General features: G+C 28.9%; 100 protein-coding genes and 1 riboswitch (2 of these 101 running past the window's edge). Of the genes, 8 read left to right on the forward strand and 92 right to left on the reverse strand.

The annotated features are described in order from the left end of the window. The 19 genes from AACH12_RS12990 to AACH12_RS13080 all read right to left on the reverse strand — a co-directional run. On the reverse strand, window positions 1–497 hold the 5' end (the start) of the coding sequence (locus AACH12_RS12990; protein ID WP_338535804.1) for a flagellin N-terminal helical domain-containing protein. The gene continues 664 nt to the left of window position 1, outside the view; the window shows 497 of its 1,161 coding nt (coding positions 1–497); the start codon lies at window positions 495–497; its stop codon lies beyond the left edge, outside the window. A gap of 149 nt (window positions 498–646) precedes the next feature. After that, on the reverse strand, window positions 647–874 hold the full coding sequence (gene csrA, locus AACH12_RS12995) for a carbon storage regulator CsrA (RefSeq protein WP_338535805.1): 228 nt from the start codon (window positions 872–874) through the stop codon (window positions 647–649). 9 nt (window positions 875–883) lie between these two features. Next, window positions 884–1,318, reverse strand: coding sequence for a flagellar assembly protein FliW (gene fliW / locus AACH12_RS13000; RefSeq protein WP_338535806.1), 435 nt, complete (start codon window positions 1,316–1,318; stop codon window positions 884–886). An 11-nt stretch (window positions 1,319–1,329) separates the two neighbouring features. Continuing rightward, window positions 1,330–1,896 carry a DUF6470 family protein gene (locus AACH12_RS13005; protein ID WP_338535807.1) on the reverse strand — a complete coding sequence of 189 codons (567 nt, stop codon included), beginning with the start codon at window positions 1,894–1,896 and terminating at the stop codon, window positions 1,330–1,332. 93 nt (window positions 1,897–1,989) lie between these two features. After that, the gene (gene flgL, locus AACH12_RS13010) at window positions 1,990–3,579 is read right to left on the reverse strand and encodes a flagellar hook-associated protein FlgL (RefSeq protein ID WP_338535808.1); all 1,590 of its coding nucleotides are present in this window, start codon (window positions 3,577–3,579) and stop codon (window positions 1,990–1,992) included. Between the two features lie 76 nt (window positions 3,580–3,655). Next, entirely contained in the window at window positions 3,656–5,302 is a 1,647-nt protein-coding gene (flgK, locus tag AACH12_RS13015; RefSeq protein ID WP_338535809.1) for a flagellar hook-associated protein FlgK, read from the reverse strand. 171 nt (window positions 5,303–5,473) lie between these two features. Next, the gene (locus tag AACH12_RS13020) at window positions 5,474–5,971 is read right to left on the reverse strand and encodes a flagellar protein FlgN (RefSeq protein WP_338535810.1); all 498 of its coding nucleotides are present in this window, start codon (window positions 5,969–5,971) and stop codon (window positions 5,474–5,476) included. A 102-nt stretch (window positions 5,972–6,073) separates the two neighbouring features. Then, a complete protein-coding gene (gene flgM, locus AACH12_RS13025) occupies window positions 6,074–6,355 on the reverse strand; it encodes a flagellar biosynthesis anti-sigma factor FlgM (RefSeq protein ID WP_338535811.1) in 282 nt (93 codons plus the stop codon). A 120-nt stretch (window positions 6,356–6,475) separates the two neighbouring features. Further along, window positions 6,476–6,733: a Txe/YoeB family addiction module toxin gene (locus AACH12_RS13030; protein ID WP_338535812.1), complete on the reverse strand. Its 258-nt coding sequence runs from the start codon at window positions 6,731–6,733 to the stop codon at window positions 6,476–6,478. Continuing rightward, window positions 6,726–6,998: a type II toxin-antitoxin system RelB/DinJ family antitoxin gene (locus AACH12_RS13035; protein WP_338535813.1), complete on the reverse strand. Its 273-nt coding sequence runs from the start codon at window positions 6,996–6,998 to the stop codon at window positions 6,726–6,728. Before AACH12_RS13035 ends, AACH12_RS13030 begins: the two co-directional genes overlap by 8 nt. Before the next feature lie 139 nt (window positions 6,999–7,137). Then, window positions 7,138–7,866 carry a ComF family protein gene (locus AACH12_RS13040; RefSeq protein ID WP_338535814.1) on the reverse strand — a complete coding sequence of 243 codons (729 nt, stop codon included), beginning with the start codon at window positions 7,864–7,866 and terminating at the stop codon, window positions 7,138–7,140. 91 nt (window positions 7,867–7,957) lie between these two features. Continuing rightward, window positions 7,958–10,213, reverse strand: coding sequence for an SF1B family DNA helicase RecD2 (recD2, locus tag AACH12_RS13045; RefSeq protein ID WP_338535815.1), 2,256 nt, complete (start codon window positions 10,211–10,213; stop codon window positions 7,958–7,960). Window positions 10,214–10,562: 349 nt separating this feature from the next. Then, window positions 10,563–11,216 carry a 3-oxoacid CoA-transferase subunit B gene (locus AACH12_RS13050; RefSeq protein WP_338535816.1) on the reverse strand — a complete coding sequence of 218 codons (654 nt, stop codon included), beginning with the start codon at window positions 11,214–11,216 and terminating at the stop codon, window positions 10,563–10,565. Continuing rightward, window positions 11,216–11,866, reverse strand: a complete 651-nt coding sequence (gene atoD, locus AACH12_RS13055; RefSeq protein ID WP_338535817.1) for an acetate CoA-transferase subunit alpha — start codon at window positions 11,864–11,866, stop codon at window positions 11,216–11,218. The genes AACH12_RS13050 and atoD overlap by 1 nt, the downstream gene beginning before the upstream one ends. A 138-nt stretch (window positions 11,867–12,004) precedes the next feature. Beyond that, the gene (locus tag AACH12_RS13060) at window positions 12,005–13,072 is read right to left on the reverse strand and encodes an HD-GYP domain-containing protein (protein ID WP_338535818.1); all 1,068 of its coding nucleotides are present in this window, start codon (window positions 13,070–13,072) and stop codon (window positions 12,005–12,007) included. Between the two features lie 88 nt (window positions 13,073–13,160). Further along, on the reverse strand, window positions 13,161–13,901 hold the full coding sequence (locus AACH12_RS13065) for an HI0074 family nucleotidyltransferase substrate-binding subunit (RefSeq protein ID WP_338535819.1): 741 nt from the start codon (window positions 13,899–13,901) through the stop codon (window positions 13,161–13,163). Between the two features lie 151 nt (window positions 13,902–14,052). Next, window positions 14,053–15,237, reverse strand: a complete 1,185-nt coding sequence (gene metK / locus AACH12_RS13070; RefSeq protein ID WP_338535820.1) for a methionine adenosyltransferase — start codon at window positions 15,235–15,237, stop codon at window positions 14,053–14,055. 154 nt (window positions 15,238–15,391) lie between these two features. Beyond that, a riboswitch (SAM riboswitch) is annotated at window positions 15,392–15,491 on the reverse strand. Window positions 15,492–15,747: 256 nt separating this feature from the next. Beyond that, window positions 15,748–16,494, reverse strand: coding sequence for a LytR/AlgR family response regulator transcription factor (locus tag AACH12_RS13075; protein WP_338535821.1), 747 nt, complete (start codon window positions 16,492–16,494; stop codon window positions 15,748–15,750). Between the two features lie 4 nt (window positions 16,495–16,498). After that, window positions 16,499–18,196 (reverse strand): LytS/YhcK type 5TM receptor domain-containing protein, encoded by a 1,698-nt coding sequence (locus AACH12_RS13080; protein WP_338535822.1) that lies wholly within the window; start codon window positions 18,194–18,196, stop codon window positions 16,499–16,501. A 180-nt stretch (window positions 18,197–18,376) separates the two neighbouring features. On the opposite strand from AACH12_RS13080, the gene AACH12_RS13085 reads away from it, so the two are divergent. After that, the gene (locus AACH12_RS13085; RefSeq protein ID WP_338535823.1) at window positions 18,377–20,866 is read left to right on the forward strand and encodes a phosphodiester glycosidase family protein; all 2,490 of its coding nucleotides are present in this window, start codon (window positions 18,377–18,379) and stop codon (window positions 20,864–20,866) included. A gap of 69 nt (window positions 20,867–20,935) precedes the next feature. Here the strand turns inward: AACH12_RS13085 and AACH12_RS13090 are convergent, their stop codons facing one another. The 35 genes from AACH12_RS13090 to rho all read right to left on the reverse strand — a co-directional run bounded on the left by AACH12_RS13090 (window position 20,936) and on the right by rho (window position 53,895). Then, window positions 20,936–21,859: an AEC family transporter gene (locus AACH12_RS13090; RefSeq protein ID WP_338535824.1), complete on the reverse strand. Its 924-nt coding sequence runs from the start codon at window positions 21,857–21,859 to the stop codon at window positions 20,936–20,938. 124 nt (window positions 21,860–21,983) lie between these two features. Then, window positions 21,984–23,669 (reverse strand): phospho-sugar mutase, encoded by a 1,686-nt coding sequence (locus tag AACH12_RS13095; RefSeq protein ID WP_338535825.1) that lies wholly within the window; start codon window positions 23,667–23,669, stop codon window positions 21,984–21,986. A 27-nt stretch (window positions 23,670–23,696) separates the two neighbouring features. Beyond that, the gene (locus AACH12_RS13100; RefSeq protein WP_338535826.1) at window positions 23,697–24,935 is read right to left on the reverse strand and encodes a patatin-like phospholipase family protein; all 1,239 of its coding nucleotides are present in this window, start codon (window positions 24,933–24,935) and stop codon (window positions 23,697–23,699) included. 256 nt (window positions 24,936–25,191) lie between these two features. Beyond that, entirely contained in the window at window positions 25,192–25,623 is a 432-nt protein-coding gene (gene fabZ / locus AACH12_RS13105) for a 3-hydroxyacyl-ACP dehydratase FabZ (RefSeq protein WP_338535827.1), read from the reverse strand. A gap of 100 nt (window positions 25,624–25,723) precedes the next feature. Then, entirely contained in the window at window positions 25,724–26,125 is a 402-nt protein-coding gene (locus AACH12_RS13110; RefSeq protein WP_338535828.1) for a rod-binding protein, read from the reverse strand. A 33-nt stretch (window positions 26,126–26,158) separates the two neighbouring features. Next, window positions 26,159–26,950, reverse strand: a complete 792-nt coding sequence (gene flgG / locus AACH12_RS13115; RefSeq protein WP_338535829.1) for a flagellar basal-body rod protein FlgG — start codon at window positions 26,948–26,950, stop codon at window positions 26,159–26,161. A 41-nt stretch (window positions 26,951–26,991) separates the two neighbouring features. Next, on the reverse strand, window positions 26,992–28,065 hold the full coding sequence (locus AACH12_RS13120) for a flagellar basal body rod C-terminal domain-containing protein (protein ID WP_338535830.1): 1,074 nt from the start codon (window positions 28,063–28,065) through the stop codon (window positions 26,992–26,994). Between the two features lie 409 nt (window positions 28,066–28,474). After that, on the reverse strand, window positions 28,475–29,500 hold the full coding sequence (gene mreB / locus AACH12_RS13125) for a rod shape-determining protein (protein WP_338535831.1): 1,026 nt from the start codon (window positions 29,498–29,500) through the stop codon (window positions 28,475–28,477). Window positions 29,501–29,519: 19 nt separating this feature from the next. Next, window positions 29,520–30,782, reverse strand: a complete 1,263-nt coding sequence (gene murA / locus AACH12_RS13130; RefSeq protein ID WP_338535832.1) for a UDP-N-acetylglucosamine 1-carboxyvinyltransferase — start codon at window positions 30,780–30,782, stop codon at window positions 29,520–29,522. A gap of 473 nt (window positions 30,783–31,255) precedes the next feature. Next, the gene (gene atpC / locus AACH12_RS13135; RefSeq protein WP_338535833.1) at window positions 31,256–31,666 is read right to left on the reverse strand and encodes an ATP synthase F1 subunit epsilon; all 411 of its coding nucleotides are present in this window, start codon (window positions 31,664–31,666) and stop codon (window positions 31,256–31,258) included. A 67-nt stretch (window positions 31,667–31,733) separates the two neighbouring features. Beyond that, a complete protein-coding gene (gene atpD, locus AACH12_RS13140) occupies window positions 31,734–33,125 on the reverse strand; it encodes a F0F1 ATP synthase subunit beta (protein WP_338535834.1) in 1,392 nt (463 codons plus the stop codon). Window positions 33,126–33,161: 36 nt separating this feature from the next. Further along, the gene (gene atpG, locus AACH12_RS13145; RefSeq protein WP_338535835.1) at window positions 33,162–34,040 is read right to left on the reverse strand and encodes an ATP synthase F1 subunit gamma; all 879 of its coding nucleotides are present in this window, start codon (window positions 34,038–34,040) and stop codon (window positions 33,162–33,164) included. Window positions 34,041–34,067: 27 nt separating this feature from the next. Continuing rightward, window positions 34,068–35,585, reverse strand: coding sequence for a F0F1 ATP synthase subunit alpha (gene atpA / locus AACH12_RS13150; RefSeq protein WP_338535836.1), 1,518 nt, complete (start codon window positions 35,583–35,585; stop codon window positions 34,068–34,070). A gap of 19 nt (window positions 35,586–35,604) precedes the next feature. Beyond that, window positions 35,605–36,147 (reverse strand): ATP synthase F1 subunit delta, encoded by a 543-nt coding sequence (gene atpH / locus AACH12_RS13155; protein WP_338535837.1) that lies wholly within the window; start codon window positions 36,145–36,147, stop codon window positions 35,605–35,607. After that, window positions 36,135–36,668: a F0F1 ATP synthase subunit B gene (gene atpF, locus AACH12_RS13160; RefSeq protein WP_338535838.1), complete on the reverse strand. Its 534-nt coding sequence runs from the start codon at window positions 36,666–36,668 to the stop codon at window positions 36,135–36,137. The genes atpH and atpF overlap by 13 nt, the downstream gene beginning before the upstream one ends. Before the next feature lie 35 nt (window positions 36,669–36,703). Continuing rightward, complete coding sequence (atpE, locus tag AACH12_RS13165) at window positions 36,704–36,973, reverse strand: ATP synthase F0 subunit C (RefSeq protein ID WP_338535839.1); 270 nt, start codon at window positions 36,971–36,973, stop codon at window positions 36,704–36,706. A gap of 56 nt (window positions 36,974–37,029) precedes the next feature. Then, complete coding sequence (gene atpE / locus AACH12_RS13170) at window positions 37,030–37,548, reverse strand: ATP synthase F0 subunit C (protein WP_338535840.1); 519 nt, start codon at window positions 37,546–37,548, stop codon at window positions 37,030–37,032. Between the two features lie 37 nt (window positions 37,549–37,585). Further along, entirely contained in the window at window positions 37,586–38,140 is a 555-nt protein-coding gene (atpE, locus tag AACH12_RS13175; protein WP_338535841.1) for an ATP synthase F0 subunit C, read from the reverse strand. Window positions 38,141–38,170: 30 nt separating this feature from the next. After that, window positions 38,171–38,875: a F0F1 ATP synthase subunit A gene (gene atpB / locus AACH12_RS13180; RefSeq protein WP_338535842.1), complete on the reverse strand. Its 705-nt coding sequence runs from the start codon at window positions 38,873–38,875 to the stop codon at window positions 38,171–38,173. 2 nt (window positions 38,876–38,877) lie between these two features. After that, a complete protein-coding gene (locus AACH12_RS13185) occupies window positions 38,878–39,297 on the reverse strand; it encodes an ATP synthase subunit I (protein WP_338535843.1) in 420 nt (139 codons plus the stop codon). Next, complete coding sequence (locus AACH12_RS13190; protein ID WP_338535844.1) at window positions 39,272–39,541, reverse strand: AtpZ/AtpI family protein; 270 nt, start codon at window positions 39,539–39,541, stop codon at window positions 39,272–39,274. Before AACH12_RS13190 ends, AACH12_RS13185 begins: the two co-directional genes overlap by 26 nt. 908 nt (window positions 39,542–40,449) lie before the next feature. Continuing rightward, complete coding sequence (gene wecB, locus AACH12_RS13195) at window positions 40,450–41,577, reverse strand: non-hydrolyzing UDP-N-acetylglucosamine 2-epimerase (protein WP_338535845.1); 1,128 nt, start codon at window positions 41,575–41,577, stop codon at window positions 40,450–40,452. Next, window positions 41,570–42,658 (reverse strand): MraY family glycosyltransferase, encoded by a 1,089-nt coding sequence (locus AACH12_RS13200; protein ID WP_338535846.1) that lies wholly within the window; start codon window positions 42,656–42,658, stop codon window positions 41,570–41,572. Before AACH12_RS13200 ends, wecB begins: the two co-directional genes overlap by 8 nt. Before the next feature lie 682 nt (window positions 42,659–43,340). Continuing rightward, complete coding sequence (locus AACH12_RS13205; RefSeq protein WP_338535847.1) at window positions 43,341–43,829, reverse strand: deoxycytidylate deaminase; 489 nt, start codon at window positions 43,827–43,829, stop codon at window positions 43,341–43,343. Window positions 43,830–44,010: 181 nt separating this feature from the next. Continuing rightward, the gene (upp, locus tag AACH12_RS13210; RefSeq protein WP_338535848.1) at window positions 44,011–44,640 is read right to left on the reverse strand and encodes a uracil phosphoribosyltransferase; all 630 of its coding nucleotides are present in this window, start codon (window positions 44,638–44,640) and stop codon (window positions 44,011–44,013) included. 36 nt (window positions 44,641–44,676) lie between these two features. Then, window positions 44,677–45,126, reverse strand: coding sequence for a ribose 5-phosphate isomerase B (gene rpiB, locus AACH12_RS13215; protein WP_338535849.1), 450 nt, complete (start codon window positions 45,124–45,126; stop codon window positions 44,677–44,679). 166 nt (window positions 45,127–45,292) lie between these two features. After that, complete coding sequence (locus AACH12_RS13220; RefSeq protein WP_338535850.1) at window positions 45,293–46,054, reverse strand: EFR1 family ferrodoxin; 762 nt, start codon at window positions 46,052–46,054, stop codon at window positions 45,293–45,295. Window positions 46,055–46,209: 155 nt separating this feature from the next. Next, window positions 46,210–47,265, reverse strand: a complete 1,056-nt coding sequence (locus tag AACH12_RS13225; RefSeq protein ID WP_338535851.1) for an L-threonylcarbamoyladenylate synthase — start codon at window positions 47,263–47,265, stop codon at window positions 46,210–46,212. Window positions 47,266–47,281: 16 nt separating this feature from the next. Beyond that, entirely contained in the window at window positions 47,282–48,304 is a 1,023-nt protein-coding gene (mnmH, locus tag AACH12_RS13230; RefSeq protein ID WP_338535852.1) for a tRNA 2-selenouridine(34) synthase MnmH, read from the reverse strand. Between the two features lie 28 nt (window positions 48,305–48,332). After that, on the reverse strand, window positions 48,333–49,403 hold the full coding sequence (gene prfA, locus AACH12_RS13235) for a peptide chain release factor 1 (RefSeq protein ID WP_338535853.1): 1,071 nt from the start codon (window positions 49,401–49,403) through the stop codon (window positions 48,333–48,335). Between the two features lie 32 nt (window positions 49,404–49,435). Continuing rightward, entirely contained in the window at window positions 49,436–50,314 is an 879-nt protein-coding gene (prmC, locus tag AACH12_RS13240) for a peptide chain release factor N(5)-glutamine methyltransferase (RefSeq protein WP_338535854.1), read from the reverse strand. Further along, window positions 50,311–51,237, reverse strand: coding sequence for a DUF1385 domain-containing protein (locus AACH12_RS13245; RefSeq protein ID WP_338535855.1), 927 nt, complete (start codon window positions 51,235–51,237; stop codon window positions 50,311–50,313). The genes prmC and AACH12_RS13245 overlap by 4 nt, the downstream gene beginning before the upstream one ends. 106 nt (window positions 51,238–51,343) lie before the next feature. Beyond that, window positions 51,344–51,940 carry a thymidine kinase gene (locus tag AACH12_RS13250; protein WP_338535856.1) on the reverse strand — a complete coding sequence of 199 codons (597 nt, stop codon included), beginning with the start codon at window positions 51,938–51,940 and terminating at the stop codon, window positions 51,344–51,346. A gap of 229 nt (window positions 51,941–52,169) precedes the next feature. After that, the gene (rpmE, locus tag AACH12_RS13255) at window positions 52,170–52,370 is read right to left on the reverse strand and encodes a 50S ribosomal protein L31 (protein ID WP_338535857.1); all 201 of its coding nucleotides are present in this window, start codon (window positions 52,368–52,370) and stop codon (window positions 52,170–52,172) included. 106 nt (window positions 52,371–52,476) lie between these two features. Then, window positions 52,477–53,895: a transcription termination factor Rho gene (gene rho, locus AACH12_RS13260; protein ID WP_463671023.1), complete on the reverse strand. Its 1,419-nt coding sequence runs from the start codon at window positions 53,893–53,895 to the stop codon at window positions 52,477–52,479. A gap of 221 nt (window positions 53,896–54,116) precedes the next feature. Between rho and AACH12_RS13265 the strand changes: the two genes are divergently transcribed. Together AACH12_RS13265 and glpK are read left to right on the forward strand one after the other, a co-directional pair. Beyond that, complete coding sequence (locus AACH12_RS13265) at window positions 54,117–55,847, forward strand: stalk domain-containing protein (RefSeq protein WP_338535858.1); 1,731 nt, start codon at window positions 54,117–54,119, stop codon at window positions 55,845–55,847. A 129-nt stretch (window positions 55,848–55,976) separates the two neighbouring features. Continuing rightward, the gene (gene glpK, locus AACH12_RS13270) at window positions 55,977–57,467 is read left to right on the forward strand and encodes a glycerol kinase GlpK (RefSeq protein WP_338535859.1); all 1,491 of its coding nucleotides are present in this window, start codon (window positions 55,977–55,979) and stop codon (window positions 57,465–57,467) included. A 131-nt stretch (window positions 57,468–57,598) separates the two neighbouring features. Here glpK and kce read toward each other — a convergent pair whose 3' ends face one another. The 11 genes from kce to AACH12_RS13325 form a co-directional block, all read right to left on the reverse strand. Continuing rightward, window positions 57,599–58,411, reverse strand: a complete 813-nt coding sequence (gene kce / locus AACH12_RS13275; RefSeq protein ID WP_338535860.1) for a 3-keto-5-aminohexanoate cleavage enzyme — start codon at window positions 58,409–58,411, stop codon at window positions 57,599–57,601. A gap of 9 nt (window positions 58,412–58,420) precedes the next feature. After that, complete coding sequence (gene kal / locus AACH12_RS13280; protein ID WP_338535861.1) at window positions 58,421–58,804, reverse strand: 3-aminobutyryl-CoA ammonia lyase; 384 nt, start codon at window positions 58,802–58,804, stop codon at window positions 58,421–58,423. Window positions 58,805–58,898: 94 nt separating this feature from the next. Then, on the reverse strand, window positions 58,899–59,513 hold the full coding sequence (locus tag AACH12_RS13285) for a V-type ATP synthase subunit D (RefSeq protein ID WP_338535862.1): 615 nt from the start codon (window positions 59,511–59,513) through the stop codon (window positions 58,899–58,901). Between the two features lie 21 nt (window positions 59,514–59,534). Beyond that, entirely contained in the window at window positions 59,535–60,917 is a 1,383-nt protein-coding gene (locus tag AACH12_RS13290; RefSeq protein WP_338535863.1) for a V-type ATP synthase subunit B, read from the reverse strand. A 14-nt stretch (window positions 60,918–60,931) separates the two neighbouring features. Next, a complete protein-coding gene (locus AACH12_RS13295; protein WP_463670992.1) occupies window positions 60,932–62,707 on the reverse strand; it encodes a V-type ATP synthase subunit A in 1,776 nt (591 codons plus the stop codon). Continuing rightward, window positions 62,700–63,338, reverse strand: coding sequence for a V-type ATP synthase subunit E (locus AACH12_RS13300; protein ID WP_338537394.1), 639 nt, complete (start codon window positions 63,336–63,338; stop codon window positions 62,700–62,702). Before AACH12_RS13300 ends, AACH12_RS13295 begins: the two co-directional genes overlap by 8 nt. A gap of 22 nt (window positions 63,339–63,360) precedes the next feature. After that, a complete protein-coding gene (locus tag AACH12_RS13305) occupies window positions 63,361–63,666 on the reverse strand; it encodes a V-type ATP synthase subunit F (protein WP_338535864.1) in 306 nt (101 codons plus the stop codon). 8 nt (window positions 63,667–63,674) lie between these two features. Continuing rightward, window positions 63,675–64,103 (reverse strand): ATP synthase subunit C, encoded by a 429-nt coding sequence (locus AACH12_RS13310; protein WP_338535865.1) that lies wholly within the window; start codon window positions 64,101–64,103, stop codon window positions 63,675–63,677. 36 nt (window positions 64,104–64,139) lie between these two features. Then, window positions 64,140–66,143 (reverse strand): V-type ATP synthase subunit I, encoded by a 2,004-nt coding sequence (locus AACH12_RS13315; protein ID WP_338535866.1) that lies wholly within the window; start codon window positions 66,141–66,143, stop codon window positions 64,140–64,142. Between the two features lie 11 nt (window positions 66,144–66,154). Further along, window positions 66,155–67,198, reverse strand: coding sequence for a V-type ATPase subunit (locus tag AACH12_RS13320; RefSeq protein WP_338535867.1), 1,044 nt, complete (start codon window positions 67,196–67,198; stop codon window positions 66,155–66,157). Between the two features lie 12 nt (window positions 67,199–67,210). Then, a complete protein-coding gene (locus AACH12_RS13325; protein ID WP_338535868.1) occupies window positions 67,211–67,564 on the reverse strand; it encodes a hypothetical protein in 354 nt (117 codons plus the stop codon). A 504-nt stretch (window positions 67,565–68,068) separates the two neighbouring features. On the opposite strand from AACH12_RS13325, the gene AACH12_RS13330 reads away from it, so the two are divergent. After that, window positions 68,069–68,422, forward strand: coding sequence for a helix-turn-helix domain-containing protein (locus tag AACH12_RS13330; protein ID WP_338535869.1), 354 nt, complete (start codon window positions 68,069–68,071; stop codon window positions 68,420–68,422). A gap of 157 nt (window positions 68,423–68,579) precedes the next feature. Here the strand turns inward: AACH12_RS13330 and AACH12_RS13335 are convergent, their stop codons facing one another. The 5 genes from AACH12_RS13335 to AACH12_RS13355 all read right to left on the reverse strand — a co-directional run bounded on the left by AACH12_RS13335 (window position 68,580) and on the right by AACH12_RS13355 (window position 76,291). Then, window positions 68,580–70,178: a CTP synthase gene (locus AACH12_RS13335; protein WP_338535870.1), complete on the reverse strand. Its 1,599-nt coding sequence runs from the start codon at window positions 70,176–70,178 to the stop codon at window positions 68,580–68,582. An 875-nt stretch (window positions 70,179–71,053) separates the two neighbouring features. Then, entirely contained in the window at window positions 71,054–71,968 is a 915-nt protein-coding gene (locus AACH12_RS13340; protein WP_338535871.1) for an NAD(P)-binding domain-containing protein, read from the reverse strand. A gap of 36 nt (window positions 71,969–72,004) precedes the next feature. Then, window positions 72,005–73,720, reverse strand: coding sequence for an IS1634 family transposase (locus tag AACH12_RS13345; protein ID WP_338535872.1), 1,716 nt, complete (start codon window positions 73,718–73,720; stop codon window positions 72,005–72,007). A 115-nt stretch (window positions 73,721–73,835) separates the two neighbouring features. Continuing rightward, window positions 73,836–74,267, reverse strand: coding sequence for an NAD(P)-binding domain-containing protein (locus AACH12_RS13350; RefSeq protein WP_338535873.1), 432 nt, complete (start codon window positions 74,265–74,267; stop codon window positions 73,836–73,838). 101 nt (window positions 74,268–74,368) lie between these two features. Then, window positions 74,369–76,291, reverse strand: a complete 1,923-nt coding sequence (locus AACH12_RS13355) for an S-layer homology domain-containing protein (RefSeq protein WP_338535874.1) — start codon at window positions 76,289–76,291, stop codon at window positions 74,369–74,371. A 259-nt stretch (window positions 76,292–76,550) separates the two neighbouring features. Between AACH12_RS13355 and AACH12_RS13360 the strand changes: the two genes are divergently transcribed. Genes AACH12_RS13360 through AACH12_RS13370 form a run of 3 tightly spaced genes read left to right on the forward strand, consistent with a single transcriptional unit; the run spans window position 76,551 to window position 80,138 of the window. Next, complete coding sequence (locus tag AACH12_RS13360) at window positions 76,551–77,312, forward strand: alpha/beta fold hydrolase (protein ID WP_338535875.1); 762 nt, start codon at window positions 76,551–76,553, stop codon at window positions 77,310–77,312. Window position 77,313: 1 nt separating this feature from the next. Beyond that, the gene (locus tag AACH12_RS13365; RefSeq protein WP_338535876.1) at window positions 77,314–78,924 is read left to right on the forward strand and encodes a Mur ligase family protein; all 1,611 of its coding nucleotides are present in this window, start codon (window positions 77,314–77,316) and stop codon (window positions 78,922–78,924) included. A 44-nt stretch (window positions 78,925–78,968) separates the two neighbouring features. After that, the gene (locus AACH12_RS13370) at window positions 78,969–80,138 is read left to right on the forward strand and encodes a D-alanine--D-alanine ligase (RefSeq protein WP_338535877.1); all 1,170 of its coding nucleotides are present in this window, start codon (window positions 78,969–78,971) and stop codon (window positions 80,136–80,138) included. A gap of 64 nt (window positions 80,139–80,202) precedes the next feature. Here the strand turns inward: AACH12_RS13370 and AACH12_RS13375 are convergent, their stop codons facing one another. From AACH12_RS13375 to AACH12_RS13460, 18 genes are all read right to left on the reverse strand, one after another. Beyond that, the gene (locus AACH12_RS13375; RefSeq protein ID WP_338535878.1) at window positions 80,203–85,662 is read right to left on the reverse strand and encodes an Athe_2463 domain-containing protein; all 5,460 of its coding nucleotides are present in this window, start codon (window positions 85,660–85,662) and stop codon (window positions 80,203–80,205) included. 8 nt (window positions 85,663–85,670) lie between these two features. Next, window positions 85,671–87,047: an S-layer homology domain-containing protein gene (locus AACH12_RS13380; protein ID WP_338535879.1), complete on the reverse strand. Its 1,377-nt coding sequence runs from the start codon at window positions 87,045–87,047 to the stop codon at window positions 85,671–85,673. 332 nt (window positions 87,048–87,379) lie between these two features. Further along, window positions 87,380–89,089, reverse strand: coding sequence for an IS1634 family transposase (locus tag AACH12_RS13385; RefSeq protein WP_338535188.1), 1,710 nt, complete (start codon window positions 89,087–89,089; stop codon window positions 87,380–87,382). Between the two features lie 539 nt (window positions 89,090–89,628). Beyond that, on the reverse strand, window positions 89,629–90,093 hold the full coding sequence (locus AACH12_RS13390) for a COG2426 family protein (protein WP_338535880.1): 465 nt from the start codon (window positions 90,091–90,093) through the stop codon (window positions 89,629–89,631). A 122-nt stretch (window positions 90,094–90,215) separates the two neighbouring features. After that, entirely contained in the window at window positions 90,216–91,613 is a 1,398-nt protein-coding gene (locus AACH12_RS13395; protein WP_338535881.1) for an alanine/glycine:cation symporter family protein, read from the reverse strand. 972 nt (window positions 91,614–92,585) lie between these two features. After that, window positions 92,586–93,746, reverse strand: a complete 1,161-nt coding sequence (locus tag AACH12_RS13400) for a TolC family protein (protein ID WP_338535882.1) — start codon at window positions 93,744–93,746, stop codon at window positions 92,586–92,588. Then, window positions 93,746–95,011, reverse strand: coding sequence for a TolC family protein (locus AACH12_RS13405; protein WP_338535883.1), 1,266 nt, complete (start codon window positions 95,009–95,011; stop codon window positions 93,746–93,748). Before AACH12_RS13405 ends, AACH12_RS13400 begins: the two co-directional genes overlap by 1 nt. Before the next feature lie 230 nt (window positions 95,012–95,241). Further along, on the reverse strand, window positions 95,242–98,142 hold the full coding sequence (locus AACH12_RS13410) for an Ig-like domain-containing protein (RefSeq protein ID WP_338535884.1): 2,901 nt from the start codon (window positions 98,140–98,142) through the stop codon (window positions 95,242–95,244). A gap of 256 nt (window positions 98,143–98,398) precedes the next feature. After that, the gene (locus AACH12_RS13415; protein ID WP_338535885.1) at window positions 98,399–98,959 is read right to left on the reverse strand and encodes a MarR family winged helix-turn-helix transcriptional regulator; all 561 of its coding nucleotides are present in this window, start codon (window positions 98,957–98,959) and stop codon (window positions 98,399–98,401) included. A gap of 3 nt (window positions 98,960–98,962) precedes the next feature. Continuing rightward, window positions 98,963–100,069, reverse strand: coding sequence for an ABC transporter permease (locus tag AACH12_RS13420; protein ID WP_338535886.1), 1,107 nt, complete (start codon window positions 100,067–100,069; stop codon window positions 98,963–98,965). After that, window positions 100,059–101,177, reverse strand: a complete 1,119-nt coding sequence (locus tag AACH12_RS13425) for an ABC transporter permease (protein ID WP_338535887.1) — start codon at window positions 101,175–101,177, stop codon at window positions 100,059–100,061. Before AACH12_RS13425 ends, AACH12_RS13420 begins: the two co-directional genes overlap by 11 nt. 10 nt (window positions 101,178–101,187) lie before the next feature. After that, window positions 101,188–102,264 (reverse strand): HlyD family secretion protein, encoded by a 1,077-nt coding sequence (locus AACH12_RS13430; RefSeq protein WP_338535888.1) that lies wholly within the window; start codon window positions 102,262–102,264, stop codon window positions 101,188–101,190. 633 nt (window positions 102,265–102,897) lie between these two features. Beyond that, entirely contained in the window at window positions 102,898–103,239 is a 342-nt protein-coding gene (locus AACH12_RS13435; protein ID WP_338535889.1) for a hypothetical protein, read from the reverse strand. Continuing rightward, window positions 103,232–103,741 carry a DUF6036 family nucleotidyltransferase gene (locus AACH12_RS13440; protein ID WP_338535890.1) on the reverse strand — a complete coding sequence of 170 codons (510 nt, stop codon included), beginning with the start codon at window positions 103,739–103,741 and terminating at the stop codon, window positions 103,232–103,234. The genes AACH12_RS13435 and AACH12_RS13440 overlap by 8 nt, the downstream gene beginning before the upstream one ends. A gap of 58 nt (window positions 103,742–103,799) precedes the next feature. Beyond that, the gene (locus tag AACH12_RS13445; protein WP_338535891.1) at window positions 103,800–104,237 is read right to left on the reverse strand and encodes a YaiI/YqxD family protein; all 438 of its coding nucleotides are present in this window, start codon (window positions 104,235–104,237) and stop codon (window positions 103,800–103,802) included. A 49-nt stretch (window positions 104,238–104,286) separates the two neighbouring features. Further along, window positions 104,287–104,910 carry an EF-hand domain-containing protein gene (locus AACH12_RS13450; RefSeq protein ID WP_338535892.1) on the reverse strand — a complete coding sequence of 208 codons (624 nt, stop codon included), beginning with the start codon at window positions 104,908–104,910 and terminating at the stop codon, window positions 104,287–104,289. Window positions 104,911–105,026: 116 nt separating this feature from the next. Beyond that, complete coding sequence (locus AACH12_RS13455) at window positions 105,027–106,427, reverse strand: sensor histidine kinase (RefSeq protein WP_338535893.1); 1,401 nt, start codon at window positions 106,425–106,427, stop codon at window positions 105,027–105,029. A gap of 71 nt (window positions 106,428–106,498) precedes the next feature. Beyond that, entirely contained in the window at window positions 106,499–107,173 is a 675-nt protein-coding gene (locus AACH12_RS13460) for a response regulator transcription factor (RefSeq protein ID WP_338535894.1), read from the reverse strand. 290 nt (window positions 107,174–107,463) lie between these two features. Here AACH12_RS13460 and AACH12_RS13465 point away from each other — a divergent pair, with 290 nt between their 5' ends. Further along, entirely contained in the window at window positions 107,464–107,703 is a 240-nt protein-coding gene (locus tag AACH12_RS13465; protein WP_338535895.1) for a hypothetical protein, read from the forward strand. A 137-nt stretch (window positions 107,704–107,840) separates the two neighbouring features. On the opposite strand, the gene AACH12_RS13470 is transcribed toward AACH12_RS13465, so the two are convergent. The 4 genes in view from AACH12_RS13470 to AACH12_RS13485 are tightly spaced (each overlapping or abutting the next) and all read right to left on the reverse strand, a layout consistent with a single transcriptional unit that may run on beyond the window. Further along, window positions 107,841–112,256 (reverse strand): coiled-coil domain-containing protein, encoded by a 4,416-nt coding sequence (locus tag AACH12_RS13470; protein WP_338535896.1) that lies wholly within the window; start codon window positions 112,254–112,256, stop codon window positions 107,841–107,843. Then, window positions 112,234–112,974, reverse strand: coding sequence for a DUF6063 family protein (locus AACH12_RS13475; RefSeq protein ID WP_338535897.1), 741 nt, complete (start codon window positions 112,972–112,974; stop codon window positions 112,234–112,236). Before AACH12_RS13475 ends, AACH12_RS13470 begins: the two co-directional genes overlap by 23 nt. Continuing rightward, on the reverse strand, window positions 112,964–114,466 hold the full coding sequence (locus tag AACH12_RS13480; protein WP_338535898.1) for a replicative DNA helicase: 1,503 nt from the start codon (window positions 114,464–114,466) through the stop codon (window positions 112,964–112,966). Before AACH12_RS13480 ends, AACH12_RS13475 begins: the two co-directional genes overlap by 11 nt. Next, window positions 114,456–115,343, reverse strand: partial view of a Wadjet anti-phage system protein JetD domain-containing protein gene (locus AACH12_RS13485; RefSeq protein ID WP_338535899.1) — the 3' portion only. It continues 129 nt past the right edge of the window; only the last 888 of its 1,017 coding nucleotides appear in the window; its start codon lies off the right edge, out of view; its stop codon occupies window positions 114,456–114,458. Before AACH12_RS13485 ends, AACH12_RS13480 begins: the two co-directional genes overlap by 11 nt.

Genomic DNA, 115,343 nt, shown 5'->3' on the forward strand with positions numbered 1-115,343 from the left:
CTTACCTCAAGTGTAGTTACAGTAGTATTGTTAACAGTACCACCGACAACAACATCACCAGTTCCATCTTTACCTATTAAAGTACCATCAAGTATTTTTTTACCATTAAATTCAGTAACAGATGAAATTCTATCTACTTCTGATCTAAGTGCATTCATTTCTTCACCAATTGCAGTTCTATCAGTAGATTGTAAAGTATCATTTGAAGCTTGTACTGATAGTTCTCTCATTCTTTGAAGTATTGAATGAGTTTCATTAAGACCACCTTCAGCTGTTTGTATCATTGAAATACCATCTTGTGCATTTCTAGAACCTTGATTAAGACCTCTGATTTGTCCTCTCATTTTTTCTGAGATTGCAAGACCAGCAGCGTCGTCGCCAGCTCTATTGATTCTTAAACCTGAAGATAATTTTTCGATTGATTTTGATCCGTTTTCTCCGCTAATACCAAGTTGTCTAGCAGTGTTCATCGCCATAAGATTGTGATTAATTCTCATAATTGATTCCTCCTTGAGTTTTTTGTATGACATCCTTGTCATAGTATATTAATAATATCTGAAATAATAAGAGCGGCCGCCACTATATTATTTTCATACTTTAGTATCGGTATTTTTTTTCTTTACTTTAATACTTTTTTAATATTTTTTTATTTTTCTTTTACTAATCCAGTTAATTCTTTAAGTTTTTCTTTATTTGCCTGAGCTTTTTTATTTTCTTCTTCTATTTTAATAAAAATTTCTTTTCTAAATACTTCCACTTCTTTAGGTGCTTCTATACCAAGTTTTATACGCCCATCACCTATTTGAATAATTTTAACTTCAATATTCCCATTAATAATTAAACTTTCTTCTTTTTTTCTTGTTAGTATCAGCATATTTGCCTCCTATTTATTAACCTTCTTAAATATACTATGTTTATACGGGAAATCTTCATTTAAAATTAACTGTTTTGCTTTTTTATTATTTTTATTAATAATTATTGGGGCTTTTAAATTTATAGTAGTATTCTTTACTTCATTTGGTATAACAGTAATGCTATAAATTTCAATATCTTCATGCGTTTTTATATTAAGCTTTTCAATAATGCTATCATTAACTTCAAAGTCATATTCATCTAAAAATAGAAATGGTGAAGTAACAATAAAACTTAATTTTTCATCTACTATAGATTGAAGCCAATGAAAAGGAAGATCTGGTTCTGGATTAATTATTAATATAAACTCCTTCATATTTGTGAAGCCATATAATCCTTCTTCAAAATATATTATATCTTCCTTTAAAAATTCAATTTCACCTAAAAATTTTGTTTCAATCTTCATACATACCTCCATTATATTTTCTTGTCAAATTTGTCTTTAACCGCTTTCATAGTTATAGAATTTTTTTGTCTCATGTATATTTCTACTTTACCCATTTTACTTTCAATTATAGGTTTATTTGCTTTTATATTATTATTTACTTTTCCCTTTTCAACTTTTATATCAAGTTTTCCTTTTATAACGTCTATTTTTGCTCCTGAACGTGGCATTGTAACCATACCTGTTTCTCTTTGAAACTGAAGATATGCATTTTCTTCGGCCTGGTCTGCAATTGGAGTTCCACCCTTATGAATATCAGCTAGTTGATTTCCTTGGTCTACATTTTTTGCCATAGCCTTATACATAGCGCTCTTAGCTATACTAATAAATTCTTTTGTTAATTCAAATGGATTTTTTAAATTTGATTCCGAAAATGCCGCGCTTTGATCTATGGTAACTTTAGGAAGAGTAGATTCAATTTTCACTTTTGGCAAAGTAGAAGACAAATCAAAATCTGCTTTAGGTTGCTTTATAGAAAGAGATGCATTTGTAGTCTTTATTCCTATTTTAGCATTTGTACTATTTATCTCAATTTTCATAAAATCATCACCTTAAATGCTGAATCATATTTTCACTTTATAATTTGACACTTACATTAAAACTAAAAACTCATATACATATCATACTTAGTTCTATTTTATAAAATCTATTAAACTTGGTTGAATTACTCTAGAACCTGTTGAAAGAGATGCTCTATAAACATTTTCTGAATTTTTAAGCCACATAATTACTTTAGACATATCAGCGTCTTGTACATCACTTAAAAGCTTAGTTATAGATACACTATTTTCATCAATTCTATTTGTTACAAGTTCCATCCTATTTGTTCTTGCGCCAACATCCGCAAGTTCAGTTAAAAAATTTTCTACATGTGAATCAATAGTATCTAAAAACGAACTAATCTTTGTTTGATCATTGCTAGTTAGGGATGAAATAAGTTCATCAAAATCTTGAATCAATTTACTCTTATTTGATTTTATTGGTCTTACTTCTATTTTGGGGACACTTCCATCACTTAAAGTTCCTGTTGTCGAAAAAGTTAAATTTCCACCACTAACTCCAGCTACCACCGAACCCGATGCAAAGCCAGCAGCCGTAATTGCCGAATTTAGACTACTTACTAAAGTAGACACATCCTGTGGACTTACAGTTCCAAGTGTTATTTTTTTTGTTTCATCATTTACTGTTAATAAAAAAGATTTATTGTCAAAATCAGTCCCTATATCTGCGTCAGATATACTTGCACCACTTACCTCAGCTTCACTAACATTAATTCCACCACTATAGGTAGACGAAATAGCCGGTGTGCTAGTGATCGATTCTGCTACAAGCCCATAAATTTTAGGCTCAATAGCAAGTTTATTATCAGCGTTAAAATATATATTAGCTGTGTCTTCCAGTTTATTAGCCGACCCATCAACAGAATTATTTAATGCATCAATAAAATCTGCTTTTACAATTGGAGTATCTACAGTTCCTTTTAAATTTGTAGTATCTACTGTGAAATTAGTTCCACCAATATTTATAGTGAAACCACCAGTGCTATAATCAGAAGTTAAATCTATTTCATTGTCACTTAACAACTTCGATTTCGATGCAGCTACTCCATCGCTCGTACCAGATGGCATTTTTGTTATAAAGTTACTGTTGTCAGGAACATAACCATATAAATTTATACCATTTGTACTAATTTTTATATCTTCACCAACCCCAATTTGATAGGATGTTTCAGGAGTATTATTTATATCGTTATCTGTAATATCAACATTAAAAGAACCATCATCTTTTAACAATTTTTTATCTGTATGATAGCCAGAAAATATATATCTACCTGCAAATGAAAAATTAGCATTTGATATAATCTGTTCTTTAATTTGCTCCATTTCTTTTGCAATATTTGAAGTTTCAAGTACGCTATTTGAACCATTAGCTGCTTGAACAGTTAATTCTCTTGCTCTTTGAAAAAGTTTATTTGTATCCATCATATTACTTTCAGTAGCTTCAAGCCAAGAAGTTGCATCTCTAGTATTTGTTGCGTACTGATCAAGTTCAGAAGCATCTGTTCTATATTTAATAATTTTTGAAGCACCAACAGGATCATCTGAAGCACTTTGAACCCTTTTACCTGTAGCAAGTTGGTCTTGCATAACCTGCATTTTATTTAAGTTATTATTAACATTCGATATTAAATTCCTAACCAGCATTGAATTTGTAACTCTCATCTTCTCACACCCTTTAAATTTAACTAATAACTTGATAATTAAAAATTAATTTGTTTCTTAATAAATAGAATATAACCTATCTCACAAGATTTATTATAGTTTCAAGTAACTTATCTACAGTTGTAAGCATTTTTGCATTTGCATTGTAGGAATGCTGAAATTGCACCATACTTGCCATTTCTTCATCAAGAGACACCCCTGAATACGATTCTTTGCTATTAGTAACAGAATCCACCATAACCTTTTGATTATCTTTTACTCTCGTTGCTTCCTGGGCATCTACGCCTAAGTTTGATACTAAAGATTTAATAAAATCATCTGGAGAACCCCAATCAAAAAGTTCAACATTATGTCTTACGTCAGCAATTTTAAGCGCATTATTTCCATCACCTGGAACACCGTCCTGTGACACCGATGCTTCAAATTTATTTAAATCATTTTCAATATCACTCGAAATAGTTACTTCACTTGCTTTCATTCTGTCTACTAATAAATAGGTATCATCAACTAGTTTTACAGATTTACCTTTATAATTTGGATTATTGTCAATAATACTTGCAATATTATTTTTCATAATTTTATCATTTTCTTTATCTGTAAGCGAAGAAGATGTACCACTAAGTACTGCAGATGTAACGTCTACTCCAGCTCCACCGTTAAAACCTTTTGTTTTTAAGTACGTTTTATAATCACTAGATGACATTCCATTAATAGTAAACATAAAAGTCCCTGTATTTTTATCAAGATCATAGCCTTTTTGATGTACATTATTAATTTCTGTACCCATGACATCTATAAATTCATTTGTTTTATCTAAATAATATGGAATCCCTTTATCAGTGCCCGAAATATTATCTCTCATTTCTGTTATACCTTTTATTTTACCCGAACTAGCAGTGAACGTTGAACCAGAAGACCATACCAAATCTTTTAAATGACTTGTATCTACATCGTTAAGTTTGCTTGTTCTTTCTGTCTGCTCTAGAGTATCATGATTATAGTGATTAACTATTTCATGGCCCGCAACAGAAACATGAAATCTTTTTTGATCATCTTCATAGTAATTTATTTCAACTAATTCTGACATTTTATCTAATAATAAATTTCTTTGATCCCTAACGTCGTTTGCTTTTCCACCTTCAAGTTCTGAACTGTAAATCACTTTATTTAAAGTCGAAATTTGCTCGGCATACCCATTTATATCTGTAATCGCTACACTAAGTTCAAAATTTGTATCATTTTGAAGTTTTTCAAGTTTTGAGTAAGTGTTGTTTAATCCTTTTGTAAGTGCTATCGCCCTCTGTCTTACCAAAGCTCTTGTTGTTAAACTTTCTGGATTTTTATTAAGTTCTTGAAGCGAACTATAAAACTGATCCATAATTTTACTTATTCCTGATTCAGAAGGTTCATTTATTATTGCTTCAATATTTTTAAGAATATCTTCTTTTTTTGACCACTCACCCATTTTACTATTTTCTGTTCTAAATGAATAATCTAAAAATTCATTTCTAATTTGTTTTATAGCATCAGTATCAACGCCAGTTCCAATCATTCCCTGAATTGATGGAAGTGAATCTGGAGAAAATGCATGCATATCAACTCTTTGTCTTGAAAATCCTTCTGTGTTTGCATTTGCAATATTATGTGATGTTACTTGAAGTGCTCTTTGTGAAGCAAATAATCCTGATTTTGCAATATTAAGTCCAAAAAACGTTGATCCCATTATAATCCCACCTTTTCTTTGATGATTAACATTTCATTTATCCGATGCCTTAGAGTTCTAATACCCCCACTTCTTAAAAAAGTAGGGGATAAAGAACTCTAAAAAGGCCCTGGATTATGTTTTCTAAGATTCAGTGGGAGTAAAAACCCCCTCTGAATCTAAGAAATTCATTTATGCCTTTGCATCAAATAAACTTTTCCTTTGAATAAACTTCGGATCTTTTCCATCAGAAGCGTATTTATTATCTTCTTCTATTCCTGCTAATAAACCAATATTAAAATCAATAAACTTAAGTGATTGATCTATAAGCTGACTATTCAACTCATTCTTATTTTTAATATCGTCAATAATTCCAATAAGTTGATTTTTAACTGTATTTAATTTGTTTTTTGAATCTTGGTCTAAATGTGTTATTAGTTCAGTTATAGTATCAATATTTTTTATATTTAAATCTTTCATAATTTTATTTATAACTTTTTCTCTGTAATTTTCTAGTTTTACAAGGCTCATAGCAAGTCCTTGTTCTCTAATAGTTATTTTATCAAGTTCTTTTATTTTTCCATCTATAATAATTTGTTTTTTATCATCTGCAATTTTTGTAAGTTCTTTGTATATTTCATACTCTTTTTGAAGAGCATTTATTAAATCGTCTACATAGTTAACTAACATATTTTACTCCTTTTTCCTTGGCTATTTTTACTAAAAATATTAAGTTTAAAAAAGGGAACTATCACAGTTTTCTGTAAAAGCTCCCTTTTCACTCGTCTTATGTCACTTATCACTTAAAGAACTAAGTATCTTTTCAGCAACTTCTCTACTAGAAGGTTTATATGTTCCGCTGCTAATTTGCTTTTTGACACTATTTATCTTGTCCTGTCTTACTTCAGGCAAGGCATCAAAAGCTTTTTTTGCAACTTGAAACTCTCTTGCTTCATCAGATATCTCAATTTTGTCTTTTGAAAATTTTACTCCTTCTGTTGATTTAACTTTATTAACATTTTTTCCATAACTTTTCATAACTTTTTGAACACTAGGATTATTAAAAATCTTCATAAAAACACCCCCAATCACTACCGATTTTTCTTAACTTTGTTATCGGCATCTTTGAAGGAGTCTTTAATGTTTTCTTATATTTTTTTATTTTAACCATGTTGACAATCATTTAGATGATTTTTAGTCATCATAATGTCCTTTACATTGAATTATCTCTATAATTCCATCTTTTAAATCATATACAAGTCGATTACATTCGTCAATTCTTTTACTCCAACCTTTACAATATTTAAGTGGCTCTGCTTTTCCTATTCCACCATTACCATTTCTTTCAATATCTTTTAATATTTGATTAATTCGTTTTAATGTTTTTCTATCTTGACCTTGCCAGTATATATATTCTTTCCACGCTCTTTCAGAAAATACAAGTTTACTCATTTGCCATATCCTCAAGTTCTTCCATTGTCTTTACGACAACTTTGCCTTGATTTATTTGCTTAATAGATTCATCAATTGATTTCAAATTACTAGCACTATAAAATGGATCAACAGATACCTCAAATGGTATTCTATGTTCTCTACTCATTTTCTTTGCAAATATAGTAAATGCAGTCGTCATATTCATGCCTAATTCTTTACAAGTTTGTTCCATTGCTTTTTTTAAATTTTCATCTATGCGAATACTTATTGATGTTTGAGACATATAATCACTTCCTCTTTATTTTAATTATACAACTTTTGATTCACATTGTAAATACTTAGTGACTACACTGTATATTCATAGCTTTGTAAATAATCATAATTATTTTCTTGTATTGTATTGAAGATTTTATATATGAGTTTTAATCTTTACACCTAATTGCAAGCGTACAAATATAAATTTTTTCTGCTCCATTATATTTAAGAACCTTTGAACATTCATTTAAAGTAGTACCCGTCGTATAGATATCATCAATAATCAAAATATTTTTCCTAGTAAAATTTTTTTTGTTATTAATAATAAAAGCCCCTTCAATTTCATTTTTTCTTTCTTCTTTAGAAAGTACTTTTAATCTTTTAGTTATCTTTGTTCTAATTAAAATCTTTTTAGAATTTATACCTATTTTTTTAGAAATGTCATTTGCTATAAGTTCTGACTGATTATATCCTCTAAAAAATTTCCTTGTAAAATGAACTGGAACAAATGTTATAAGATCAATATCCAAATCATTTAAATTTAAATTATCAATAATTAAATCTGAAAAAACACTATACAAGTAATTTTTTTCATTATACTTAAAATCCATTAATAATTTTTTTATTGTTCCTGAAAATACACAAAGAGAAAAGCCCCCGTCAAAATAAAAATCATTCTTTCTGCACTCCATGCATTTTTCATAGGATGAAATTTCGCTAATACCTCTACCGCAAATTCTACATGTTTTCCCTTTAATAATAGTTAAAGTTTTTAAGCATTCCTCGCAAAGTGAATATTTATCACTTGAGTAAATTTCACACCCGCAATTTACGCATGTAACCTTATCTGGAAAAATTAGATCTAGAATTTTAGAGAAAATTTTTAAATTAATCATAAAATATATCCTTTGTTTTTTACTATTTACAAATGGCGTAGAATATTTTGTAAATATTTTACATATTTTAATATTAACTTAATTTAAATTTTTAGTCAACTTGATTTTCTAATATTTCCTTATACATACTTGTGATATGGGTAAATTTATCTTTAAGTCCAGTGTTTCTATTTATGTTTGAATTATTATTAATCATATTATTAAGGTATTTTTCCTCACCAACAAGTACTACTAATTTTCTGGCTCTTGTTATTGCAGTATAAAGTACATTTCTAGTCATTAAAACTTCAGCACCATAACTTATTGGCATTACAACTACTGGAAACTCGCTTCCTTGACTTTTATGTACTGTTATAGCATAGGCATGCATAATTTCATCTAGTGATGTAAATTCATATTTAACTATTTTTTCATTATCATAAAGTATGTTTACTGTTTTATTAATTTCATCAATTTTTTCAATAAATCCAATATCTCCATTAAAAACGCCTTCTCCGTCACTACCTAAAATAGTTTTCCATTTAATAGTGTAGTTGTTTTTAATCTGCATTATTTTATCGCCTTCACGAAATAATTTATCTCCAAACTTCTTTTCCTTTTTTAATTTACTACTTGGATTTAAAACTTTTTGAAGTTCATTGTTAATATTTTTTGTTCCTATCATGGATTTTTTCATTGGAGTTAATACTTGTATATCTAGAACCTTATCTAATTTATAGTAATTCGGAAGTCTACTTGAGCAAAGATTTTTAATTATCCCAACTATATTTTTATGTTCTCTTTCATTTATAAAAAAGAAATCTTTATCTTTCTCATTTAATAAAGGTTTATTTCCTTTATTAATTCTATGTGCATTTGTAACTATCATACTTTCACTTGCTTGCCTAAATATTCTATCTAACTTTATAATATCCATAAACTCAATGCTTGCTTCAATTATATCTTTAAGAACGCTCCCCGCTCCAACACTTGGTAGTTGATCAGAATCTCCAACTAGTATAAGCCTAGTTCCCTCAGGTACTGCATTAAGTAGGCTATTCATAAGAAGTATATCAACCATAGACATCTCATCAATAATAATGACATCTGCTGTTAATGGATTTTCTTCATTTTTATTAAATCCAATAACATCACTTTTTTCGTTTGAATAGGTGTATTCAAGTAGTCTATGAATAGTTTTAGCTTCTCTTGAAGTTGCTTCGGTCATTTTTTTTGCAGCTCTTCCAGTTGGTGCTGCAAGTTTTACACTAAACATAACTGACTCAAATACTTTAATAATTGTATTTATAATTGTTGTCTTTCCAGTTCCTGGTCCACCCGTTATAACTGTAACTCCGCCTTTAACAGCTTTTGTTATTGCATCTATTTGTTTGTCATCAAAACTTATATCATTTTGACTTTCTATATTTTTTATCTCATTTTTTACATCTATTTTTACTTCTTTAAAGTCACTTGATGAAAGACTAAAAAGTTTTTGACAAACTTTCACTTCAGAGTGATAGTAAATTGGAAAATATATTACAGTTTTATCATTATATTTGTCAAAATATAGTTCACCTTTTATAACTAATTCTTTTATTTCAACTTTAATAAGCTCTCTATCTACATACAAGATACTAAATGATTTTTCAATTAAATCCTCTTCAAAAGCAAATGTATGACCATTTCTAATAAAAGTGTTTAAAGCATATTTAATTCCTGTGTGCATTCTGTAAATAGATTCTTCAGAAATCCCCATTTTTTTAGCAATCATATCAGCCTGCCTAAAACCAATTCCTGCTATTTCATCAGCTAACATATATGGATTTTCACTAATAAATTCGATTGTATTTTCACCAAATGCTTTAAATATTTTGGTCGCCATTGTATTTGAAAGGCCAATTTTTTGAAGGTAAATCATAATATCTCTAAATGCAGCTTGCATAGAAAACGAAGACGTTATATCATTGATTTTTTTTTCGCCAATACCTGGTATTTCTTTTAACCTTTCAGGATTATATTTCATAATATCAAATGTATCTTGGCCAAATTTATCTACAATTTTTTTAGCAAAAGACGGTCCTATTCCTTTAACTACGCCAGATGATAAATATCTTAAAACCTCATCACTTGTTTTTGGTGATATTATCTCACTAGAAATAACATCAATTTGTTCACCATAAGAAGGATGAACAACTTCTCTTCCAACAATTTTCATCATTTCGCCTTCATTTATTATTGGAATAATGCCTTTTATATAAATATATTCGCTACCAAGAGCATCTTTATCAATAATCGCAACGACAAATCCATTCTCTTCGTTTTTATATATAATTTCTTCAATAATACCCTTAATTTCTATTGGCATAATTACCTCATCTTCGTAAACTTTTTTGATTTAACTTAAAATCATTATATAACATTGATATTGTTAATAAAAGGAATATATAAAAAATAGCCTTCTACCTTGCACTTAAAAACTAGCAAAAAATAAATAATAACAGAATGCGCCTTCCAGCCGGTTCTGCTGGTGAAGCTTCCACCTTGCAGTCAAAATGATAGCAAAAAATAAATAATAACATAAAGCGCCTTCCAGCTGGGTTTGCTGGTGAAGCTTCCCGACTTGCAGTCAAAATGATGGCAAAAAATAAATAATAACAGAATGCGCCTTCCAGCCGATTCTGCTGGTGAAGCATTCTGTTATTATTTATTTTTCATTATAAATATTCTTTTAAATCACTTGCAAATGTTAACTCTGCGCCTGTTTTACTTATAAGTTCTTCTCTTGTAATACTTGGAGACATTTCTGTAACTAAAATTCCTTCTTTTGTAACTTCCATAACTGCAAGTTCAGTAACTATCATATTTACTTGACCTTTTGCAGTAAGTGGAAGAGTACACTCTTTAAGTATCTTAGGATTACCATGTTTATCTGTATGAGTAGTTGCAATAATTACTTCTTTAGCTCCAGTAACAAGATCCATAGCACCTCCCATTCCAGGTACTAATTTACCAGGAATAGTCCAGTTAGCTAGATTTCCAAGTCCATCAACTTGAAGTGCTCCTAGTACTGTAAAATCAACATGTCCACCTCTAATAATACCAAATGACGTTGCACTATCAAAAAATGCTCCGCCAGGTAAAATAGTTACTGGCATTGCTCCTGCATTAGTTAAATCTTGATCTTCTTTTCCTTCTTCAGGTTTTGGTCCAAGTCCAACTAAACCGTTTTCTGATTGAAAAATAACATCTTCGTCTTTAGGAACATAATCTGCAACCATCGTTGGAAGCCCTATACCTAAATTCACTAGATTTCCAGGTTTAAATTCTTTTGCAATTCTTTTTGCAATAATTTCTTTTATTGTATTCATTATTTATTACCTCCTACAATGTAATTCACAAAAATTGATGGTGTAACAACATCATTAGGATCAATTTCACCAATTTCCACTACTTCTTCAGCTTCAACTACCACAGTTTCAGCTGCCATTGCCATAAGAGGATTAAAGTTTCTAGTAGTTGCATTATAAAAAACATTTCCTTTTTTATCTACTTTACTTCCGAAAATTAATGCTATATCAGCTTTTAAAGGAAGTTCAAGCAAGTATTCTTTTCCATTAACAGTAATTTTTTCTTTTCCTTCTTCAACGACTGTTCCAAGTCCTGTTGGAGTTAAAAAACCGCCAAGTCCCGTTCCACCTGAACGTACTTGTTCAGCTAAAGTTCCTTGTGGTACCAATTCAACTTCGATTTCTCCAGCATTAAGCTGTCTTCCAGTTTCTCTGTTTGTACCAATGTGAGAAACAATTGCTTTTTTTACCTGACCTGAAACAATTAATTTACCTACTCCTTTTTTTTCAAAAGCAGTGTCATTAGCTATTAATACAAGATTTTTAACTTTGCTTTCAACTAACTTGTCAATTAATTTTTCCGGTGTACCACACCCTAAAAATCCACCTACCATAATTGTCATACCATCTTTAATATGACTTATAGCTTCATCGAATGAAATTTGTTTCATTTTTTAGCCCCCTGTTTAACGTGCATTTATTTTTTTTTGCACAAATTTATTACCTCATTACTATCATACACGAAAAAAGGAAAAAGAGAAAATAAAAAAATGAAAAAAACAATAAGTTTTTTTCATTTTTTAACATATTTAATCAATAGAATAAATCATCTTTTTTATTACTAAATTTGTTTCTTCACTAAGGTCCACTTCTGTGTAGTTTATTCCATAAATCGATTTATTAATAATTCTTATTTTGGGCCTTAAAGGAAGTTGTTTTGGAACAAAATCTACAACTGCTTTTTCCCCTGTATTTAACTCAATTAATGACCCTGCAGGAAAAGGATTAATTTTTTTTATAAACTCATTCACAATTTCAAATTTAAAATGTCTGTCTGCAACTCCCATAATGTATTCAATAGCTTCACTAGGAGTAGAAGCTCTTTTATATGGCTTGTCAGAAACCATAGCATCATAAATATCAGAAAGCCCAACTATTTGAGATAATATGCTAACATTACTTCCTTTAGTCCTACTTGGATAACCACTACCATCTATATGTTCATGATGTTGAAAAACAATTGATTTAGTATGCGAGCTAATAAACGGTAAGTCTTTTAAAAGTTCATAGCCTCTTTTAGGATGCATAATAATCATCTTTTGTTCATCAATTGTTAATTTTTCAGTTTTATTTACAACAGCTTTAGGAATAAGTGCTAGTCCAATATCATGGTAAATAGCACCAATAAATAAATCTTTTAACTGATCTCGTTTTAATTTTAAAGACCAACCTAGTAATACAGAAAGAAGAGCTGTGTTAAAGGAAGAGGTATATAAATAGTTGTCAGTTTTTTTTATATCAACATATTCAATTTGATCATTTCTAACTGATGAAACTTCATATAAAATATCATCACTAAGTTCATATATTTTTTTATGAATGTCAATAAAACTTACCCTTTTAGAAACAGCATCAAAAAGTTCTTTAACAAGAAGATTTCCCCTTTGCCTAAGTTGCTGACTAATGACTGAATTAACTTCATAATCACTATGTTCATCTATAATATATACAGTAAAAATATTCTGGTCTTCAATTTGCTTAACTAATTCTTTAGTAAGTATAGCTCCATATCTAACCAAAACACCACTATTTAAAGTGTATAATGTTTCGCCGAGCTTATGAGTTTCTTTAACATATGAAGTAGGTATTGCTCTCATATAATCACCCCTAGTGTAATGTGATTGTACACACACGAATAAATTATCCCTTTGTAAATGTTATTGATTTTTACCTTGTTATTAATTATTATTTTTTTGAACTTTTAATTATTTCTTTGTCCATAGCATTAATAAATTTATTAAAAACATAAATGTATTCATTTTTAATATTTTCAAATATTAAAATAGCACTTTCTTCATCATAAGTGTGAACTGTCTTATTTCTATCTTGAAGCATCTTTAACCACACTTGTGCGTCTTCTATTAATCCTACTTTATATGATTCTTTTATGGCAGTCCTTGGAGAAGTACCTTCTGCAATTCCATTATATTCAAGATACACTTTCATTAATTTCCACGACATTTCGTAGACAAATTCAAATCTTTGTATACTCGCATCTAGAACTATATCATCTTCAATATAATTTCTATGAATACTCTCATCCAATTTTAAATAAGCCTTTTTTAAATCATGTAGTTTATCTTTTATTTTTTCTAATAAAACCATAATTTCTCCTTCATTATTTAAAAAATATAAAATTACTCCATCATTATCTATATTATTTTTGAATTTTTGATTCATTATCTTATTATAATCTACGACATCAATTTTATATATTATATCAATTTTTTCTAATTGTTCACATATTTCATATATTTTTTCGCTGTTTTTTCTAAAAATTAGCGCAATATCAATATCTGATGTGTTTTTATAATCTCCACGAGCACGAGATCCGAACAGGATAACTTTTTCTAATACATTTGTATACTCCTTAAACACATTTATGATTTCAAAAAATTCTTTTTTAAACATTCCGTATTTTTCCATAAAAACCTCTTTCTCAAACTCTATTCATCTTTATTATAGAATATTATTCATAATGAGTCCACATAGGAATTATTTTAATCTAAAATTTCGTACAAAAAAGAACTTACTTTAAGCAATAACTTAAAAGTAAGTTCTTTTTGTTCTCTCTGTTTTATAAATTAGCTTCTTTTCTAAGAAGTTCAGCTTTATCTGTTTTCTCCCAAGGTAAATCTAAATCATCTCGTCCAAAATGTCCATATGCCGCAGTTTGTTTATAAATTGGTCTTCTTAAATCAAGATCGCGTATTATTGCAGCAGGTCTTAAGTCAAAATGTTTTCTAACCAACTCTTCAATTTTTTCTTCATCTATTTTGGCAGTTCCAAAAGTTTCAACAAGTAAAGAAACTGGATGAGCAACACCAATTGCGTATGCAAGTTCTATTTCACATTTATCTGCAAGTCCAGCAGCCACAATATTCTTTGCAACATATCTTGCTGCATATGCTGCTGATCTATCTACTTTTGTAGGATCTTTTCCTGAAAAAGCTCCCCCACCATGTCTAGAATATCCACCATAAGTGTCAACTATAATTTTACGGCCAGTAAGTCCAGCGTCACCATGAGGTCCTCCAATAACAAATCTTCCTGTTGGATTAATAAAATATTTAGTATTTTCATCGAGTAAATTCGCATCTACTACAGGAAGAACAACTAATCTCTTTAAATCCTCTTCAATTTGTTCTCTAGTAACATCAGGATCGTGCTGAGTTGATATTACTATAGTATCTACTCTAACTGGTTTATCATCAATATATTCAACCGTAACTTGTGTTTTTCCATCTGGTCTTAAATATTTAAGCCTTCCTTCTTTTCTTACATCAGAAAGTTTTTTAGCAAGTTTATGCGATAATGCTATTGGAAGAGGCATTAATTCTTTAGTTTCATTACATGCAAATCCAAACATTAATCCTTGGTCTCCTGCTCCTATAGCTTCAATGTCATCCATTTGTCCTTCTTTACTTTCAAGTGCTTCATTTACACCCATAGCAATATCTGTTGATTGTTCGTCAAGTGCAACAAGTACTGCGCAAGTTGCAGCATCAAAACCATATTTCGCTCTGTTATAGCCAATTTCATCAACTGTTTTTCTAACAACTTTTTGAATATTTATATAACACGACGTACTAATTTCGCCAGAAACTAAAACTAATCCTGTAGTAACTGACGTTTCGCATGCAACTCTAGCAGATGGATCTTCTGTATAAATAGCATCTAGTATTGAATCTGATATCTGATCGCACATTTTATCTGGGTGGCCTTCTGTAACCGACTCAGATGTAAATAGTCTTTTTCTCATTTCTTCCTCCTCCACTTTAAAAACAAATATATATTATCATTTGAATACCCATATTTAATAATTTTAAATATAAATTTCACCCTTTTTTAAACCATTTTGACTCAAAAAACATTTAAACCCTTCTTCAAAGACAAAGAGGGGTTAATTACTACTTTCCTCATCTCTCAGATTTCTCTGTAGGATTTAGCACCGGCTTTATAAAAGTGGTTGCTGGACTTCATCGGGCCTATTCCCTCCGTCACTCTAAATAAGGTATATTCAATTCTAGCATAGTCAATATATCACAAAACATAAACTAGTGCAAGAAAATTTTATCGACTTTTTAAAATACTTTATCTAGAAAAAAGTTTCTTTACTGCAACAAAACATAAATGAATTTCTAAGATTCAGAGGGAGTTTTTACTCCCACTGAATCTTAGAAAACATAATCCAAGGCCTTTTTAGAGTTCTTTATCTCCCACTTTTTTAAGAAGTGGGGGTATTAGAACTCTTAGGCATCGGATAAATTATTTATATTCCAACAAATTCTTTGAATTTTTTTATTTGACTTCTTGATACTGGTACCTTTTCATCTAGATATTTTACTTTAACCATATAAGTATTATTAAACCACGGTTCAATAGTTTCTATATAATCAATATTTAATATATAACTCCTATGTGTTCTAAAAAAATCTGTATTTGTAAGCTTTGATTCTAATTGACTTAATGTTCCACTATAATTATATTCTTTATTTCTTGTAAAAATAATGGTGTTTTTTCCTTCTACTTTAGCATAAATAATTGAATCAATATCAAGAGGCATATATACACCGTTTTGCTCAAGACAAATTCTTGAAGATGTATTTAAGTCATTAAACAATATCTTATTATTTATAAGAGGATCAACTAAGTTAATTCTATTATGTTTAATTTTTTCAATTGTATTTTCAAGCCTTAATGCAGAAATAGGCTTGAGTAAATAATCAAGAGCGTTAACTTCAAAAGCATTTATTGCATATTCATTGTATGCTGTGACAAAAATAATAAGTGGTGGATTATCAAAACTAGATAACTTTGAAGCAACAACTATTCCACTAATTCTTGGCATATCTATATCTAAAAAAACTACATCTATATTTTTCTCTTTAGCAATATTTAAACATTCAATACCGTTATCAGCTTCACCAATTAATTCAAAATCATTAAAATCTCCTAACAAAAATTTAAGTTCATCTCTTGCAGGCTTCTCATCATCGACAATTAAATATTTAATCACAAAATCACTCCTTAGTAATTTTTTTACTTAAGTTTGGTATAATAAAACTTACACTTGTACCAATATTTTCTTTACTCTCTAAGTTTAAACCATATTGTTTCCCGTATTTCATCATTAATCTTGAATTTACATTTGAAAGTCCAATTGAATTACCTTTTTTCTCATGTAAAATACTGTTCAACTTATATTTTTTTATACCAACACCATTATCTTTAACTGTAATTGTAGTTCCCTCAATAGAATTTCTAACAAAAATCTCTACCTCTCCGCCATTTATTTTTTCAAATATACCATGTTTAATTGCATTTTCAACTAATGGCTGTATTAGTAGTGGAGGTATCATACATTCAACATCTTCGTCAACTTCACATTTTACAGATAGTTTATCTCCAAACCTTGCTTTCTCAATTTCAACATAATTCATAACCGTATTTATCTCTTTTCTAATATCAATATCATCATTTTTCCCAAGCATATTATTTCTAAAATATTCACCTAAATTAAGTAAAGTTTCTCTCGCTTTATCTGGATCAGTTCTTGTAAATGATACTATTGTGTTAATCGCATTAAATAAAAAATGAGGGTTAATCTGTGCTTGAAGAGAACGAAGTTCTGATTTAGCAAGTAGTTCTTCTTGTTTTGAAATTTTACTTAAAGCAAGTTGTGTTGCGAAGAGAGAAGCCAAGCCGTTTGCTAGCTCAACATCAAAAGTATTAATAGCATTTTGTCTTTTTTTATAAAGTTTTAAAGTTCCAATCACTTCATCTTCTTCTTTTAATGGTACAATTACTGCAGATTTTAATTTTGTTTTTGTCCTTAAACACTCTAAGCCTTTATTAGAATTTAATACTATATACTTTCCACTTTCAATCACTTCTTTAGTAGCACTATTTTTTATAGGTTTAATTCCATTTTGATCAATTACATTGTCTCCAATTGCAGCAATTCTGTTTTCTCTATTTGTTATAGCCACAGCTGAAATAGAAATAGAATTATAAATAAGTTCTACAGTTTTTTTTGCTGTTTTTTCATCAAGACCATTTCTTAGATACTTTAGTGTTTTTTTAGCAATTTTTAATACTGTTTGTGCTTGATGAGCTGCTATGGCTTCTTGTTCCTTATAAATTGATTCAATAAAAGCTATAAAAAGAGCTATTCCAAGTGAATTAGAAAACATCATAGGAAAAGCAATTATCTTAACTAAATCAAAAGCTTCTACAAATGGACGAGCTATAATTAAAACTAATATCATATGCATAAATTCACTAACTAGACCAACTGAAAACCCAAATACCCATTTATTTGATGACTTATAAAAATACTTAGATAAGAGTCCTGCTATTATACCCTCTAAAAGTGTTGAAAGTGCACAAGGAAGTGATGTAAAACCATTAATATCTATTAAAAACCTGTGTGTACCTGCTATAAGTCCCGCTAGTAGTCCAACTATTGGTCCACCAAAAAAACCACCTACTGCCGGTCCTATTATCCTTGCATTTACAATCGCTCCATTTATATGAATGCCAAAATAAGTACCTAAAATTCCTATCATGCCGAAAAAAATACCTGAAAGTAAAATTTCTTTTTTATTATATTTATCTTTAGTAATAAATCCTTTAAAAAACCTAAATTTAGTTATAACTGCCGTTAGAAGAATAATCATACCAAGTTTATTAAGCATTTCAAAAAATAGTGAAATCATACTGTTCACCTCATCTACATATTTTTATACTACTATAATATCATATTTTTTCTATCACCATATTATAAGTTTTTTACTTAACGCACTAAGACTTAATACTATTGTAATAGATATGTAACTTTGATTTATAAATTATTAAGTATAATATAATTAAAAAATCAATTTACAACGGAGGCATAAATGAAAAAATATATTCTAATAATAGTATTAATTTTATCAACTCAAATAACAAGTTTTGCAGATTATTCTACTATTTACACAAGTTCTAATAAAGAAATTTTATCAAATGGTATTACATACGAAAAAAAATCTATATTTACCGACAAAGGGTGGATAAATCTAAATATTATGTATGCTGATTTAAATGATAAAAATACCTATGCAGATGTCTTGTTTAATAGTGGGGACATAACACTTAGAAAGCCTTTATCTTCTTTATCTTTAAAAGAAAATTTAGTAAGCTCTATTAATGGCGATTTTTTTGATTCTTCTTCAAAATCTACTCTTGGAACAATTTTAAGTAATAACAAATTGATTTCTACAGGTATTCATGACGGAAAATTTGCATCTTTTAATATATCAAAAGACGGAATCCCATTTCTTGAAAACTGGAAAACTGCTGGAATAAAACTAACAAATGAAAACAGTAATACTCTTATGATAGAGTATAAAAACAAACCTTACCTTGAATATAATAGGGCTATTATTTTTGATAAAAACTGGAGAGATTACTCTTATGGAAATACTCTGGATAAAGACATAATTGAAATTGTAATAAAAGACGATGTAATTACTGATATTAGAAAAAATCTAGAGAAAATAAAAATTCCCGATAAGGGATACGTAATATCTGCGGTAGGTAGAAAAATTAGTGAAATAGAAAAAAACTTTTCACTAGGTGATAAAATTTCTATAAACTATGATGATAATTTTTCAAATATAAAAACGTCTATAGGTGGCGGTGCAATTATAGTTAAAAACGGTCAACTCGAAACAAATTTATCCCTATCAATTAAAGGAAGTCATCCTAGAACTGCAATAGGAATAACAAAGGACAGAAAAAAATTAATTCTTGTACAAATTGATGGTAGAAAATCTTTTAATCCCGGTGTGAGTGAAAATGAACTTTCAAATATTATGATTTCACTTGGTGCATATAACGCAATAAATATGGATGGCGGAGGTTCTTCAGAAATGCTTATAAAGCGTTCTCCTCTAAGCGATATATCTATTGTAAATACACCATCAGACGGAAATGAAAGAAAAATATTTACCGGACTTGGCATTTTTGATAATTCACCAAAAGAAGACATTAGTAAACTAGTAAGCAATTTAAATGATAATTTAATCTTAAATATTCCTTCAAGTATAAAAATATGGGCAGAAGACGTAAATCACCATAGATATGAACTAGATAAAAATGATATATCTATTACAATCAGTGGTATTAAGGCAAATATTACAAATGATAGTGTGACTCCAACAAGCGAAGGAGATGGTGTTTTAACCATTAAATATAAAGATTTAATTCTTTCCAAACAAGTTCACTCTAGCGATGATATAGTCGATTTAAAAATTAATAACAACATTCTTTTTTTAGATCCTAATGAAACTTTTAAATTTAATATTTCTGCAATTGATTCTAGTGGACATTCTTATATACTAAATAATAAAAACTTGTTTTTTACATTAAATGGAGATATCGGAACCATTGATACTTTAGGAACCTTAAGCGCAAGCCATGAAAAAACAAAAGGTATAATTAGAATATCATTTAATAACATAGATAAATATATCCCCGTTGTAATAGGTAATGATTCAATTTTGCTTGATGATTTTGAAGATGATAAGTCCCTAATAAATTTCATTTCTTATCCAGAAAATAGTAAAGGATACTTAAAAAAAATTAAATTTAGCTATAATAATTCTTTCGGATATGCTCTTAATTATGATTTTACTTATACAAATAAGACGAGAGCGGCTTACCTTAATTATAAAGAGCCTATTACTTTACCCGAAAATACTAAAAAAATCGGCCTTTGGGTATTTGGAAATTATGGTAATAGCCATTGGTTAAGAGCTAAACTTTCAGATGAAACTGGAAAAATGTATAATATAACTTTTGAAAAAAATGTGAATTGGAAGGGTTGGAAATATGTCGAAGCTTTGCTTCCCAAAAACATTGAGTCGCCTGCAAAAGTTGAAAGAATATATTTAGTAGAAGATAATTCAAGTTTAAGAGATCAAAACATAATCGTTATTGATGACTTAAGCGCTATTTTAAATCCAACCATCGATTTTGAAATTCCAAAAGATAAGACCAATTATAAAAGTTACAAATTTAATGATGCTTCTAGCTCGCTTATTAATGAAAAAAACAATTTATTAAGCTCTATAAATGTTAATAAAAATAATGATATATATATCAATAAAACTATGGGAAATATTAGATATATTCATATTATTAATTCTAATGGATCAATAAGAGAAAATGGATATGGTCAGTGGCTTGATTTGATTAATTTAGAAGAAAATATAAAAGAAAAAGGGTTGATTATTGACTTTTCAGATCAATTAAAATTCAAAGATCCAAATGAAGAAATTCTTTTTTATAAAACTTTAAAAAATATTAAAAAATCTAATAATATTTCAATACTACTAATAAGATAAGAAGAAGAGAAAAGCATATTAGCTGATTCATCTAGCTCTTAGATGATCATCTAGTATGCTTTTTTTGTTTTACATAACCAATCCCAAAATAATTGGTATTGTTATAACAGAAAACAATGTTGAAATAAAGGTTGCTTTTGAAGCTAATTTAAAATCATTGTCATATCTTGAAGCTAATATTGATGTGTTAGCAGCAGCTGGCATTGCAGTCATTAGAACTGGAATTGTTAGTAAATATCCACTAAATCCAAATAATTTTAAAACAAAAAGTACTGTAAGGGGAAGTACTATTAATCTAAAAATAGAAAGAACTATGCAGCTAATATCTGTAATAATTTCTTTATAATGAACATCAGCTAATATAAATCCTATAAACATCATAGATAATGGTGTTGTTGTAGAACCAATTAGTTTTAGCGTTTTATAAATTGGCGTAGGTAAGTTTAGTGAAAATAAAAATAATATAAATCCAATTATAAGTGCTACAAGACCAGGATTTAATATAGATCTTTTTCCTACACCTTTATCAGAACCCCTTGTCATAAGGTAAACACCATAGGTCCATGTTAATACATTAAACGCTAAATTATAAATTGCAGCATAAAAAACTCCAATATCACCAAGTGCAATACTTACAACAGGATAACCCATATAGCCTACGTTAGCAAAAATCAAGATATATTCAAACACATCTTTTTTTCTTCCATTTGCTTTAGTAACTTTTGTATATATTTTAGAAAAAATAATTGCAAATAAATATACCGCATATGAAATCCCAACTATATATGCACTATTTTTAAGTATTTCTGGAGTAAATTTTTGATTCATCGATGTAATTATAAAGGCTGGAAGTGTAACGTTTATTACTAAACTACTTATTTCTTTATTGATATTATTGGTAACAACTTTTAATTTTTTTATAACAAACCCTGATATTATTAATAAAAATAGTAGCATTATTTGATTAGATATAAGCGAAAACTGTGGATTCATTTTTAAACCTCATTTTTATAAATTATTTTAATTTTAATTCATCTTAAATATTATAACAAAATTTTATGAATATACAACGAAAAAAGCATTAACCACTCGAAGTAGTAAATGCTTTTTTTGTCTTCTAATTATTAACTCCAGCAAGTTCTAAAATAAATGATTTAACATGGTCTAATTTTTCACTGAGTTTTTCTTTTTCTTTCTCAACAATTGAGAAATAAAATTTTATCTTTGGTTCTGTACCTGATGGACGAATAGCTAGCCATGATCCATCTTTTAAAATAAATTTAAGTACATTTGATTTTGGAAGCGTTGTATGGTCAAATTTATAATCGATAAATTCATTAACTCTAAAACCTGCAATTAAATTTGGTTTAAGTTTTCTAAGCGTATCCATTATATTTGATATTTCCTCCATACCTTCTTTGCCTTCTAATTTAATAGAAACCAAATCTTCTTTATAAAATCCAAATTTAGTATATATATCATTTAATTTTTCAAGAAGTGATAAATTTTGAGATTTGTAGTATAAGGCCATTTCAACAATAAGAGCAGAAGCAACTACCGCATCTTTATCCCTTACATGTGTTCCTCTTAAATATCCATAACTTTCTTCATATCCAAAAATAAAAGTATGGTTATGTTTTTTTTCAAATTCAGTCATTTTTTCGCCAATAAACTTAAAGCCTGTTAAAGTACTAATATAGTCAATATTATAATAACTTGCTATAACTTTTCCAATTCCTGATGAAACAATCGTACTTACAACTGCTCCGTTTTTAGGAATATCATTTGAACTTTCTAATATATAGTTAAGAAGAAGCGCTCCCGTTTGATTACCATTAAGTGCAATATAATCACCATTATTAGATTTTGCTACAATACCAACTCTATCACAATCAGGATCAGTCGCTAAAAGTAAATCTGCATCGTTTTCTTTCGCATAGACTAAACTTAATTTAAAAGCACTGTATTCTTCTGGATTAGGTGATTTAACTGTTGTAAATTCCTTATCGGGTATCATTTGTTCTTTTACTTCAATTAAATTATTAAATCCAATTTCACTTAGTATTCTTTTTACAGGTCTTCCACCAGTACCGTGAAGTGGAGAGTATGTTATCTTTAATTTATCTCCATATTTTCTTACATATTCTAAATTTTTTAGATTCTTTTTAACTTCTTCTATAAAACTAGTATCTATAGTGTAATCAAGATATTCAAGCAATCCTTTATCAATTGCATCTTGTTCTTCCATTATTTTTATAGTTTTAAAATCAATAATTTCATTAACCCTGTTAATTACTTTATCAGCTTCAACTGGAATTAATTGACCACCATCTTCTCCGTAAATTTTGTATCCGTTATACTCTGGTGGATTATGACTTGCAGTAACAACTATACCTGCCTTTGCTTTAAGATATCTCACAGCATAAGATAATTCTGGAGTACTTCTAAGCTCTTTAAACAAATACGCTTTTATACCATTAGCAGCCATAACTCTAGCGGCTTCAAGTGCAAATTCGGGCGATTGATTTCTTGAATCATAAGCAATTGCTATACTTTTTTCTTCACTATATTTATTGTTAATATAATTTGCAAATCCCTGAGTAGCTTTTCTTATGATATATTTATTAATTCTATTCGTTCCCTCACCAATTTTTCCACGTATACCGCCTGTACCAAAATCAAGATATTTATAAAATCTATCTTCAATTTCTTTTTCATCACTAAGGTTCATAAGTTTTTCTTTAAATTCTTTATCAAAATAATCGCTATTAATCCATTCATTATACATTTTTTTATAATTCATATATCCTCCTCTAAATTAAATACTATTTTATTCGCTTATCTCTTTTAAATAACAACACACAACTTTAAAAACACTTAATAATAATTTATCTTTTATTGTTTTCCTATAAAGTGAAGATTGTTTAAGAATATTTGATAAAACAGAATAGGAAATTTTATCTTTTTCTAATTTGTTTCTAATTTTATACTCTTTTAACAAAATGTCTACAAACTCATCAAATAAGTAAACCTTATATCTATTTATTTTATAGTAGTCTGCAACAAACTCAAGTAATGATATTACAAGAGTTTCATAAGAATCATCATCATTAAGATCTAATAAATCAGCAACTATTGGAATTATTTTTTCAAACACTAATCTTCTAGTTGGTTTATTATTTTCACCAAATATTTTTTTTATCTCTTCAATAGACCATTTTGGAGCATTTGCAAATAAATCAAAAAAATATTTCTCGTTTTTATTAGTTTCAATACAATATTTTTTTCCTTTATAATCTTTAAATACCCTTAATGTATCATAGTAACCCATTTTTAAATTATTTCTCATAGTTTCTTTTTTAAATTCAAGAATTTTACCAGTATTACCTGACGGTATTATATACGTTATATCTAAATCTTTATTTTTAACAGGCTGTACTATTCCTATAGCTTGGAGCCTAACAGCAATTATTTTTTTATACCCTTTTTTTGCTATCAAACCAATAGGTAAATTATCATAAAAGCCACCATCTATATATGTTTTATTTTCAATTTTATCAACTTTAAAAATAGGAAGATTTGCTGATGCTACAATATAATCGTGTAATTTACCATATGGAATTTCTTCTTTAAATACTTCTTTTCCTTTAAGTTCGGAAAGAGAAAATGTAACAATCCCATAATCCATCTGCGCTTTTCTAAGCTTATCTTCATCAATATACTTTTTTAATATTTTTTTTAAAGGCGTTATATTCAAACCACCATACTTAGCTGTTTTATGAAGATATCTCATTATTTTTTTAAAATCATCTGATTTAACATCAAAATCAAAATCAATTAACTTACTAAGTATCTCTCGATCACCTTCGATTCCAAAATCCGGCTCCATATTATACCAAATATCATAAACTTCATCATACAAACCAAGAGTAATAAAAGCTCCATTAATAGCACCAATAGAGGTTCCACTTATAGCACCAATGTCTATATTAAGTTCCCTTAGCGCTCTCCAAACACCAATTTGATAAGATCCCTTAGCTCCTCCACCTTCTAAAACTAATCCATACATATAATTCACCTTCTCTATTAAATTATACTACAAATAAAGAATTTCTAAACAATATATTTATCATATTTTTTATTAATACTTACATATACTTAAAAAAATATACACTTCTCTATGTACTATAGCCATTGCTCTCGCAAAGAGCTTTTCAAGCTCTCTTTTTGCGAGGCGAGAGCTTCGCTCTCTATGAAAAAAAGAAGAAAATCAAAATTTATCAAGCAAGCTTGATATTTTGATTTCCCTCTTTTTTTCGCACTGGCTAATTGTTTTCGACAATGCCAAACATTAATTCACCTTTGCATGCTACTTTTCCATCTACATACGCTATTGCTTGGCCTTTTCCTATTCCTCGTCTCATCGCTTCTAATTTTACTTCCATTCTCAGAGTATCTCCCGGTATCACTTGTTTTTTAAATCTCACTTTGTCTATTCCGGCAAATACAGCAAGTTTTCCTTTATTTTCTTCAAGACTCATAAGTGCTACTGCACCAACTTGAGCTAATGCTTCTACTATTAATACGCCTGGCATAATTGGATTTCCTGGGAAATGACCTTGGAAAAATGGTTCATTAAATGTAACATTCTTAATTCCAACAGCTTTTACTCCTACTTCTAATTCTAAAATTTTATCAACTAATAAAAACGGATATCTATGCGGAAGTATTTTTTGAATTTCTATAGAATTTAACATGCACCTCTCCTTTGTTATCTACTACTAATATCAGATGTTAATATATTTTAATTATATTATTTTGATAATAAAAGTCAAGAAAAAAAAGAACCCATAGGTTCTATCCTTTAATGTCAATACTTTTGACTTTATCTTCATCATCTTTATTAGTATTTTCAATATTTTTGTTTAGTGATTTATATATCATATCAGAAATTCCAAATCCACCCGATTTAGATATAACTTTTGATAATTCTTCATCATACATCGATTCAAACATACTTCTAGCATTACTTTTTTCAATAAAACCATCTTTATTTTCAGATGAACCTCTCATTGATTTAAACATCATATTAATAAAAATAGATTCAAAATCCTCAGCAACTTTTTTTAATTCACTTTTATCCTTTGATTTTTTTGCTCTTTCAAGCATATCCTTAAAAGCGTCATCAGTAGCTTTTTCTGCATTTGCTTTTGCAGAATCAATACTAGAATTCATACTAACATTATTTCCTATTTTCATTAATAACACCTCTTTTCATAGAAATTCACTTACTTATCGTCTTAAATTGTTAGCAAGTTCTAACATTTTGTCTGCTGTTTGAATAGTTTTCGAGTTTATTTCATATGCTCTTTGTGCCGTTATCATATTAATCATCTCATCCACTACTTGAACATTTGAAGTTTCTAAAAATCCTTGCCAAACTTCTCCTGTATCTTCTGTTTCATTTGAAATAGGATTTCCCGATACAGCCGTACTAGCATATAAATTGCTACCTATTGACTCTAATCCAGAAGGATTAAAAAATTTATCTGTTTTAAGCGTAGTTACTTCTTCTTCGTTATCCGAACCATTTCTTTTTACTGAAATTTTTCCTGATTTATCAATTATTATCTTGTCGACATCTGTGCCTAAATTAATATCTCCATCTAATCCTTGAACTTTATAGCCTTCGTTCGTTACTAAATATGAATTACCATCTATCAAACTTATTTTAAAAGAACCATCTTTTGTAAATCTTGTTTTACCCTTTTCATCAACAATTTCAAAAAAACCATCGCCATTAATTGCTACATCTGTATCACCATTAGTATTTTGAAGTGTTCCAGGTACAAAACTTCTAGTAGTTGCAGAAGTCATTACACCTTGACCTATTTGAACTATAACCGGTCTTCCATCAGTATCAACTTTTTGTTCTTGTAAAATATTCTCATATAATAAATCTTTAAATTCCACTCTTTGTTTCTTAAAGCCAGTAGTATTTACGTTTGCTAAATTATTTGCTATAGTATCTATTTTAAGTTGTAATCCTTTCATGCCTGATGCAGCAGCATTTAATGCTCTCATACCCTCATCTCCCATCAAATTCATTCATTTTATCTATTTATCTAAATCTTTCCAAGATCATTTACTGCTTTATTTAAAGTATCATCATACGCTTTCATAAGTTTTTGTCCAGATTCATATTTTCTATATAAAGATAAAAGCTCTATACTTTCAGTAACTGCATTAGAATTTGATTGCTCAAGCATACCTTGAATAAGAGTGCCTTTAAATTCCGTTTTCTTTCCTAACATATTTTTTTTAGTTTCATATACAGTTGAGCCTACTCTAAGTAAATCGCTATATTCAGAAAAGTTGGTAGTTTTTATTTTATCAATAATTTTTCCATTACTAATTATTTCTCCAAACTCATTAATTTCAACATTTTCCGAATCAAGTTTAATATCTCCTTTAGTTCCTTGAACTTTAAATCCACTATTAGTTACTAGTTCATGAGCTTCATTTAGTAAGAATCTACCATCTCGTACATAATAATTAGTGTCACCATTCTTTACTTCCATAAACCCTCTTCCACTTAGAGCAATATCAAGTTTCCTCTCAGTTGTTTTAAGTTCACCTTGATTAAAATCAGTGATTGATCTATCAGCTCTTACACCAGCATTTAAAGTTCCTACTACATTCGGAGCAACCATTTTAATTAAGTTACTTATTTTTTTACCATCAACTAAAACATCACCTTTTTCATTTATGTCAAGTTTTCCAGTGCCAATAAATATATCCTTACCATCATTACCAATAGCTCTATTACCTCTAGTAAGGTCTTTAGATTTATCAACATTTAAGTAATACGTACTTAAAAATCCATCTTTATCAACTGAAAACCTAGCAGATTTATTATTAGAAATACCTTCTTCATTTTTTACTCTAAAATATCCCCATTTAGTATCAAGTAAATAATTATCACCATACTTAGAAACATTTATTTTATCAAAACCACCTTCTGAAGGTACGTTTGAACCATTAAATTTAGATATTAGGACATCATTAAAAGATTCAGCTAATACTTCAGATTTCTTAAAACTTATTGTTTCAATATTAGCAATATTATTACTAATTTCATCTATTTTCTTTTGGTTTACCAAAGCACTAGTTCCAGATAAATACAAACCTCTTAACATAATAACCTCCACAATCTAAATATCATAAATATTATCGGCTAAAGTTCTATAATACTTTAAACATTTTTAAATTACTCGATGTTTAGCTTTAGCTAAACGAGTTTTCTTTAAGAATTTGACCCTAAAATAGAAAAAATTGTGAAATTCAAACAACGTGCCTCATGCCGATAAACATCGAAGCCTAATTTGAACTCTACAATTTCCCTTGAATCAAGAACTTGACCCTAAAAACAGAAAAAATTATGAAATTCAAACGGAGCGCCTTATACCAAAAAATCACAACATAGTTTGAACTTCATAATTCTCTTTTAATCAAGAACTTGACCCTAAAACAGAAAAAATTGTGAAATTCAAATGGAGCGCCTTATGCCAAAGGCATCGAAGCGTAATTTGAACTTCACAATTTTCATTAGTAGCGTATACTTTTTTTAGATGACATACTTCTCTCAAGAACATCTAAATGTTCAAGAGACAATCCAGTTCCTTTTGCAACACATGAAACTGCATCTTCAGCTATATAAGTTGGAATACCGGTTCTTTTTTCAAGTAATTTATTAAGACCATGTAAAAGTGATCCTCCACCTGTCATTACAATTCCTCTCGAACTAATGTCCGATGCAAGTTCTGGTGGTGTCTTTTCAAGCACTGCATGTACTGCATCACTTATCGAATTAACTGGTTCTCTTAAAGCTTCAAGCATTTCTTCGCTTGTTACGGTTATATTTTTAGGAAGACCTGTAATTAAATCTCTTCCTCTACAATCCATTTTAATAGGTTTCGCTCTTGGCGATGCAGTTCCAATATTAATTTTAAGTTCTTCAGCTGTTCTTTCACCAACCAATAAATTATGTGCTTTTCTCATATATTTAATAATAAATTCATCAAATTTATCTCCAGCAACTTTAATTGATTTACTAACAACAATACCACCGAGTGAAATTACTGCTATATCAGCAGTACCACCACCGATATCAATTATCATATTTCCATCAGGTTTTGTTATATCAAGTCCAGCTCCAATTGCAGCTGCAATTGGCTCTTCAATTATAAAAGTTTTTCCGCCACCAGCTTCTGAAGTTGCATCATAAACAGCTCTTTCTTCGACCTGAGTTACTCCACTAGGCACACAAACTATTATTTTGGGCTTAAAAAACATACTTTTTCCGCACGTTTTTTTTATAAAATATCTAAGCATTCTTTCGGTAATCTTATAGTCAGATATTACACCATCTTTAAGTGGTCTAATAGCAACGATGTTACCAGGAGTTCTTCCTAACATTCTTCTAGCTTCTGATCCAACTGCTAAAACAGTATCAGTATTTCTATCGATTGCCACAACAGAAGGTTCTTGAAGAACTATTCCTTTTCCTTTTATATAAACTAAAACACTCGCTGTGCCTAAGTCAATTCCAATTTCCGTTCCAAACCCGAACATAAAATCCACCTTCCACCTACTAAATTATTTTTTTAACTCTAGTTATATTTACTCCAATACCGGTTAATTTATTTTCAATATCATAATATCCTCTATCAATATGATATGTATCTACAATTTCAGTACTACCTTCTGAAATTAAACCTGCAATAATAAGCGCAGCTCCAGCTCTCAAATCCGTAGCTTTTACTTTTGCACCTTCTAAATTTGATTTGCCTTGAACAACTGCACTATGACCTTCTATTTTAATATTAGCTCCCATTCTAGAAAGTTCAGCAACGTGCATAAATCTATTTTCAAAAACAGTTTCCATAACAACACTAACTCCATTCGATTTTGTAAGCATTGCCATAAATTGAGCTTGTAAATCTGTAGGAAATCCTGGATATGGAAGTGTAGTTATATCAACTGATTTAATATTTCCATCAGAAATAACTCTAATATTATCTTCCTCTTCTGCAATATCTATACCACATTCTTTTAATTTTGCAATTATTGGTTTTAAATGACTTGGAACAACATTTTCTATTAATACATTTCCACCAGCAGCAGCTACAGCAATCATATATGTACCAGCTTCTATTCTATCTGGTATAGGAGCATGATTTGCACCTAATAGTTTTTTAACTCCAAGAATTCTAATGGTATCAGTTCCTGCACCCTTTACATTTGCTCCAATTTTATTTAAGAAATTTGCTAAATCTATTATCTCTGGTTCTTCAGCTGCATTTTCTATGATAGTTGTTCCTTCTGCAAGAACAGCGGCCATCATAATATTTTCAGTAGCACCCACACTCGGAAAATCAAGATATATTGAAGCTCCTATTAATTTTTCAGCTCTAGCTTCAACAAATCCGTGACCAAATTCGATCTTAGCACCAAGCGCTGTAAATCCTTTTAAATGTAAGTCAATCGGCCTCGCTCCAATTGCGCATCCACCTGGCATGGGAATCTTTGCAACACCAGTTCTAGCCAAAAGTGGTCCAAGAACATAAAAAGATGCTCTCATTTTTTGAACTAAATCATAAGGAGCTTCATTCGATTTGATTTCTGGAGTATATATAGTCATTTCTCCATTTGTTACTTGGCTTACCTCAGCTCCAAGTGACCTTAGAACATCACTCATTACAACAACATCTTTTAGAAGTGGAATATCTTCTAAATAACATTTTTCTTCAGCTAACAACGTAGCTGCAAGTATTGGTAAAATAGCATTTTTCGCTCCACTAACTCTAATAGTACCTTCCAAAGGTCCACTATTTTTTACAATAATCTTAGCCAACTCTGGGCCTCCTTAAAAATTGATTCTATATTTAATAAATTAATTTTATGTTAATGTAAGACCATAGTCCCACCATATTATATTATATATTAAATACAAAAAAACTTCTACCACCATAAGGTTTTTTTTTGATTACAATCGCGATAAAAAAGAGCAGTGCGATAATAAAAAGAAACATAAATGCAAGTTTACTTGCGATTTTATGTCTCTTTTTATTATCATAGGGCAAAATGCCCGTGACAAAGCTAAAGCGTAGCTTTTGCTGGTCGCACTGCTATTACCCTTTCATTCGATTGATTACTTTTTTTCTTTACATCTCTTTTTACTCATAGGGCAAAATGCCCGTGACAAAGCTAAAACGTAGCTTTTGCTGGTCGTCGGACATCACTCTTTATAAATGAATATTTCTTTTAATAATAAAAGATCTATAAAAACTTTAGCATTTACGCTAAGTTTTTATAGATCTTAATTCATTATATATCTATACCTGTAATCCTCAATCTATTCATAGCTCTATTTAGTGAAGTTCGAGCTCTAACTACATCAACTTCATGATCATCGCTATCAAGTCTATTTCTATTTCTATCAAGAGCTTCTTTAGCTCTTTCAACATCTATTTCGTGAGCCCATTCTGCTGCATCTGTAACTATTGTTGTTTGCTCATCAGTAACCGTCATAAATCCACCCGCACACGCAGCTTCAACAAACTTACCATCAACATTTTTAATTCTAATAGGTCCAATCGCTACTGGAGAAACAACTGGTTCGTGATCTTTAAGAATTCCCATATCTCCTTCAGAAACTCTTATAATGACCATTTCTACATCTCCATCAAAAAAACTTCTGCTTGGAGTTACAATTTTTAATTTAAAATTTCCAGCCATAAACTTATCCTCCTAAATATTTTATATAATATTCTTCGCATTCGTAAAGCACTATAACTCTACAAATCTATAAGTTTTTAGCCTTTTCAATAACTTCATCAATAGAACCCGCGAAAAAGAATGCTTGCTCTGGAAGATCATCATGTTTTCCTTCAAGAATTTCTTTAAATCCTCTAACCGTTTCTTTCAAAGGAACATATTTTCCTGACATACCTGTAAACTGCTCCGCAACAAAGAAAGGTTGAGATAAGAATCTTTCAACTTTTCTAGCTCTATTAACAACTAATTTATCTTCATCTGATAATTCATCCATACCAAGAATTGCTATAATATCCTGAAGTTCCTTATATCTTTGAAGAATTTCCTGAACTTTTCTAGCTACGCTATAATGCTCATTTCCTACAACATCCGGTGTAAGAATTCTTGAAACAGAATCAAGAGGATCTACAGCAGGATAAATACCTTTTTCAGAAATTTTTCTTGAAAGAACAGTAGTTGCATCAAGATGTGAAAATGTAGTTGCTGGAGCCGGGTCAGTTAAGTCGTCTGCAGGAACATATACAGCTTGCACAGAAGTTATAGAACCTCTATTAGTTGATGTAATTCTCTCTTGAAGCGCACCCATGTCAGTTGCAAGTGTCGGTTGATAACCAACTGCTGAAGGCATACGACCAAGTAACGCTGAAACTTCAGAACCAGCTTGAGTAAATCTAAATATATTATCAATGAAAAGTAAAACATCTTTACCTTCTTGATCTCTAAAATATTCAGCCATAGTAAGTCCAGTTAAACCAACTCTCATTCTTGCTCCTGGTGGTTCATTCATCTGACCAAATACTAATGTAGTTTTATCAATAACTCCTGATTCAACCATTTCATTATATAAATCATTACCTTCTCTTGTTCTCTCTCCAACACCAGCGAAAACTGATTGTCCACCGTGTTCTTTTGCGATGTTATTGATTAACTCTTGAATAAGTACTGTTTTTCCAACACCAGCACCACCAAAAAGTCCAATTTTACCACCTTTTGTATAGGGTGCAATTAAGTCAACAACCTTAATACCCGTTTCTAGAATTTCTGTAGATGTTTCTTGATCTTCAAACTTAGGCGGATCTCTATGAATAGGCCATTTCTCACCTTCGGTAATTTGACCTTTATTATCAATTGTTTCACCTAAAACATTTATAAGTCTTCCTACAGTACCTGGACCAACAGGAACACTAATTGGGTTGCCTGTATTAATTACCTCAACACCTCTAATAAGACCATCAGTTGATGACATTGCAATACATCTAACTGTATCATTACCAATATGTTGAGCTACTTCTGCAGTCAGTTTAATATCATTGTATTCAACTCTGACAGCATCATATATTTTGGGCAAATGTTCAGATTCAAATCGAACATCTAAAACTGGTCCAATAATCTGAACTATCTTACCTTTACTAGGCTCCATCTATTATCCACTCCCTTTTGTCTTCTTAAATTACATTTATTTTAACGCTTCTGCACCACCAACAATTTCAGATATTTCTTGAGTTATAGAACTTTGTCTAGCTTGGTTATAAGTTAAAGTAAGTTCTGAAATCATATCATCTGCATTGTCCGTAGCACTTTCCATTGCAACTCTTCTCGCCGCTTGCTCAGATGCTGAAGATTCAACCATTCCGCCATAAATTGTACTTTCGATATATTTTGGAATAATAAATTCTAAAACAAATTCAGCTGAAGGTTCATAAGTAATAAATTCATAATCCTCCAAATTTTCTTCCTTTACATCAACTTCAGTACTTTTATCAACTTCAACTGGTAATAATTTCAACATAACTGGTTCTTGAGAAATTGTACTTTTAAAAGATGTATATATGAATTTTATTTCATCAATTTTTTCTTCAGAATACAATTTCAACGCATTTCTTGCGATATCCTGAGCATGTGAAAAAGTAGGACTTTCAGAAATATAAGTATAATTTTTAAATACTTTATAATCTCTTTTTTCAAAAAAGTCTGTAGCTTTTTTCCCTATGGTAATAAGTAATGCTGAATCTTTATTGCTAATTTCATTAGCAAGGAGCTTCATAGCATTTGCATTATAACCACCACATAGTCCTCTATCTGCAGTAACAATAATATATAAAGAATTCTTAACTTCTCTATTATTAATATATTCATGCTTAAAACTAGTTTCATTTCTAATTATATCTTGAACAGCATTCATTACGACTTCAAAATATGGTTTAGTCATATCCATTCTATTCTTGTTTCTTCTGAGTTTAGCAGTTGATACGAGTTCCATAGCTTTGGTAATTTGTTTCGTGCTGTTAACGCTTTTTATTTTACGTTTAATGTCACGAGTACCCATTCCCGCCATTATATTCCCTCCTATGCATATGATTATTTAGTCCATATCTTTAATAAATATATCCTTAAATTCAACAATTGCTTCATCTAATTTATTTTTAGTTGCTTCTTCAATAACACCTTTTTCTTTTATACTATTTCCAATAGTTTTATGTTGATCACTCATATAAGCTAAAAATTCTTTTTCAAATTTCTTGATTTTATCAACAGGAATATCCATTAGATGTTTGTTAATAATAGTATAAATAATCATAACTTGGTCTTCAACTTTCATAGTATCATTTTGACCCTGTTTAAGCATCTCCATAAGTCTCTCGCCATGATCAAGTGCAGCTTTCGTTTCTTTGTCTAAATCAGATCCAAATTGAGCAAATGCAGCAAGTTCTCTGTACTGTGCAAGTTCGAGTTTAATTTTACCAGCAACTTTTTTCATTGCTTTTATCTGAGCATCTCCACCAACACGAGAAACTGATATACCAGCATTTACGGCTGGTCTTTGTCCTGAGAAGAATAATTCTGACTCAAGGAAAATCTGACCATCAGTAATCGAGATTACGTTTGTAGGAATATATGCAGATACGTCACCGGCTTGAGTTTCAATAATTGGAAGTGCAGTTATTGATCCACCGCCAAGTTCATCACTAAGTTTTGCAGCTCTCTCAAGTAGTCTTGAGTGAATATAAAATACATCTCCAGGGTAAGCTTCACGTCCTGGCGGTCTACGAAGAAGTAAACTCATTGCACGATAAGCTACCGCATGTTTAGATAAATCATCATAAATAATTAATACATCTTTTCCTTGCCACATAAATTCTTCTGCCATTGCAACACCAGAATATGGAGAGATATATTGAAGTGGTGCAGGATCAGATGCTGATGCTGATACAATTATCGTATACTTCATAGCATCACTATCTTCTAATTGCTTAACTAACTGAGCAACAGTTGATTTTTTTTGTCCTATTGCAACATAAATACAAATAACATCTTCTTCTTTTTGGTTTATAATAGTATCAATTGCGATAGCAGTTTTTCCAGTCTGTCTATCACCAATTATTAATTCTCTTTGGCCTCTTCCAATTGGAATCATTGAGTCAATTGCTTTAATTCCTGTTTGAAGTGGCTCTCTTACTGATTTTCTTGCAATAATTCCAGGAGCATTTGATTCAATTGGTCTAAATTTATCTGATTTAATTGGCCCTTTTCCATCAATTGCATTACCAAGCGCATCAACAACACGTCCAAGCAAATTATCTCCAACTGGAACTTCAACTATTCTTTTTGTTCTTTTAACAATATCTCCTTCTCTTATAAAAGTATCTGATCCAAATAAAACTGCACCAACACTTTCTTCTTCAAGGTTTAAAACCATACCATACACATCGCTTGGGAATTCAAGTAGCTCACCAGCCATACATTTTTCAAGACCATGAACTCTAGCGATTCCGTCACCAACTTGTATTACAGTACCAGTTTCTTCAACTTGAAGTTTAGAGTTATATCTTTTAATCTGAGATTTTATTATTGAACTTATCTCTTCAGGTCTAAGATTCATTTCTCTAATCACTCCTACTTTATACTATTATTTTAAACAACTCATCCTTAATCTCTGCAAGCTTTCTAGTTACAGATCCATCAATTATCTTGTCACCTGATTTAATTACCAATCCTCCAACAAGCTCTTTGTTCACTTTATTTACTAATTTAATATTTGAACCCGAAAGTTCTTCAATTTTTTTTCTTAAAATTTCCATTTCTTTTTCACTAAGCTTATTCACAGATTCAACTACAACATGCTCAGTTCCTAAGTGAATATCAACTAATTTATTGAATGCTTTTCCTATACCGAACAAAGATGACGTTCTTCTTTTATCAATTAGAATTTTAAGAAAATTAAGTAGTTCCTCAGAAATTTTACCTTCAAAGACTTCTGAAATAACTTCCTTTCTTTCCCTCACACTAATTTGCGGTGAATTATAAATTCTAAAAAAATCTAAATTTAAATCAAAAGATTCTATAACAAATTCAAATTCTTCTTTAATAACTGATAAAGCATCTTCTTCTACAGCAACTTCAAACAAAGCATCAGCGTAAATATTAGATACTAATTTTGCCATTTTGTATCCCCTACCTCATCGATAAATTTATCAATTAATGCTTTATGATTTTTCTCGTCAATGTCTTTTTCTATAACTTTTGATGCAGCTAATATTGCCATTGAAGCGATTTCATCTTTTAAAGTATTAACTGCTTTAACTTTTTCTCTTTCAATGTCTTTATTTGCTCTTGCTTTAATTTCATGAGCATCAATTTTTGCATCTTTGATTATTTCATTAGATCTGTTTTCACTTTTTAAGATTAATTGTTTAGATATTTCTCGAGCCTCATCTTCAGCTTTATTTAGTTTAGTAAGATACTCTTCTTTTAAACTATCAGCTTCTTCGTTTTTAATATCAGCCTCTTTGAATTGATCTGCAATTTCTTTCTCACGATTTTCCATAAATTCAGTTACCGGTTTAAAAAGGAATTTCTTGAGTAAAAGAAATAATATTATAGTATTCATTATTTGAAAAACAAATGTCCAGTTAAATTCGACTAGACCTAATCTAAGTTCTGCCACTACATAAGCTGCTCCCATCTACTACGCCTCCTTTTATTATATTTTATTATAAATTATAATAATTTAATTAGTGGATTCGCGAAAAGTAGAACTAACGCAATAATAAGACCATAGATACCAGTTGTCTCTGCAACTGCTGCTCCAAGTAACATAGTTCTAACAATATCTCCTTGAGCTTCGGGTTGTCTTCCAACACCTTCTGCACCTTTACCAGCAGCATATCCCTGTCCAATACCAGGTCCTATACCTGCAATCATTGCTAGTCCTGCACCAATTGCTGAACATGCTAGTACTAATGCTTTACCTGTAATTACTTGATCCATTTCAATTTCCTCCTTAATACAAATCTAAATATATACTACCAAATGTATTTAAACCATTACAATAATTTTACTAAAGGATTTGCAAACATTAATACTAAGGAAATAATTAGAGCATAAATTCCCGTTGTTTGCGCAACCGCTTGTCCCAAAAACATAGTTCTTATAATCATTGATTGATATTTTGGTCTTTTACCAACTGCTTCTACACCTTTACCAGCAGCATATCCTTGACCAATCCCTGGTCCTATTCCTGCTATCATTGAAAAACCTGCACCAACAGCTGAAGCTAAAATAATTATTACAGCTCCGTTAATTTTGATTAAAGGATTTCCATATAAAAGTATTAATGCAACTACAAGTGCCAAAATACCTGAAGTTTCAGCAACTGCCGCTCCAAGTAGCATGACCATATTAACTTGTTTTCCGTTTTTTGAATTTCTTGAAACAGCTTCTGCTCCTTTTCCTGCAGCAAAACCCTGCCCTATTCCAGGTCCTATTCCTGCTATCATAGCCAAACCCGCTGCAATTGCAGAGGCAGCTAATATTGACGCTTTTCCAGATATCATCGGTTCCATATTACCCCTCCTTTATATGAATATAATAATTTTATCATTATAATAGACCAACTAAAGGATTTGCAAACATTAATACTAATGAAATAATAAGAGCGTATATACCAGTAGTTTGTGCTACTGCTTGTCCTAAAAACATTGTTCTTATTATAGCCGATTGATACTCTGGCCTTTTACCAACAGCTTCAACACCTTTTCCTGCAGCATAACCTTGTCCTATTCCAGGTCCTATTCCAGCTATCATAGATATACCTGCACCAATTGCAGATCCCATTAATATAATTACCGCTCCATCAGCTTTAACTAACGGATTACCGTAAAGTAATATTAAAGATATAACTAGAGCTAAAATACCTGATGTTTCAGCTACTGCCGCACCTAATAACATTATCATGTTTATTTGCTTGCCATTGCCTGGATCGTTTGCAACAGCTTCTGCTCCTTTTCCTGCAGCAAAACCCTGTCCTATTCCAGGTCCAATACCAGCTATCATTGAAAAGCCAGCACCTATTGCCGTAGCAGCAAGTATTAGAACTTTTCTATCAAAGCCCATCAACCAGTTTAAAAACATGATAGTTATATTGGTTGATTCCATACATTCACCCCATTTTCTGCTAAGTTATTATTAATCCATAGCAATTGAAACAAATACCATAGTTAACATTGTAAAAATAAACGATTGAAGCAATCCTGCAAATAAATCAAAATAAATATGTAGAAAAGCAGGAATACCAACTTGCATAAACGGAACGTTTATGCCAAATAAAAATGTTGTAAGTCCACCTAGTGCACCGTATAGTAGCCCCATAATAATCATACCACCTACGATGTTTCCAAATAAACGAAAGCCTAAAGATATTGGAGTTGCAAGCTCCCCTATAATATTTAGTGGCAATAAAAACCACATAGGCTCTAAAAATCCCTTGAAATACCCAAGTACACCTTTTGAAATAACACCAAAACCATGAATCATAAAAAATGTCATCATTGCAAGTCCAATAGTTGTATTCGCATCAGCAGTAGGTGGTCTTATTCCAAATAAACCTGCAATATTTGCAAGCATTATAAACAATAATAACGTTCCTACATATGGTGCAAATCCAACTTTATCTTCGCCCATAGTTTGTTTGGTTAAACCATTAATACCATCAACTATGCCTTCGGTGATGATTTGCATTCCTTTTGGTACTTTTTGAAGATTCCTTGTTGCAAGAATAGAAAATGCAACCAAAACAAACATAATAAACCATGTTACAGTAACTGTTTCTGTTATGGCTATCCCATTACCAAGTTCGAAAACGACTCGTGGTCCAAAACCTTCAGTTCCCAAAATTACCCCTCCTTTCTAAAAATATTCTTATAATATTCTTTATTATTTAACAAATTAGTAATCAAAATTACTAATTTTATTAACAAAAGTCCAACGATCGTACCGAGTACATTAATATATGATGCTTTTATTGAAACAAATAACACAACTCCCGTTATTATAAACCTAACAAAATATCTTAGACTAGAAAAAAGTTGCGCTTTTGCTGGATCCATTGTGACTGCCTTTTCAATAGTTTTACTTAATTCGATAAAATTAAGTGCGCTAATTAATGTTCCAAATAATAGTCCTATTATAAACCTTTTTGGATCATTAATAAAGACTAACGTAAGTACACTACTTATAGTAAAAAGTAAAATAACCCATTTAAAAATATTTGCTTGAAGCTTTTTTATTTCATTCATCATTATTCCTTCTTTCATCTCTTTCTTTTTTACTTCTTTCAGTATCTTTTATAGCCTTTTTTAGAGTAAAACGAATAAGTTCAAAAAAAGCACTAAGCGTACCTAATACAATAAAAAGTAATAAAAGTTTTCCATCTGCATTAAATTTATCATCCATATATTTTCCAAAATAAACACCACCAATAATAGGAAGTGCAGTCATTATACCTATTTGACTTATTAATGCTAAATTATCATATACACGAAAATTATTTTTTTTCATAACTAACACCAAACCTTGAATTGTTACATTTTAAAAACATTTTTATAAATGTATCTATTGTTTTTGATCAATTTTTAACAAGTCGAAAATATTAATTAAAGACATATTAGCATTTTACATTTTTTTTTAAAGCAAACAACAATCATTAATTCTGTAAACCAATTAAATCTTTGTATAAAGTTCATATACTTATAAATGAATTTCTTGGATTCAGAGGGAGTTTTTACTCTCACTGAATCTTAGAAAACATAATCCAGGGCCTTTTTAGAGTTCTTTATCCCCCCTCTTCTTTAAGAAGTGGGATATTAGAACTATAAGGCATCGGATAAAACTAGCGATACTAAAATATTAATCTCAAAATACAATATTTTTATATTTAATTCAAAAGTCACCCACTACTATGAATATATACCCAATGTTTATTTATTAAACACTAAATTTATTTATAATAACCTGATATATTATTTCAATACTACTTTTCATTTTTTTTAATACTATTATATGCATTTTTATTAAAACATAATCATGCTTGTAATTTAACAATTTCATATCACACTTTACTAGAATAACACATTTTTCACTATTTGTAGATAGTTAAAAATTTTAAAAATCGTCAATTTTATATAAAAATACTTACTAATTATAGAATATTTATAAAATTTTTTATTTATATATATTAAACAAATGCTATTCAACAAATATGTATATCGTTATTAATTTAACTTATTTTAATGAATTTGTTAATTTTTTTTAACATTTAAGCATTGTAGGTATAACTATTTTATATATACTGATATTTTACATGTTTTATTTAGGTATACTAAAATATTTTCACTAAAAATAATTTTGTGTACTTTTTTAAACAAAAAAAATGATAATAAATAAATTTATTATCATTTAGCAAAATATTAATTATTTAATTTGTAATATTCTATAACACCATCAACAATGTATTTTGATGCTTTTCCATCTCCATAAGGATTAACAGCATTTGCCATAAAACCATACTCATCTTCATCTCTTATTAATCTATTCGCTTCTCTTACTATATCTTCTTTAATAACACCTACCATTTTTACAGTTCCAGCTTCCACGGCTTCGGGTCTTTCTGTTTCTGTTCTAAGTACTAAAACTGGTTTTCCAAGAGACGGTGCTTCTTCCTGTATTCCACCTGAATCAGTTAATATCAAATATGATTTTGCAATTAAATTTACAAAAGGTGTATACTCAAGCGGTTCTATTAATATTATTCTTTCATGATTTAATAAATATTTATTTGCAATAGCTCTAACTTTTGGATTCAAATGCATTGGAAATACTACTAGTACATCTTCATTTGACTCAACTATATCCCTAACTGCAGAAAATATATTTTCCATTGGTCTTCCTAAATTTTCTCTTCTATGCGAAGTTAATAAGATAACTTTTTTCTGTTTAAAATCAATATTATTAAGCACCTTTTCTTCAAAAATATAATTTTCTTTTACCACAGATTTTAATGCATCAATTACAGTATTACCTGTAACCAGTATATTCTTTTTATCAATTCCTTCTTTAACAAGATTATTAACGTTACCCTTAGTAGGCGCAAAATGTATATCTGCAAGCCTTCCTGTAAGCGACCTATTTATTTCTTCAGGGAAAGGGGAATTTTTATCTCCGCTTCTAAGACCCGCTTCAACATGTCCTACCTTTATCCCATTGTAAAAAGCTGATAATGAGGCCGAAAATGTTGTCGACGTGTCTCCATGCACAAAAATAATATCGGGTTTTACTTCTTTAAACAAGTCACCTAATCCTAATAATATTTTCGATGTAATTTCACTTAGTGTTTGTCCCTTTTTCATTATATTAAGATCGTAGTCAGCTTCAATTTTAAAAATATCCATAACTTGATCAAGCATTTCTCGATGTTGCGCTGTTACACAAACTAAAGATTCAATATTTTCCCTTTTATTTAATTCCAATACAAGTGGGGCCATTTTGATTGCTTCAGGTCTTGTGCCAAATATAGACATAACTTTAATTTTATTCATTTACATTACTCCTCATTTCTTTTTCATTCTCCATTGGAGCTTTATTAATTGGTATAAAAATCAAAATACATGCTAATAAAAAAACCAATAAAGAATATATCATTTGACTTTTAACAATTAAAACCGCGCTTAATCCAAAAAGAGAAGCAATAAAGTATAGTGAAAGAACTGCTTTTTTTTGATTCATTCCTATAAATAATAATCTATGATGTAGATGTCCTTTATCAGCTTCAGCAATAGACTTTCCGCTTAAAATTCTTCTAATAATTGCAAATGAAGTATCAAAAATCGGTATTCCTAAAATAACTACCGGAACAAACAAAGTAAAGACTGTTGTACTTTTAAGAGCTCCCTCGATTGAGGCAATTGAAAGAATAAGCCCTAAAAATAGTGACCCAGTGTCTCCCATAAATACTTTAGCTGGATTAAAATTAAATGGTAAAAAACCTAATATAGAACCTGCTAAAATAATAGTTAATGCTGCAACTTCAAATCTACCATTTATAAAAGCAACGTAAGTAATAGCAATAGAAGCGATAAAAGATATCCCCGCAGCTAATCCATCTAACCCATCTATAAGGTTTATTGTATTGGTGATTCCTACAATCCAAAATATTGTAATTGGATAGCTTATCAATGCACTACTAATATAGATGTAATCCGCACTAGCAAAATAGGTACTTATAAATCCATCAAAAAAATTTGTTAAAAATTCTATTTTAAACCCTGAAAAATACAACACTGTTGCAGCTAAAATCTGAAACAATAATTTCTTTTTTGCTGACATTGGTTTTAAGTCATCAAAAAGTCCACAACCAATTATAATTAAAGAACTAGTAATAATTCCAAAATTCTTTATAGACGACATTTTAGTTGTAAATAAAAACATACTAATAAATGCAATATAAATCGCAAGTCCTCCAAGTCGCGGAATTGGAATTTTATGAACACGCCTATTATCTGTTGGAACATCTACCGCTCCAATAGTAATAGCTAATTTTATTATGTATGGAGTTACAAAATATGCAAGTCCTCCCGTCATAAACATATATATCAATAATTTAATTATTTCACTATTCATTTTACACCTCATGTATTTAATAACATTAAAAAGTCATTATTCACATTAATTCTATACTGCTTATCATGTAAATACAAGTAGCTTACTAATCTGTAACCAAAAAATAATATACTTATAGCATTTTAATGTTTCCCAAGCGGTGCAACCGGCTAATTCACGCGTCTTCATCGCGCTTCCATTAGCCCCGCCCAGAGTCAAAACTCCCTATGCAAAAACGGCTATAATAGAATTTAAAGTCTTGCCTTCATTCTTTCTTCTTCTTATTTTGTTATTTTTCATATCTGCGGTGCGACCGGCTAATTCACACGACTAAAGTCGTGCTTACATTAGCCCCGCCCAGAATTAAAACTCCCTATGCAAAAACGGCTATAATAGAATTTGCAGGCTAGCCTGCATTCTTTCTTCTTATTTTGTTGTATTTCCCAAGCGGTGCGACCGGCGAACACTTCGTCTCCGCCCCGCCCAGAGTTAAAACTCCCTATGCAAAAACGGCTATAATAGAATTTGCAGGCTAGCCTGCATTCTTCTCTATTATCGTTATTTTATTTTTCAAATTTGCGGTGCGACCGGCGAACACTTCGTCTCCGCCTCGTCGGGAGTTAAAACTCCCTATGCAAAAACGACTATAATAGAATTTGCAGGCTAGCCTGCATTCTATTATAGTCGTTTTTGCGCACCGCTTTTAGTATGCGAATTTATTAACCAACGAGTCGTCGTAGTATATCCAATCACATACTTTTATTTCTCGGTATTCCTTTTTAGAATCTCTTATAACTATATTTTCTATACCTGAATTTATAATCATTCTTTTACACATTGTACATGAATTTGCATTTTCAACGTATTCACCTGTTTTCTTTTCTCGTCCTACTAGGTAAAGTGTTGATCCTATCATATCTTTTCTTGCTGCTGATATCATTGCATTTGCTTCTGCATGTACGCTTCTACATATTTCATACATTTGTCCTCTTGGAACATTTAACTTATCTCTTGTACAAAATCCTAAATCAATACAATTTTTTCTACCTCTAGGTGCACCTGTATAACCTGTAGATATTATTTCATCATTATTTACAATAATTGCACCATAATTTCTTCTAAGGCATGTTCCTCTTTCTAATACTGTTTCGGCTATATCTAAATAGTAATTTTCTTTTCCAATTCTATTCATTATTTTAAGCCTCCAAAATTTTTATACTCTTATATTAACATTTTAAAAATTCGCACTTCGTGCTTACCGCGCTCCGCGCTATTAGCCTTGTGGAGTGGGCTATCGCCCTATGTAAATTTCACAAACTTTCTCCTCGCAAACTAGTTTGCATACGAAAATTTGTGAAATTTACGCACTGCGTTTATTTTGTACCAAAAAGTCGATCGCCTGCATCTCCTAGTCCTGGTACTATATATGCATGTTCATTTAATTTCTCATCTATTGATCCTACATAGATATCTACGTCTGGATGTGCATCTTGTACTGCTTTTAGTCCTTCTGGGCATGATATTAATGAAACTAATTTAATATTAACAGCGCCTCTATCTTTTAGAAATCCTATTGCTGCAATTGCAGATCCACCTGTTGCAAGCATTGGATCAACTAACAACAAATCTCTTTCTTCTACATCTGATGGTAATTTGCAATAATATTCAACTGGTTTAAGTGTTTTTGGGTCTCTATATAATCCAATATGTCCAACTTTTGCTGCTGGTAACAAGCTTAAAAATCCATCAACCATTCCAAGTCCTGCTCTTAAAATTGGAACTATTCCAAGTTTTCTTCCTGAAATTCTTTTTAAAGTCGCATTACAAACTGGTGTTTCAACTTCAACGTCTTCAAGTGGTAAATCTCTAGTTACTTCATATGCCATAAGCATTGAAACTTCTTTTACTAAATCTCTAAAATCTTTTGCACCTGTTTCTTTGTCTCTAATTAATGTTAATTTGTGCTGAATTAATGGATGATTAAGTTCAAAAACTTTACTCATGTAAGCCTCCTTGGATAATTAAGATATAATAATCAATTACTTTTGATTTTTCTTTTCTATTTCACTTATAAGGTCTACTCTTCTTGAGTGCCTTCCGCCTTCAAATTTAGTTTCTAAAAATGCATCTACTATTTCAAGTGCAAGTCCTTTTCCTACAACTCTTTCTCCAAAACCAATAACATTTGCATTGTTATGCGCCCTTGACATTTTAGCACTAAATACATCACTAACTGTAGCTGCTCTAATTCCTTTAACTTTATTAGCTGCTAAAGAAATACCGATGCCAGTTCCACAAATAACAATACCTAAATCATAATCGTTAGAAGAAACGGCCTCGGCTACTAGTTCACCATATATAGGATAATCTGTAGAATCTTTTGAAAAAGTTCCATAATCCTTAAATTCAATACCCTTACTCTCTAAATGTTCCATAACTGTTTGTTTTAATTCATAACCGCCATGATCCGAGCCAATAGCTAATTTCATAATCTTCCTCCTAGAAATGTAATCAAGTGATTTTAGATTTTTCAATCACATGATAATGAATAACTTTCTTTAAAAATTCTTAAACATTATACCAAAGTTATATACACTAAGCAACACCAAATGTCCCTAATTTTACGAGTGACACATGAAATAATTCAGCTATATTTTATACACTATCAATTATTTCTGCCAATTGAACATGACTATTTCTGAAGCGAGTAGACCCCTTCTCTTTCTTCAATGTTATCGCATTTACAGGACACATATGAATACATGCCAAACATTCATCACAGTGGTGCATAAATTCAGGCTTCCCTTTTACTATTATATTGTCAACAGGACAAACCTTTTCGCATATTTTACAGCTAGTACAATTATCATTTACTATAAATTTTTTATCTACATTTCCTTTATTTTGTTTATAATAAAATTGCATAATTGTAGTAATAACCTTTTCTCCAACATTCTCACTTACTACAAATTCTTTTAACGAGCGAATATCATTTACAATTTTTTCTAAGTTTTCATCTATATTTTTCTTTGGTATTTTCTTTATTTGTTCTTCCATGTCAAACATCGGAAGATAATTATCAACCATTAAGAGTTCATTTCCATACGAAATTTTAATTTTTTCTCTTTCTGCAAACTTCTTAAAATTTATAGTACTTGCACCTGCCATATTTCCATATGTCATAATACTGAAAATATAGTCACTCTTCAACTCAACTTTCGTTAAAAATTCTTTTACTATTCTAGGTGTACCCATATAGTAGACTGGAATTACAAATCCAATTTTATCAGCTTCAAATTTAAAGTTTTTTTCTTTTAGCATCTTTGGTATTGAGTAAAGTTCACCACCAATTTCTTTAACTAGTTTCTTAGCAACATAAAGATTGTTTCCTGTAGATGTAAAATAAAATATTTTCATTTTTAGCCCCATTTCATCTTATATTTCAATCAAATAATTTCAAAACAATAGGTTTTTAGTAGACTGTTAGCCATATAGAATTGCTATATATTTTATTTGCATTTTTCACCAGTCATCATACAGTAAAATTTTCTTTAAGGAAAAAACGCAAAATACTAATCACAATTTATAATATTATTACCTGCAGATTTGTTTAATCTATTCATAATTGCAGATCCAATACCTTCTTCACTAAACCCTTCCGCAAAAATAATATCTATATCTAATTTATCAAATTCTCTTAATACATAAAAAAGTTTATTCCCTACTAGGTCCATATCTTTTATACTACCCAATGAAATTGAAAAAACATCATTTATTTGAGATAATATTTCTTCTGTACACATTAATCCAACTTTTTTGCCTTTTTTTAAATAATTTTCTAATTCAATCTTCATTTTTTTTACAATGTTTTTTTTCGAACCGTTAAAAACAATTACATCTGCTTTAGGAGAATAATGCCTATATTTCATTCCAGGAGACTTAGCTATTAAATTTTGATCATGTTTTTTCTTAATAGCAGGATCAATTAAAATTCTTCCAACTATACTTTCTATCATCTCTTTTGTAATTCCACCAGGTCTTAGTATCATTGGAACTTCGCCAGTAATATCAAGTACAGTAGATTCAAGACCTATGGATGAACTATCTGAACATACTATTGAAGCAATCTTGCCATCAAGATCATGTATCACATGCTCGCACATTGTTGGTGATGGCTTTCCTGAAATATTTGCGCTAGGTGCCGCAATAGGAACTAATGAATATTCAATAATTTTTCTAGCTACAATATGCGATGGCATTCTTACAGCAATTGTTTCAAGTCCACCTGTAACTATTTTCGGTACATTACTATTTTTTTCAAAAATTAAAGTAAGAGGTCCTGGCCAAAAAGCATCCATCAATTTTTCTGCAATACTTGGAACAAAGTTTACTAACTTATCAAGTTCATTTTTACTATTTATATGAACAATCAAAGGATTATCACTCGGTCTTCCTTTTGCTAAAAAAATTTTTTTAATAGCACTTTCATCAAGTGCATTGGCTCCTAAGCCATATACAGTTTCCGTTGGAAAAGCCACAACTTCACCATTAGTAAGTAAAGAAGCAGCCTCTTTAATTTTTTCAATATCTATATTTTTGCTATCTATATTTATTATTTTAGTTTTCATTTTATACTCCATAAGGCTAAAAATTATAATCTTTCTTTAGCCAATTATATATTTCATCTACTGAAGTTTTAACATCACTAACATAGAATTTATTTTTATATTCATAAGTATCTGATTTATGCATATATTTGGGATCGTAATAATGAATCATAAGAAACTTTGCTACCTCACTATAACGGCCAGCTTTCATCATTTCTATTAACTCATTACATTTTTCAAGGCCAAGACCTTTTGTAAAATTTTTAAACACTTCAATTATTTCATTTACGTCTTCATCTGACTTAATATACTCATCAACAATAAATCTAGTTCTAAAATCAATTCCCGCATCAATAAATACATGGTCTCCTCGACTCATAGCTTCCATAAAACAATCTGACAAATAATTTCGTCCAATCCTTTTGCTTTCAGCCTCAACAATCATAGCTCCTGATTTTACATTTTTTAGAGCTATATAAACTCCATGTTCAAAATTTTTTTGAGGAATTTCCTCATGAATACCTACTTTTCCAAGTATAGAACCTCTGTGCCTAGCGAGTCCTTCTAAATCAATATTATCAATTCCTTTTTCATCAAGTCCATTTATTATATCAGTTTTTGCAACGCCGGTATTTCCATGAAAAACTATAAATTTTACTTCTTTACAAAACCTCTCCGTTTCTGATATAACAGTATTTCTATAGCCTTTATATCCGCCATTTATTACCTTTACATCATAGCCAAGTGCATTTAATAAACTTCCTAAAGTTTGACTTCTCATTCCGCCTCTAGCACAGTAAAGGGCAACCTTTTTATGTTTTTTATAAATTTTCACAAACTCAGCATAAATAGAAGGCAACTTTTCTGAAACCGCTTCAATAGCAAGCATTTTAGCTTTTTCTACACTTTTTTTATATTTTGTTCCAACTTTCTCTCTCTCATCATTTGTAAAAAGAGGTATATTAAAACACTTTCCTATAGAACCATCCATATACTCTTTAGGGGTTCTAACATCTATAAAAACATATTCTTCATCTAAATCATTAAAATCAACTATCATATTTTCACCTTTTTATAACTTAGTATCTCTAAGATTCTAGTTGCTTAAGCTCTTCTGCTTGATAATTTGTAATTACAGCATCTATAATCTCGTCTATTTCACCTTCCATATAACTTTGTAATTTATAAAGAGTTATTGGAATTCTGTGATCAGTAATTCTCCCCTGTGGAAAGTTATAAGTTCTGATTTTTGCACTTCTGTCTCCACTACCAATTTGATTTTTTCTTTCTTCGGCAATTTCTTCATGCTGTTCAAGTACTTCTTTTTCGTAAAGCCTAGCCTTTAAAACTTGCATAGCTTTTAATTTGTTTGATAACTGCGATTTACCATCTTGACAAGTAACAACAAGTCCTGTAGGTAAATGTGTAATTCTAACAGCGGAGTCAGTTGTATTAACACTCTGTCCACCATTTCCAGAAGATCTATATACATCTATTCTAAGATCATTTTGATTTATTGATACTTCTACATCATCTACCTCTGGAAGTACTGCAACCGTTGCTGTTGAGGTGTGAATTCTTCCGCCAGATTCCGTAGCTGGAATCCTCTGAACTCTATGAGTTCCACTTTCAAATTTGAGTCTTTGATATACACCTTTGCCTTTTATAAGAATAGATGCTTCTTTTATGCCGCCAACTCCAGTTTCACTAGTATTAAGCATTTCTATTTTCCATCTTCTTCTTTCAGAGTATCTCGAATATAATCTTAAAAGTTCAGCTGCAAAAAGTCCTGCTTCATCTCCTCCTGCGCCTGCTCTAATTTCCATAATAACATTTTTATCATCATTTTCATCTTTTGGAAGTAGTAATTTTTTTAGTTCCATAGAAATTTCTTCAATATTAACTTCTAGTTCTTCAAGCTCCATTTTTGCAAGCTCTTTCATTTCTTCGTCGCTAGATTCTTTAATAATCTCTTTAGCTTCTCCAATTTCTTGTTTCATTTTTTTATATTCTTTAAATTTCTCAACTATTGGCGAAAGATTTGAATGTTCTTTCATATATTTTTGCCAATTTTTTTGGTCACTTATAACTTCTGGATCAGAAATTTTATCATTTAACTCTCTAAATCTACCTTCTATAAATTCTAATTTATCAAACATATTTACCTCCACTACATTAGAAATAAAATTCACTATATTTTGTTACTTGCTTTCTTTGCAATTACGCATCTATCAAAACCCGAAAGATCTTTAATAAAAATAACATCTTTATATAGTTTTGAATTATCTATTATATTTTTAACGTCCTCAGCTTGATTATATCCTACTTCAAAAGCGAGTACACCATCTTCCTTTAAAAATCTATAAGAACTATTTATAATCTCTCTATAAAAATCCAATCCATCTTCTCCACCATCTAACGCATTCATAGGTTCATAATCTCTTACTTCTATTTGCAGCGAATTAATATCAGCCTTTGGAATATATGGAGGATTCGATACAATTAAATCAACTTTAACGTCATTTGAAATACCCTTTAAAACATCATTCTCTATAAATGTAAGCCTATCAAAAACACCAATTCTTTTTGCATTAATTTTAGCTACTTCAATTGCATCAGATGATATATCAATAGTCATTCCATAAGATTTTTCTAAGTATTTCAAAAGAGATATTGATATAGCTCCACTTCCTGTTCCTATATCAATAAAACTTATTTCTTTTCCAAAAAAGTAATTTACCAAATACTCTACTAAATTTTCAGTATCGTTTCTTGGAATAAGCACACGTTCATCTACATAAAATTCTAGTCCCATAAATTCTTTAGAGTTCAAAATATACTGAAATGGCATACCAATCAGTCTTTTATTAACCATTTCAAAAAACTCATTTTTCTGTTTTTCACTTAAAATTCTTTCCTTGTCAATAATAACTTGGTATCTTTGGATTTTAAGCAAATAAGCTAACATTAGTTCCAGCTCTAAAAGTATAAGCTCTCTAGAATCTTTATTTTCAGAAGAAATATTAAATAAATTTAAAGCTTCTTTTAAAACCTTATTTATAGTAATCATTTTTCTTTATCACCCGAATGTTTAAGAACTTCTTTAATAGCAACAATTGCAACTTCCAGTTGATCATCATCAGGTTCATTTGTTGTTAACTTTTGCATCATAAGACCTGGATAACTAACTATATCTACTAATTTACCATTGTTTTTACCAGCCCATCTTATTATTTCATAAGAAATCCCTGCAACTAATGGAAGAAGTACTACTTTTGTTAAAATTCTAATCCAAATACTATCCCAACTAATAAAAGTAAACATAATAATACTTATAACAAATACAATAAGTAGAAAACTCGTTCCACATCTAGGATGAAGAGTTGTAAATTTTCTAGCATTTTCTACAGTAAGTTCTTCTCCACTCTCTAGGCAATGAATCGTTTTATGTTCTGCACCATGATATTCGAATACTCTTTTAACATCTTTCATTCTAGAAATAATAATTACATAAGCTAAAAACATAGAAATTTTAACTATTCCTTCAAAAGCACTCAATAATACTTGACTATTCACAACATTTCTAAGAGTACCTATAAGAAAAGATGGAATTACCCCAAATAATAAAAACGCCATAGCAAGAGCAAATACCATAGAAAAAACAACTAATACAGTTTCTGCTTTATCACCCATTTTTTCATATAACCATTTTTCAAATCCTTTTGCTTCATACTCTTCTTCTGCTTCAGCAAAAAATTCTGCTGAATAACTTAATGCTTTTATTCCAACTATCATAGATGAAATAAGAGCAATACTTCCTCTAACAAATGGAATTTTCATTAAAAAAGTTTTTTCTATTTTAAGAGGTTTCTCTGTTTTTAATTCAATTTGACCATTTTGTTTTCTAACAGCAATTGCAATACTTTCGGGTCCTTTCATCATAATACCCTCAATTAAAGCTTGCCCACCTACTGCGCTATATTTTTTTCCCATTTTACACCTCAACTCATTATACATAGATTAATCAGCTAATATATCACTTAAAATACAATATCAGAATTTTAATAGTATTAATCCAAAGTTCGTCAATAAACTCATCTTAATCAATTTTACTTTTATTTAATAATTCATAGTAACATTTAGGGCAGAGCGATTGATATTCAACTGAATCTTCACCATCGATTGCTACCTGCTCACCTTCAAAAACAAAGTTACCATTTATTTTTCTTCCATTTAATAATGCCTTTTTTCCACATGTACAAATAGTTTTAAGTTCTTCTATGCTATGTGAAAGCAAAAGCAGCCTTTCGCTTCCTTCAAATCCTTCCATCATAAAGTCTGTTCTTAAACCATAGCATATAGTAGGAATGTTAAGAACTACAGCAACTCTAAAAAGTTCATCTATTTGTTCCTTTTTAAAAAACTGAGCTTCATCAACTAGTAAACAATTAATTTCACCTTGGTTTTTAAGCCAATTTTCTATTTCAGTAAATACATTTGTTTTGTTTTCTATTACTATATCTACTTTTCTCTCCACACCCAATCTAGATACTACTTTTTCTCCACCCTTAGTGTCGGTTTTAGGTTTTATTACTATAACATTCATACCTCTTTCTTCGTAATTGTACGCAACTTGCATAAGGTTAGTAGATTTACCTGAATTCATAGCACCATATCTAAAATACAACTTACTCATAACTTCCTCCAATAAAGAATATTAAAAATCTATACACAAAAAAACCTAAGTCATTTCTTTTCATAAATATTTAGGCAAATTACTACTATTCAATTATACATCATAAATCCTTGAAAATAAAAAAACAAATTTCAATTTACAATAAACTTATAAAAACAAATTTACTTTTTTCATCCTAAAAGTAAAGAAGGTTAGAGACATATAGACTCTAACCTTTAGAAAAACAATATTATTTAAGACCATATTTTTGTTTAAATTTATCTGCTCTTCCACCACGTTCAATTTGTTTTTGAGTACCAGTGAAAAACGGATGACACTCTGAACAAATATCTAATCTAATTTCTTTCTTTGTAGATTTTGTTGTAAAAGTATTACCACATGCACAATGCACTTCAACTTCATTATACTCTGGATGTAAATTTTTCTTCATTACCTTCACCTCTTTTCAAATAAAATCTCTATAAAAATTTTAATTATCGACAACTAGCCATACAACGACCACTACATTATAGCATATACTTTTTTATAATACAATACTATTTCAAACCATTTTTGATTAAACTAATAAATTCTTCATTAGTTTTTGACTTCAAAATCCTACTAATAATATAATCTGTAATTTCATATGCATTTCTATTATCTATAGCACGTCTAATAGTCCAGACTGCTTCAAGCTCACTTTGCGTAAGTAAAAGTTCTTCTCTTCTTGTACTTGACTTATTAATATCAATTGCAGGGAAAATTCTCTTTTCTGAAAGCTTTCTACTTAATGTAATCTCCATATTTCCTGTACCTTTAAACTCTTCAAATATTACTTCATCCATTCTTGAACCAGTTTCAATTAATGCAGTAGCAAGTATTGTAAGACTACCACCTTCTTCAATATTTCTTGCAGCTCCAAAAAATCTTTTTGGTAAATGAAGCGCAGCAGGATCTAGCCCTCCTGAAAGCGTTCTTCCACTTGATGGAATAACTAAATTATACGCTCTAGCGAGTCTTGTAATACTATCTAATAATATTACTACATCTTTTTTTTGCTCTACCAATCCTTTCGCTCTACTTAAAACCATTTCTGCTACTTTAATATGATGAGACGGAAGTTCATCAAATGTTGATGAAATAACATCAGCATTAATCGATCTTTCCATTTCAGTGACTTCTTCAGGTCTTTCATCTATTAATAAAACAATCACTTCAGTTTCTTTATTATTTTCTGTAATAGATTTAGCTATTTTTTGAAGTAGCATTGTCTTACCTGCTTTTGGAGGTGCAACAATCAAACCTCTTTGACCTTTTCCTATCGGAGCTAAAAAATCTATCAATCTAAGAGAAAACTCCTTTGAATTTTTTCCAAGTTCAAATCTTTCAGTGGGATAAAGAGGTGTAAGGTTATCAAATTTAGGCCTTCTGTAATTTGATATCGGTTTTAGTCCATTCACATTTAGCACATATAGAAGAGCTCTAAATCTTTCATTTGATCTAGGAATTCTTGTGACTCCCTTAATTTTATCGCCCGTTCTAAGTGAGAATTTCTTTATTTGAGATGGAGATATATATACATCAAGTTCGCTAGTTAAAAAATTTTTAAATCTTAAAAATCCATAGCCTTGATCAATAACTTCAAGAACTCCTTCAACTTCCTCAGATCCTTTTTCAAATACTTTATCACCAATATATACTTTACTAGCGTCTTTTTCTATTTTCTTCTCTACTGCTTCTGTTTTTTTTATTAGCTTTTCTTTTGGTAATTCTTTAGCAACTTCAACTTCTATTTTGTCATCTTTTTCTTTTTCTTTTTCAAGGCTTTCTATTTCCTTTTCTTCAGAATTTCCATTAATAATCAAATCAACCAGCTCATCTTTTCTTAATTTTGAAATTCCCTTTAACTTCATTGCTTTAGCAATTTCTTTCAAATCAATAATTGTTTTATCTTGAAGCATTTCTACGTTCAATATTTACCTCCAATAATACTAATACATTTACAACGTAATTATTTCACTTATTACGAACTTATTACACTTACAATACAAATACTTTTATAATTAAATTGCAAAAAATATATATGATATTATTATTAATAAAATATTGCATATTTTTTAAAATTTATTTTTATTTCTATTTTTAATGGGTAAATTTATTATGAATAAAAGATATGAAAGTGTAAAAGGTGGTTTAAATGAAAAGATTTCTAATACTAATAATATTTATTATAGCATACTTTTCTTGTTTTTCTTTTGCCGATGAAAATAATTCTATTTCGTCAAAAAAAGAAATACAAATGTTTCTTAATGATAAGGAAATTTCATTGAATGTTTCTCCTATTATAGTAAATGATACCGTACTTGTACCAATGAGAAGCTATTTCGAAGCATTAGGGTCTGAAATAAGGTGGATTGGAAGAACTAAAGAAGTAAGTGCATACAAAAATAATATGTTTATTAAACTTAAAATCGATAGCGATGAAGCATATAAAAACGGGAAAAAATTCAAGCTTGATTCTGCACCTATTATAGTAAATTCTCACACAATGGTTCCAGCAAAATTTATAGCAGATACATTTGACCTTAATCTCGTTTGGGATAAAGATGCATCTACGATAACTTTAAGTTCTAAAAATAATGGTGAAAATTACAACTTTGTTAATGATAATTTTTATAAGAAAATTTCAATCGACGATATTGGAGCGTATTTCTATATACCTCAACAGTGGAAATTAATTGATTTTGATAATAAAATTTACGGATTAAAATCTAATGATGAAGAAAGTAGTGTACAGATATCTAAGACTAAAATATCACCTGATGAAACTCTTGAATCGTTAACAGAAAAATATAAAACTAGTGTTTATAAGACTAATAAAGATACCGTTGTTTTTACAGGTAACAGCAAAATTAATATTAATGAAATTGAAAGTACAGTAACTTACTATACAATTACCGAAAATGATTCTACAATTAAATCAATCATCTATCTATTAATAAAAGATAATTACGAGTACAAACTAATTTTTTCTTATAAAACTATTTTTTCTGAAGATAATTTAATTGATCAAATAACCTATATAGCTAAATCTTTTCAGCTTAGTAAATATACTATAAACTACGATGATGAACACTACGTCGAATTGCCTTCATTTGATAAATTAGGCATCGATATAGAAAATGAAATCTATTCAAATATGGAAGTAAAAAGTTCATTTAACTTTAAAGCTACTATAGAACAATCTGATTTAAGTAAACTTGAAGTAATTGTTTCAAGAAAAATGAGCAAAAAATCTTTTATCATTCCAATAATTGATGGAAAGATCAATTCAGTGATTTACACTCCATTTGGACTTGGCAAACATAACATTTTGATAAAAACTCCTGATACTATTACAAAAGACAATCAGGTAATTAAGGGCGACCCACTACTAGTTTTTAGTGTAGTGAATTTAGATATAAAAAAATTAGAATATCTTGTACCAAGTACAAAAATACAAAATAATGAACTTGGAATTAATTCACTTTCTAATTTACTTACTTACAACAAATTAAAGACTTATGATAAATCTAAAGCAATTTTCACTTGGATTTCTAGTAATATTTCCATTAATCAAATTGTTAACGACGATTATGATTCAAAGCCATCACTCCAAGTATACAATGATGAATACGGAACTCCCGAAGAAATCTGCTATTTTTATACAGCCTTACTAAGAGCGATAAATATACCTTCTAGAACCGTATATGGAATAAATGATACAAATTCAAAGTATTTCTGGGTCGAAATGTATATTAACGGAAAATGGGTTGCATCTGATATTTTGGCAACTATAAAATTTAGTTCAAATAATAATCAATTCTTTTATATTCCATTAAATGATTATAGGGAAAATTTTAAAGAATTTCATATTGAAGATTATTAAAAATTAATTATTATTCGATACCTAAAGAGTTCTACAGTATATATGATATTTGGGTTAGCAAAAGCTCCCTCTGAATCTTAGAAATTCATTTATATTGTAGAACTTTTTACTATAAAAAGCGGAGGACTTATGAAACAATATATATTAGCTCTCGATCAAGGAACTACTAGCTCTAGAGCAATTATTTTTGATAAACAAGGCATAGTTGTTAAAAAAGTACAAAAAGAATTTACACAAATATATCCTAAAACAGGATGGGTAGAACACGACCCTATAGAAATATGGAATACATTACTTTCGGTGGCTAAATCGGTTATTTGGGAAAGCAAAGTTAACCCTAGTAGTATTTCTGCAATCGGAATTACAAACCAAAGAGAAACTACAGTAATTTGGGACAAAAAAACAGGCCAACCAATCTATAACGCTATCGTATGGCAATCTAAGCAAACTTCTAGCATTTGTGAAGAGCTTAAAAAAAGCGAACATGTAGACTACATAAAAAATTCAACCGGTTTAGTAATTGATCCTTATTTTTCCGGTACTAAAGTTAAGTGGATACTAGATAATGTAAAAGGTGCTAGAAGAAGAGCTAAAAACGGAGAACTTCTTTTCGGAACTATAGACACATGGATAATTTGGAATCTAACAAAAGAAAAAATCCATGTAACTGAATATAGTAACGCTTCAAGAACCTTAATGTTCAATATAAATACATTAAAATGGGACGATAAATTACTCCAAATACTTGATGTTCCTAAAAACATGCTTCCGAAAGTAAAAAACTCTTCTGAAATTTATGGTTATAGTGATAAAGCCTTATTAGGAATTCATGTTCCTATTAGCGGCGCTGCAGGAGATCAACAAGCAGCTCTTTTTGGTCAAACTTGTTTTGAAAGCGGAATGATAAAAAACACTTATGGAACTGGTTGCTTTATGCTTATGCAAACTGGAGACAAAATAATTAAATCAAAAAATGGATTATTAACTACGATTGCATGGGGAATTGATGGTAAAATTGAATACGCACTCGAAGGTTCTATTTTTATTGGTGGAGCTGTTGTTCAGTGGCTACGCGATGAACTTGGTATGATCGATAAATCATCTGATAGTGAATATTTCGCAACTAGAGTAAATGACACAAATGGAGTTTATGTAGTCCCTGCTTTTTCTGGACTTGGAGCTCCTTATTGGGATATGTATGCTAGGGGTACTATATTTGGACTAACTAGAGGTTCAAATAAAAATCATATTATTAGAGCTTCACTTGAAGCAATTGCATATCAATCAAAAGATCTAATCAATGCAATGGAAACAGACTCGGGTATAAAATTAAAAGTACTTAAAGTTGATGGCGGTGCAAGTAGCAATAATTTTTTAATGCAATTTCAATCCGATATGCTAAGTGTAAGAGTTGAAAGACCAAAAGTTATCGAAACGACTGCGCTTGGAGCAGCATACCTTGCTGGACTTGCAGTAGGATTTTGGAAAGATAAAGACTCTATTAAAAATATACTCCAAATAGACAAAGATTTTAAACCAACTATGAATTGTGAAGAAAGGGATAAATTGTACAAGGGATGGAAAAAAGCTATTGAACATACAAAATCAATAGATACTTAAGATTTTAAAAAAAGTAAAACGAACTCTAAAAACAAATAATGTATATGAAAGATAACTTTATCTTTCATATACATTATTTTATTTTTTACTAATTATTATATTTAATATATTCTTACTAATAACTCATAAAATTACTTAATATTCAATATTTTTCTTGCTTCAGATGGACTAGCAACTTCTCTACCAAACTCTTTAGCAAGTCTTACAACTCTTTCCACTAATTGTGCATTAGAAGTTGCAAGAACACCTTTTGAATAGTATATATTGTCTTCAAATCCAACTCTAACATGACCACCCATATTAATAGCAAGCCCTGCAAGTGGTGTTTCATATCTTCCAATACCTGCGACTGTCCATGTAGAGTCACTAGGAATCTGATTTCTCATATAAAGTAAATCTTCTGGATTACCAGGACAAGCTCCTGGAACACCAAGAACAAAATCAAAATGAAGTGGTCCATTTAGAATTCCTTTTTTTACTAATTTTTTAGCATTCTCAATCATACCTCTTTCAAACACTTCAATTTCTGGTTTTACTCCAAGCACAACCATTCTTTTTGCAAATTTTTCAATATACTCTTCAGAATTCATAAAAACATCTGGCCCAAAATTACAAGTTCCAGCACTAAGCGTTGCCATCTCAGGTTTTAATTCAACAGGTTGAAGTCTTTCCTCAGGAGAATGCCAAACAGCACCACCAGTAGATGGTTGAAAAATAATATCACACTTCGCTTCTATTTTTTCTTTTATTTCTTTATAAACTTCATAATCTTGTGTAGGGTTACCGTCTTTATCTCTTGCATGAACATGTACGATAGAAGCACCCGCTTTATAGCAGTTAAATGCCTCATTAGCAATTTCTTCAGGAGTTAATGGTAAATTAGGTTGCAAATCCCTTGTAACTTCAGCTCCAGTAATAGCAGCTGTTATAATTAATTTTTCCATTTTTTTCACCTATCCTCTCTGCTTATCTTTTGGAACAACACATGTTCCAACAGCTCTTGCAACGATAATAGGATCTTTAAGTACATCACATGCCGAATCATTAAGGTCTGGTCTTGGTATAATTACTTTTCTAGCTTCAAATTCCATCCTTCTAGAAGAATTTCCAACCTTTACAATTTTACCAACAGCTTCAATAAAATCGCCTGCATATACTGGTGCAAGGAACTCAACTTTTTCATAAGCTGCAAATAATCCTTCATCACCATCGTTTCTAATTAATAATTCTGTTGCAACGTCACCGAACAAATTAAGCATTTTAGCTCCGTCTACTAAATTTCCACCGTAGTGTGCATCATGCATACTCATTCTTACTCTTATAGTTGATTCTGTCATATCATTTTCCTCCATTAAATAAATCCAACCTTACCTAATAGATATTACAACCAACATATTTATTATCTAACAAACAACGATTAATTGCAAGATATCATCGATGTTTCTTTTTAACTTTTTTTAATCTAAAAAAATCTTCTCTTTCTTTTTCTTCCAATACATCTTGAATAAATTTAACAAGTTCTTGAAATTTAGGTATTTGTATTTTATCAAGTGCATTTGCTCTTTTTTGAGTTTTTTTAATCTCCATAGCAAGTTTATATACCGATGTCTCTATTTCTCCAAGTTCGTATATAAGCATTCTTACATCATTAAATTTAACTACAGCTTCATCTAGCGCTGCATTTGTCCTAAAAAGACCATAGTTAACTGTTTTCTCAGTATCTGTATGAATTAATTTTGGAATTTCAACACCCATAACACTCTGACTTAATACATCAAATTCTTCATTATTAACAATTGAAATAGCAATATCTTCAACATTATTAAGTCCCAAAGTAATATTTGCAAATCTAAGCGAATCATATGCGCCGTCAAATATATCTTGAATTTTATTTTGCACTTCTTCAGCTCTTTTTACAAGGCCCATCATCTCTCTTATAAGTACATTTCTTTTTTTATCAAGAAGTTCAAAACCTTTAAGAGAAAACTTAAGCATACCTTTTGCTTTTATTAAATTTGCTTTAGTAGGAGCTATACTATATTGCATAATACCACCCTCTTAACACAATTATTTTTCTTCAATATAAAATTCTTCTATAACCTCACTGCTTAATCTATCAAGCTCTGTTTTTGGTAAAACACTAATAACTTTCCAGCCTATTTTTAAACTTTCTTTAATACTTCTATTTTCATCATTCTTTTGTTTTACAAATTTTGCTTCAAATTGTCTTCCAAATTCCATATATTTTTTATCAACTTCAGATAAATCATCTTCTCCAATAATCTGAGCTAAAGATCTAATATCTTGTACTTTAGAATATGAAGAAAATAATTGGTTTGATAAATCAGGATGTTCTTTAGTAGTAAACCCTTCTCCTATACCATCTTTCATTAATCTCGAAAGTGATGGAAGAACACTTACAGGAGGATAAATATTGTCTTGAAACAAATCTCTCGCAAGTACAATTTGTCCTTCAGTAATATATCCAGTAAGATCTGGAATAGGATGTGATATATCGTCATTTGGCATAGTAAGCATAGGTAAAAAAGTGATCGACCCTTCTTTTTCTTTCATCATACCCGCTCTTTCATATAAAGATGCAAGATCTGAATATAAATAACCTGGATAACCTTTTCTAGAAGGAACTTCTTCTCTAGCCGATGCAATTTCTCTTAAAGCTTCACAGTATGAAGTAATATCTGTCATAACAACAAGTATTTGATAACCTTCTTCAAAAGCTAAGTATTCAGCTGCTGTAAGAGCACATCTCGGAGTACTTACTCTTTCAACAATAGGGTCATCTGCAAGATTTACAAAAGAAACAACGTGATCAGAAATCCCAGCTTCTTCAAAACTTCTCATAAAATATGCTGCATCATCATGCTTTACACCTATTGCAGCAAAAACTATTGCAAATTTTATATCTTCAGTGTCCTCACCAAGTTTAGCTTGTCTTACAATTTGAGACGCAAGTTCGTTATGAGGAAGACCATTACCAGAAAATACCGGTAATTTTTGACCTCTAATTAAAGTTGTTAACGTATCTATTGTAGAAATACCAGTTTGAATAAAATTTCTAGGATATTTTCTGGCAACTGGATTAATTGGTCTACCATTAATATTAAAAAACTTTCCATCATATATTTGACCAGCACCATCTATTGCGCGACCAACTCCGTCGAATGATCTCCCTAATATTCCAAGTGACATAGCCATTTCAAATGGTTTTCCTGTAAACCTAATTGAAGTATTATTTGTAGAAAGACCACTTGTTCCTTCAAACACTTGCGCTACAACCGTATTCCCATCTATTCTAATAACTTTTCCCATTCTATCTTTTTCGTCTTTAACTTTAATATTTATTATTTCACCATATGATGCACCAATTACATCAGATAAAATAATAAGTGGACCTTCAAGTTTATCTATTTTTAAATATTCTCTGCTCATAAATTCACCCTCTACTATACCTTATATTTAACTTTCAAATTTTCATAAAAATCTTCAATTTCAGACATCAATCTACCAATTCCTGTTAAATCATCATTAGGTATTGTGTATTTCATTTTTGTTACCTTTCCAAAAATTTCAGGATCCTTTACTTTGGAAATAGGAATACCAAGTTTAACAGCTTCACTTGCTTTATCATATAAAAATTTCATAAGTTCAAGCATTAAATGTTGTTTTGGAAGAGGAACATAAGTATCTTCCGCATGGAAAGCATTCTGTTGCAAAAATCCTATTTTAATAACTTTTGCAATTTCAAGAATCAGCCTTTGATCATCCGGAAGTACGTCTTCACCAACTAGCTGAACTATATCGGAAAGTTTATTTTCTTCATAAAGGATTTGAAGCATTTCAGCCCTAAGTTCAATTACATCCCCACTTACATTTTCTCTATACCACTTATCTAGAACTTTAATATATCCACTATAACTATTAAGCCAATTTATAGAAGGATAATGCCTAGCATAGGCAAGTTTCTTATCAAGTGCTAAAAATGCATTTACAAATCTTTTTGTATTCTCTGTTACTGGCTCAGAAAAATCACCGCCTGCAGGTGAAACCGCTCCAATAATTGTAACCGATGCCTCTTTTCCTGAAAGGGTTTCAACGTATCCAGCCCTTTCATAAAATTCTGCTAATCGTGAAGGTAAATATGCTGGATAACCTTCTTCAGCAGGCATTTCTTCAAGCCTTCCTGAAATTTCACGAAGTGCTTCTGCCCACCTAGAAGTAGAGTCAGCCATTATAGCTACGTGATAGCCCATATCTCTATAGTATTCCGCCATAGTTATACCAGTGTAAATACTAGCTTCTCTTGCTGCAACAGGCATATTTGACGTATTTGCAATTAATACAGTTCTTTCCATTATAGTTTTACCAGTATTAGGATCAATAAGCTTAGGAAATTCTTCAAGAACATCCGTCATCTCATTTCCCCTTTCTCCACATCCAATATATACAATTATATCTGCATCACTCCATTTAGCCAATTGATGCTGAGTCATTGTTTTACCAGTACCAAATCCACCTGGAATTGCTGCAGTACCACCTTTCGCAAGTGGAAAAAATATATCGAGTACCCTTTGGCCTGTTACAAGAGGTTTTGAAAGCGCCATCCTTTTTTTTGAAGGTCTAGGAATTCTTACAGGCCACTCTTGATAAATTTTTAATATATGTTCTTTCCCATTTTTATCTTTTATTATAGCGACTTCATCTTCAAGTTTATACTTATCCTGTTTATTAATACTTACTATATCTCCACAAATATTTGAAGGAATCATTAAATAATTCTTTATAATAGATGTTTCCATAACACTACCAAAGAACTCTCCACCTTTTAGATGATCACCTACATTAATAGTAAGGTCAACTTCCCACTCTTTATCTTCATCCAAGGAAATAAGACCAATTCCTTCAGCAATAAAACCTCCACTCAATTCATATAGTTTTTTTAGCGGTCTTTCAATTCCATCAAACATATTACTTAAAAGACCTGGTCCAAGTTTTAGTGATAATGGCTTTCCACTAGACACTACCTCTTCGCCTATTTTAAGTCCTTCAGTTTCTTCATACACTTGTATCGTTCCAATATCACCATCTAAAGAAATAATTTCTCCAATAAGTTTTTTATTTCCAACGGTTACCATCTCACGCATTTTAAATGAGCTAAGTCCACTTGCTTTTACAACTGGGCCATTGATCATTTCTATTATTCCATTTGTCATTTTACTCATTTTCTTCACCTGCTTCATTTAGCATTTCAAATACAAGTTGCCCAATATAAACTCTATTATGCTCAATCAAAGAATCCAAACAATAGTCAATCCTATACATCATTGAGTCATTTAGAAAAATCGCGCCTCCAATTAAATTATTATCTAGAATTTTAAATTTTACATTCTCCTCTAAATATCCTTTTTCTATAAGGCATTCTAAAATAACATCTTTTTCTATAGTAAAATTTTTCCCAATCTCAACTAAAATTATATTTTCATTATTAAGTTCTACTATAGCTTCATCTATAATTTTTCTTAAATATTTTTTGTAATCGTCAGAAAATACAAATTGCTTAACCAAATCAACAACATCACTAAACACTTTATCTATCATATTTTTTTTAACTTTTAATACATTTGATTTTACTTTTCTCTTGGCATTTGAAATAGTATTTTTCTTTTCAAGATATGCTTCTTCCAAAAAATTTTTAGTAAACTCTTCAGTTTTTTCATCAATTGTGCTTTGATAGTTTTCTACAATTTTTTTATTTTCTTTGTCAATAATACTAGCTTTTTTATCAATCTCCTTTTGAACTCTATCTATTACAACATCTCTAAATAGTTCAAGTTTATCATCTATAGTAACGATAGTATCACCCTCTTTTTAATAGTTAAAACTTAACACCAATAGAATCTCTAATATATTTCGTAATATAATTTTTTTCATATTTCGAATTAATCGAAGGTATTTCAACTATAAGCGTTTTATCTAACTTTATTTTGTACTCCATAATTTCAGTAGTTGCCATATTTTTAATAATATCTGTTACAACTATTACTCCTATTGATACATCCTTAATCTTCTCTTCAATAGTTTTTAAAACCTCCTCTCTGGTTTGACAAATAACCCCATCCACTCCAGAAAGTCTCATTCCAATTAAAGTATCAATATTATCGCTTATCAAAAATGATTTCATTATATCACCTACAATTTACCTAAAATTAAAATTGAAATAATTAACCCGTATATAGCAATACCTTCTGCAAGACCTACAAATATCAAAGTTTTACCTAAAATTTTAGGATTCTCTGAAACTGCTCCAAGAGCAGATGAACCAACTGCACCAACTGCATATCCTGCACCAATCGTAGCCATACCAGTACTAAGAGCAACTGCAATAAGACCAAGACCAGAAGAAGTTGAAGCAGCTGCTGTATTAGTTGCTGCATGTGCAATATCAGGAATTAAATACATTATACCAATTAAAATAACAGGAACAAAAACGCTAATATTAATTTTAAGAATTTTTTTAAGTTTCTTTTTATCTGTCATTTCTTCATTTAATATATAATAAAATCCCGATAAAATAGTGAAAAACACTACTAAAATACTCATTGCTAATGTAATCTTCATAATAATTTCCTCCAATATTATAATATAAGGTATTTTTTATTTGCTTATCTTTAACACTTCAGGTTCAAAACTAACTCCATCACCCGTGTAATATTTACTAAACAATTCATAATATACAAGTCTTAATCCTTGAATAAAGACAATTAAACCTTCAAGCATTAGCACCATAATATTTCCAACAATAAACATTGAAACTTCACCTAAACTTGTTCCTATAATATTTGCAATAGTATGAAAAGCAATAAATAGTCCTACATGATTTAAAGCAAACGCTCCAACTCTTATAAAAGAAACACTGTTACTTAACATACCTAAAAAAGTTTCAAGCAAATTAAATCCACTTTCAACATAATATTCTCCTGCACTTTCATGATAGAGAGGTCTAGTATCTGTAATTAAATTTGCGAGAGGTTCTCTAACAACCATAAGAATCAATGTAATTACAACAATTGTAAAAAGAACTGAAGGTGGAAGAAAATACATTTTTTTAAAACTTCCAAAGACAACTGCAATCATAGTTATATAAAGAATTAATCCTACAATTCCATTTCTACCAAAAATACCTTCTGCTATATCTTTAGATTTTAATTTATTGTATATACTAAGTCCAAAACTGCTTATAAGTAACAATATACCTAGTCCAATAGAGTACATAAGCATTGTATTGATATTTTCAATTGGTCTTAGAAAAATTTTTTCCGCAAATTCTATATGAAGAGTATTGACTACAAATTTCGAAATAACTTCTTCGTAGCCGAAAAAACTATCATATAAAAATCCAAATAACATTGAACTGATACCAATCCTAGAAAGTAATCCTCCCGCTTTATCTGCATTTTTAACCTTAATTAATAAAATGCCAGCTAAAAATATAACAAATCCTTGACCCAAATCACCAAACATTGCCCCGAATAATAGCATATATACAAAACCAATAAATGGGGTAGGATCAATCTCGCTATATGAAGGCATACCATACATTTCGATTAATATTTCAAATGGTTTAAATAACCAAGAATTACTTAGTAGTGTTGGTGGTCTTACCTTAGTCTTAACTTCAGAAACATCTTTAAATATTAAAATCATACCTTCACCGTATACTGAAAGTGATTTTTCTAAATTATTAATTAGATTTTGCGGAATCCATCCTGCAAGATAGAAAAAATTTCTAGTCACAGCAATTTTACTTTTCATCCTTGAAAGATTCTTTTCAATTTCTATCACAGAATAGCATTTAATAATATTTTCACCATATTTATTTTTATAATCTTTTGCTTCATTTTTTAGGAAATCAATTCTATTAATAATATCTTCAATTTCCTTATTTATTTTTATAATCATATTTCTTGGAGTAGACAAAAATTCTTCTGGTATCCAAATTTGTTTAAAGTAAACTGACTTTAATATTCTAGTAGTCTCTTCATTAAATTCTTTTGGACTTACAACTAAATATACTTCTTCATTTTCATACTCTCCTACATGCATAACAAGCGCAGGAACATTTTCATAATTTTTTGTAAATTTCACCCTATTTTCAGGCGTTAATCTTCCTAAATTTACATCAAACACATTCAAGTTAAACACTTTATCAAAATCAACATTTATATCTCTTATTCTTTCAATAACTTTCAGTTCATTTAAAACTTTTAATTTTTCATTTAAAGTTGAAGTTTCCTTATTGATATCCTCCATCTCTTTTAATATCATTGATATACTTTTAGAAATTTCTAGATCATTATACTCCGTCTCATAGTATTTTAGTTCAATTTGTTTTTTAAGTTGCATTATATCCATTAGATTGTTTATATCTAAACTCATCATTCTAAATGCAGCTTTCTCTCTATGAGGCTTAATTCGACATAAATCTACAACTTCTTTTTCATATTTTTCATCTATATCAAGTGTAAAATCAACGTCATCAATTTCATCAAATGCATTTAATAATTGTACATTTTTAAGTGCCATAACTTTTTTAAGAACACTATCCATACTATCTATATGTCCAACCATATTCATCATTTTCATTTTTTCTATAGCCATTTAATCACCACCTAAACCGGTCTAACTAAAAATGTTTTTGCTACATCTTCTGAAATTCCATATCTCTTAGATTCTAGAATAATAAATAGATCTCTCATTTCAAACTCCAGACTATGAATGTAAACTAAAAATTCAACCATATTCATATAACTATTCTTTTTAAATTTCAAAAATAAATTAAATAAATATTTTTCAATTTCGCTCTCTATATGCTCATCTGATTCACCAAAGCTATTAACCAAATCCTTTGAATATCCAGATTTATTTATTTTTTCTCTAAAAGATTCAAACGAACTTGTATAACATAAATCTTTAAGAAATTCGTATTTAAGTAAAAAGCCCCCATTTAACGTATAGTTAATAAGTTCTTCTGGTGAAAGTCCATAGTACTTAGATCCTCTATAAATCCACTGAATATTTAATAAATCAATGTTTCTTCCAAGAAGTTCATTAACTAATTTTTTATCTTCTTTATCTAACTTTTGAGTTACCCTCATAAGATTGTTGAAATAATGTCTATCAAGAGTCATTTCAATATAAAACATTTGCCTTGAAGAATGATCTCCAATATACTGTTCTAGCACTCTTTTATAGGGAGTATTTGCTAAATTTAAAATTGCTTCTTCAAGCGTCGATGAGCTCTCTAAAAGTTCATAATCTACGTTCGTTTTTATTTTAGGAATATATATTTTATTTTTAAAATCTTTTAATTCTTCATTTCTAGAAATAAGTCTTAAAAGAAGTTTAATATTTTCTACTTCATATCTTACAAACAAAGCTTTAATAAATTCTCTATCTTCATTTACAAAATAATGATTAATTTTTTCAAGACTTTGATATAAATGTCTATTAAATAGTCTTTCAAGTTCCTCAATTTCTAAGATCTCATCTTTTTCAATCAAATCTCCATAATCTGTAGTATTTTTTAAATAATTAAATGCATCATCATAAGAGGTGATTTCTAACAACTTCTTGTAATCCTCTTTTTTTAAAAGTTTACTAGAGAGATATTTGATTTTTGTATTAACCGCAGCATACTTTCTTATGCTTCCCATACTATCCCTTCTTTATTCTTTAGACTTTTCTGAATTGATATAATTTTCTAATAATTTCGAAAATACTTTTTTAGAAATACTTTCACTTTTTTTACTTAATAAAAGTTCCAATTTTTCAGTTTCTTTTTTACCATTTTCAAAAATTTTCTCTTCCATTTCTTTCGCGTCTACTAATATTTGATCATACTTCTTCTTTGCAATTTTCCGAGTTTTTTTCATCTCCTTAAATTCCATAGATTTTAATGTTTTCCTAAGTTCTTTCTCTTTTTCAGCCTTTAATTCAACCATTTCTTTTTCTAAAATAGTTGCCTCCATATCAATACGCATAACCTCTCTAAGCATATTTTCGATACTAACCGAATTCATAATATCATCTCCCACTAAAACATGATTATTTAAAGTTCAATAATAAATAAAAAATACCTTTATAAATTTCAGTAAAATATAAATACTCTATAGATATTTATTCCCCAACTATAGGTTTACAAAACAAATATTTATTTGACAATAAAAAATTGAAACTTAATGCATCTAAGTGAAATATACTAATGGCAAGTATTCCAAGTGATATTTTCCACTTTTGTATGTGTAATTAATATCCAAAATTGTATATATTTTTACAAAATATTTGTTTAATTAAATAAAAAATTTATTGTTTTTAAAAAACATTTTAAAAATTTACTCACCCTAAAACGCACTGTTTTCAAAGTTTAAACCAATATAAAATTTTAGATCAACCATATTTAAAAAAATTTTTTCGACATTTTTCGACTTTTCTTGCATTTTATATTAATCTGTTATATAATATCATCAGATGCAACACATTATAGATATTATTATTAACAATATATTATAAAAAGGACGTGCATTATGAGTACAATCGGAAATAGAATTACAATTTTAAGAAATCAACATGGTATGACACAAAAGAAACTTGCTAACTTAGCTGATATCACAGAAGCTTCATTATCAAGATACGAGAACGGTCTTAGAGAGCCTAAAATTAGCACAATTATTAAATTAACTAATGTTTTAAAATGTACAGTTGATTATTTAGTTGGTAACACAGATATTAAAGATGGTGTTGTTATTAGCACTGCTGCTATTCCTGAAAAACTTAGAGAAATTGGTGCTGAGTACTTAAGCGCTGCAAAAGAACTTGAAGACGCAAACATTAAAGCAACAGACGTTACTGAATTTATTAGAATTGTTAAAAATAACTAGATTCGTAAATCAAATCTATTAATACAAGCAATATATCTGTTTGATAGAAAATATATTTGTTTAGCTAAAAAGATCGTTAAAAAGTATTTTATACTCTTTAACGATCTTTTTTATATTTTTTTTAATTTTAGTAGAAAATAAGATTTTTTAACTATTGTTATTTATTTTCTTTTGATGCTTTAATAAATTCTCTAAAAAGAGGATGACTTCTAGTTGGTCTTGATTTAAATTCTGGATGAAATTGTCCAGCTACAAACCACGGATGGTCTTTTAATTCTACAATTTCAACTAATCTTTCATCTGGCGAAAGTCCACTTATAACCAAACCTTTACTTTCAAGTTCTTCTCTATAAGTATTATTAAATTCATATCTATGTCTATGTCTTTCATAAATTAACTCTTCGGAATAGGCATCATAAGCTAATGTATCTTTATTAACTTTACATGGGTAAAGACCAAGTCTCATAGTTCCACCCATATCTTCTACATCGTGTTGCTCTGGCATAAGGTCAATAACCGGATGCTTTGTAAAAGGATTAAGTTCTGAGCTATGTGCATCTTCGTATCCTAAAACATTTCTTGCATATTCTATTACAGCAACTTGCATTCCAAGACATATTCCAAAATACGGAACTTTGTTCTCTCTAGCATATTTCGTTGCAACAATTTTTCCTTCGACACCTCTATCTCCAAAACCACCTGGAACAAGTATTCCATCAGCACCTTTTAACATTTCTTTAACATTTTCCTCAGTAACTTCTTCAGAATGAACCCAATCAATATCAACTTTAACATTATTAGCAATTCCAGCATGTTTTAACGATTCAGCAACAGAAAGGTATGCATCTCTTAATTCTACGTATTTTCCAACAAGTGCAATTTTAACACTTTCAGTTAAGCCTTTTTCTATATTAACAATATCAATCCATTCTTTTAAATCAGGTTTTTCACACTCAATATTAAATTTCTTGCAAACTTTTTCAGCAAGCCCCTCTTCTTCAAGCTTTAGAGGAACTTCATATAATGTCTCAGCATCTAAATTTTGAATAACGTTTTCAGATGATAAATTACAAAATAAACTAATTTTATTTTTTATTTCTTGACTAAGAGGTTTTTCAGTTCTACACACAATTATATCAGGTTGAATACCAATTTCCCTTAAATCTCTTACACTATGTTGTGTAGGTTTTGTTTTAAGCTCCCCTGCCTTAGATAAATAAGGTATTAATGTAAGGTGAATATACATAACATTTTCTTCACCAATATCAAATTTAATTTGTCTAATAGCTTCAAGAAATGGAAGACTCTCAATATCACCAACAGTTCCACCAATTTCCGTAATAACTACATCAGGATTATCATGAGACGCTCTATATGCTCTTTCTTTTATTTCATTTGTAATATGTGGAATAACTTGAACAGTTCCACCAAGATATTCGCCTTTTCTTTCTTTAGTAATTACAGACCAATAGACCTTTCCAGTAGTAACATTGCTATTCTTATTTAAATTAATATCAATAAATCTTTCATAATGACCTAAATCTAAATCAGTTTCAGCTCCATCGTCAGTAACAAAAACTTCCCCATGTTGATAAGGACTCATAGTTCCTGGATCCTTATTTAGATATGGATCAAATTTTTGAATAGTAACTTTCAAACCTCTAGCTTTTAGTAATTGACCTAAAGACGCCGCAGTAATACCTTTACCAAGCGAAGACACAACTCCACCCGTTACGAAAATATACTTAGTTGACATAAAATCCTCCTAATAATTTAGAAAATAAAAAACAAAAATACTAAATCAACAAAAGTACTTGAATTAATTCAAATAAAGTATTATACTGTAATAACCAATTTCGGTACAATAAATTTGAATTAGCTTTCTAGTTGATTCTACTAATGTTGATATAATTTTGCAGATTATATCAACATTTTTTATTTCTTATAATCAATAAATAATAAACATTTTTTTACTTTCAATATAAAAAGAGTGAGAAGTCACCTGTACGGATGACCTACCACTCTTAGATTTCATCATATTAAAGGTAGGGCACCCTAATTCTTGGGTGCATTCAAAATAATACTTACATAGTATATAATTTATAAAAATTAATGTCAAGATTTTTTAGCAAAAAGCAGTGCGAAAAAACATAAAACTTTTAAAGCAAGTAAGTTCACTTACTTGCTTTAAAAGTTTTATGTTTTTTCATAGGGCAAAGTGCCCGTAAACGAGCGAATAGTAGCATGCAAAGCATGCGGTTCGCCGTTTGCACTGCTTTTTGATTTATATACTTTTTAAATTTTTAAATTTTTAAATTTTCCCATAGGGCAAAGTGCCCGTAAACGAGCGAATAGTAGCATGCAAAGCATGCGGTTGACCGTTTGCACTGCTTTTTGATTTTATATACTTTTTAAATTTTTATATTTTCCCATAGGGCAAAGTGCCCGCAGATGAGCGAATAGTAACATGCGAAGCATGCAGTTGACCGTTTGCACTGCTTTTTGATTTATATACTTTTTAAATTTTTATATTTTCCCATAGGGCAAAGTGCCCGCAGATGAGCGAATAGTAACATGCGAAGCATGTTATTCGCCGTTTACACTGCTTTTTGATTTATATACTTTTAAATTTTATACGATTATATCACTAACAATCCTTCTAGCATCCTCATCAACGCCAAAAAGACCTACTCCAAAGCCTGAGGAATTCGAAAAATTTGGATCTAGACTTAAAGCACTAAAATATAATCCATTTACACTTGTTTTTCCATTACTACTAATAGGATATCCATCATCATTAAAAACATCTAAATTAATCCAAGAGTAATCCGGCTTAAAGCCCGTACACCAAATAATTGTTTTAATATTACTAGTATTAATTTCTAAGATTTTTTCTTCTTTTAAAGAACTCATATTTAATACAGGTAAATTAAAGTTTATTTGATCTTTACTCATTTTCAAATTTTCTTTTTCTATATACTTATCTATTTCTTTTTCAAATTTTGAAAGATATTCATTTGCACTCTCAATAGTTTTAATTAAGTTTTCTTCAAATTCAAAACTATTATTACTATATCCTTTAAAACGACCTATCAGCTCCACACCGTTACTAACACACCCACCAAGATTTTGCACCATTTTATCGACTATGTTAGAGTTATAAGTGTCTTCCAAAGAATAGACAATTGGATTATTATAATGATCATATCCCGAAAGCATATTTAGCCAATAAACACCATTAATTTGTTTATATATTGTTGGTATTAAATTGAGAGTTCCAAGTGAAAGCCACACTTTTTTATTGGTATTTTTTTTAATTTCATACGCAATTTGTGTTCCAGATCTACCTGCACCAACTACTAAAACATTTCCATCATTTAATTGACTTGAATTTTTATATTCCATTGAATGTATTTGATTAATACTTTTTGGTATCTTTTTTGAAACAAGCGGAATTTTTTTATTATTAAATAAGCCCACAGATATAATCACGTTATTTGCAGTGAAATTACCTTTATCCGTTTTTATATAACCTGAGTTTGACACTTTTTAAAATACAAAACCAGCTATAACGTTGATTTATCAATATTTATCTGGTTTTGTATTTTGTTTTTTTGTGTTGTACGACAATTCTTTTTTCCAATTTCTAAGTTGTTCAATTCTGACTTTGCTATAATTTAATGATACGTCAAATAGTTTTTCTATATCTCTAAAAACGTCATTTTGTTTATTTAGTGAATATAATCCATTTCCAATTTTTCTGCACGTTGCATTTTTTAACGTTTCTTGTATTCTTCTAATTGAATATTTATTATCTAGTTTCATCTCTAATATTCTACTAATTAGAAGTGCTATGAAGCATACTAAAAAATGTCCTTCTATGTGGTCTTGATTTTTTACATAAACCGGTCTACCTTCTAAATCCGTTTTTAGCACTCTGAAACTTTCTTCTATTTTCCATAGTCCACGATATTTTTTTATAACTTCTTCATTATTAAGATCAAGTTCACTAGTTACTATTGTATAATAACCATCTAGACTTACGTCTCTTTTATATTTTTCTTCATCAAACTCTATATATGGCTCTATATCCTTTATTTCACCTGTTTTTTTATCTAGATTTTGTAACTTTAAATATTTTTTTATACCATAACTATTTGATGATTTATACTTTGATGGCGACTCTAAATATGTGGTAATTCTTTCTTCTAACTTTTCTCTTTTATGTTTTTCTCTATCATCAAAATTTTTTGACCAGAAACAAACTACTTTTTCTTTTAAAATAATTTTTTCTCCATTTTCATCTTTTGTTTCTCTTTCTCTAAAAAATGATTTTATTTTAAAGGTTCCATTTGGATTACATGCATAACCTTCATCTGATAATACTTCATCCATAAATGCTTTAGACGTACCTCTTATTTTCTGTGAAACGATGTAACCATCATTCTTAGATTTTAAATAAGCCAGATTTTTACCACTATTCAAACCTTTATCAGCAGTTAATATAACTCTTCCAAAGTTATATTGTTTTCTCATATTTTTAATGAATGGAATAAGTGTACTACTATCATGAGTATTACCAGGAAACAAATCATAAGCTATTGGTAAACCATTTGAATCTATAAGTAAACCCATTTGAACGATTGGCGTACTCTTTTTTTCTTTTGATGGTCCCTTTTTCTTTAAATCATCTTCTATTTCCGTTTCAAAATAATAATTTGTAACATCATAAAAAACAAGTGATGTATCTCGACCATAAGTCTCTGAAACTTTTTTATTTAAATGATTTTGTAAATCTATTTTTATTTCTGAAAGATTTGATAATGATTTGTAGACTGATTTTAAAGCTACATTAAATTCTTTAAAGTATTCATCCTGATGAGCTACAGTAGCTTTTTTACTCATTGGATTAAGTATTCTAGAAAAAGTAAGTAATCTCAGTATTTCATCAAGATCATATTTAAAGTTTTTTTCAAATTTATATTTTTTTATAAATTCAGCTATTTCAAGACTTTTATAGATGTTGTCTAAGAAAAAATATCCATAATTTTTATCTGTTTCTTGTTCAGAATTTGCCTTTAAAAGGTTATGAGTAATAACTACTTCGTTTTTTTTCATATTTTTAGCTTCAAATTTTAATTTTTCTAATATGTTTGGATCTTTAGCTTCTAATTCTTCTAAATTTCCATATTTTTTAATTGTTCTTTGTTTAGACTTACCAGTTTTATCTCTATATCCCTCAACTAAATAAACTTTTGTAAATTTAGATTTTTTACTTGTTGTTAATTTTATAAACATAAAAGTATCACCCATTATTATTATATCACATTGTAGCACACCGTACAACAAATTATTTTAAATTTCAGCATAAAAAAACGCCTAAAATTCAATCTTTAGACGTATTTTTTTTATTTTAAGTGTCAAACTCAGGAAGCGGAATTTTTTTATTATTAAATAAGCCCACAGATATAATCACGTTATTTGCAGTGAAATTACCTTTATCCGTTTTTATATAATAAAGCTCATCTTCAAGCGAAATATTTGAAATCACAGTATGTTCTAATACATTTGGATTCACTTCCTTAGCAAATTTTTCAAGCGAATTAACGATTTGATTTTTACTCATAAATTCATTGTTTTTAGGAATGATTTTTTCAGTTTCTGGTAAAAGAGTCATCCAATTTGGAGTTACTAAATCAAAAGAGTCCCAGCGCTCGTTTTTCCAAGTATGCAAAATTTCTTTTTTTTCTATTATAATATGATCAATACCTTTTTCTTTCAAATGATATGATAAACAAAGACCGCTTGGACCTGCTCCAACTATAACTACACTAAAATGCTTCATATAAGTCTCCTTAACTTAAAAAAATATGCGAAAGTACAATCTACTTTCGCACATCCTTTTTTCCATTTTTTAATTTTTTAATCTTTCTATTTTTTAGTTTTTTATTCTAAATTTATAATAAGTTCTGCCTCAAAAAGTTCATTTGAAAGTTTAACTCCATAAACATATACCTTAGAATTGACGCTATAATCATCAATATTAAGGCCACTATTAGCTTTAAAGTTAACTATATAACTATTTCCATCTTCAGCTTTTATTTTTAAAAGACCTGAAGATTTATATACCTCAGTAACCGAACCCTGTATTTTAACTTTTTCAATTTTCTTTTTAACAGTAACCATATTTATACCAAAAGCATCTATTTCACATAAAACATTTTGATTCAATCTCAAATCATAAATCCCTACATTTTCTAAATTAATTGTATTTTGATTTTTAACAACTAAATTTTTTGATAAATTATAAGTTTTCGTTTTCCCATCATCACTTAATAACATCATTTTAGGTGTTTCAGAAATAATAATTTCTTTTACTATACCCGAATCCGATGAAGAAAGACCCGTAAATTCCACTTTAGTAACATCGCCGTAATTAACAGTAACTTTTACAATATCGCCCTTTTTAACTTCATCATTTCCATTTAACACTAAATCAATATCTTGTTTTAAAGTTTGCTCAATATATTTACCACTAATTAACTTTATACTAATTTCGCTACCCTTTTTAAAATCAGAAGTTCTATTAAGTATTCCACCAACTACGTAGCTTTTGCCGTAAACTTCAAGTTTTTTAGCTGTGTAACCTTCGTAACTTACCGTAATTTTATCATCCAGACTAATTTCACTAATCTTACTTTTTTCACCATTCAGCTCAATATAAACACTGTTCATTACTTTAAAATATTCGTTCTTTCCACTTGTATTTTTAATAGTAATTACTTTATATGCATTTTCATTTCCTGAATTAATATCTGAAATCTGTTTTAGATAACCAGTAGTTTTACTATATTTTTTATCAATAATAATTTTAGAAAGATTAGAACCACTAGCAAAAATTTTTACTTCTTGATTAGTTTCAAGACTATCAAAAGAAACCTTGCCATCATTATCTAAAATATCTGAAGAAGATGCATCGTAAACTCTAAGTTTATTATTAGAGTCTCTAACCTCTATCAATTTACTATCTGGATGAATAACTACAATTTTTCCAACAATACTTGTAATCGCAGGAATTTCACTACTTGGTTTTGTTTCCGAATCAGTATTAGTTAAAAGCGTATCACTCTCGTTATTTGTAACCTCACCTATAGTCGTTCCATTTTTTTTAGCAATTAAATAATCATACATACCTGAGATCATAGTTGCAAAAACATCTCTTTTTATTATTGAATTAGGATTAAATTTACCATTTGAATCACCTTTTTTACTTATTATCTCTCTTTCATTTAACATATAAACATAAGGAGCAGCAACATGAGTAATATCAAATGCATCAACGTAATCAAAAGTAATTATCTTATTTAAATTTTCTTTTTCAAAAGAGTTAATAGCTTTTCCCATAAAAACCGTAAAATCAATTTTTTTAGCATCGGTTAATTTTGTATCATCTGTAAAATATTTAAGTTCATCTTTTTGAACAATACCATTTTCAAGCGCATATGCAACAGCAATATAGGTATCTGCACCGTAAGGAGAAAGCATTGGTGGAATTTTCATCTCTTCTATAGTAGATTGATATTTAACAACTAAAGCATTTTCATCAACATCGTCTAATTTACCATCCATTTTAAGTACTCTATAAATAGCAATTAAAGTTTCTAACTTAGATACATTATTTTCAGGTCTAAAAGTTGCATCTGAATAACCCGGAATAATATTCCGTGAAGAAACATTATCTATGTAGTTATTTGCCCAATTTTCCACCGCAACATCCGTAAAAGACTGAGCTGCAAAAGTGAATGAATATGACATAATCATAAGCATTACCATAAATAAACTTATAAACTTTTTATTTGTCGGTTTCATATATATCCTCCTTAATGATTAACATTATTATTAAACCCATATAGCTTATTATACCAAAGCTACGATAGAATTTACATTACAATAAAATTACGTAGTAAAATTAAATATTCACTAATATATTTACACTTAAGTATCATTCGCTTTATAATCCTTGCACCCCCTAATCTTTGTATGATAATATTGTAATGAATAACTTATACCTACTCGTTTAAAATATTTTGATTTTTTTAATACATAGACTAAAAAATGTGAGGATTTTATGAACATAAAAATAAATGGTTTAAATATAAATTACGAAATAAAGGGAGAAGGAAAACCAATCCTACTATTACACGGTTGGGGCGCTAATATTGAATCTTTTAGACCTGTTATTGAGTCTTTAAACGATAATTTTAAAGTTATAACGCTTGATTTTCCGGGTTTTGGTAAATCACAAGAACCCAATAACCCTATAGGAATTTTCGAATATGCTGATATAACCGAAAAATTTATTGAAAAACTAAATATAGTAAATCCAATTTTATTTGGTCATTCTTTCGGAGGAAGAGTATCTATAATTTTAGCTTCAAAACTTAAAATCAACAAAATAGTGTTAATCGATAGTGCAGGAATAAAACCAAAACGATCTAAAAAATATTATTTAAAAGTATATACTTACAAGTTTTTTAAAAAAGTTGCATCAATACCAGGTATCAATCTAATTCTTAAAGAATTCATGGAAGAATATAGAAATAAGGCAGGCTCTAGCGATTACAACAATGCTTCTCCTATAATGAAAAAAGTCTTGTCAAAAGTAGTAAATGAAGATTTACGAAAATTTTTACCTAAAATAAAATCTCCTGTTCTTTTAGTTTGGGGAGAGAACGACACTGAAACTCCACTTTCAGATGCAAAATTAATGAACACTCTATTGCAAAATTCCGGTATAGCTGTATTAAAGGGAGTTGGGCATTTTTCATATTTAGAAAAATTAAATGAATTTTTAATTATTATCAATAACTTTTTAGAAGAGGATAAATAAAATGGATATAAACTACAAACTTTTTACGATTTTCATAATACTTTTTTCTTATTACAAAAACGTTCATGATTTACATATGTTTCAACTTAATTCTTATAGACAAGAACGTTATCTAAAATGGTATAGAAAAAAATACAGTAAATTTATAAAAGATTACGATGTAATGCTGCTTCTTGGCTCAATTATTTTTATTATTGCCTACACTAATTTTGATAATTTAATAATTAAAGTAATTATCACCATATTTTCTGCCATTTTAATATCTATATCTGTTTTTATATATGTTTTTAGAATATCAAACGAAAACGTTAAAAAGAAATTAGTTTACACTAATAGAATAAAGCGACTTATTGGCACACTTGGGATAATATATTTTGTTTTTTCAGTTACTGTTATTTTTTCAAATAATATAATCCTCATAATATTAGCCATTATATTGAACGTATTTTCTTTTATTAGCATTTTACTGTCAAATTATATAAACAAACCAATTGAATTAAAAATAAAAAACAAATTCTATAAAGACGCTAAAAATATATTAGAATCCAATAAACATCTTACTGTAATTGGTATAACTGGTAGCTATGGAAAAACAAGCACTAAAAATTTATTATATGATTTATTAAAAAGAGATTATAATGTTTTAATAACTCCTGAAAGTTACAATACTTTATATGGTGTAATTCGAACAATAAGAGAAAAGCTAAAGCCAACTCACGATATATTTATCGTAGAAATGGGAGCTAAACAAGTTGGAGATATAAAAGAAATATGTGATTTAGTTAATCCGGATATGGGTATTATCACTTCAATTGGAGAACAACATTTAGAAACTTTTAAAAATATTTCTAACATAATAAAGACAAAAGGCGAATTATTTGAAGGAATAAAACCTAACGGAAAAGCTTTTATAAATATCTCAGACGAAAATATTATGAAAATTAAAAAAAGAAGCGATATCGAATATATTAAATATAATAACTTAAATGATGATATCGTCGGTAATTACTACGCAGACAATATTAAAATTTCTAACAAAGGAACTGAATTTGATCTTGTTGATAAAGACAATTATGTTCTTCCAGTTCAAACAAAATTACTTGGAAAACATAATATATTTAATTTAGTAAGCGCAATTTCACTTGCTTTAGAAGTTGGAGTTAAATACGAAAAAATTAATAATCTACTTAAAGATATTGAGCCTATTAAACATAGATTATCTCTAAGAACTACAACAAATAGATATACAATACTAGATGATGCATTTAACTCTAACCCAGTAGGTTCAAAAAACGCTCTTGAAGTTTTAAAGAATTTTGAGGGAAATAAAAAAATTATTATAACTCCTGGTATGATTGAACTTGGCGAAAAGCAAGATATATTAAACGAAAAATTTGGAGAATATATTGCTGATAGTGCAGATTTCGTAATATTAGTTGGAAGAAAACAAACGCTTGCAATTCAAAATGGTCTAAAAAATAAAAATTACGATAAGAATAATATCTATATAGCAAAAGACCTTAACGATGGATTCGATAAAATTAATTCTATAATTAAGACAGGTGATGTACTTCTTATCGAAAACGATTTACCAGATACTTTCAACGAATAACATGTTTTCTTAATACAAATAGATATTTATAAAGAGAGGCTCTTATGATAAACTTAGCAGTTTTTTTCGGTTCTAGATCCGTAGAACATGAAGTTTCAATAATTACAGCACTTCAAACAATACTTACTTTAAAAGAAAATAACAATCTAAATATACAACCTATTTATATAGATAAAACAGGTGACTGGTACACTGGAGATAATTTACTTGAAATTGATAACTTTAAGAATATAAAAAAAGTAATTGCAAATTCACAAAAGATTAATTTTGTAAGAGAAAATGGAAAAACGTATATAGTAAAATCGCCTTTACCAACCTTAAGAAAAGGAATCATCTCACAAGTAGATATGGCATTTCCTATTATACATGGTTCATACGGCGAAGATGGTTCTTTACAAGGCTTTTTTGAGCATATGCAAATTCCATATATCGGTTCTTCTGTACTTGCAAGTGCTACTACAATGGACAAAATAATTACAAAGTTAATACTAAAGTCTAGTGGTGTTAATGTTGTTGATAGTGTTTGGTTCTCAGCAGACGAGTGGTTAAACGATTCAAATAAATGTATAAAATTAGTTGAAGATAATTTGGACTACCCACTAATAATAAAACCCTCTGACATTGGATCAAGCATTGGAGTAAAAGTTGTTAAATCCAAAAAAGAAGTTGAAGATGCAGTTAATTTTGTTAGAAAATTTTCAAATAGAATATTAGCAGAAAAAATGATTCAAAATATGAGGGAAATTAATATATCCGTACTTGGTGATAGCGAAGAAGTTGAGCTTTCTGTATGCGAAGAACCAATATCTGACGACGAATTTTTAACATTTGACAACAAATATAATTCAAATGGATCGTCAACTAAAGGAATGTCATCTGCCAAAAGAGAAATACCGGCAAAACTCACAGAAACAGAAAAAAACACAATAGAAACTATGGCAAAAGAATCATTTAGAGCATTAAATTTAAGCGGACTCTGTAGAATAGACTTTATAATGGATACAAAAGAAAAAAAAATATATGTAAATGAATTTAATACAATACCAGGATCACTTGCATTTTATCTTTGGGAAGCAACAAATAAAAGTTTTCTAGAAGTACTAAATACATTAATAAAACTTTCAAGCAAAAAAGAAAGAAATGAAGCAATGCTAATAAGAACAAATAAAAGCAATATCCTCTCAGGTGTAAAACTTGGTGGACTAAAAAAATAAGATACTAGATTAAAAGAGTGGAGATAAATAAAAATCCACTCTTTATTATTATAACTTTACTATTTCATTTAGAAATAGTAGGTTCCATATACAATTGATCATATACATTTCCAGTAATATCTATATCATCAACCCTCTTAAATACATTTGTCGCTCCCTTTTTAGCTATTATTTCAAAAAAGTAAGATTCCTTGATTCTTTTATCATTTAAGTCTACAGTACTTTTCGCTAATGGAAGAATATATTTTGTTCGCCACATTCCGTCGACTCCTTTTACTAATTCAATTGGAAACACCCTGTCATATCCAACAAAATCTTTATAGTAAAATCTATCACCATTTTCATCTACAAAAGTCATATTTTTTAATTCATTTGATGCATCTAAATAAACTTTATCCGCATCCCCCTTTACATTACAGCTTACATCGATTTGCTCAAATGACAAAAATCTATGCGGATTGTTTGAAAGTCTATTCCCAAATAAATCTTTTTGACCTCGCCAGTGATTCCAAGCACCTATAATTTCTATAAAATCTATAGATAAAGTTTTAATAATAAAATCTCTATTTATTTTTTCGCTCTTCTTAATATCTGTATTTACAGTCGCTATAAATTTCGCATTATACTTATCATCTAACATATCACTAGTTACACTATAAATGTATTCCCATTCCTTTTTACTTCCTACATTTCTTTTAAAACTCATTGGATATTCTTGATATAAAATAAGACCATTATTAAGTACGGGTATGGAAACTTTTACCGAATCAACATATTTTGAAGTAGTTAATTTTATACTATAATCATTATTAATTAATAGTAATTCATCCATATCAATTACTGGCTTTATTGGAGTATTTATAGAAAAATCTAAATTCATCTTTTTAATATTATTTGCATTCATTTTATCTGTAGCAGTAATTAAAATATTATATTTGCCATCAACTAAATTCTTCGGTATATTTACTATTTTACTATTCCAATTAATTTGCCCACCTATGGTTGAACTACTAACTCCACAATCTTTAATTTTAATGCCATCTTTATAGATTGAAAAATTTAACGATAGGGGATTAATATAATCTGTTTTTATATTATATATACGTAGATTTTCTGTTATTGGCATTTCATTAATATTAAAGTCACTACTATCTGATTTTATTTTCGCATCTAATACTATCGGTATATTTTCTTTAATTTTTTCAGCATCAATTTTATAGTTACTCCAAGAATCATCTGTATCTTTTACCCTATATTTTACAATATAAGTTTCGTTTTTATCTATATCAAAACTTATACTATTCATTTTTGATTTAAACCACCCACTCTTACCTACTTTGTATAACCATTCTCTATCAATTATCCCACTATTGTTTTTTGAAATATAATCTAAATCATAACTGCCATTTTCTGCGTAATATACACTTACTAATCCTGCAGATTCAGTATATTTTTTAACAAAATTTGCAATTGGTTTTCTATGAACCTTTAAATTTAATTTACTAATATTTGAAAGTAATTTGTAATTATCAAATTTACTAGCATCTATACTTTCTATAGGATTATCCTTTACCTTGTAAGTAATATCATAATAACCGACTTTACTTATATTTGTAATTGGATAATTTAAACTAACCTTATTTTCTTTAATAATTCCCTCATTATTTTCAATATCTCCTAAAGTTTGTTTATAAATATATTCTTCATTTTCTTTAATATCATTTTCGTAATCATCATAGTAAGTTAATAATTCAATATAATTCTCTTTAGTAAGTATTTTTGAATTCGAAATAATATTTTTATTACTTACAAAAACATCATTTGGATCAAGATTAGAATTTATTTTTTTATTAAAAACTAATACAATTTTGTCATCTAAGGCATATGCATCCACTATATTTATAGGCGCATCTCCTCCCATTCCTTTAAAGACACTTACACTATTATTCTTTATAACATTTCTTACATTTAAATTTATATCATTAAAATACTTTTCTCCCTTTAATGATGTTATATTCCCATTGCTAATAAAAAATAATTTGATATAATCATCAACATTAATATTTTCTTCAAGATATATCTCTAATTTTTCATCTTCTGTTTTTATATTCTCAACTTTATTAATTTTTCCTAGTTTTAAGTAATTAAGATATTTTTTCCATTTATCACCTAAAAAAATTTTCCCTCTATTAGAAGATAAATTTACGAGTTCTTTAATCGATACCGATTGGTCACAATAATCTGTATCAAAAGGTATATTTTCATCACATTTTAAATTTAAAGCTTTATTATCTGAAATAGCAAATATAGAAAAATTATTTTCTAATAAATATTCTGTAATCTCCTCATCCAAGCTTTCAAACTTATAAGGTTTTTCACTTCTCATATCGAGAGAATTTCCTGCAGAAAATAACATAAATACTTTCTTTGAATCTTTTCTATAATTAAGATTTTTAATCTTATTCAAATCAATCGCATCTATATCATATACAAATTCTTCACTAGTCTGAACACTAGCTTGTTTCCAATAATTTTGAAAAGTATATCGTAAATTTGAAATATTCCATCTTTCAATATAAGCAAAACCCATTCCTTCCGCTTCCCTATAGTGCTTTGATTTATACAAAACTCTACTTGCAGCAAGATTTGATTCATCATAAAATACATATTGATTTCCAGTTTCTTTATGACCACCATAGCGATTACTTTTTTTATCAATATATGAAGTAACATAAGTCTTTATATCTAAAGCCTTTTCAAACACCTCAATTAAAGGGCGCTCTGTACTTATAAAAGTTTCATAATTAATATAGTCAGTGTGGTGAACATTGTTTTCACCTCGTCCTTCATTTCCATCAACTGTACCACTTCTATCATAATCAATTTTAATTTGCCTATTCCAGTAATACTTAGGTATTAACCATTTTTGTGTACCTATCTTTACTTCATCTGTTATATAAATTATATTTATATCTACACCATCTGCAAAAAGTTCAGCTTTTTTAGCGTTTAAATCTACTTTTAATTGATTTAATTGTGTCCCAGTATAATCTGTAGCTACTACTAAATCAATTTTCTTTTTATCTTTTAAACTTACTGCTAAACTTACTACTGGTGCAATATTATAGACTTCTGATGTAACTTTATCCGTAACGCTAGTTAGAACATCAGAAAAATCTACATATTCCCACAATCTATTTTCTGTTTCTTCTAAGACCATTTCTTCAAAATAGTATCTACCTACATGATCTTTTTTAACATCGAGTTTTACTAAATTTCCACTATCAAAATCTTTAGTATTTAAATTATTATATCTATCACTGTAACTTCCAAGTTCTACCCACGAACTAGATGAATTTTCATAGGCAAACCAAGTTTCATCTGTATAACTTCCGTCATTATCACTATCAAAACACATAAGATAAATTCTTTTACTTATATTATCTTTGTCTGGCGAAGTAGATTCATCAAAAAGTGTTATTGTAGCGTTTTTATTGTCTTCTGAATTTCTTAGAACTCTTTCTGTAACTGAAAGTTTTGCTAGTGGTGGTAAATCAACATCTACATTACGTTCAATTTCTTTTGTATGAGAATATCCAATTGTATTTTCTACTGTTAAAGTTACTTTTATCTTTCCCTTTCTTTTAAAAGTAGCATAAATCGTGCTATCGCCGTTCATATTTCCTCGAACTTTTATATCGTCAGCCGACAAATTTTCAAGTGGCTCTATAGTCCACTTTGTTTTAGAATAATCTATTGGATATTTACTTGAATTAGAAATTGAATCCAACGCATCTAAAGTTATAGTTTGATTTATTTTATAATTCCCGTCTTCATGAATTTTAGCAAATGGAATGGGAGGTGCAACTTCAATAGTAACTGAATCCGTATCTTTTTGATTAGTTGAATCCTTAACTGTTCCAGTAATTTTATAAGTACCGACAGAATTAAAATATACTGTTTTCTTTCCCTCTCCTAAGGTCCCTACCATCGAAGATGGTTGATCAAAAGTTAAAGAAGTTATATCATCATCTACATCACTTATTGTAGTAGCGATTTTTATATCTTCACCCATAACAACAAAATTATTTGAAGTCATATTTATCTTTGGTGCTCTTCCACTTGGAATTGGACTTCCTTTTGGAAATACTTCTATAGATACTTTTTTAGTATCTAAACTATGTTTATTACTTTTTGTATCATAAATATCAAGTGTATAATTTAAACTTTGACTTCTTGAAATATCAAGATCAAAACTATAGCTTGAATTACTACCCTCATAAATCACATTATTACTTTCATCTAAAAATTGATAATAGTCTACCCTATTTGGTGAAATAGAAGAAGATCCATCAAGCTTTATAGTAACTTTTCTAGTTTTATTTGAGTCATAGTCTACTTGGTCCATTTCAATGGTATAAGGTGTAGCACTAGCTTCTAATACCGCTTGAAAATCACCTTTAACTATATTTATAGATTTTGTAATTGTTCCTATCTTTTCACTGTCACGAGAATACTTTGAAGTAAAAGTGTATTCAGCTTTAATATCTATAGAATTATTTCCATCATTTAAGGCAGCAACAGGAATACTTATAGTTGTTGGTCTACTATTTGTTTTACTTGAAGTTGACTTAATAATTTCACCCTTATAATTAAGACCCCCTATTTCAACTATCTGCATAGAAAGTGATTTTACATCACTATTCTTTGCATAAGAACCTAAATCAACATTCATTGATAAGTTTACTGGTAGATCAATACTAGTCATAGAAGAATTTGCAGTATATGTTTTTCCAAGTGGAAAATTCATATTATTTGACATAGAAAAATCTTTTGCAATAGCGTCCATATCAAATACAGCGTAATATACTGTTCCACTGGTTGTTTTATGTTTTATTTTTACAGAACCACCATTAAAAAGTGTTGGAGCTGATTGTACAAGAACTTTATTTTTTCTAGCATCTTCACTTGTTCCAAAAGCGGTGTTACTTGCAGTCATATTTATATTAGTGCCATGATGATATAATGGAGCGTTCCATACGTAATTTTCTATGCCACTATCACTATTTTTCCAAGATGGATAAGCACCCGAAACATCAATATAATTCCAGTTAAGCGGTGTGTTTCCTGAAAGTTCATCAGGTGGAAAATCAGGGTTTCCGTATATAACATCATCTGACGTAACTCCTAAATATTCATATTCATAATTACCAGAAGATAAAGGAAATTCTTTTTTTCTTTGACTAAGTACAAAATTTACATCTGAATACACTACTAATCCATAAAAGTTGTATATATCTAAACTTGCTTGTTTTCCACCAAATGAAATAAGATTAAATCCCTCATTACTTAGATACTCAGTAAATTCACTTTGATTTAAAAATTTACTTGTGTCAAGTCCATACAAGGCTATTCTTTTTTCAAAAGTACTATATAAATCGCTCTTTTGACTTGGACTTGTAGCGTAGCTTATAGAAGAAAAAATCATTATCGTTATTAGTATTAAAGCTATATTTTTTTTCATTTTTTCACCTACTTATGAAGTTCTGTAAAATATACAGTGCCGTATCTACCTACATAATCAACTTTTATATTGTTTATAGTAGTTGAATAAAAATTCCATGCTCTACTTCCCTCATTATCTTTTAGATAAAAAGATTTCTGAGTAGTATCAACAATATAATCCGTTATTTTATCGCCAGTGTCTTTTCCAAATAAAGAAATCATAGTATCACGTACCATAGATACATATTCTTCATCGTTATCATATACTGCTTTTAAATTCATAAGAGTCATACTCATACTTGCATTATGACTAAATGCTGAATGTTGATAATCTTTTGCTACATCAATATTATTTTCTTCTAACCAAACTCTAGTATATCCATTATGGTTACTTTCCATTGCATTTGTTGAAAGATAGGTTTGAATTTTTACTATTTTATTGTTTTCTGAATAATATGCACTTGCTACTTTCCCATGATCTAAAAATACTTTTAATATATCTTTTGCTCTTTTATTTATATTAGGAACAAATTCATCGCTTGCCTCATAATTTGAAAATTCATTATTATAAGGATCATTAAATCTTAATTCATCACCTACAATAATATAATCGCCAGTGTAATATGTTCTGTCTTCCGTAATTGCTTTTTCTACTACTTCTTTATCTGTTTTAAGTAGAGCCTTTGGTATATCTTTAAAAGTGTCTACTACTTTTTCATCTGTTAATTTAAGTGGCTTTCTAATAGTTTTGTCTATTAATCTATTTACTATTACAGATGCTTCAGCTCTCGTTGCACTATTGCTTGCTTTAAAACTTCTATCTGGGTAACCTGTTATAATCCCTCTAGAATATACTTTTAAAACGCTATCTTTCATATTTGCTTTTACAGTGTTAAAATCAGGGATATAGTAAGAAAAAGCATCTAAATCTTCATCTATATAAGATCCTAACTCATCCTCAATTAAATTTTCGCTACGCACTACCATTCTCGCCATTTCGGATCGAGTAATTTCTTTAGTGTAATTCACAAATTCATTTTCTAGTATTATATTATCTTCCATCGCCTTCTTTACTACAGGCGTGTACCAAGATTTGCCTATATTTACATTTCCTATTTCCCTATCTGTTGCTTTTAATAATAGTTTTGTAAATTCTGCTACTGTAATAGTTCCGTTCGGTTTAAATGTTCCATCTAGATAACCGTTAATTACCCCCTTACCTATAAGTGTTTCTATATAAGGCTCTGCCCAAGTATCACTTACATCAGTGAAAGTTAAAGTTTCTGCATATGTATTAAGTGAGTATAAGAACGTACTTAAAATAGTTGCAAGTATAAATGAAATCACCAATTTTCTAACTACTTTTTTTACTTCGCTTTTATTTTCATTATTTTTAACAATCATCGCTCAGTCACCTTCCTTTTTATGTAATCTCAGTACAATGATACCATTTTGCGATAAATTATTCAACTTTTTTATAGCTACTATAATTTAATTTTCAACTATCCACTAAAAAACTCTATACTAAAGCCTATACATTTATTATATACGACATTAAATTGTATTTATTTTATATATAGCTATTTAATATTTTATTAAAAAAACGTGACATTTAGCAGTTTTTGTCGTATTATCTTAAGTTCTGCAATAAAACAACAAAAAAACTACCCGCATAACACTGGTAATAGTGTAGTTGCGGGTTTTCTTTTTTTACGTTTTATTGTAGTGTTTTGAGCCTATTTTTTAGTTTCTGAAATATTTTTTTTGATTTGTTGTAACGTTCTTATCTTTGTTGAAAAATCAACGTTTGTAGCTAATCCAATATCTTGTAAAACTTCATCATAATAATCAAATAAATAATAGTTTTGATCGACGTTTGTACAACTACATTTTTTTAGACTATTAATAATTCTGGTAATGCTATATTTCCCATTTAGTTTATATTCAAGTATTCTAGCTATGACTAATGCAATGAAGCAAGTTAGAAAATGCGCTTTTATGTGTTTTTCAGTTGATACAAACACAGGTCTTGATTCTAAGTCGCTTTTAGTAACCTTAAATGATTCTTCTATCTTCCATAAACCGCGATAAATTTCAATGATATCACTAGCTGATTTTTCATACTCGCTTGTCACTAGAACATAGTAACCATCAAGTTCTTCTTGATCTTTGATTTTTTTTTTGTCCAGAATAAGTGCCGTTGAATCTGCAATTTCTCCCGTTTCTTTTACAAAAGTAAGATTCTTAACATAGCCTGCAGCACCGTGAGATGTAGAGCGATTATAACTAGAAGGAGATTTAATAAGTTTTTCTGCCTTTTCTATGGCTTTTGCTCTCTCGTGTCTAGCTTTTTTTGCGTATTTTTCACTGTAAAATACAACTTGCTTTACATCAATTGGTTTCTTTTTCTTTTTACCTGATGCCATAGTTACATTTATTTCTGTAGGATATAAACGTGATTTCCACTTGTAGTCAGATCCAAGCCATTCGAATCCTTCATCATTTTTGATATAGTTTTTAAGTTCTGCATTAGCGCCTCTTGCTGTTTGACTAAAGACAAATCCATCATTTGCTGAAAGAGTATAATTAATATTGTCACCTGTATTCATACCTTTATCTGCAACAACTATTACTTTACCTAAATCAAATTCTTTTTTCATACGAGAAAACGTTGGTCTATACGTTAAACAGTCATTAGTATTTCCAGCGTAAAGATCGTAAGTAATAGGAATACCATTGGTATCCATAAATAAACCCATTTGAACAATTGGATTAGGGCGGTGTTCTTTAGAAACACCTTTGCGTCTAAAATCATCGGTTTTATCTGACTCAAAATAGTAATTGGTTACATCGTAATAAACAAGATTGGTATCTCTACTGTAGTTCTCTTTGATACGATCATTTATCCAAAGTTGTAGTTCATTACTTTTTTCGTTGAAAAAACTTAATGAGCGGTAAACATCGTCTAAAGAATAGTTTGTTTTTTCAAAGAACATATCTCTATTGTCGTATGCTTGCTTTTTTGAACCCGGCTCTAATAGTCTTGAGTTTATAAGTAACTTCATAATGTGATTAGTATTTGCTTCAATCTTGGTAGAACGTTGTCTGTTTATTAAAAACTTATCTATCTCAAGAGTGTGATAGATAGAACTCAATGCAGCATAGCCAAAGTTTTTACGGTTATTGGTACCAATAGAAAGTTTTTCAGATGATTTGTATTTAACCAATACATCTATTTCTTTAACTGAACTTTCATGGTTCATTTCTTTCACGATATTTTCAAAGTGTTCTATTGGATCAGTATAATCTTTATATAGTTCATCTAAATATCCAAGTGACTGAATTGTTCTAGATCTAGGTTTTTTAGTTTCTTTATCTCTATAGCTTTCAACAATAGAAAGGTAAGTTCGACCAGATTTCTTTTGTTTAATTTTTCTAAGATACATATTATCACTCCTTTTACTGTATATACTTATTATATCATAAAACTACTTAAATCTACAGTAATACGAAAGAAAAGTAAAATAAAAAAGTCTAAACCAATTCGATCTAGATAGGTTTAGACTTAACTATATATAATTTGCTGCAAAACTAGGGCTATACATTTATTATATACGACATTAAATTGTATTTATTTTATATATAGCTATTTAATATTTTATTAAAAAAACGTGACATTTAGCAGTTTTTGTCGTATTATATATTATAAGAGGTTTATAAAGCCATAGATATATTATATGTAACACTTTATAATATTTTTTCGAAAGCACCACAATTTATTTGTAATATTTTATACTTTATTCTAATTTATGGTTGTTTTTCATTTAGCTTTAAGATACAATATTATTATTAAGTTGTAATTTACTCATAACTTAATTATTTTTCCCAGATATACCTTATTGTGTGAATCAAAAAAGAAAAAAACTGATTTTTGTAATCAGTTTTTTTCTTTTTATTATTTATATTATTTAATTTTAAAAAATTATTAGTTAGAAAAAGCTAACAATGTAAAACCGTTTACTATTGTAAATACAATAATACCCGCTGTTAAAACACCAAGAACTATTGCTAAAAGAGCGTTTTTAAATTTAATATTTAAAATTCCAGCAGCAACAATACCCGTATATGCTCCCGTAGTCGGTATAGGAAGTGCTACTAATACGTAAAGACCAAGCAGTTCATACTTTTTAAAATTTTTCACTTTCTTAAGTGCCCTATTTTCAAATCTTTCAATTAATTCTCCAAAAAACTTATATTTCCTTAAATAAGTAAATAAGGGTTTCGTTATTATTAGTAAAATTGGTACAATTGACATATTTGCAATCACACTTAGAATAGTAGCATTTAAGGGAGTCATACCCAAACCCACTCCAACAGGAATAGCTCCTCTAAGTTCTGAAATCGGCATCACAGAAAGTGCAATTACATATAGATAGTTTATTAAAGTCATATCCTCATCCTTTATATTATATTTTATCATTACTATTATATCAAAAAAAATAAAGAATTATACCATAGTACGGTATAATTCTTTAAAAAAAAATATGTTTTTTCGGAAAACCTTTTTACATATTAGCTAACTTTTTCTTCGTCTTTTGAGAAATGCTCTTTCTCGTAATCTCTAGCCATTTTAAATATAACCGGACTTAGAGTGATAAGAGCAATAAGGTTCGGAATAGCCATAAGTCCATTGAATGCATCTGAAAGATTCCAAACAATACCTATTGAAGCTACAGAACCAATAAATACGAATACTGGCCATGCATACTTATAAAAGTATTTAACAAATTTAACTCCAAAGATATATTCAGCACATTTAGATCCATAATAATACCATCCAAGAATTGTAGAAAATGCGAAGAATATAAGTCCAAATGCAACTATAAATCCACCAAATCCACCAAGTCCTGTTGTAAATGCTTGAGTTGTAAGAGCAGCTCCACTTAAACCATCTTTAATAGTCATAAGACCACTTTGAGGATCAAGTTTAACTAATCCAGAAACCAATATAACTAATGCTGTCATAGTACAAACAATTAATGTATCAATAAATGATCCTAAAGAACCAATTATACCTTGTCTTACTGGATCATTATTTTTTGAAGCTGCATGAGCAATTGGAGCTGATCCAAGACCTGCTTCATTTGAGAATACACCTCTTGCAACACCAAATCTAATAACACTACCAAGAAGTCCACCAGCTACTGCATGTGAATTAAAGGCATTTGAAAATATCATTCCAAAAGCTGAAGGAAGCATTGAAGCATTTGCGAATAAAACGATTAATGCACCTATTACATAAATTGCAGCCATTAGAGGTACAACTTTTTCTGTAAATCTACCAATCGATTTAATACCACCAATAATTACTGCTGCAGTTGCAACTGCAAGTACTACTCCAGTTATAACTGGACTAACACCAAAACTAGACTCTACAGCTTGTGCAACTGAATTCGCCTGAACCATGTTACCAATACCAAATGATGCAATAAAGCCAAATATTGCAAATGCAAGACCAAGCCAAGCAAAATTAATACCGAATCTTTCTGTCATACCATATTTAATATAGTACATTGGTCCACCAGATTTTTCACCATCTTCATTTGTAACTCTATACTTAATAGCAAGTAATGCTTCACCAAATTTTGTAGCTCCACCAAACGCTGCTGTAACCCACATCCAGAAAACCGCTCCTGGTCCACCAGCTGCAATCGCACCCGCAACACCAGCAATATTACCTGTACCAATTGTAGCGGCAAGTGATGTCATTAGTGCCTGAAACGGTGTAATATCTCCTTCACCAACTTCTTCTTTAGAAAATAATAATTTAAATGCATAACCTAATCTTCTAAATTGAATAAATTTTAAACCTGTTGATAATAAAATACCCGTACCAACTAAAAAAACAATCATTAATGGTCCCCATGCAAAACTACCTAAAGCACCAACCCAACTGTTAATTTGCTCCATAAAAATATTCCCCCTTATAATTTTAGAGAATATATTAAAATATTTATAAAAAAAATAATAATACCATACAAATAAATGCTTGAATGCAATTAATTAATAATAACAAAACCAACATATACGAATAATTATAAATATTTTTCTTAATATATTCATCTATTTGTTACAATTATATATTTTTTTTAATATTCAGTCAATTAAATATTTCTTTTGCTTAACATTTATAAGATGTGTTTTGCAATTGTTAATATTTTTTCATACATTTTTATGTAATTAGTATACAAATAAATTAATATGGCTTTTGTTGTGAACTTTACGAAATATGATTATAGCTTATTATAAGTCGATTTTCGTTAAGGATACTTCAATAATGATTATAAAATTGATACAAAAATAAAAATCGATATAAAAAAAAGTTCCAAAGGCAAATTCAGCCTTAAGTCTCTTTTTTTTTATATCAATTTTTATCCGTTTTGTCTTTATTCAAGTTTTTTGCTTACCATATATTTGCTTATGGTTATAATCTCGTTTAGCTAAAGCTAAACATTGTGGAATATTATGAATAATTTTAAATCGATATAAAAAAACGCTCCAAAGGCAAATTCAGCCTTGAGTCTCTTTTTTTTATATCGATTTTTATCCGTTTTGTCTTTATTCAAGTTTTTTGCTTACCATATATTTGCTTATGGTTATAATCTCGCTTAGCTAAAGCTAAACATTGTGGAATCTTATGAATAATTTTAAATCGATATAAAAAAACGTTCCAATGGCAAATTCAGCCTTGAGTCTCTTTTTTTTTATATCGATTTTTATCCATTTTATCTTTATTCAAGTTTTTTGCTTACCATATATTTGCTTATGGTTATAATCTCGTTTAGCTAAAGCTAAACATCGTGGAATTTAATGATTAATTTTGAATCTTAGCTTAAAAAAAACGCTACGAAGCTTGATTTCGCTTCGTGCGTTTTTTAGTTTTTACTTATTAAAATATGAAATATAATTATTAAAACTATCTACTGATTTAAACAGTGCTAATTTGCTATCATTTAAAGTATCTGTGCTTACTTTAATTGCATCTATTGTTTTTGTATAATCAAGGTATGTTGCTAAACCATATTCATATTTTAGCTTCATTGTTTTATACGTTCTTGTAGCTAATTCTAATCTAAGCTCATTAATCTTAACTGTGGCTTCATTGTTCATTATTGTATTGTAATCTGATCTTAGTTTCAATTCTTCTGCTATTTTTGCATCTTCTAAGTCTTGTGTTAAATCTTCAACTGCATTTTCAAGATCTTCGTAGCTATCTGGTTTTTCATATCTTGAATACTTATCAACTGTCGTTTTTTCAAGTTCTTTTAGCATTAAATCATTTTTTGCTTTTACTACATTTTTACTGTTTTCTTTTGCTTTTACAGAAAGTGACTCAATATCATACGATGGAACACTAGCATCTATTTTATAAACTCCGCTTAATGTAAATTTTGTACTTAAATCATATCCAGTAATTCTTGCAAGTTCCATTTGAGAAAGTTCAATTGCAAGATTTGCTTTTTTTACTTCTAGTAAATTTTGATCTCTTGTACTTTCAAATACTTTTAAATCACTTTCCGTTATTAATCCAAGATCAAATTTCTTTTTATTTTGCTCATAAGTTGTAACAGATGTATTATAGTTTGTTTTAATAGTAGTTAAATTATTAAGTTTATTATCTAAATCTGTATATGCAGCAACAACGTCCTGTCTTAAGGCATTTTCTAAATCTTTTTTATCATCTTTTAAATCATTTAATTTTCTCTTATCCTGTGCTGGGTAAAGATCTTTTATCTTACCATTTTCAAGATAGGCTGCGTCAGTTCCAAGGCTATTTAATTTTGTTGAGTCTGCCTTACTAATATCAGAATTAAGTTTTCTAGTAGCTATCAAAATCTTTCTATCAATAGTAGCAATTGAATAGCTATTTTTAACAGCCATTTCAAGAGCTTTGTCAAAATTAATTTCTACATTTTTGCTAATATTTGCGCTAATTAACACTGGAGTAACATTATTGTCTGCAAATGAAATGCTCATCATAGATAATATAAGCATACCCATTAAAACTATTGAAACTATTTTTTTATTCATAACTTTATTCATTAAAATGCTCCTTTCTGGATATACGAACTACCATGTTTTTCGCTTGCACCCTCTAATTTATATATAGCATTAACATATTTTCTAATTGCAGATTTAAATCCTACTTCAATCATATTATATTTGTAATTAAGTCTATTATAATCAATCTCTGTCATTAGTCCTTTTTCAAACATTAGTTTTGAATTGCTCAAGTTTTTTCTCTCAGTCACAAAAGTTTCTTTTTGATTTAAGTAATTTTGTCTTAAAGTTATTAAATCAGTATAGCCCGTATATATATCCATTTTTACAATATTTTTTGCGTTTTCAAGAGAATCTTCACTTCGAAGAACATTAAGTCTTGCATTTACTCTATCAGTTAAAAGCTCATTTGATAAATACTCTTTAATAATGTTCTCTTCTCTTACATATTGATTTAAATCAAAATTTGCATTTGCAATTTCATCTCTATTTTTAAGCGCTTTATCGTAGTATCCTTCAAAAGAATCAAAACTTTCATTTGGAATTGATAAGAGTTCACTTGTTAAATTAATCTTACTATTTAAATCTACTCCAATTAACTTTTTAATATTCATCTCAAGAGTATCTTTATTTCTAATATCACTATCAAGTTCCATCTTTTGAATTTGTAAGTTTAATTTACTAGTAATATATTGATCTTCTGAAATTAAACCTTTTTCATATTTTAATGTATCTGCGTCAAAACTTTTAACCATTGTATTATAATAATCTTCTTTAGCATTAATTAAACCAGTTAAATCTAAATCATTAATATATAAACTTCTCAGTGAAGTCTCAATAATTGGTGCAATTTCTTCTTTTTGATTTTTTGCCTTTTGAATTCCTGTCCAAGCGGCGTAATGAAGAAAATCTCTGGTTTTAATAAAGTTATCAAGCATCTCTTGACCTGTATATACTGGAGGTGTTTTTCCAAGTGCAGCTTGATACTTAGTAAGAATATAAGCTTCTGTTGGACTAAGTGTTTCATTGTCCTTGTACTTTTTGTCATATAATTTTTTATATGCATCAATTGTATCTAGTGCATCTTGAATTTTATTTTTAGCTTCCATAGCCAAATTTTCTTGATCCCATGCATTATCAATCCCGTCTTGCACCTTTTTAGCATTTCTGTCATGTTCCACTGCTAATTCTACAGCTTTTTTAAGACTTACATCAGTAGTCTTAACCACATTATCCTCAGCAAAACTTGCAGCGAATGTCATCACAAGTAAACTAAGCAATAATATAGAGGATATTAAACGTTTCATCTTATCACTCCTAAAATCAATTTTTGATACGTATCTATATTTGTCTGTATTTTCACATTAATATAGAACACTATATTTCTATTATAAAACAATTTAATTAAGTAAATATTAATCAATTATTAAATATCTATTAAATGATTTCTAAAAACTACTACAGATACCTAAAAATAAAGACTAATTGTACACTCATAATTCATTTACTAATATTTTAATCTAACATACTATGTTAGTTACTTAATATTATTTATTATTTTCATTGCCAAGACAATAGCTTGCTCTCTCGATGCATTTCCTAAAGGATTAAATTTATTTGATCCAACTCCAGAAAAGACTTTATATTCTTTAGAGAGTTTATCTATAGACTCTTTTGCCCATGAAGACATTTTATCTTCATCATCAAAAGAAGTATTTTCACTACCCAATGACTCTTTATCGAGTTCTTTACCAGAAGCTTTCAAAACCTTATCAAGCATAAGAGCCATTTCTTGCCTTGTAATAGTCTGCTTTGGTGAAAACTTTCTAAAGTCAGTACCATTTACAATACCTAACTGATATGCGTAAGTAACAAATTTATTATCTGTATCCGTAAAATAGTTGTTGTATATTGTTTTTAATTTTTTTCCTGTTAAATTTTGATACAAATTTACAGCAATCTCTGCAAATTCTTCTCTCGTTATGTCTTTTCTAAAATTATTAAGGATACCAACATATTCAATTTTTTCAGAAAATTCATCTACATTTACAAGAGCCCAATCACTTGGAATATCACTTGCTAATTTTCCTTTATAAGCTAAAAGAATACTATCTTTTTTTTCTTTTAAATCAGCCTCTTCTTTTAGCTTTTGCTCTTCTTCAAGCTTCTGTCTAAGTTCTTCCTGAGTTTTTTTGATCTCATCTGTTGCTGAAGTATCAGAAGTAGATACAACTTTTCCAAGTTCATCGTAAATAATTATAGATTTAACTGTATCATCGAAATTTACTCTCATATTATCTTCTTTAGCCGAATCGTTTGAAACAACTTTGAGCTTTACATAGCCTACAATGTAACCATAGAGTTTATTGTCTTTTATTTCGACAATTTTAAGAGAATTCCCATCTCTATCAGTTAAAACTTGACTACCATAATTAACTCTTACGTAATCGCCAGACGATTTATCTAAAAAATAATTAATAACTATTAATCTAATTCTTTTCTTTTGAAGACTCTCTAATAGCTCATTCATACTCGAGCTTCTTCCCTGAATTTTTTTCTCTAATTCATCAATTGTTTTTTCTTCGTATGCTTTTTCAATCTTTAAAAATTCTTTTGTTATATAAGTTTCTTCGATTGTCAAATCAATATTTCTATTTATAACATCTTTATAATCATATAAAACATCATCATTTAATTCAAAACTTACGTTTGGCTGAAACTCTGAACTTAATCCTATAGTAACTTGACTTTGAAGTTTTATTTTTTTTAACATAGGTTCGACTTCAAAACTAACCGTATCTGTAAGTTCACTGTCATCCGAGGTCATTGTTATTTTTGCCCTACCATTTTTTAAAACCTTAAAATTTCCTAAAGTATCTATACTAATTATAGAATTATCATCTGATTTCCACTTTACTGTATCTAGTATAACCTTGCTAGAATTTGAAGATGACTTTAATATAGGTTTAAGCTGACCCGTTTGTCCTAAATATACTTCATACCTATTGTATTTTTCATGAAGAAATCCAGTATCAATTTTTGCACTCTTTATTGTAGATTCTGAAAAAATATTAACTTCATCAGTTAATCCATTAGCAGTAGTCACTCTAATTCTAGAGGCACCTTCATGAGTTGGTATAAAATAATCTACACCATTTTCACTAGTAATTTTATAGCCTAAACTACTAAGAACACTTACTTTTACATTATTTTCGCTTACACTTATTGGATTAATTTCAAACTTAACAGGTACTTTTTCACCAACTAAAACTCTTGTTGGCATATTAATCAGTTTAATACTTTTAGGATAAGTTTTTTTAGCAGTTATAACTTTCGGCGTTGTAACTTTTGAATCTATTATACAGTAATCACTGTAAAGACCATCTACAGTAGTAGCATCTATTCTAACCAATCCACTTTTTAATGCGGTAACTATTCCATTGTTATCAACACTTGCTATTGAAGTATCTGACGATTTATAAGTGACACCTTTTTCAATTGGAATAATATTTTCATATTTTGGAATTAACTTAAATGTAAGCATAAAACTTTTGTTGTTATCGTTAAGTTCTATTTTTTTATCATTTAATACAATTCCTTTAAGTAACGATTTAACAAAAATATGAATTGTATCTTGCTTTTCACCATCTACAGAAATCGCCCTAATATATGCATTACCATCTTTTAATGCCTTTAAAGTACCATTACTGTTGTCTTTTACCGATACAATAGCACTGTCAAAACTACTCCAATTTAAATCTTTAAGCATAGCCGATGCTGGCTCTATCTTAAAAGGAACTGTAAATTCTTCGCCGACATACACAGTTTTTTCCTTATCCAAAATATCAACCTTTGTAACCATACTTGATACATCAACTGTTATATAATCTCTTTTTCCACCATCAACTGATGTTACTAATATACTAACGCTTCCTTCTTTTAAACCCTTAACTCTTCCCTCAGAATCCACAGATGCAATTTCAGGGCTAGTTGATAAAAAAGTTACCTTTGTATTAGCAGGAATTCTTAAATTTTCCGATTTTACTATTTCATATTCAACAACAAAATCTTCACCTACAAAAATTTTTTTATTAGGAGTTTTTATCTTTATAGATTTAATAGTTGATTTAACATTGACTAAAACATACGCTTCCTTAATATGAGTTCCAGTATTAACAGTTGCTTTAATCTCTGCACTACCTTGACCCTTTGCAACTATCGTACCACTGCTATCCACTGTGGCTACATTAGTATCACTGCTTTTCCATAATATATCACTCGAATTAATTTCATCACTTCCATCAAATAATTTTGAATTAAGTTTGATGCTTTCCCCAACATATAAGTCAAGTGAAGAAGAAGATGCAAATGATATTGATAAAAAAACTACTATAAATATAGAAACTAACATTGCTGCAATTATTTTTTTTGTACTCAAGTAAATCCCTCCTAAGAAAATATCTTAAATACATTATAACAAATTAATAACAATTAAAATTTACAATTATATTAATTTATTACAAATCAACAATTATATAAAGAACTCTAAAAAAGCCCTGATTATGTTTTCTAAGATTCAGCGGGAGTAAAAACTCCCTCTGAATCTTAGAAATTCATTTATTACAAATTGATAAATATGAACGCATTCATAATTGAATACATTCATATTATGCTTTTAATTAGGCAATGTCAAATTATTTTTTCTTTTTAAATATTTGTTTATTTTCTTGAATAACATTTTCAATATCTTTTACACTCTGATATTCTGTAGTGTATTCATTTACTATATTTGTTTGAATTTTAACCAATAAATTATTCAAAAGATTTTTTTCTTCATCACTTAAACAACTCACCATTTTTTCACTGAAATCCATATATAAATATTTTACTTCATCAAAAATACCTCGTCCTTTATCAGTTAAATGTGCTTTTATTGATCTTTTATCTTTTTTATTATTGCGTCTTTCTACAATTCCTTCTTTTTCCATTCTCTTAATCAAAGTAGTAATATTCGCCCGACTCACAAGCATTTTTCTACCTATTTCAATAAGAGGTATTCCATCTTCTTTTTCACTTAAAAGTAATATAACTAAAAATTTCGGTTCAGAAATATTGTATTTATTGTATACGTTATCGTATACAAGTCGCATTATCTCGACTGTTCTAGAAATATTAAGAAGTGTTTTTCCTGAAGAAAATTCAATAAAAGAATACGCATTAAGATACTTATCAATGTCCGCACTTAAATTTTTCATAATTTAAAGCTCCTCCTGAACCTTATCTCTAGCTATTCTCTTAGATAATAAAGTTCCAATACCAAACCAAACTATTCCAAAAACAAATAACTCAGCAAGGTTCAAAGTAAAACCAACTGGAAAGACTCCTTTAATAATAAAATCTCTAAGTGGTGAAACCATATATATTAAAGGCCATACTCCCTTTAATATTATAACAATAAAATGAGGCATTTTAAACAAGGGCCATACATAACCTGCCGTAAAAAATGATGGAATACTCATCATCATACAAAACTGAGTTGCTACGAGTCGTGTTTTAGCAATGTTTCCAATAACCATAGCTACACCTGTTAAGCACATTAAATAAATCATCGACATAAATGTGGCTGTATAAATATTTCCAAGTACATTTATATGAAGAACTTTTATTAGTAAATTAAGACTAATGAAAAACGCTAATCCTGAAACAATAATATGAACAAAGGCTTTTGCAAAAACGTTTTCTTTATTTTTTATATAGTTAAGTGTAAAAACCGACAAAAACAATTGCTGAATAAGCACAAGTATAATCCCTGGCATTACATAATACTTATAAGAAAGTTTTGGATCCCAAAGTACTCTTGTAGTAATATTAAAAATATTAGCATAGTTATTAGCTAATTTTTCAGGAACTTTTTTATCATCTTCTAAGAATTTTACAGTTATATCTTTATTAATAGAAGAAATAATTTTAGTCCCCGTTGCCATTGCATTATTTCCAATAGCTATATTAGTTCCGTCAACTAGAAGACCTAGAGCTTCGCCTTTTTTATTATTTATATTTTTTTCAAAATTTGGCGGAATAAATAATCCTGTATATACTTTTTTACTATCTACTAAATTTTTTAATTCATCCATATTTTTTACATAATACAAAACATCATACCTATCATTATTATCAAATTCTCTAACAACATTTCTAGATAAATTAGAATTATCTAAATCAAGAACTGCCATAGAAACATCATTTAAATAATCATTAGAATATACAAGGCCAAAGAATAATGTGAAGAAAAGTGGTCCAAGTATTAAAAATACTATATTTTTTGGAACAGAAAAAAATTTCTTTATTTCAATTTTAAGACTCATAAGAAATTTCCTCCTTATCTTTTAATTTAATCTCAATTCCAAATGAACTAAATAATACTATTAATCCAAATGAAACAATTGATATAATTGCTAATACACTAATATCTTGATTGAATGTGTTCGAACTACCACGAAGCATCAAATCTCTAAGAGTTTCACCATAATGTGTATAGGGCATATAGTATGCTAATTTCTGATAAAACTGTGGCATTGAAGAAAGCGGCCAAGTGTAGCCAGAAAGAATTGAACTTGGAATAAACCAAATAGCTGCAACTTGCGACGCCAATACCCTATTATTAATTACTGCCGAAATAAACTGACTAACTAATGTAACTGATAATGAAAAAACAAATGTTAGAAGCATTATACTCGGTACATTAGCTACTAATGGAACTTTAAAAAATCTAACTTGAATAAATATAATCGTTATCATCGCAACAAATCCTGCTATTGTATAAAAAGCAATATTTTCAAATAGATTTTTATACATATCTTTACCTTTTTTTGCAATAAAAGCTACTGAGGCTGTCATTGCAATACCAATTTGAACAAGTGCAGTCATAAAACCCGGAAGAAGAAAATTAACATAATTTCTTGTAGGATTTCCAAGCAAGCGTACATTAGTTTCAATTGGTCTAGCAGTGTTAAGAGCGACACTAGAAGGCATACTAAATTTTCCTTCAAATGAACTTATCATCGCTCCTGTTTTTATTGTAAGAAGTATCTCACTCGATCGTATTTTTGTAAATGATGCACTTGAAAGCTGACTACCATCAATAACTGTCATAAGCTTTGGCCTTTTCATATCTTTAAGATCTTTTGTAAAGTTTTTCGGAATAACTAATCCATAAAGAATTTTACCCTCTTTCATAAGTTCTTCTACTTCTTCTGGGCTTGATGCATAATACTTAAGACCAAATGTTTCATTATTATCAAAACTATTTACTATAGTTCTTGTTAAAGAAGTATTATCACCAATATAAACACCCATTGGAATTTCTTTTAGCTGTTTATCATTCATTATAAAAAGCGTTAGAACGTTTACAAGTATCGGAAGAAAAAGTATTAAGATAAGAGACACTTTATATTTTTTTATTTTTTCTCTCATATTATACTCCTTATTTAGAAATATCTACAATCGCAGTCATTCCTGGTCTAAATAATTCCTCATCATTATTAATTTTAATCTTTACACCATATGAAACTAAATCAAATTCACCATTTTCATTGCTCGCTTTTTTAACAGCATAATCAGCTTTTTTATTAATTCTAACAACTTTCCCTACAATTTTTTTATCTTTATAAGCTAAAGTTTTAATTTTTACTTCATCTCCAACTTTAAATTTAGAAAGATACGTTTCATCAATTTCAATATCAACCCACATATCTTTTAAATCTGTAATAGTTGCAATATTCATACCAGTTGAAGCCATTTCGCCTTCACTTGAATTAAGTAAAGTAACAGTTCCACTAAGAGGAGAAACTATTGCAGCGTCAGTTAAATACGTTTCAACTTCTTTTATACCAGCAAGTGCTTGTGCATATTTATCTTCCGATGCAGCAATATTACTACTAGCAGCAGCTACCATTGCTCTTGCAGCAGTTACTTGACCACTTGCAGCAATAATATCTTCGTTTCTTGCACCATCTTTAGCCATTTTATAATCTTCATACGCCACATTCATTTTAGTTTCAATCTCATCTACCTTAGATTTAGAAACGCCACCTTTTTTGTAAACTGCACTTAATCTATCATAAGTAGTTTTTAAATAATCATAAGCAGCTTTTGCCTTTGAAACAGTTTCACCTCTTGCGCCATTCTTTGCTTTTCTTAAAACAGCTTCAGCAGCATCAAGTTGACCATTAGCAGCTTGGTACTGAGCCTTAGCAGCTTCAACACCATTCTCTGCAGCCTTAGAAAGTGCAACTAAGCCCTCTTTCTTTGCCATAATATCCTTAGCATCGATAACTGCAATCGGATCACCTTTTTTAACAATCTCTCCTTCACTAACTTTAATCTGAGAAATTCTACCTGGAACTTTTGTATTAATATCTACATCATTAGCTTCAATGTAACCCTGAAATAAATTCTCATCATTTAAAGTAGTTTTTGAATTATTAACACTAGAAAAACCCACTAGCATTACAAGAGCAATTACAACTACACTAACCATAGTAACCATTTTTTTATTCATTTTGTCATCTCCTTAAAATCATAATATTCATTTATTTATCATTGCAAGGATAAGTATAAACTCAAAAACTATTTTTGTAAATATGTTTACTAAATTGTTAATAGAAAGTTCACATTTGTAAACATATTTACAATGCGAACTTTTTTAAAAAAAACAACTTTATTTTTTATCTTTTCAAGGTAGATAAAAACCCAATAAAACGCAGCGCCTTAAGGCTGGTCTTGCCTTTGAAGCGAAGTTTTATTGGGTTTTTATCCTTTCGAAGCGAAGTTTTACTTGTCATTTAATAATCTAACTAAGACACTACCTTTCATCTTTTCAAGGTAAATAAAAAATAAAATAAAACGTAGCGCCGGGGGGCTGGTCTTGCCTTCGAAGCGAAGTTTTACTTGTCATTTAATATAAATGCTAAGACCATATCTTTCATATTTTCAAGGCAGATAAAAAATAAAATAAAACGTAGCGCCTTAAGGCTGGTCTTGCCTTCGAAGCGAAGTTTTACTTGTCATTTAATATAAATGCTAAGACCATATCTTTCATATTTTCAAGGCAGATAAAAAATAAAATAAAACGTAGCGCCTTAAGGCTGGTCTTGCCTTCGAAGCGAAGTTTTACTTTATTTTTTATCTTTTATCAATTCCAATAACTTAATCTCAAAAATGAATCTACAATTTTAACTTGTTCATTAAAACTTTCATCACTTAATATTCCATATTTTTTCCCATATATGCCTCTCGATTCAAGTGTCCATAAAAAACATTTAAAATTATCATATTTCTCTATATTATTACTTAATCTCCAAACGAAATCTTCAAGTTTTTTATATCTATCAGTTTCTAAATTTTTTTCTTTTTTAAGCATATTTATGTCTATAAGCAATTCAAAAGGCTTCATCACAAGATACCTATAACTCTCTTTATCATCTATAAAGTCCAAAACAAATTTTTCATAGCTTTCTTTCACTATTCTAAACATTATATTTCTCCTTAAAAATCAATAAGTTGTTTTTAAAAGCTTTCTTTTTGCTTTCAAATAAATCATTCCTATTTAATACTTCATCGATAATAGTAGTTAGTAAATTTTTATCTGCTTTTTTTATCAAAATATCAATATCATCTATATCCTTCTTTGCAAGTCTAATTATTTTACTCACAATTATATCTTCAATAGATAATATATATACATTTAAATATTTAAATTCTTCAAGTTTTAAAGCTCTTTCTTTATATTTAGGAGAAAGCAAAGTAGAAGGATATTCAAGCATATCGAAATCTCTAAGTTGAGCAAATACTTTTCCTAACTTAGAAGAATATTCTAAATCTACAAAATCAAAATCCCTTGTAGCTCTAGCAGTATATTCACCTAAAACACATGCAGATCCACCTAGAAAATATATATCAAACGGTTCAACTTCAAATAGTTCAGCAACTTTTTCCATGTCTCGAATTTTTTCTTGCAATTCAATTTTAATATCCATAATAATCCCTCTTAAGTAAATAGTTATTCTATGTACATTTTACCACGTTTTTCGTTTTTTATATATTTTCAATAAAGCTAACTAATTCACGTCTAAAATTGTCATCTTTTGTTTTTTCTCTTTTCTTAAATTTAGTATAGCTCTTCTTTTTTTTCATTCTCTCTTTTTGACTAATATGTCTTGATTCAAGTATAAGTTCTATATTATCATTTGTAATCCATCTACCATTTTGATTTAGAATTTTACCATCTTTCGCCAGTGCCATCGCTGAAAGTCCATTGTCCTGAGTAATTACTAAATCACCTTTTTCCATGTGATTAACGATATAATAATCAGCTGCATCTCTTGTAACATCAACAGTAACAATTTTAGCATAATCGTCTTCAATTCTTACCGCATGGTTTTTAACAACTACTAGTGGAACACTATGTTTTTTTGCTTCTTCTATAGTAATTTTTACTACAGGACAGCCATCTGCATCTACCCAAATTTTCATAAATACCTCATCTTATTAATATTAAAGTTAAAGAGCAATTATCTTTATTTTATAATGCTAAATCTAAGAGACTTGATATATCAGCATTATTATAAGTATTATTTGATTCATAAGCTTCTAAAGATTTTGAAATAGTACTATCATTTAAAAAAGAAAGTATACTATCTTCTGAATCATTTTGATCAAATAACTTTGTTAAATCTACTTGATTATTCATTCTAAATTTATTTTTTTGACCACCATCCATACTTTTCATCATTTCCTGAGGTGAGGGCAAATTAAAGCCATTTTCGCTAGCAAGTTTCTTTATTTCGTCCGAACTAATACTTCCATCATCATTAGTATCATAAGTATCAAAAATTTGATTAACATCAATAGAGATACCTAAATTCTCAGATGCTTTACTTGCGAAATCACTTACTTCAGTCTCGCTCCAACTACCATTTGAATCTTGGTCAATTTTAGGACCACGTCCCTCTCCTAATCTACCGGCACCGCCTGGTCCACCAGGGCCACCGGGACCACCAGCTCCTTTTGGTCCGCCGTGGCCATTTCTATTACCACTTCCTCTACCCACGCCATCTAAACTTTGCTGATTATTATCAGAAGCACTTAAATTACTAAGGCTTTTAAAACTATACGAGGAATAATTATTAACACTATTAATTGTCAAAAAAATCACCACCCTTCATTTTACTTGATAAGATATTTACAAGGTAATTGCTCTTATCTATATTCTAAAACTAAATTGTGATGGTTTTGTGACGAAAAATAAACGAGTTTCTAAAATTAAATTGTGATGGTAGGAAGTTCTAACCAAAATTCAACACCTTTTTCTATATTATTTACCCCGTATTTTGCCACGTGGTTATCTAAAATTGATTTAACTATAGAAAGTCCAAGTCCACTACCTGAACTTACACGTGTTCTAGATTTATCAACTTTATAGAAGCTGGTCCAAATATTATCAAATTCATTCTCTTCAATATTTTTTCCAAAATTTTTAACTATTATTCTGACTGCATTATCACTTTCTACTTCTCTAATTTCAATTTTTCTATTTTCATCTACATGTTCAATTGCATTATTAATATAATTAATAAGAACTTGTTCAATTTTTGAAAGATCAGCATTAACAAAATAATCTTTAGTAAGATATGAGCTACATTTAATACCTTTTTCTATAAAAATAGTTTGATATTTATCTAAGATTTCTTCAATTAAAATGGTTATATTAAAATTTGTTTTATTTATAATTTTAACATCTGATTCAACTTCTGATATCACTAAAAGGTCTTTAACTAATTTATCCATTCTATCCGCTTCATCAATTGCAATGTCGAGATATTTTTCTTGTTTTTTTATATCATTTACTATATTAAATTTTATACCTTCAAGATGACCTTTGATAAGTCCAATTGGAGTTTTTAGTTCATGTGATACGCTTGAAACAAATAATTTTCTCATATCATCAATATGCTTTTTCTTCTCATTATCTTTTTTTAGAAGCCCATTGGCATCTATTAATTCACTTATTGTTTCATTAAGTTTGTTTGATATGAGATTAATGCTGCTGCCAAGTTCACCTAACTCGTCTTCCGATTTTATTTTATACTTTTTTGTAAAATCAAGATTCGATATACTTTTAGCAATGCCACTAATTTCTATAATTGGTTTAGTAATTTTTTTTGTAAAAAAAAGCAAAAATATATTACCAAGTACTATAGCAATGACTCCTGTAAATGCAAAAAAGTCATTCGAAATATTTGCGTTTTCATTAATTACATTTATAGGCTTTTCAATAACTAAAAATTTATTTTTATCTAATCTTGTAATCATCTGAATTTTTTTATTTCCATATTCAAAATCTTCATCAACTTTATACAAATATTTCTTATTAGTATCTTCTATGTTAGTAATTTGATTTTTAATATCAATTGCAATATTAAGAGGAATTTTTCTTACAATTTTTTCACTACTTAAGTTTGGTCTATTAAAAGAATCATCAACAACCTCTAAATCATTATTAATAATGCTAATATGAACTCCTTTAGATCTATCAATTGATTTTAGGACTGAAGATAAATTATCTGAATCATTATTATAAACATCCCTTATCCTATCAACATTTTCTAAAAATATTTTCTCATTTCTATAAATAAAATATTTCTCAAGAAAAAATGAATTCATAAATAATGAAAATACAATAAAGAATATTAAAAATATACTAAAAATAAAAAACATCTTCACTCTAATCGACTTCATTTTTTCACCTCTAGTTTATAACCAACACTTCTTATAGTCTGAATATATTCACCGTATTTTCCAAATTTTGATCTAATGCTTTTTATATGTGTATCCACTGTTCTAATATCACCATAAAAATCATATCCCCAAACATTGTTTAAAATCTGCTCACGGCTAAGCGCTCTACCTAAATTTTTAACTAAATATAAAATAAACTTATACTCTTTCGGGCTAAATTCTACAATTTTTTCATCAATAATAATTTCATGAGTCTTATCATTAATTGATATACCCTCAAGAAAAACAGTGTTTTGACTAATTTTATTAGTGCGTCTAAGAAGAGAATTCACTCTAGCCATAAAAATCTCGTAACTAAAAGGTTTTGTAATATACTCGTCCGCACCAAGATTTAGTCCATTGATTTCATCCACCTCACCTCCTAAGGCTGTAAGCATTAGAATTGGTACTTTTGAAGTTCTTCTAATTTCTTTACAAACCTCAAAACCGGTAAAATATGGCATCATAACATCTAAAATCACTAAATTAATATCATTTTCATGTAAAAAGAATTCAATTGCTTCTTTACCATCTTTAGCCGTTATTACTTCATATCCTTCTTTAGTTAAAAAATCATAAACTAATTTTCTAAACCTAATTTCATCATCTGCTATTAATATTTTTGTGTTCATGAAAGCTCCTAGGTATATCTTAATATTTATTTCATTATATCATCTTTATTTTACACTAATATTTCATTATTATAATACTTAGAAATCTATACTTGCATAAAAATAATAATAAATTTTTAATCAAACCTCAGTTTTTGATTAACTTTCTTCGATTATATAATATAAATAACCAATAAAGAACAAAACAAATTATATATATACAACAATTAGATTATTATTTAAAACCTTCTGATATTACTAATCAAATATGGGTATAATTAAAGTCAAGAAAGAAATAAGAGGGTGAGAAAATGAACGATTACACTTGTAAAAGATGTGGCAATTTACTCCTTAACGGACAGAAAAATTATTGCACCAAATGCATGGAAAAAAATAAAGTAGACTTAAAAATAATTCGTGAATATCTTGAAAAAAACAAAAATGCTACTCTTATGGAAATTTCAATTGCAACAGGAATTTCAGTAAAGATTATTAATAATCTAATATCTAACAACTCAATTGAAATAGTTAAGGATCCTTATAAATTATAAATTGCCTTAAAAATAAACAAACAGAAATCCTATGTTGTACTCTCAAACATGGGATTTCTATTTGTTTTATATAATAATCAATATATATTACATTTTATTTGGTAATAAAATTAATTGTACTTTGTGTAATTCTCTACCTATTCAAACAAGCTAAGCTGCTCATGTAGCGAATTATTAAGTCTTAGTAGGCTAAGAGGATTACTATCACTTAAAAATGCATAATTAATTTCTTTACTACTATCCATAATTTGAACATTATCTCTAAGAGAATTTCGTAGTTTACAGCTATATACTATCGGAAAATAGTCACTAATAAATTTACCTTCCACGTGTGCTGTAAATGCAATTAATTGAAAACCTAGTTGTTTTGCAATCTTAAAAACAGGATCTAATACATGTTCACTTGATGCTTTTCCAAATGGATTATCTAGAAGGACTGTTCTTTGGCGTTTAGAATTATTTTTAATCATATATTTTTTCTCTGCAATATAATTTTGTATTCCTAGAAACAGAGTCATATTTTTACTCCATTTTTCACCAGCAGACCATTTATTTGAACTTGTCCAATCGGTATAATTACTACTAATTTTAAAATCATTTGTTACTTTTCTAAGGCTAACCTTAATCTCTTTACCAGAAAATATTTTATAAAGCAAAGTCTTTGTAGATAACCATTCTTTTATTTGCTTTTCCAGCAATTCTTTACTCTCTTTTAAATCTAAAGATTGTTTTTCCTTATTTATCTCGCTTGTCATAAAAATTAAATGTTCACGGATTGCAAGTTTAGACTGATTTTTTTCATATATAGGTGTCTTAATTTGAAATATCTTTTTTCGTACTCCATCAATTTCAATACTAGTTTTATTAGCAATATGATCAATTTCTTTTACTACATTATCCAAATAAATATATAAACGATTAATAAATTTATTTATAGCTTCATCAATAGTACGTAGACTTTCATTTAAATATCTAAGAGCTACATTTATGTTTTCATCTAATTTTTTCTGCCACTCTAAAACATCTTGATAATTCTCTCTGAATTTTAAGGCATCTAAAGTTAATTTTTTCATTTTAATATTTGTAATATAATCATTACAAAATATTTTAAAATCCTCTTGATGTTCTAAAAGTTTTTCCCTATGTTTTTCCTTTAGAATATAACTTTTATTAGAAATTTCTATATAATTTTTTAAAGTTTCTATTGGTTTATAAGTAAAATCTATAATAAAGGATTCTAAAACTTCTACTGCTTTTAAATTTCCATTTGATAATTCAAATTTATCTTGTACTCTTATTATTTCACTTCTACAAGCTTCCATTTTCTCTAAGTTTTTATCTACATTTTTTAATTTATTATCTAATATTTGTTCATTTTCTTTTAAATTTACGCCTTTTTCTTTTAACTCAGATCTTACTATATTTAAATCCTTATCATATTTACTAGTAGTATCATATTTACTATGAGCATTTTTTAAAGACTTTAATTCACCCAAAAGAGTATCACGTACACTCTTTGACTTTGCTTCATCTTTTCTAAGCATTTTAAGTTCTTCTTTAATTTCCTTAATGCTATTTTTATATTGAATTATTTGAGTATCGCCTGAAATTGGAAAAACAAGATTATCTAATTCAACTAAGTAATCTATAGTTTTTAAAGTCAGCTTTAGCTGAATATCTAAACTTTCAATTTCATTATTTAATTTTAATACTTTTCTTTCAATACTTTCTCTATCTTCACTACCCTCATTTAATAAATCCTCTAACCTATCAATTTCCTTAAATAAAACTTGAAGTGAAGACTTGGCAAATAATTCATTATTATCTTTAGATTTCTTATAATAGTCATTATTATAAATATTATCGATTTCTTTTATACACTTCTCTTTTTCAGCGTCTGATTTCTTTATATCATCTTTAAAACTATTTAATTTTCTAGAAATCTTATCTAATTCAAACTTAAGATCCTTTAATTCCTTTTGATACTCATAGCTTTCTATTTCATATTTTTTTATTTTTTTTTCATTTTCTAAGTATTCAAGGCTTTTACTAATCATATTCGTAATATGAACTTTTTCATCTTTAATACTTTCTAAGCGAAGCTTAGTTGATTCTAAAAATAATTTTGACTCATTTAACTCTTTTTCATATTTACCTTTACTTACTTTTAAACTACTAAGGTTATCTTTACATAGTCTTAAAGTTTCTTTAGAGAGCTCATATTCTTCGTTGGGATTTTTATCAAAAAATAGATTTATAGAATAAATTAGCTGAGTTAAGTTTTGAATATCCATTTCTAAAACAAGTCTTCTCTCCTTAAGTATCTCTAAATTATGTTCATTATTTTTTTTCCAAAATTCAAAATTTTCGTCTACACTAAAATCAGACCATTTTTTCGGCATTACTAGAGAATATTCACTAGATGCGCATGCTTCCTTTGCTTCTTCAAGTGTAAGTACGTATACTGGATGAACTAAATTTTCACTATAAGCACCTATTTTAGAAAGTAGTTTTTCTTTTTCCTTTTCTGTAGTAATAACTGTTATTGCCCAGTTAGGATACTTTTTTATCATTTCATCCATTTTATCTAAATAATGCTTCTTAAGAAAATCCATTCCAGAGTGTAAAACTGAAAATTGTTCACTCCAAAGCAAAACACTAGAAATAAAACTAGGATCCGCCATAAAAACTTTTTGATTTTTGTATAACTGATATTCATATAAAGCCATAGATTCATCAGTTAACTGATTTTCTTTTTCATTTTGAAGTATAAGTAATCTATCGTTTAAATTGTTTTTTAAAGTCATTTCCTGTTCATAAATTTTATTAATAGCTAAAGGTTTATTCATTACTTGCAAATATTCTTTAGATAAATCTTTTCTTTCATTTTCAATATTGTTAAGTTTATCAGTAAGTGATTGTATTTTTAAATTATCAATATTTACCTCGCTATCTACTTCACTTATTTTAAGCTTCAAATTCTCAATAGCATTTTTTTTTGAAATCAAAATCTCGCTTATTTTAATTTCTTCATTTGATAATTCTCTTATTTTTTTATTTTGATAATCACTATAATGCTTAATCGTTTCATCTTTATTAAGCCCTAAAAGTTTACTTTTAATACTTAATAAATCCTTATTTTTAATTTCAATAAAGCTTTTTGCTTTATTTAGTAGATTTTCTTTATTTTTAATTTTAAGATTATAATTATTAAAAAGTGTATTTTCTACGTCAATATTTCTATTAATTTCCTCTAGGACTTTATCAATATCTTCTATTTTATTATTTTCACTAATAATTTTTTGCTTAAATAAATACAGTAGTTCAGATTTAGAAGTCTCAAGCTTTTTAGCAAAATCTTTTAAACTAATATCTTCATCAATTTCGAGTAAATCTTTTTTTAAACTTTCTAATTCTGCTTCTTTTAAATCCAAGTTATTTTTCATTTTAGCAAGTTCAAGTATTTCTAAGTTTTTCTCTAAGTTACTATTTTTATCAAGCTTATCATTTAATTCACTTTCTGTTATTGTATAATTTTTATTAGCTTCATTAAGTTCGTCCTCTTTAAATGCAATATTTAAAGAGGATATATCTCTTTCTAAATTATATCTATTAAGCTTCAAAACATTTAATTCAAGTAACAACTTTTCCTTTAAACTATTTAGTTCATTTAATTTTAAATCTATAAATTCACCTATACCTTTCATTTTGCTCTTTTCATTTTTCCATAGGTCATTAGAGTCATTGTATGAAGAAAATGTTTGAACATACTTATCTACATGTTTTTTAATTTCTTCATTTTGCTCAATTTCTTTACTTAAGTTTCTATAAGCCTTTAAATGATCTTGATGTGTTTCAAAGGTTTCAGTAAATACCTTTGACTCCTTATCACCAAGGGCTTCTTCAACAGTCGGTATAATCAAGTTGTTTACTAGTTGACTAGTGGTTTTACAATTATCGAAAAATCCTTCAACTCCACCTTCCATTGAATTTATTTTTGAAATACTAAGCCATTCGCTTCTAGATATATGGTAGTTCATCTCTAAATGTTTATTGTACGATTTTATAGTAGAAAACATTTTAGCATTTACACTCTTATTTTTCATGCTCAAATAATAATCATTTATTTCTTGCTGACTAGAAGCTCTAAGACCACCCACTGTCTTTTGAGTAAATGGCAAATAATCAATGCCATCTTTATCTTCAAATTCATATTCATAAGTATATAAATGACGATGTAAATCCTTATTTTTTGTATATAAAGTAACTCCTGTTACTAAATATCTTCTTGGATGCTCATTTAAAATCCATTCAACGGCGATATGCGCTGACTCAGAATCAAGAGATAAAGTTTCACGAATGCGCCTTTCAGCATGTTTTATAGTAGGCAAAACCGATTGAAGTATCATTTGAACTAAAACCGTTTTACCACCACCATTTTCTAAAATAAAGGCAGTATTATTACCGTCAGTTATAAACGTTTCATCATTATAACGCTTTCTTCCACCTTCATAAATAATATTACATAACCTAATCTTCGATATTGTTGGCATCATTTTCTCCTTTATACAATAATTCTAAAATTCCTCGGTTATATTCGAGTTCCATAAAGTAATGTCCAATTATATCCTTAGCTTTCTCAGTTAATTCATACTCCATATTCCCAATATCATTAATAAGATCTTCACCTAGCATAAAATTTTTAACTAAATTTAAAAAACTTACATGGCTATTAGTTCTACCATCTTGAACTTTTGATTTTTCATTAATATCATCAATTAGCGACCATTTTTCAATAATTAATAACCAATTGTAATGCATATCACTTTCATGATACTTTAAAGTTTCCTCGTCATGTTCTTTTAAAGAGGCAATATGCAAATTAACTTCATTTAGCCAAGTTTCCATAGAAACGAATTCAAGTACAGGTTCAATCGTTAAATAACTATCATAAAATAATCCGAAAAAAACAATCATGGCAAAATACATTAAATATATATCAGAAACTTGATGCTTTGATGTTAAATACTTGGATTTAAGACTTTCATTAGAAATATGAAAGGGTGAAGCTACTGCAAGGGGAATTAAAAATAGATTTTCGCTTGAAACAATAACTGTGCATTCCACATTGTCAGCAAATAAATCAACTAAAGCTCTAACATTTTCATCTATAGTATAGGAAGTAAAATCTTTAATTAAACACTGCCCTTTTGAAGCTAAATTACTATAAATTTCAAAAGATTCTAATATTGTTTTTTCTTCATATTTCATACTTTTCCTCCAAAAACATTTTCATATTACTTATTTTAAATTCATCATTAATATTTAAAATTTCTTTTAATTCTGTAACCTGTATGGTTTTATATCTACTATGAAGTATTTTTATAGCATTAATAATTATATTATGATTTTGATCTTCTTCGTCATAAAATACATTAATCGGAGAAAGTTGATGAAGTGTTATCCAAAAATCATAAAAACCTCTTAAACTTAGAAGCGACTCTTGGTCTTTTTTTACTTCAACAATTAAATCACTTAAAATAAGTTCATTATCATCTGACATATACTTTAAACAAAGGTTCATCATTTTTTCATAAAATAATTCTACTACTCTGACCTTGTCATCCTCAGATTTTGATAGACCAGCAAACTCTATATTTAACTCACTTTTATCTCTATTATAAACACGCTGAGGAAAAAATATAGCAAGTGGACTCCATTTTTCGCATTTTTCAAGTGATAAAAATGGTTTTGCAATTGTTCTAATCGTTTCAAGCGGACTAGCATTTGCTACGCAATAAGATACAATTTCTTTATTAAAATTAAAAGACTCAATACCAGTATAATAAAGAGATTCCTTTGCTGCGAGAAGTGCAGTCGTTTGAATACTAATCGATTTTGCTAGTAATTTATCATGTACTTTATGCACAGAGTCTAAGGCATTACTAACTTTTAAAGCGCTAGTATATATATGTGAATCTTTCTCACTATCCCTTTTGAATTTCAAATTATCTAAAACCGAATTAACAAAAATTTTCAGTTCATTAAATTCTTTGTTTTCGTACTCTAGCCTTAAATGAATATCATCAATTAAACGTTTATAACGATTATAAACTTCCTCAGAAATAACATTTCTACTAATATCATTTTTAATTTTTACAATTCTTTCATTTAAAGATTCAACATTTATACTCATTTCATCAATTTGCCTCAAGGCACTTACAAATTCACCTTTTTCAAGTTGTTTTCTAAGAAGCATTTGATTAATGGAAAGTTGAAATTCACTATAATATTCTCTTGTAGAAAAAATTAATTCTAATCCATCTTCATCAAGTTCATAGTATTGCTTATTTTCTAGCAAATCAGATTTGCTTGCCTTTAAAATCGAATAGTAAATTACATCATCTTTTTTCCTATTCCAATCATAAAATTTTTTTGATAAACGTTTTCCACTAGCAGGTCTAAAAACATGTATTATATCCTTAGCAATAGTTTGGCATTTTTTAGCATCAACATTATACCTTTTATGAATCATTTCAAATATAAATTTAGATAATTCCATAAAGCCAATTTCTTTTTTTCTAATAAGCTTACATTCATAAAAAAATAGCAAAGTTAGCAATCCAACATCGTATAAATCTATTTTTTTACCCGATTGATCTTTAGTATTCTTGTTTTGAAGTGTAATTAATGGTTCATATAAAGCTAAACGTTTTATACGTTCCTTATAATTAGAAAAAAATGTATTTTCATTAATCTGCATCTAATTTCTCCCACATTTCTTTAAGATATATTTTGCTTAAACCTTCTTGTGGCCAGTAGTAACCTTGATCTAATAAATCAACTCTTTCTAAAAGAGAAAGAGACAAAAAATTTGATTTAAAAAAGTCGAACGCCTCTTGATTTTTAAGCTGATTTTGTTTTCCTATACTTTCTTTTTCTTCTAATAATTTAATATAAAAAGAAGTAGCCAAATTAACTTTTAAAATCTCATTAATTGACTTAAATATCTTAATCCCTTCATAATCAATATCCCCAAAATAGTAAAAATTATGCTCACCCTTAAATGGAAATTGCTTATTAAAATCCTTTATCATAGAAATAACGCGCCAACCTGCTCCATAAATTAAAGTACTAAAGCTTGTAGCATCTAATAAATCAAGTAGTCTATAGTAAACAGCTTTATTTTCGACAATTAAATGCTTATATACTCCATTTTTTTCAAAATTCAAATTTATAGCAAACATTGCAGGTTCATTTTGACTCTTAATATTTAGTTTTTCTTTAATATTAAGAGCTACTAATATCTTCATTCCGCCCTTATAATCCAGCCACTTTTCATCAGCAACTATATCATATGAAAGCTCTTGAGAAGTTAAAGGGAGTTTTGGAAATCCATTTATTTTTAAAAAGTCATATATTTTACTGATATATTCCTTATCTTGTAACCACTTTTTTTCACTTTGATTAAAATAGTAATCTAACTTAAAATATCCACTATATTTTAGTGCATATTTTTCAAGTTCTATGTAATATTCACTAGAAATTTTTTTGCTTTCTATGTAAAATTCATTAGGTAAATTAATAGTTTTATGGTTAAATCCAGAAGCCTTAACCATTTTTAAATAACCATCATTTAT

The organism is Helicovermis profundi (assembly GCF_033097505.1).
Lineage (GTDB): Bacteria > Bacillota > Clostridia > Peptostreptococcales > Acidaminobacteraceae > Helicovermis > Helicovermis profundi.

What these genes read in the sequence shown, in the direction of transcription:
- AACH12_RS13205 (WP_338535847.1), bottom strand. Translation starts at nt 43,829, where the DNA reads ATGAATAGAATTGGAAAAGAAAATTACTATTTAGATATAGCCGAAACA.
- AACH12_RS13265 (WP_338535858.1), top strand. Translation starts at nt 54,117, where the DNA reads ATGAAAAGATTTCTAATACTAATAATATTTATTATAGCATACTTTTCT.
- AACH12_RS13380 (WP_338535879.1), bottom strand. Translation starts at nt 87,047, where the DNA reads ATGATTGTTAAAAATAATGAAAATAAAAGCGAAGTAAAAAAAGTAGTT.
- AACH12_RS13245 (WP_338535855.1), bottom strand. Translation starts at nt 51,237, where the DNA reads ATGGGAAAAAAATATAGCGCAGTAGGTGGGCAAGCTTTAATTGAGGGT.
- prfA (WP_338535853.1), bottom strand. Translation starts at nt 49,403, where the DNA reads ATGTTTGATAAATTAGAATTTATAGAAGGTAGATTTAGAGAGTTAAAT.
- flgK (WP_338535809.1), bottom strand. Translation starts at nt 5,302, where the DNA reads ATGGGATCAACGTTTTTTGGACTTAATATTGCAAAATCAGGATTATTT.
- AACH12_RS13345 (WP_338535872.1), bottom strand. Translation starts at nt 73,720, where the DNA reads ATGTTTATAAAATTAACAACAAGTAAAAAATCTAAATTTACAAAAGTT.
- wecB (WP_338535845.1), bottom strand. Translation starts at nt 41,577, where the DNA reads ATGAATAAAATTAAAGTTATGTCTATATTTGGCACAAGACCTGAAGCA.
- AACH12_RS13200 (WP_338535846.1), bottom strand. Translation starts at nt 42,658, where the DNA reads ATGAATAGTGAAATAATTAAATTATTGATATATATGTTTATGACGGGA.
- AACH12_RS13120 (WP_338535830.1), bottom strand. Translation starts at nt 28,065, where the DNA reads ATGTTAAGAGGTTTGTATTTATCTGGAACTAGTGCTTTGGTAAACCAA.
- kce (WP_338535860.1), bottom strand. Translation starts at nt 58,411, where the DNA reads ATGGAAAAATTAATTATAACAGCTGCTATTACTGGAGCTGAAGTTACA.
- AACH12_RS13085 (WP_338535823.1), top strand. Translation starts at nt 18,377, where the DNA reads ATGAAAAAATATATTCTAATAATAGTATTAATTTTATCAACTCAAATA.
- fabZ (WP_338535827.1), bottom strand. Translation starts at nt 25,623, where the DNA reads ATGTTAAATTCTATAGAAATTCAAAAAATACTTCCGCATAGATATCCG.
- flgL (WP_338535808.1), bottom strand. Translation starts at nt 3,579, where the DNA reads ATGAGAGTTACAAATTCAATGCTGGTTAGGAATTTAATATCGAATGTT.
- AACH12_RS13320 (WP_338535867.1), bottom strand. Translation starts at nt 67,198, where the DNA reads ATGGGAAGCATAAGAAAGTATGCTGCGGTTAATACAAAAATCAAATAT.
- AACH12_RS13445 (WP_338535891.1), bottom strand. Translation starts at nt 104,237, where the DNA reads ATGAAAATTTGGGTAGATGCAGATGGCTGTCCTGTAGTAAAAATTACT.
- flgG (WP_338535829.1), bottom strand. Translation starts at nt 26,950, where the DNA reads ATGAGAGCATTAAATGCTGCTGCATCAGGCATGAAAGGATTACAACTT.
- AACH12_RS13065 (WP_338535819.1), bottom strand. Translation starts at nt 13,901, where the DNA reads ATGGAAAAATACGGAATGTTTAAAAAAGAATTTTTTGAAATCATAAAT.
- recD2 (WP_338535815.1), bottom strand. Translation starts at nt 10,213, where the DNA reads ATGCCAATAGAAATTAAGGGTATTATTGAAGAAATTATATATAAAAAC.
- AACH12_RS13030 (WP_338535812.1), bottom strand. Translation starts at nt 6,733, where the DNA reads ATGAGTAAACTTGTATTTTCTGAAAGAGCGTGGAAAGAATATATATAC.
- AACH12_RS13475 (WP_338535897.1), bottom strand. Translation starts at nt 112,974, where the DNA reads ATGAAATATGAAGAAAAAACAATATTAGAATCTTTTGAAATTTATAGT.
- atpA (WP_338535836.1), bottom strand. Translation starts at nt 35,585, where the DNA reads ATGAATCTTAGACCTGAAGAGATAAGTTCAATAATAAAATCTCAGATT.
- atpG (WP_338535835.1), bottom strand. Translation starts at nt 34,040, where the DNA reads ATGGCGGGAATGGGTACTCGTGACATTAAACGTAAAATAAAAAGCGTT.
- AACH12_RS13400 (WP_338535882.1), bottom strand. Translation starts at nt 93,746, where the DNA reads ATGAATAAAGTTATGAATAAAAAAATAGTTTCAATAGTTTTAATGGGT.
- prmC (WP_338535854.1), bottom strand. Translation starts at nt 50,314, where the DNA reads ATGATTACTATAAATAAGGTTTTAAAAGAAGCTTTAAATTTATTTAAT.
- AACH12_RS13330 (WP_338535869.1), top strand. Translation starts at nt 68,069, where the DNA reads ATGAGTACAATCGGAAATAGAATTACAATTTTAAGAAATCAACATGGT.
- AACH12_RS13035 (WP_338535813.1), bottom strand. Translation starts at nt 6,998, where the DNA reads ATGTCTCAAACATCAATAAGTATTCGCATAGATGAAAATTTAAAAAAA.
- AACH12_RS13005 (WP_338535807.1), bottom strand. Translation starts at nt 1,896, where the DNA reads ATGAAAATTGAGATAAATAGTACAAATGCTAAAATAGGAATAAAGACT.
- atpD (WP_338535834.1), bottom strand. Translation starts at nt 33,125, where the DNA reads ATGGAGCCTAGTAAAGGTAAGATAGTTCAGATTATTGGACCAGTTTTA.
- AACH12_RS13470 (WP_338535896.1), bottom strand. Translation starts at nt 112,256, where the DNA reads ATGCCAACAATATCGAAGATTAGGTTATGTAATATTATTTATGAAGGT.
- AACH12_RS13040 (WP_338535814.1), bottom strand. Translation starts at nt 7,866, where the DNA reads ATGATTAATTTAAAAATTTTCTCTAAAATTCTAGATCTAATTTTTCCA.
- AACH12_RS13250 (WP_338535856.1), bottom strand. Translation starts at nt 51,940, where the DNA reads ATGAGTAAGTTGTATTTTAGATATGGTGCTATGAATTCAGGTAAATCT.
- atpC (WP_338535833.1), bottom strand. Translation starts at nt 31,666, where the DNA reads ATGGCTGGAAATTTTAAATTAAAAATTGTAACTCCAAGCAGAAGTTTT.
- AACH12_RS13305 (WP_338535864.1), bottom strand. Translation starts at nt 63,666, where the DNA reads ATGAAATCATTTTTGATAAGCGATAATATTGATACTTTAATTGGAATG.
- AACH12_RS13050 (WP_338535816.1), bottom strand. Translation starts at nt 11,216, where the DNA reads ATGAATACAATAAAAGAAATTATTGCAAAAAGAATTGCAAAAGAATTT.
- AACH12_RS13295 (WP_463670992.1), bottom strand. Translation starts at nt 62,707, where the DNA reads ATGAGTAAAATGACAAATGGAATAATAGAAATGATCAATGGCCCAGTT.
- flgM (WP_338535811.1), bottom strand. Translation starts at nt 6,355, where the DNA reads ATGAAGATTTTTAATAATCCTAGTGTTCAAAAAGTTATGAAAAGTTAT.
- atpE (WP_338535840.1), bottom strand. Translation starts at nt 37,548, where the DNA reads ATGGAACCGATGATATCTGGAAAAGCGTCAATATTAGCTGCCTCTGCA.
- AACH12_RS13335 (WP_338535870.1), bottom strand. Translation starts at nt 70,178, where the DNA reads ATGTCAACTAAGTATATTTTCGTAACGGGTGGAGTTGTGTCTTCGCTT.
- AACH12_RS13080 (WP_338535822.1), bottom strand. Translation starts at nt 18,196, where the DNA reads ATGATTTCACTATTTTTTGAAATGCTTAATAAACTTGGTATGATTATT.
- AACH12_RS13360 (WP_338535875.1), top strand. Translation starts at nt 76,551, where the DNA reads ATGAACATAAAAATAAATGGTTTAAATATAAATTACGAAATAAAGGGA.
- AACH12_RS13190 (WP_338535844.1), bottom strand. Translation starts at nt 39,541, where the DNA reads ATGAAAAAAAATAATTTTCGTGTATATGATAATTTAGCATTAATAAGT.
- AACH12_RS13425 (WP_338535887.1), bottom strand. Translation starts at nt 101,177, where the DNA reads ATGAGAGAAAAAATAAAAAAATATAAAGTGTCTCTTATCTTAATACTT.
- AACH12_RS13415 (WP_338535885.1), bottom strand. Translation starts at nt 98,959, where the DNA reads ATGAAAAATTTAAGTGCGGACATTGATAAGTATCTTAATGCGTATTCT.
- AACH12_RS13390 (WP_338535880.1), bottom strand. Translation starts at nt 90,093, where the DNA reads ATGACTTTAATAAACTATCTATATGTAATTGCACTTTCTGTGATGCCG.
- fliW (WP_338535806.1), bottom strand. Translation starts at nt 1,318, where the DNA reads ATGAAGATTGAAACAAAATTTTTAGGTGAAATTGAATTTTTAAAGGAA.
- AACH12_RS13315 (WP_338535866.1), bottom strand. Translation starts at nt 66,143, where the DNA reads ATGGCTATAGAAAAAATGAAAATGATGAATATGGTTGGACATATAGAT.
- kal (WP_338535861.1), bottom strand. Translation starts at nt 58,804, where the DNA reads ATGACAGAATCAACTATAAGAGTAAGAATGAGTATGCATGATGCACAC.
- AACH12_RS13385 (WP_338535188.1), bottom strand. Translation starts at nt 89,089, where the DNA reads ATGTATCTTAGAAAAATTAAACAAAAGAAATCTGGTCGAACTTACCTT.
- AACH12_RS13430 (WP_338535888.1), bottom strand. Translation starts at nt 102,264, where the DNA reads ATGAATAAAAAAATGGTTACTATGGTTAGTGTAGTTGTAATTGCTCTT.
- AACH12_RS13100 (WP_338535826.1), bottom strand. Translation starts at nt 24,935, where the DNA reads ATGTATGGATTAGTTTTAGAAGGTGGAGGAGCTAAGGGATCTTATCAA.
- AACH12_RS13290 (WP_338535863.1), bottom strand. Translation starts at nt 60,917, where the DNA reads ATGAGCAGAGAATATTTAAAAATAGATAAACTTGAAGGTCCACTTATT.
- atpE (WP_338535839.1), bottom strand. Translation starts at nt 36,973, where the DNA reads ATGGATCAAGTAATTACAGGTAAAGCATTAGTACTAGCATGTTCAGCA.
- AACH12_RS13375 (WP_338535878.1), bottom strand. Translation starts at nt 85,662, where the DNA reads ATGAAAAAAAATATAGCTTTAATACTAATAACGATAATGATTTTTTCT.
- AACH12_RS13435 (WP_338535889.1), bottom strand. Translation starts at nt 103,239, where the DNA reads ATGTTTAGAATAGTGAAAGAAAGCTATGAAAAATTTGTTTTGGACTTT.
- AACH12_RS13225 (WP_338535851.1), bottom strand. Translation starts at nt 47,265, where the DNA reads ATGAAAACTAAAATAATAAATATAGATAGCAAAAATATAGATATTGAA.
- AACH12_RS13365 (WP_338535876.1), top strand. Translation starts at nt 77,314, where the DNA reads ATGGATATAAACTACAAACTTTTTACGATTTTCATAATACTTTTTTCT.
- csrA (WP_338535805.1), bottom strand. Translation starts at nt 874, where the DNA reads ATGCTGATACTAACAAGAAAAAAAGAAGAAAGTTTAATTATTAATGGG.
- mreB (WP_338535831.1), bottom strand. Translation starts at nt 29,500, where the DNA reads ATGTTCGGGTTTGGAACGGAAATTGGAATTGACTTAGGCACAGCGAGT.
- mnmH (WP_338535852.1), bottom strand. Translation starts at nt 48,304, where the DNA reads ATGATAGTTGATTTTAATGATTTAGATGAAGAATATGTTTTTATAGAT.
- AACH12_RS13110 (WP_338535828.1), bottom strand. Translation starts at nt 26,125, where the DNA reads ATGAAAATAGGAAATAATGTTAGTATGAATTCTAGTATTGATTCTGCA.
- AACH12_RS13440 (WP_338535890.1), bottom strand. Translation starts at nt 103,741, where the DNA reads ATGGATATTAAAATTGAATTGCAAGAAAAAATTCGAGACATGGAAAAA.
- metK (WP_338535820.1), bottom strand. Translation starts at nt 15,237, where the DNA reads ATGAGAAAAAGACTATTTACATCTGAGTCGGTTACAGAAGGCCACCCA.
- AACH12_RS13325 (WP_338535868.1), bottom strand. Translation starts at nt 67,564, where the DNA reads ATGAATTCGGTTAGTATCGAAAATATGCTTAGAGAGGTTATGCGTATT.
- AACH12_RS13460 (WP_338535894.1), bottom strand. Translation starts at nt 107,173, where the DNA reads ATGAACACAAAAATATTAATAGCAGATGATGAAATTAGGTTTAGAAAA.
- AACH12_RS13020 (WP_338535810.1), bottom strand. Translation starts at nt 5,971, where the DNA reads ATGTTAGTTAACTATGTAGACGATTTAATAAATGCTCTTCAAAAAGAG.
- AACH12_RS13480 (WP_338535898.1), bottom strand. Translation starts at nt 114,466, where the DNA reads ATGCAGATTAATGAAAATACATTTTTTTCTAATTATAAGGAACGTATA.
- upp (WP_338535848.1), bottom strand. Translation starts at nt 44,640, where the DNA reads ATGAGTAAAGTTTTTGAACTTAATCATCCATTAATTCAGCACAAATTA.
- glpK (WP_338535859.1), top strand. Translation starts at nt 55,977, where the DNA reads ATGAAACAATATATATTAGCTCTCGATCAAGGAACTACTAGCTCTAGA.
- atpF (WP_338535838.1), bottom strand. Translation starts at nt 36,668, where the DNA reads ATGGGAGCAGCTTATGTAGTGGCAGAACTTAGATTAGGTCTAGTCGAA.
- AACH12_RS13185 (WP_338535843.1), bottom strand. Translation starts at nt 39,297, where the DNA reads ATGAAAGAAGGAATAATGATGAATGAAATAAAAAAGCTTCAAGCAAAT.
- AACH12_RS13370 (WP_338535877.1), top strand. Translation starts at nt 78,969, where the DNA reads ATGATAAACTTAGCAGTTTTTTTCGGTTCTAGATCCGTAGAACATGAA.
- AACH12_RS13465 (WP_338535895.1), top strand. Translation starts at nt 107,464, where the DNA reads ATGAACGATTACACTTGTAAAAGATGTGGCAATTTACTCCTTAACGGA.
- atpH (WP_338535837.1), bottom strand. Translation starts at nt 36,147, where the DNA reads ATGGCAAAATTAGTATCTAATATTTACGCTGATGCTTTGTTTGAAGTT.
- AACH12_RS13350 (WP_338535873.1), bottom strand. Translation starts at nt 74,267, where the DNA reads ATGAAGCATTTTAGTGTAGTTATAGTTGGAGCAGGTCCAAGCGGTCTT.
- AACH12_RS13405 (WP_338535883.1), bottom strand. Translation starts at nt 95,011, where the DNA reads ATGAAACGTTTAATATCCTCTATATTATTGCTTAGTTTACTTGTGATG.
- AACH12_RS13355 (WP_338535874.1), bottom strand. Translation starts at nt 76,291, where the DNA reads ATGAAACCGACAAATAAAAAGTTTATAAGTTTATTTATGGTAATGCTT.
- AACH12_RS13090 (WP_338535824.1), bottom strand. Translation starts at nt 21,859, where the DNA reads ATGAATCCACAGTTTTCGCTTATATCTAATCAAATAATGCTACTATTT.
- AACH12_RS13455 (WP_338535893.1), bottom strand. Translation starts at nt 106,427, where the DNA reads ATGAATTCATTTTTTCTTGAGAAATATTTTATTTATAGAAATGAGAAA.
- AACH12_RS13310 (WP_338535865.1), bottom strand. Translation starts at nt 64,103, where the DNA reads ATGAAGATTACATTAGCAATGAGTATTTTAGTAGTGTTTTTCACTATT.
- AACH12_RS13285 (WP_338535862.1), bottom strand. Translation starts at nt 59,513, where the DNA reads ATGCAATATAGTATAGCTCCTACTAAAGCAAATTTAATAAAAGCAAAA.
- AACH12_RS13220 (WP_338535850.1), bottom strand. Translation starts at nt 46,054, where the DNA reads ATGAAAATATTTTATTTTACATCTACAGGAAACAATCTTTATGTTGCT.
- rpmE (WP_338535857.1), bottom strand. Translation starts at nt 52,370, where the DNA reads ATGAAGAAAAATTTACATCCAGAGTATAATGAAGTTGAAGTGCATTGT.
- AACH12_RS13420 (WP_338535886.1), bottom strand. Translation starts at nt 100,069, where the DNA reads ATGAGTCTTAAAATTGAAATAAAGAAATTTTTTTCTGTTCCAAAAAAT.
- AACH12_RS13395 (WP_338535881.1), bottom strand. Translation starts at nt 91,613, where the DNA reads ATGGAGCAAATTAACAGTTGGGTTGGTGCTTTAGGTAGTTTTGCATGG.
- AACH12_RS13060 (WP_338535818.1), bottom strand. Translation starts at nt 13,072, where the DNA reads ATGAGAGCAATACCTACTTCATATGTTAAAGAAACTCATAAGCTCGGC.
- atoD (WP_338535817.1), bottom strand. Translation starts at nt 11,866, where the DNA reads ATGAAACAAATTTCATTCGATGAAGCTATAAGTCATATTAAAGATGGT.
- AACH12_RS13095 (WP_338535825.1), bottom strand. Translation starts at nt 23,669, where the DNA reads ATGAATTATAAAAAAATGTATAATGAATGGATTAATAGCGATTATTTT.
- rpiB (WP_338535849.1), bottom strand. Translation starts at nt 45,126, where the DNA reads ATGAAATTAGCTATTGGCTCGGATCATGGCGGTTATGAATTAAAACAA.
- atpE (WP_338535841.1), bottom strand. Translation starts at nt 38,140, where the DNA reads ATGGAATCAACCAATATAACTATCATGTTTTTAAACTGGTTGATGGGC.